This window comes from Enterococcus sp. AZ089, assembly GCF_050547225.1.
In the GTDB taxonomy this organism is placed as follows: Bacteria; Bacillota; Bacilli; order Lactobacillales; family Enterococcaceae; genus Enterococcus_D; species Enterococcus_D entomosocium.
This window is the reverse complement of sequence record NZ_CP172954.1, coordinates 935,686-1,051,028: the sequence shown is the minus strand read 5'-3', so window position 1 is coordinate 1,051,028 and position 115,343 is coordinate 935,686. Positions and strand designations below refer to the sequence as shown.

Here is a 115,343-nt window from a genome sequence, read left to right as displayed (position 1 = left end):
AAGTTTATGTTTCTCAGTAATAGAAACAGTATAAACTACCGGAACTTCTTGATTCTTCTCCGATGCTAATGCTGATTCAAAGGAAGCAACGAAAAACAACAAGAATCCAAGTAAAAGTATACAAATACTTTTTTTCATATTGGTTATCCCCTTTCCTTGAAGACACTTATGGATTATATTCAATAATAAACTGCATCGTCCCTGTATAAGTTGCTTTCTCAACGACAAAGCTTTCACTTGGTGTCTTTAACCTGAAAACTCCTTTTCGGTTTTCATTAGTTAACTCCATCAATGGATCGGCTTTGTCTGTTCCCAACCCAGTTAATTTATCTTCAAATGATTTGTATACATTCACTCTTGCTCTATCTTTAGGATCCTTATCATTGGTCATTGTACAAACTGCATCTGTATAAATAGTTATCTTACCAGAAAATTCTTCATTTGATTTGACAGAAACAATGTCTTTTCCACCTACCATACCCGAAACAAGAGGATTCTGTTTATCTACTGTTATATCTGGATTATAGTCAGGTGAGGTTGGATCAATAGTTGGATCATAATCAGGTGAATTTTCATCGATAACATCACCTAAAGTTAATTGAGACGGAATTTCCACCAAATAATCAGGAGTATCTATTGGGCGAAGTGTGACACTCATTGTACCTGAAAACTTCTGTCTAGGTTCAGGCTCGCTTTCCCATTGATAGCTTACCATTTTAGTTTCAGCAGTTACACCTGTCCAAACCACCTTATTTGATACAGCATCATATAGATATTTTTCTGACTCTACAATATCTTTACTTATACCATCAGGAAGATAGATTGTATTTTCAACAGAGAAAGTGTCTTCACCAAAATAAGGTTCTTCTTTACTCGCTACTTGATTTAACACGGAATACTCAAAAATATTATCTTTGTAACTTTGTATATTACTTAAGGGACGTAAGTCAGTTATAAGATTATTATCAAGATTTAATACTCTTAAACTATCACAGCTTTTCAATGGAGCAACACTTTTAATCTTATTTTTCTGAGCATAAAACTCTTCCAAATTGGAAAGTTGTCCTATCTTTTCTAAATAATCCGAGTCTAGATTTGCACTATTAAGATATAAAATTGTTAGTTGAGTTAACTGTTCGACCTTTTGTGGCGCCTCATTCTCCGAAAGATTCAATTGATCTAATTGTGATAAACCCGCTAGTTGACTCACCTCAGAGATTTTGTTCGTACTTAAATCAATATTACGAGCATTCTCACAATATTCTATACCGGTTAAATTTGAGATACCTAAACCTGAGAGTTCTATCTCATTCAAAGTTGCTAATTCTTTAGCATATACCTCTTGTTCAAATACTGTAGGTCTCTCTTGTGGAATCGTATTTACCACATTAGTCACAAGTCCCTGTTTTAGAGCAGAATCTGGAATAGACACAACTTCCTCACCTTTTGTATTCATTTGAGCTTTATTCACTTCACTCCCAACTGTCAACTCATGAGATAATGCGGTAATATCCTTACCCAAAACTTTGGGTATTCGTATAACATATTCAATTGTCCTCACTTGTTGGTTAGCAGGTAATGTGGTTTGTATTTTTTCTCCTTCAAGGAACTTCGTTGCGTCAATTGTTTGATCATCAGTTTCGGATTCTCCCACATAACTCTTAAAGCTCCCCTTTACAATATATGGCTTGTACCAAAATGGTGACGTACTATTGTCTTCTAAGACCCGTTCATTTCTGAATGACTGATCAGTTAATTGTAAATTTACACTCTTTTCCTCTTCAGTTTCTTGAGTGTTCTTTATCTGATAACGGATTTTCACTTCTTCTTCTTCTTCAAAAATAGAGTTATTAGGTACAACTGTTTCATTTCCTGAACCATCTTTTTTAAGATAAGATACATTTATTTCAGGTTGAGAAGTATAGTTTATTTTTTTTATGTGATAACGAATAGGCGCCTTAAGATATTGTCCATCTTGTTGTCCATCTTGGGACTTATCATGTGCATAGTCACCGGTACATGCAACTAAAGAAATATATGCGTTATTTTTCAGTCTTTGCGCCATTTCAGAAGAAATTTTTTTTTCAGTAATCCACTCACCAAGAGTAAATGTCATCAAATTTTCTGAGCTGTCCCAACTTATCTTAAAATTTTCTGGAGTTGGAAATGCATAGTCCTCAGCGGGCTCATTATATGAAATAGGTACTAACTTGCTAGTTGATGAAACTCGCGCATTTGCATCTGTTTCATTAATACTTATATGAGCACCTTTAGCATTGGCATCTCCATATATCACTCTATTACTATTCTTACTACTTGGAGATGAATCTACTTCTAAAACTACACCGTTATCTAGCGGATTTCCATTATATGCACCAAGACTAGGTACGTCATATACAGCTAAATTAGCAAATGGCCTTGCACCATTGTACCGATCCTTTCCTGTCGGATCATCATGAAATAAAATAGAAAAACCATGGTGCCATTGGCACCACTCATCAGAGAGATCTTGTCCAGTAAAACGAGTTCTTATTAGTTGGAGAGTTCCTTCAATTTCTAAATCACGGTTAAGATCTACTGCAGGACTTGTCATTACAAATTTTTGTCTCATGTAAGATCCTGCTTCTACAGTTCCTCCATCTATCGTATATTTCGTTTTGTGACCCGCATATTCATGCCACGCGTATTTGAACCAATTATCAAAATTGGGTTCTCCTAAAATATCCGAACTACCAAAATTCACCTCACTACTTAGTCCCAACGAATCATCGTTTTCATCCAACGACACTCCACCACTTTCTGTTTCCGAAGTTGCAGGATCAGTATTTTCAGTACGAGATGTGTCCTCTAGTTGCACAGAAAATGACCATACAATTTCACCAGAAAACTCTCCTTTTCCAGTATCATGTTTAAACATTGCCTGATAATTTTGCTGACCATTTTTCAAATCACAAAGATAAATATCTCCTGATTCTGTAAGTTGTGATTGTGGGGTTAAATCAGAAATAGTTTGCCCATGAATATCCTTTAATGGATTTTCTATGGTTATCTCGGATTTAGTTATTAGAGGGATATTTTTTTCTATTTTTTGTTCTGAAATATTCAAAGATTCTAATTGATTTAACGCACTTAATGGTGATAAATCAACAATACTATTTGAGGAAAGGTTGATACTTTTTAAGTTTTTTAAGTTTTCTATACCAGCTAAATTGCTTATCCCTTTATTACTTAAATCAATATTTTCCAAAAGTAGTAAATTTTCTGTAGTTAGTTGTTCATACTTGTTTTGCTCTAAACTTAATTTATTTACTTCTATTAAAAGATTATCGTACAAATTTTTATCCTTAAAACCTAAAGACAACTCTTCTTGAGCATTTTCGTTTGCACTTGCAATATTGGGGACTAAAGCATTTATAACGATAGCTCCCACAAGAGTTATTATTAGAAAAAGAGAAATATATTTTTTCTTTTTCATAAGTCATCCTCCTTTCTTAAAGAAGAGAGCCAGAAAAGATTTTCCTTTTCCGGCCCCCTTAGTCACTCTTGTCTCTTACTGTTTTTGTACGGTGTAAGTTAATGTATCTGTAAATTGACCAACTTTATTTGTTGTCCCAGTAAGTGTTGCTAGACCAGGAATCTTTGCTGTTGTATCACTTCCACCAGTCAACGTCCCAACTTCAACATCACCTGTTGTCATTACTTTAGATCCATATCCTACTTGATAGTCAATTTCTGCATCATCTTTTGTCAGTTTATAGCCGTTAGTTGATGCAAGTTTTACTCCTACATTCAAGCTACTATCAGTATGTTGATTTCCATCCATGTCTTGTAATTCAACTGTAACGTCAACTTTTTTTCGTTCTTCATTGAAGCTCACAGCAGACGGAATTGCAACTTGCCATTGTGGGTCACCTGGATTGTCTGGATCAGGAATTGTATTTTGATTAGAATAAATAACTTTAACATCTTTTTCACCAGGTGTTGCAGCAGATACTACAGAAGGCACCGCGACACTACTCAAAATTGCCCCAATTGCTAAAGTACTTAGTAAAATTTTTTTCATACAAAACACTCCTCTTATTAAGTTACTTGAATAATTTTGTCCCTAGGCCTTTCGGACAAATTCATATTAGCATTTTAAAATGAAACTTCTTTTCTTTTTATTTATTAATTTAACAGTCCTACTTAAAAAAAAAAAAAATGATATAATAAATTTAAGAATACTGAGAAGTTAGTATCGAAAGGATTTAGTCTGCATTCATAAAGATAGATAAATTAGCTAGCTTAATTTTTGTCACAAATAATAGTCTATTTTCGATTCATTAAACTAGAAAATACTATTTTTTACTTTTTTTTAATCCGATTGATTTGTCCCACCAAAAATAAAAAAATTGGTACAAATATATAACTTGTTTTTTATCCAAATATCTTTCTTTAATTAAGATTTTAGGACTTCTTAATTGGTTCTTTTGCACACCAAGAAAGTTATCGGTCTATCCTTACTTTATGCAAGAGTATAACTAATATCACCAATCATGAAGATAATAAAACGAGTATTCTACGGATATAAATCATTCGATAACATGAGAATTAGAAACTTTTTGATCAATTAATTAATCAAAGTAAATATCCACCCGTGAAACGGGTGGCTTTTTAACAGCCCTAGAAGGGCTCACCACTCTCTAGCCCCTTAAAAGGGGCTTTTTAAATGACCACCAACCGCTCACAGCCCTATCTCTCTTTAACTATTTAAATGGATCTACATACTCTTGTTTACTTATACTATCTCTTATTCGATCATCTGCTTCTTGTTCTCGAATATATTTTTCAATTGTTTTTTGATTTAACCCAACCGTACTCACATAGTATCCTTTGGACCAGAAACTTTTATTCCCATACTAATATTTCAAATTCGCATGTTTTTCATGGATTAAGGTTGCACTTCGTCCTTTTAAGTAGCCCATAAAAATAGAAATACTAATCTTTGGTGGTATTCTTACTAACATATGAATATGGTCAGGCATGGCATGAGCTTCAATGATTTCAACATCTTTCATCTCACACAATTTTCTTAATATCTGACCAATACTTACTCTTAACTTTCCTTAAATCACTTTTCGTCAATACTTCGGGGTGAAGACTATGTGAACCTTACAATTCCATCTGGTATGTGCTAAACTTTTATCGTCGTTAGACATAAAAAAACTCCTTTCGATCTGATATGCGGTTGGTAGCCACTATTAGTATATCGAAAGGAGTTTTTTATCGCTAAAGCTATTTCGTCCACGCGCAGAAACGCGCGGTTTTTTTGTTTCGTACGCTACGCGAACGAAACTGACTAAAGTCAATAAACAAAAAATCTGACCCAGATTTGATTTTGCACAACTCATCAGTCCTTATTGACAAAGAGCCCTTTTTGATCAATCAATTAATCAAAGTAAGATAACAAAAAATCTGAGCCAGAATGTGGTTCATTCTGACCCAGATTTGATTTTACGCAACTCATCAGTCCTTATTGACAAAGAGCCATTTTCAGTTGTATATTTCTCTACCATCACTAAATGTCGAAGAACGACTCTTTTTCTTAGAATAAAATTGTTAACGGATCAATCAGTCCATTCACCGCTAAATTGCGATCTAAGGCAAATTCTAAATGCAAATGCGGTCCCGTACTATTTCCTGTTGAACCCACATAACCAATAATTTGTCCCTGTTCAACTGTTTGTCCCACTTCCACACAATATTCTTGTTGATGGGCATAAAGGGCAGCACTTCCGTCTTCATGCTCAATTACTACCACGTTTCCCCAAGAAGGGTGAAACTCCGCTTTGATAACCATTCCTGCCTTACTCGCATAGATCGGTTCTCCTTGATTGGCTGCCATGTCTAACCCTCTGTGGAATTCTTCTCCTCGCCAACCGAAGGAACTAGAAATTGAATAATTTTTTAGAGGTACCATATAGCCATCTTTTGCGAGTGTTGATCCCGCCACTTCTTTATCAAACGTCGTTAACTCATACGTTTCAATCAACCCATTTAATTTTTGGTCATATTGGGTATCAGTAGCGTATCTTCCTGTTAAAAATTTGGTCGCTTCCTGATAAGTTTTTGCCTTACTTTTCCAAACACCATCATAAAAAGACGTATTTCCAACTAAGCCTTCTTTTAACAGTTTGGCATAGTCTTTTAAGCTTTCTTCGTAGCTCTCATACTGCCGAAAGGTTGCTTGGGTCGTATAAAGTGTTCCGTCTCCTAAATCTTCTTGTGTCGCAAAAGAGACGCCTTTTCCATTATGTGTGCCTTTAATCCCAAACAAATTATAATTCGGTGCTTGGGCTAACTTGCTTTGACCACTAGCTGATTCTAAAATGGCTTGGGCGATCATGACAGAAGCATATAAATCATTTTCTTGTCCAATTTTACGAGCAGATTCACCGATTTTACGGATAAACGTTTCTACAGACTCATCTTTTTCAAAATGAATCTTCCCTTCGGTATCTTGTACGCTAGAAGGGACTAATTCTTGTATCGGTGCGCTTGGTGCTTGATGATAGTTTTTTGTCTCTTCTGAAACGGTTGGTTGTGCCTGTGATACGTCATTCATAGGTGCAGTCACACCCTGTTCAGGTGCCTTTTGTGGGCGTTCCGTTTTTATTGGCTGTTCCACTTCTGTTTCTGTACTTGGTTTTTGAGGAGCCTGTGCGCTTTCATCAGAAGGTTGCTCATTTGGTTTTTCTGACGATTCCTCTTCAGGTTTTTGATTGTCTTCTGGTTTGTCAGGTTGATTCGGTGTTTCTGGCTGTTCTTCAGAATCGATTGGTGGAACATCCGTTTCTGGATTATCTGGTGTATCTTCAGTCGGTGTTTCTGGTTGATTTTCTTCTACAGTGGAACTTGTTGTATTTTCTTCGGTTATCGTTGCAGATTGCGAATTTGTCGGTTGATTGTTGTTCTGTTCATTAGCCAAAACCGCTGGCGTATAACCAAAAACCTGACTAACTATTAACAAAGTAGATAATAGTTTACTTCTTTTTCTCACTCAATATACTTCCTTTCTATGATTATTATTAAGATAGTAGTAGCTTGGTATCTACAAAAACAAGCATTTTTACTATACTTACTCGCTCGATAATGTGTTAATTTTTTGTATATTCTTTCAGAAAAAAAATAATTATTTATCTATTATAGTCTTATATAGTGCATCTAATCGGCGTAACAATCCTACCTTCTTCCTGTAAGTTATAGTCACTCCATCACTATTTGAGATCTTGAAAATCAATTCTCTCCATTATTTCAAATTCTTGAGGATTAAAACTAATACCACACCTCTGTTTTTAAAAAGGTGTATCTTAATCAATGATCTGAAAAGTTAACTAAAACTTTTAAATTAAGTTCAATATGATCAATTAAGTGTTTCACGATCCAGTTAGAACTCTTTATTTGAAACTTTTATTCTTTCCCTGAGCCCTCCCACTTTTCTAAACTTAAACTCCATTATTTAAATTATTAAAATCTGTATTACGATTTTAATGACCAAATATCACTCAAATTAAATCTTTAGGTTGGGATTTTTAATAGTTTCTAAAAAATCTTGGGTTCCTTTTTTTATAATTAGCAAATTTGAAACTATTTATTCTTGATATTTCCATTCCTTTGCATAAAACTTTACATAAATTTTATTTCAAAAAAACAGTTTTAATTAAATAGTCACAAAGAAAACAGTAAACGGTGCATTCATAAATACCTTCTTTATATATATATTCCCCAAAATATTATACTATTTTTTTAGCTTTTAAAAATACGTGATAACATTATCTAGTATGGCTATGCTTTACATTAAACAATTGATACAATTTTTAAAAGTTAATAAAACGTATAGGATCAATTTTTCTCACGGTGCCAATATTATTGGAACTACGAAAACATTAATAACAACGATTATAAAAATACTCCTTCTAGCATCTAATCATAAAAATAAACGTCAGTCGACATTAAAGATCATTAAGGGCTTAACCGGCATCTTTAGATTATATCCGCACAATTCTTTGAAGTAAGTTTGAAAATCATTTTCAACGATGCAAATAATTTCTTGGGAAGAAAAAACATCATATGAAATAAATTCAGCAAGTAAATTAAGTCTAGCATCAATCCCTAATATTTGAGGAAATACTTGCCAGAACGTTTCTTCTGAAATAATAGCAGTTAGTTCATCTAACCTACATAGTTGCTTATTTATGTAATCATCCCACTCGGTCTCATTTCTTCTCCCCAAAAGAGTACCCTGAAAATATTCTATATATTCTTCCTGAGTTTTGAACAGCGACATGTTTTACCTCCTTTTCTAAATTGACAATAAACAACCTTAAATTTACTAAATCCACCAATTAACTTTTAGATATCTCAAACACTTTATATGTATTCTAGAGTAAGTAACACATTTTGAACGGATTTTCTCTTTGATCACTAAAAAAACATTTTAAATATGAGAAAGACTAAAAAAGTAAAAACATAATAAAAATGAGATTAGTTATAATACTTAATACAATCAATAGAGCACAAAAAACAGCAACTTGATTAAAATTAAAAGACTTTCGCTGTTTTCATCGAAAAAATCGCATTCTTTCTGTTTATTCTCATCTTCAATAATCATCTCTCATGATTATACTAAACTCAATCTATTGTTCAGTTTCCTATTTCTAGGGAATTCATATCCTAGCTTACTCAATTCCTTTTTTGAAAGTAAATAACGTTCCGTCCCATTTTCAATTATAACTGAATTTTCCAAAAAAATAGCTACAAAACCGCGACATTTTACTCCATTAGCATCCTTCCCAATAATTTCCATACCTATTTCCAATAACATAGAATCTTCAATCTCCTTATAATATAAATCTCAGAAAATACTGATGCTTTAGTTTTTCTTTTCTATACTTTTATAAGTCTATTCAGTCCAAACTAAAAACTGTATTTTTCAATTGTTTTTCAACTACTGTAGTGATTATAGTAATTTATAAAAGATTTTTTTTTCAATTTTTGTATCTCATACACTAATAATCAAAAAAAAAAATAAAGTACACAAGCTCTATTCAGATATTTATCATTTTTCGCAAATTTTTTTATCTCTCTCAATTCTATAAAAAAATCGTACGACTGAATTTTTTATGTATGAAACTATAATTAAAAGAAATTTAGTTAGCGGTAATCCTTCCCCTTAAATACTGAAAATGCTAAAATTAGTTAAGGCAGAAACTTTGTGTAAGAATAAAAAAATTCGGTTTACAAAAAGTTAAATGTGTTGATTTTAAAAGAGTAATTTTAAATGATACTATGAGTTATTTTAATAAATAACGTTTACATATCATATCTATCGAAAGCGAGGACAGACAACTAAATTAATCGTTGATACCCTAATTAATTATTTTGATTTGCACATACAGCTATAACTTCCTGTTTTCCATGAACTCACTCTTCACTTACACATTGAATTCAGCATCATGCTCACTTGCAACATAAACTATCTTTATTTATAAAAATGGTAGTAAGCAATCTTATTCCCTTCCATTAACTTATATGATTCTTAAACTGATTTTAATTCCTAACGTTACAGATGTTCCTTTTTCAAAATTATTTTTTCTTATGATTTATCGACACAAAACAATAAGAGAGGACGAATCAAGATGATAGAATCTTATATTGAGAAAGATATTATGCGTCAGGTTAAATTAACAGAATACTTCTTAGATCTCAAGGAATTGAATATTTCCGAAGTCGCAAAAAAACTAAACGTAAATGCAACCACCATCAAAAGAGATTTTGAAAAATTAAGTGCATTTCTAGAACATCATATATTAAATACATCTATCTCCAGTAAAACTATTTCTATTGAATTTAAAACTGATTCTTCTTACTATACTCTTGTTCGTGAGTTATATAATGAATCTAAATTTTTACGAGTTTGTGCTCGATATTTAATGGGAGAACAAAATTACTTAGACATTGTTGAAAATGAATTTGTTTCTGTTACAAAAGCTTTTCATCTCAAAAAGAAAGTAGAAGAATACTTTATTGCTTCTGGAATTATGGATAAAAAGAAAACTTTTTTGAATCATGAGTTTGAATATCGGTTAGTTATTTTATCAATTTGGATGAGATCAGATTTACTAGATGGATCTGTTGACAAAGATGATATGTCTATCGCAAAAAAGTTAACCAATACAATTTTAAGTAACTTTTTAAATAATCCTGAAATTAATCATAGAGACTACAAGCTACTTCTTCTGGGTACTTATTTATCAGTACATAGAGAGAATAAAAGCAACGTGAGTTCATTTAAGTTACCCATATCTTCAGAGTATTTAAGTAAAATCACTACTTCTAGTTTAACTTTTGAAAAAATCAATTCGATAAATTACAAAATATTAAAGGATTGTGCATTAAATACCGAAGAGATAGTTTTCCTAAGCTTTATTTATAAATCTTTGTCATTAAACACAACAAATTATTTGTTAGTTGAGACCAACTATTTTATAGAACGAAATTTCACTATTGCTACTGATCCTAATATTACACGTTTGATTCGAAAATTAGAATACGAGTTTAGTACATCCCTACTAAACGATATCTCATTTGAAAAACCCTTTTTAACTTTTATAAACTCTCTTTGGAATAATACTCAAAACTTCATTGTTGACAAACATTATTACTTAACAAATGTCCAAATCGATTGTTTAGTAAAAATTAAAAAAGCTTTTAACCAATGGAAAAACGAACTAAATTTGTCCAATATCAAGATTAGTGAGATTTCTTTTGAAAAATTCTGTGTACAAGCAACTGCTTCGCTCTTAAAAGAGTCTACATTAAAAACAATTGTAATCATCGTTGCAAAAGATGAACTTTCTCATGTTATTTACAGAGAAAACCTTAAAAGATGGCTTAATTTAGATTTTAATTCTATTGATGACATCATGTATTATGACATAGATAGTATACCAATTTACATTAAGTCGATGCCTCATATAATAATTTGTGAACGTTCATTATTAGTTAATAAGAAAGAAAATAATCATGATGTGTTTGAAATCTCAATCCCTACAATAAATAAAGATTTAAAAAGGATTCTTTATAATTTAATCGATAGAAAGTTAACATGGAAAGATACCTTATCGCATGAATAAAACAAAATTCAGCTTTCTTAATTAATCCATCTCATTTACTAATTGATTAATTAAAAAAAAGATCTACAGATCTAACAACTAGGCCAACAACAAGTTCGTACCAGATAAATAATTATATTCATGAATGCTCGTTGGAGAAAAACTGATTCTAGGACAACTCAAAGCTTTTTGATAACTTCTAATCTATTTTTCACATTGTCAAGCAAATAATCCACGTATAATCCAGCAATGAATTAAAACAATAAACAACTTTCAAAATACAGAACCGACAAAGCGTCGACGATTGAAGTGATTTGTAAAAAAAACTTAATCACACCTATGGTCTATACAATTCCAATTATCGATATGATCGATCCTTTCATAGCCCCATGATGCAAAAAGGGCTGTCGATGAACGTTAGAATTATGTCAAGCAAATAACAATGGCTTACGAGACCTGCCAGTTTCTCCTCTATCACTTTACACATAGGAATAACCGAATCTTTTTCGATACAATCAACAGCTTAGAATAACGCATCTCACAATTGTTTTGTAAGAAACTGATTTCTTTATTAAATACAAATTAGGGATTCAACATTCTTTAAAAACCAGATATAGTGATGGTGCATTAGAAGAAATAAAGAATAAGATAAAGTGATAAGATAAGCAACCTACAACTATAGAAATCCCCTCTCTTTTCTCTTAAAATATAAGTGCTAAAAATTTCAACAATTTTTATGTTATTCTCCAGTCCTTTTTAAGAAAAAAGGACTGGTTTTTTTATTTACATAAAATTCTCCTATTAAATAATTAATCGTGTATCCACCTTGCACGTTATGCACGTACATATGAAACGATACCCGATCAACTTCTATAATCTGTGCCTCGATACGCATGCCTCTTACCACTAACTCATTTCCCTGAAAATCTGGTGTGACTCGGTAAAGAACATGATTCCCAGTCGTTCTCAGATAATCAGTTACTTTATTCTCATATTCTATCCTTCCAGGGGTATTAAATGATCGTGTCCCTGTCATCAGATTTTTGGGATTGTTATTTTCTCCTGTCAACTGATATCCAATCAAGTGACAACGATTATAAAGATAATCGCCATTCTTCATTTTCTTTTGTTTCCAGCCAGTCGGCTTAATATATAAGCGTTCCCGTTCTCCTGTTGGCATCATGCTTTTATGCAAAAGTGCGCTGGCTACGCCTCTCGATTCAAACGATCCAAATCTGAAAAAATTTGCCAGTTGCCATTTTCTAACGAAAAGTCTTCTTCAGAAAAATTCGGTTGGTTTTGATTCACTATTTCTACTTGTGTATTTAGTAGTTGTTCTTCATCTTGTTTGATTAATGCTTGTTTTATTTCTGATAAGGAAGCTTTTTGAATATCAATTGCTTCACAGTCAGTCCCAATAAAACCAATCAATGCTAGCGCAATAAAAATACTTCGTTTTAATCGTTTCATTTTTTCTCTCCTCCTAAAAAATTGTCTTCTTGTTCCTATCGATTGAACAATTGAATCGCATTTATGGATTCTTCACCTGTTTGTTTCGCAATCAATTTAGACAAAATTTTTTCCAACCATTTTTGATCTGGGACATAATCTAAAAAGTTGCCTATCGTTGTTAATACCAATTCATCACTTGCGAAATCTACCAAGCGAACGCTTTGATAAGGGGGTAAACTTGCAACGTAATTGATAATATTTTCATCTGTATACTCAAAAGAACCCAAATATTGCATGGTTCGTTGATCGTAACTGTCAATGATTTTCATAAAAAATCGCCTCTTCTCTATTTATGGTTCTATACCTGAAGAAATCAGGCATAGAACAAAATTATTTTTCACTTAAAAATGCGGTATAACGACATGTTTAGAATGGTAAGTCACTATCTGAAATTTGAACATCATTTTCAAACGTTGATTGCTCTACTTGATTATTCGTTATCGCTTTTGCTCGTTGCTCATTGACTTCTTTACTCTCTAACAAATAGAAATCTGTCACTAGAACTTCTGTAACATACATTGTCTGCCCTTGCTGATTCTGATAGCTCCTTGTTTGCAGTCGCCCATTAATACCAATCAAACTTCCTTTTCCAGTATATTTTGCTAAAGTTTCCGCAGCTTTTCTCCAGATTGCACAACGAATATAATCTGCTTCACGCTCGCCGTTTGCATTCGTATAATTTCGATTAACAGCTAAAATAAACGTACCTGTCGCGTTGCCATTTGGCGTATACTTTAAATCCACTTCTTTTGTTAAACGTCCTACTAAATTCACTGAATTCATCATGATTTTTTCTCTCCATTCTTATATTGATTATTTTTGAAAGGGGAAACTATCCCCTTAATAATAACTACTTTCATAAACAGCTTGATTTTTATATCTATGAAACGTGTCCCAACTACGATAACCGCATAACATATCAGGATAGCTTTCTGGATCAATCCGTTTTTTTACAATACTGTCTTTGGTTTTTGCTAAAGGATACTCTATAAACTTGTCTTTCATTGGAACAACTTTTCCACTCATGGACGAATAATGCTCGACCATTTTCTTTTGAATAGGCTGAAACCATGCTGTTTTTTCTGTTAGCTTCACAATTTGCCAAAACGTCACGTTCGTTTGTTCGTAGCCCCAACTACTATAAAAAATATCTCCCACTTGATAAGGTGTGTTTTTTTCCATTTTCTTTTTTCCTTCTCCCTTTATTTTTTTACCGTACAAAGAGAATCATTCTCTTTGTACGTCATGTGATTTTTATAAAAAGTTTTCAAGCTTGCCGTTGTTAATTTCCCACTCGTACCATTCGGTAAAATCCTGCGAAAAGCCATTTACGGCATATTTTTCTTGGTCTTGTACTTCTTGTTCGTTCATCGGGTCTAATGCGGTAGGTTTATTGATTGGTCTAGCATAACAACCAATATAGGTTTCAAAATCTCCTTCAAAGCTCCCCTCAATAATCAAACCTCTTTCTTGCAATTCTTTTCTTGCCTGTTCTTTCAGTTGCTCGTTTTTAGTTGTCATGGTTGTTTCTTCCTTTCTTGAATAGAATGTTTTATTTGATTTTTTCGCCACCCCCACCCACCTTTTCGGTAGTGTGTCGGGGGCGCGGGGGTTTGGGGGTGCAACCCCCAAGGTCTTCATTCGGCTCGTTTTTAGACGAAGGCCTGCTTGTTTGATTTTGGGTTTCAGTTGTCAAGGATCAAAGTGGACTTCTGTTTAGAGGCCCTTTTCGTATAGCGGTCGTTCGGCATAACCGGCTCGAAAACATGTTCTGCCAATTGCCAAGGGCGCGCAGCGTGCATTTTACCCTTGGCAATTGGCAGGTTATGTTTTAGGTTATACTCGCCGAATGACTGCTAGACGATTAGGGACTCTCGAACGTCCACTTCTTTGACAACGGATAAATCCAACAAGCTAGTCCTTCCTAAAAACGAGCCGGTTCAGACGCTTGCGTCTGAACTGTGCCAGCTTGCTGGCACAAAAAAAGAACGAAGCTTGTCTTCGTTCTTTCCCTCTTTCAAATGTGAGCGAAGCGAACACCCTCTTTTACAATACTTCAGGCGTAAACTTCACTTTTGGTTTTTCCTCATTTTCAGTTGATTCTTCAAATAAATTCAAACGACTTTGAACAGCGCCATTCGGATAAATTTTTTCTCGTTCTACTGTCCGCCAATTGACTGCTGGATCATTCTCTAATAGTTCTTTTAATCCCTCTTCAAACTCTAAAGCAGAAAAAATATGCAACCGCTCAAACAATTCTTGTTGACTCGCATCTTTTTCAGTTTCACGCTTGAAAAAAATACGCTTAAACGCATGAAGTTCTTCTTGAATTGCGCCACTAGGTGTCACATAAATTAAATGTGATTCAGGACGTGTTCGCAACTCACGAATATATTTCGGAAAAATCGCTTCACGGTAGCGACGACGTGTTTTCAACGTTAGCTCAATTTCAAAGGACCAATTGATCTCATGATTTTCTTTGTCTCGAAAACGAAAAATAAAATCTGGCACAAAAAATTTTCTTCCTTTTGTTTTAGGATTTAAATCTTTCGTTTCATAGACGGTACGTCTTTCTGAAATAATCCGTTTTAAATGTGGGTGGTCTTTTGCCAATTCCATTCCTTTAATCAAATAATTGTTAATTTGTAAATGGTGATTCAAATTATATTCAGGAACTTTCGGCAACGTATAATATCCACCTATACTTTGGTGTCCTTCTTTCGTTAAATAATAATACATTTCTGTTCCATATTTTTTTCGATCGATTAAATTCTTTTTATATAGCTTTCCCAATACTTTATTTAATCCATCTTCCTTTATGTCCAAATCAAATTTCAATAATTGCTCTAACTGTTTTTTTGTTACTACTCTTAATTCATGAAGTAAACATAAAATTGACAGACTAGTACAATTACGAGCAGAATAATCAATAAAATAGCCATGCAATAAATACTTCATATTTCATCACCTTCAACTTAATAATGCTTTCTTGCAAGTTTCTGTTCGAACAAGTCTTCAAGTTTCCTCTACACTTGTTTTACTCCCACTCTCTCGCAAGTTTCTGTTCTGGACAGCCCCAAGAACACTGGGGCGTTGGCCGTGGGGTTGATTCTCCCCCTCTTTCAAAAGAGGCTGAAAGAGGGGGTTAGGGGGGAGTTAGTTTTGAGACCCCAAGATTGGGGTAGGGGTTGATTTTTTCCCTTTTAAATTTTATGCTACTACTATTTTTAGTAGTGTATTCTTTATCTGTTGGCTGTCGGCGCTTGGTATGTTATTCGGAGACTTCCCGCTTAGGTTTTTGACCATTTTTTCTCATAAGTGGCGGTTTTTCCACGTTGAGAGAAAATGGTCAAAAACCTGGAAGTCGGAGAATGCCTTTAATACCAAGCGCCGACAGCCCTCCTCCATCATATAAGTTTGCCTTCTATTTGCCCTTTGTTTGCCCTATATTTGCCTTATACTTGCCCTGAAACGCAAAAAAAAAATAAACGGATTTCAAACAAAATCCATTTAATTTTTACTTGATTTTATCTCAAAATCGATTCAATTCGAGTAAAATCTTCTTCAAATTTCGATTGATTTTCGTTAAATTTCCGAAGCGTTTTTGTTCTAAAAGCAATTGAATTTGCTTCAAAAGAAAAAATAAATTCAATCGAAAAAAGAGGAAACACTTGATAAAATATTATTTTTTCTCAACGTACTTTCTTTCAGATTTCACTAAAAATCAGGAAGAAATTGTTTCAAAGTTTGCTCAAAAAAGAACGTTTTTCTCTCAATTTTTTTGACGTTTCCGTCCTGAACAATAAGAAAAGTTGGCACACTTTTAATACGGTAACGTTGTAAAAACATTTGAAGTGCTTCTTGTCTTGGTTCTTTTCTTGTTTCAATTCGATACACATTTCTAGAGAATTTTTTGTCGTATCTTTCCAAGAAAGATTCCACTTCTTGGCACTTTTTACAATCATTTCTTGCTAGATACACAAAAAATGACGCGTTCGTTTTTTGAAGTGCTAACACTTGTTCCAAGTCACTCTCGATTAGTTTTCCGTTCAATTTGTCATCATTCGCTACAATCTTAAAACAACCAAATAAGAAACAACTGACAATAAGCATCGCAACAATAGCTTTCTTATTTCGCATGTTGTTTCTCCAAATTTGGTTTCCGAATATAGACGACTCGCGGTGGCTCCTGAACATCTTCAGCTGTTCGATACACCACAAATTCTCCTGTTCTCAATGCTCGAATGCGATTCGGATTGAATTTAAAGCGGTCTACGTCTCGTTTCGTACCTCTTTCTCCTGTCCAATCAACCTTTCCCATATCAGAATAGCCTGCTTCTTGTGTCGTCGTTTCTGTTAATTCAATGTCTTCTTCTGTCCCCATTAAATCTGCCCAATAATCAATTTCTGTCGGGTCATTTGTCTTCCCAATAAAGAACGTATTCACATTCCCAATCAACTGTTTTCGAAGGACAGGATCAATTCTATCAATGTCCGCAAGCGTTTGAGGGGCATACGCCGCATGCACCCCAGCACCTCGTCCCTTATTGACTAAATCTATAAGCTTATCATTTAAATAAGAAGCGGGTTCATCAAACACCACTAAGACTTTTGAACGATTAGCTGTTTCTCCTACTTGTCTATACACTTCTGACGCAAAGAAATTAATATCTCCCACAAGCATTTGAGCCAATGTCCGAATAAACTCACTATAAATCAATCCGTTTAACGAGATATAAACAATCTTCCCTTCCCCGACAACTTCTTGAATATCTAATTCTCTTTTTCCTCCAGAAGTATCAAAGAGCTCCCCTAATTCACTATCCAATAACATATTGATATTGGTCTGTAAATTCTCAGAAGTCGCATACAAATAAAACGGGTTCTTCTTATGTTCGTAACGAACAAACAACCGTTTAAACAACGTTTGCTCGATTTCTGTCATGAGAAAAATGTTTTCTTTTAATAATAGGTAATACGTTTCTAAGTCAACGGTTTTACGATCATGTTCAATCATTCGTTCTTCACTTAACTGTTCCACATCGGCAAAATCACGTTCTGTTTTGTCCATCGCTTCATTCTTTTTCGTTTTTTTCTTCGTGGTTTTCTTCTTTTCTACGACCACTTTTTCTTTAAATAAATCTGGATTTTTCAGCTGAATACGATCCGCAAACAAATGTAAGACGTTTCGTGGCAATAAATAATGTTGTAACCAAACTAGATTTCTTTCAATTTTATGGCTCTTTTGGAACTCGTCTAAAAGCTGAATCGTTACCTGTAATAACGCTTTGGCTGCCGTTGAATAATACACGCTTTCTGTTTCTGCTAGATTGGTTAATTTGTCTCGAACGGCAATATCATTGCCATTTTTTACAGGATTATAACGCAAATCGCCTCCGTCCACAAAGACTTCAAACGGGCGATTATATGCCTCTGCCACTTCTTTTAACGCCTGTAAAGTCTCTCCTGCTCCTTTCCCATCGACTAAGATAACTGGGATACGAAACTTACACGCATGTTCTGCTAGTAATTGAATCACCGTCGTTTTTCCTGAACCTGTAGTCGCTGGAATAATCACATGTTGGTTCAATTCACTAAAGTTCATTACATAAGGGAGCCCATACTCATCTGTTCCTAATAGAATCACTTTGGCTAATGAAGCCAGCTGTTTATTCCGCAAGGCAACGTCTTTTATGACAATTGCTACCTGGTACGCTTGCTGATACTCTTCTGTATATTTTTGGGACTCTTGAAATTTATTTTTCCGACGTTCCTTGTATTCTTTGCTGTTTTGGATAGCTGTTTGTCGTTCTTTCTTTGAAACAACCTTTCTTTTTTCAATAAAAGACGCATACGCAATCAAACAACTTCCTGCACCTGTCCCTCCTAAAAGAAGGGCAAAAACTGTTTGTCCATTGAACTGCAACGCATGAGAAAACAAGTTTAATGGAAATAATAAGTAACACGACAAATACCCTCTAGGAAGAACAAAAATAAAACAAAATAGATTTAATAGCGTAAAACCTAACGCAAAAATAAAAAAAAGAGAGCTTCTTCGTTTTAAGAAGCTCTCATACTCAAAGTCATAAATATGTGCACGTGTCTCTTTTTTATCTATCGCAAAGACAATCGCTAAAGGAATACTGCCTACAATAAAAAATGGATATAGACAAACACCTAATAAAGTGACGATAAAATAAAGTTGTTGAAACCGACTTTTTGGCGTTTCTTTTTCTTGTTTTCTTTTGCGATCGACAGAAAACATTTGCTCAAAATGCGTCGGTCGTTTTGGTGCATTCATCATACTATCGATTTCCTCCTATCGTTTTCGTTGTTTCATTTCTCTTCGATAAATCGGTTGTTTTTCTCGTTTTCGTTTCATTTTTGCTTGCGTTGCTCGAAACTCACTCCGTGTCTTCGGTGCTTGTTTTGGTGATTTTGTTTGTTTCATGGTTGAGTATGCTTTAGATACGGTTGAAGGCGCTTTGGTTTGTGCTGTTACTCGATTGACTGCTGACATATGTTCCCGAACCCCCTCTGGACGTCGAACAGATTTCGGTGTGGTAGAACCTGTTGCTCTTGGTACATTCCCTTTTCTTAGTGGTTTTTGTACCGCATGTTTTTGTCCGGCAACTGTCCGGGTTTTCATCGAACTTGTTTTTGTTACGGGAGTAAGTGCCTCCTTCCGACGACGACTTGTTTGTCCCTGACGACGTTTTCGATCGTTCAATTCTGTTCTAGGCGTATGCTTCTGACCATAAGACTTGTGTTTTTGCTTTGGATTCGCTAATGGCACCACCATTGCAGAACCCTGATTGCGATACGGACTACGAGACGCACCTTTTCTACTTCTTTCTCTTAGACTAGGATTGCCTTGCAATTCTCGTTGTAATAAATCGGCTGTTTTTCTTGCCTGTTTCTCCATTGCTGTTCGTTGCATACGTTCTTGACTTTGCTCTTCTGCTTGTTTCGCTTGATCATGCAAGTCTCGTGCTTTTTGTGCCATACGTTCCATACGATTTGGTGCTTTATGACGAGGTTGTTGTGCGGATTCACGCCGAAAAGCACTTCGTGTGGCTTGTTTCGTAGTTTGTGGCATACGAACGTCTGAGCCACCCCCACGTTTTCGATGACGTTCTTGTCTCTTCCGTGCGTTTTCTTTTTCTTTTTGTTTCTGTGCTTTTCTCGCTTCTTTGCGTTCTTTCAACCGTTGTTTGGCGTCCCTTCTCAATTTTGCCTCTGTCCCAAATGGATTTCCCGCAAAAGCTAACGCTCCTCGGACACCTATTCTTCCAGTAAATAAACTGCCTAAAAACCCTCGGAACAAATAAATTCCCAACGGCGCAAACAAATAAACAATGATCAAGAGAATTTTTTTCCATGGATCGTCTTGTGTACTACTTAATTGGAACCCGTAACTAAGAAAAGAAGAAAAAAGGATACATGCAAAACCTGTCATTCCTTTTAAAAACGTCAAAATACCAAAAACTTTAGCATAGTTGCCAAACACATTCATTGTGACAAGAAACAATCCTAAAAAAAGTAAGAACGGCAACATCGGTACTAACAATAGTTGCATAGTTCCAATAATCAATCGAAACATACTTAAGACAAAATAAACAACGGTTTGAATCAAATTTACGACAAAATAAAACAAGGCAAATGCTGTATTTTTCCAACTATTGTAGTATTGTATGTTCTTGTTTTTCAGTTTATCTGCTTCATACTCTGTGACCTTATCATGAATTTTCTCCCCTGTTTTTGTGCCTAAATCATTGTCCAATAAAAGATTGATTCGATCATATTCTTTTCCAGCATATTTGACTTTCTTCTCACGAATTGTGTCTACATTGGTTGTGCCATAATTTAACAACAGATATGGTTCATAGACATTACTATAAAAGACCCGTGCCGCCATCAATTTGCCTGCCGTTTCCACTTTTTTATCCGCTGTTACCTCTTCTGTTTCTTTTGTTTCATAATTTGTTTCTTCTTCAGGTGTTAACACTGGATTGACCTTCACGAACGCCGTTTCCACTGTAGAATCTAAAGAAAAAAGAACATCAAAAAGATTCTTATTTGTCCCAGAATCTTTTAATACGCTTAACCCAGTAAAAATAAGAATCGTCATAAGAAACACGCGAAGTGCTTGTTTCATTCGAGCCTCTCCGGCATATTTGATTGCCATCATAATTGCTGAAAAACTGATTCCAATAGTTCCTGCAATACTTAACATATTGTCCGCAATTTTTTGTGTTAAGTTTTGAATAGGGGCTCGAATGGCGGAAATAATATCTAATTCAAAGAGAAATTCAACCATTGAGGCATTGAATTCTCCTAACATTTTTACGCCACTCCAAACAAAATTTTTCATCACTCCTGCAACATTGTACGATAGCTTTTTTTTAAGGTTCATTGACTCATAGTCATTGGTCATCAATTCAAACGAATTCTTTTTGTAATTTTTATACAATTGATCCACATCAGTCGTTACTTCTTTTACTTCTACTTTATCGTTGGCATTCTCTCCTTCAGAACGATCGGTTTCAGTGACACCCACACCATCGTTCATTTGATCGGCAGAAACAGTAGCCCCTTGTAGACAGAAAAAAAGACCCCCCAATAAAAGGAGCGTCCACCATTTCAGAGATTTTTTTCGCAAAAAAACCACCTCTTTTTTGTTTTATCGTTGTTTTTCATTTTCTAACATTGCTTGAATTTTTTCATCTTGATTTTCAGTAGAAGAAACAGCCAATAACCAACTATCAAACAACACATCAATGGCAATCGGTTGATTTCTTCCCAAATGATCCTGGAACAAACAAGTGCCTGTTTGTAATTGTTCCATCATTTCTAAATTGGCTGAATTCACTTCCATATCAAAGAAGGACAATAGTTTCTCTCGTGCTTCTTTTTGTTTCGGACGAAACGCAAATTTGTAAGAAATTAACTCTTTTTTATCTTCTTGATCGTAATCTTTAAACGCTTGTATAACAAGGTAAATATCCGTATTATTCGCACGTCCTTTTCGCAAGCTATCATCAATCAAATAGCTTCCTTGTGCGGTATCTTCATACCCTTTTGCCTCGTCATAAATAATCGCAGCGTCTTCTTCTTTGTTTGTAGAAAAAATATACGTAAACTTCATAATGACTTCCATAATCGCCATTCCTGCAAGTTGTTCGCTATTTAGTCGACCCGAGTCAATCTCTTTTTGAGTCGGAATGCGTATTCCTTGCGTCCCTAACACGTTGATTTGTGAATCAAAACGTATCGGCGTACTGTGCTCATTCCCAATGAGAATCTTTCCTAAACCAACGCTATGCCCTAAAATCAATTTAGCTAATTCTTCGTCACTTTTTCGAATTTCTTCGATAACTTGACTTAACGAATGCTTACCTGGCATGGTGTAAACTACATCGATAGCGTCTTGGATCACTGTCTTTTTGTGGCTCGCTGTTTCTCGATTGGTATCTACTTCTCCTAACATTCCTAACACATTTTTAGCGGTTTGAATGGCCTCTTCTTTTGGTAAAAACAATAGAGGATCAAGCATCCCTCGACAGCTTTCATCTGAAGATAACGAAATAAAATTAATTCGTTCATACATAGCTACAAATTCGGGAATATGTCCAAACTTTTCCAGTGCCTTTAAAAAGAACTTTTGCGTCTCATTTTTCGGATCAATGTAGAGAACTTTTTGTCCTAAAAACATCAACCACAAAAAGATATATTTTACAAGGACTGATTTTCCTTGCCCTGGTGGACCAATAATCAACGTATTTCCATTGGTATGAACGGCTCCTTCAATACTTTTCTTTGTCAGATTAGGAAAAAACCATACCAGTTTACTAGATAACGCTAACGCTTCTTTCGCAGATTTAAACTTTTTTGCAATAACAATCCGTCCTAAAGGAAATCCTTTCTTATTTCCTACTTCTTTCTTTAAGTCCAAGCCATAATCTGCCACAAAGCCTGTCGTAGCGACCTGCTCGTAACTTCTAAAACGTTGCGTACTTCCAATTAAGCATTGATTAAACAGTGTCAATTGATCCGCTACCGATCGATAAAATTTAAAATCTGTAGACTCAATCGCAAATTCAATATCTTTGACTCGTTCTTCCAATTCTTCTTTTGAAGAAGCGGATACAACCAGCGTGACGGTAGAATAACACAATCGTTTTTCTTTGCGCTTCAGCTTATCTTTTAAATCCATTAATCGCTCTGTGCCAAAATTTAACACATCATCGGAATCTAAAATGCCGTCAACGGTCTCATATTCTTTTTCTTGTTCATAAATCCGTCCTGCCATTTTATTAATTTTTCGTTCGTCAGATTTTTGGTGCTCAAATCGAAGACGAACATGTGTATCAATTGGAAAAGATAAGCTATCTTGAAGATTTTGAATAAAACTACTGCCATACATGGCTAAAGGAGCCTCCGTTTGACTTAAAAACGTCGAATAATGCGTTTGATTCAACTGTTCAATCGCAATGTATCCTGCTTCATTCGAAATGACGCCCTCGCAAATTTCCATTGGCGTAAGCTGTCTTTCAGGTATTTTTTCTTCTGATCGATGGAAAAAATAATAATAAATCTGTCCAATCTCTTGGGCAGATAAACGCTCAATATGCTTATAATTGGACAATTCGGCATAGAGTTCCTTTTCTAATTTTTCATACGTTGGTAACACACTACTTACAGGAACCCGTTGCCCCGTAATACGATAGATAAACTTTTTAAAAACGTACTTAAGCAATTGAAAATATTCGATCGGATCAGATACTTTCATTTCTGTAGTGAAACGCACAAACAGATACGTCCTGTACTCGTTTAATTGCACTTCGTCTTTTAAAATCTTTCCTGCCTGTTCAAAGTACACTTTTCCAAGATCTGCGCATTCTCCCTTTACCAAATCTCGAATGGTTTCTTCAATGTGCGTATCTAGGTTAAATTGACGTGGAATATTGATAAAATGATAGTCATATTCATCATGTCCAAGTATGCCTTCGCCATCTTGAAGATAGTTCTTGAAAAAATCAATGTCATTTAAAGGAAATACTTGGGAAGAAAGTTGATAGCCTACCCACACCTCATCATTTTTGGTCAAGACAAAATTTCGGATGATTGTTTCTATCGGAAATTCTAATCGAGGAAGCTTCGTTTTTTTCTTTTTGAACTGCCAAATCCCGATAATAAAGACGACCAAAAGAAACAAAAACGCCATTTATTCGACTCACTCCTTCCATTTGTGTAGGGAATACGTCACTTTTTCATGAAAAAATGGCACATACAGTTCATGTTCAAAGCGTTGTTTCCGTTTCTGATAATAGGACGTTCGCCCAATTAAATACTCAAAAAAGTGTTTATTGTCCCATTTCATTGAAAACAATGTCCAAACGAGAACACCAATCCCAAAAAGCATAATCAACCAGGACTTTCGAAACAGTGTCTGTAAGAAACTAATTTGATTCACATAAGCAATCAAAAATAGGATCAAAAGAATGAAGAGAAATACCCCACCTATGACTAATTGTTCCATGCGAATGCCATTAGAAATCCAGGGAATTTTTTGTCCTTTAATCCCGTAAATTTTGTGAGGGTGCTTAAACTCCTTTGTATAGTTGTATTCCATGTTCACTTCGCCTCCTTTTTACAAAAAAAGAAGCGACCAGAAGTTCTAATCTTCTGATCGCTTTTGCAGTTTGTCTTTTTCTTATGATAATTGTATCCAGGGCACAATCATTTGCGTTACCCCCACGTTCTCTTCACTATCCTTAATAAAGATAATGTCCTTTAACCATTCACCAATATCAACGGCATTCGATAACAATAAGACGAGCATTATCAAAATAAAGACGCCAATAATGGCAAACGCTGCCCGCGCAAAGCCTTGGGTCGCATAAGCACCAACCATTAGAACAATCGCAACGATTGCCAATAGCCAAATGACTTGTCCAGATACATCATCAAATAGCGATTTAAGATCAAAAAGTTTCATTTTCCTTCTCCTTTAGTTTCATTTTATTCATTTAACGTAGTAACAAAATAACTATCACCACTTGTTTTTACTTCCATTGAAAAGTTTGATTGGAACTCGTTTCCTTTCTCAAAATAGAAACGATACTTCCCTTGTAAAAGGTAATTCCCTTCTTTGTTTTTTACTGCATGATCCAGTTGTACATTGACCAATTCGCCGCCTTCTAATCCTTTTTCGTTAGAAATCAATGCCAATTTTTCATCGTTTTTGACATATAACTCAAAGAACCGTTTCACAAATGCTTCCAGCTTGATTTCTTCGCTTTCATTGACCGCTTGCCCAGAAGAATAAAAACGATTTTCCTGATAGTTCACAGAATTGGTATTCTTACTCTCAGAAAGATTCAAAAATTGAACACCATCAAGTACTTTTAAAACATTGTTTTGATAACTGACTGGAAAAGAAAGTTGACTACTTTTCCAATGGTCCCCTTCTGTAAAAGTTACCTCATAAAACAACCGATACATCGCTTGTGTTGTATCAATTTCTTCTAGTTTAATAAAGCGAACGTCTTTTGTTACTCGATTGGTAGACGTCGTTACAAATCCTAAATCAGACGCTTCCAAACCTTGTGCAAGAAAGTGATTGACGGAAGTCTCCCATTCGTTTCGTTTTTCTGGCGAATAAGTAAATAACCTTTCAATAAAATGTTGTCCCTCGTACTTCAATTGTTCCGTAGAAGACAAGGTTTGATTGACTTCGGTTAATAATGTTTCTGGATTCACTTGTTTTTTCACTGCTAAACGCGTTAATGTATCCACTCGTCCAAAGTTTAGGAGGAGCACGACACCCATTAACAGAAACAAACAAAAAAAAGTGCCTGAAAACACACTCATGGCACTTTTTTGCGAAAATTGGATCATTCGATCCGACGGTTCTGTTTTCTTTTTTTGAAACAAAAAACGTTTCTTTTTTTTCATTTCCTTCTGTTGTTTCGGTGGCTTAGTTTGGAACGCTTGTGGATTAAATTTTGCATTACTCATGAGAAATGCCATACCGTTCTAACAATAATTTCGGTATTTTGTCCACAATCACTACTTCATGGACGACCACACTTGCCCCCTCCAAAAAGGCAAGTGCTTCTTTGTAGGCATTTTGACTGTATTTTTTTGATAAAGCATGACAAATTTCTTGATAAAATAGTTGACTGCCTACCGAATACCAATTATTGTGTATCCGCCACAAAACGAACACACTGATTTGAATGGCTGGACGTAAAAAAGAAAAATTCTTTCCATAAGAAAGAGCCGTTTCTTTCTGTTTTTCTTCTACTTGATTTGTTGGTACTTCTTGTACCCCTCTTATTTCTTCTTGTCTTTCCATGACCTTCTCCTTTTCTTATTCTTCAAAAAGTTGTTGATTAAAGCTACTTCCCAAATTTTGCATAAATGTGATTTTTTTTGACACTGGATCAAAGTGTACGTCAAAAATATTCATGGCATTATTCCAGGAACTATCACCAATTTTATTGCGATACGTTACAACGACAAGTCCTTCAATGGTCGCATTTTGTGTGCTTTTTAGATACACTGAACATTTCTCTAATTCAGAAGATACCCCGTTTGAATCACCATAGGAAACACCTTCTTTGAAGTATTGCTTCATCAGTTTGTCAGAAAGATACGGTGCACAATTGTTTTTGCGTTCTTGAAAAGAGTCAGGTTCATAATTAAAAAGAACACCAAACGCTTCTGTCACTGTTTTTTGAAAAAGTTGAATGTTCCCTTTTTCTGTTGAATCATTGTTTTTCAATTCTTCATTTGCTTTTTTTAACGTCGTGACCTCGCTTTCTACTTGTTTAAGTTGTTCTTTGAGTGACGTTACAAGGGCTTCTTGTCCTTTCTTCACTTCTTCGAACTTGTTTATCTCCACCGTCAATTTCTCTTCTTTTGTGGTCAGCTGTTGCTTTTCATGAATAAGAAAAAATGTACTACCTACACCAAATATGAACAATCCGCCTACACAAACATAAATAAATCGTTTCTTCATTTGACACCTCTTATTTCTTTATCGGTCGAGCAAAACAAATGTCTCCACCGTTAAGCAAATACCCAAACGATAGATTGACTTGCCCTTCACCTACGCCGTTATTGTTCATTCCCCCTTGTTCGATTACTTTCGTAGAAAGTCCATGCCAATCTTCCGCTAAAACAGCTGTGTGTCCATCATTTCCCACACCAGAACCTAAGTTCACAATGATAATATCGCCAGCCTTTGCCTCGCTCTCAGGTATTTCTTGTAAATATTGCTTACTTCCTCTTGCGTCGCTCGTCATTGAGCCGGTAAACCACCCAACGTTCGCAGGTGTTTTATACCCTGCTTTCGTTAAAACAAGCCACACGAAACTCGAACAATCGGCATAACCATTTTTATCTGGATTTTCGAAACTACCAAATTGTGCCCGTTGCGGTTGTGAATAATGGAAATAACCAATCAGACTTTTGGCTACATTTAATACATTGCTATCGGAAGAACTGCTTGTTCCTGTTGTTTCAAGACAATAATCGGTCAAGTCTTTACTTCCTGCGTTTGCCCCATTTTCTAATGTAACTGAAGCGACGGGATCGCTGTCATTTTTTCCTAGTTTTGCATACCATTGGTTCGCAAAATTGATACGATTCCCCATCATTGGTATCCCTGCACGCTCAAATTTCACTTGCCAAAGTTCCGTTGCTTCCTCCACGCTTTTTGCTTGTAACGCAACTTGTGAAGCCTTTTCTGTTGTGTTTAGTTCATGAATCAAAAACTCAACTTGTACACCTAAATCTGACCACTCTTTGTTTCGCTCTTTGGCAAAATTTTTCAAAGCAGTCGTTCGTCCTGCCGTCCATTGTGCAATCCCATGCCCAGATAATGGATCGTTTGGTCGTTCAATCGCTGTTGGACTCATACTCGACTCTTGTTGAAAATTGCTTAACATACCCGCTAGACCTTCTAATGTCGTATTTGGAATATGTTTTTGTACTTCCTTTGCAATTTGAAGCCCGTTTGTCTCCATGCCTTGGTTCGTTAATGAGATAGTACTTGCGACAATTTCGGTTGGACTACAGTCGATTTCTTCCTCTTCAGAACCACTACTAATCAAAACTATCATAAACAGAAAACCAAACATACATAGTAATAGTGTGGGTAGACAACCGAACCCAAACCATAAAAGAAGCTTTTTCTTCATGTTTGATCCTTCATTCGCTTAGTTCATTTTTTGTTTTGCTTTTCTCTTGCGCCAAAAAGCAAAACAGCTGCCTGAAGCCAATAATCCACCAAGTGCTGTCACAACGATAGACACTTCTTCGCCAGTCTTAGGCAATACTTTCATTTTGCCATCGGACCCTTTCACCGCAATATTTCCGCTTGGAAGTTGTTCGACCTTGTCTGAAATGGGCGTCAAGCCATTTTCTGATTCTTTATAAGCGACACCATCAACGACGGAAACAATTTTTTCTCCTGAAGCTGTTTCAATTGGTGTACTTGGTGTTGGAATATGGGTTAATTCAGACGCATTATTTGTTTCAATTTGAACATTTTGTCCACCTGTTTGTTGGTTGCCAATACTTCCATCTGGTTTCACTACGACGTCCTGTACTGGAGGCGTAGTGTTCGTCCCCCCATTATTGATAGGTGGTGTCGTAGGAGGTGTTGTTGTTCCTTCATTGCCTCCTGGATTCGACGGCTTTTCTGGTGTCTCCGTGTTGCCACCATTTCCTGGGGTTTCCTCAACAGGTGGAACTTCAGGTGTTTCTTCCCCTCCGCCATTATCTGGATTTTCTGGTACTTCAGGCGTTTCTGTTCCTCCACCAGTATCTGGATTTTCTTCTGTTGGTGGAATCTCTGGAGTTTCAGGAGTTTCTGGAACTTCGGGCGTTTCTTCCCCTCCATCTGTCGGCGGTAAAACAGGTTCTTCAGGAACTTCAGGTGTTTCTTCTGTTGGTGGAATAATTTCTGTCGGTGGAACGGTCGGATCTCCTGGTGACGTAGTATCTGCATAGACACTTGTTCCTACCATACCTAGCAATACAGTTGCACTAAATAAGCTTCCTAAAATCATTTTTTTCATGTGTTTTTCCTCTTTTCTTTCTTATTGATTTATTTCAAAATCATCTAGTTCGGGAAGAGTGGAAACTAGATAATTTTTTCCCTGTTCTTCTAATTGAAAGGACACTTTTTTTGTTTCTTGTGTCTTTTTCTCTGTTTCCAATGTAACGATATACGCAATTTGCCAATGCTTGGCTTCTTTCTTCATTTCCCAGGATAAAATACTTTTGACTTTTTCCTTTTGAGGACTGATTTGTTTCGCAACTTTTTCCGCTAGAAACGATTGAAGCTTTTTCCTATACCGTTCTTCTTCCATTTCACCCGAATAATAATTCGTAATGAAATAACGACTAAACGTATCAATTTGTGGTTGTCTCGCAGCGAGTTCTTCCGCAAATGCAATGCGTTCTTGTAGTTGGTGTTCTTTTTTCGTTAGTTGTTCAAGCTCTCTTTGCGTTGAAAGTTGCATAATAAAAAGACCACAAGATACAACGACGATAAATCCAAACAAAAGCCATTGAAAAGACATTTTTTTCTTCTGAAGAGAGCCGTTGCTCTGTGTAAACGCTGTTTCTACAGAAGGTGGTGTTTTCTTTTCCTTTTTGATTTTTGTTGGTCGACGTTCGTTCTTTTGGTCTTTCTTTACTTGATAAAACTTCGGTAATTCGGAATTTAAGGTTTGAATAAAGGTTTGTGCTTCTTCACTTAATTGCCCATTTTCTGTTAAAGATTGTTCAATTAATGAAATCAAATGAAACTCTTCTACTGGAAAATCATACGAGCCTTCAAATACAGGAATTTCATGGTTTTCTATGTAGATTTCCAAGGTACACCAGCCAATTTCCGCTCGTGCCAATAGCTCTTCATTTTCTCTTTTCAATTGAATAAATGCCTTATCTAATGCAATTTTTTTATCTGTTAGTAAAGACATGTTATCAACTTCTCTAAATCGAATCATCATCATTAGTCAAACACTTCTTCCACCACTTCTACCGCATATACCACTTGAATAGGGTTATTTAAAGAAAACTTCACCCGATATTCTTGATTGTTCAAACTGACGATATAGCTATCCTCATCTTCAGCATAATAGGTATATTCGTTGCCTTTGACTTGAAAATATTTTTGGATCGCTTGTCTTTGTTGCCATTCTCCAATCTTTGGAAAATAGGCTAAATGATAGCCAAATAAAACGCCAATCCCTAATAAAACAATTCCTGTTACTATAATCATCTGGTTTCCTCCTGTACCTGTTTATCTTCTATTGACTCTTTTGTCGGTAAGCAATAAAGAACCAGTAACACAAGAGAGCCAATCGTTGGGACAAAATAGAAAAAAATAAATGCCCAATGAAACCCTGCGTCTCGTAACCGTCGAACGCTTAGAGAAAGAGACGGGACAAGAACTACTAAACAATACACAATCAATACGCCTATCAAACTAACAAGCATTATTTCAGAAGCATTCAACGCTCCTGCTAGTCCAATCACTATGCCTAAGCCAAACCCAATGAGGGCATTCATTAACGCAACGAGCCAATACTCTTTTCTTGTGGCTTTCTCTTTTTAATTAAAGCTATTCTTCCAAAATTTTTTATAATTTGTGATCATATCTTTGTCCTTTCTACTGTTTATTTTCGATTCTAGTTTCTTCTGTTTTGCTGACAATGAAACTTGCCATAAAAAAGGTTGCCAGTACACCACCAGCTAGAAATCCACTTACAAATGACAAAATCTATTCCTCCTTTCCATACATTTCACCTTAAAAAGGCAAAGTATAAACATGATAGATCTCATGTGCATACTTTGCCTTTTTGTACGAAATATGTTAACTCTCCAATCAATTACTGATTTTTAAATTCTTTATAAATAAAATAAAAATCGTTTGAGTAAAGAAATAAGTCAATGAAGACCCAAGCGATAAAAAATATTCCTAACACTATATTTAATAAACTACGTTCTAGATAGGTACGAGATTTCAAATTAAAAAACGAAAATGAGAGATACAAATATATCAAATATTTAAAAAGTAACCACATTTTCTATACCACTCCTTATCAAAAACAGCCTTATTCTTTAGAATAAGACTGTTTCTGGGTTGATTAATTTGTCTTTCGCTAAACTACGATCTAAGGCAAGTTCTAAATGCAAATGCGGACCCGTACTATTTCCTGTTGAACCCACATAACCAATAATTTGTCCTTGTTCAACTGTTTGTCCTACGTTCACACAATATTCCTGTTGGTGGGCATAAAGGGCAACACTTCCGTCTTCATGTTCAATCGTGACATAGTTTCCTGATAAAACATGATACGAAGCTTCTATGACCGTTCCTGCCTTGCTCGCAACGATTGGTTCTCCTTGATTAGCTGCCATGTCTAACCCTCTGTGGAATTCTTCTCCTCGCCAACCGAAGGAACTAGAAATTGAATAATTTTTTAAAGGCACCATATAGCCTTCTTTTGCGAGTGTTGGTCCAACCACTTCTTTATCAAACGTCGTTAACTCATACGTTTCTATCAGCCCATTTAATTTTTTGTCATACTGGGTATCTGTGGCGTATCTTCCTGTTAAAAATTTAGTCGCTTCCTGATAAGTTTTTGCCTTACTTTTCCAAACACCATCATAAAAAGAGGTATTTCCAACTAACCCTTCTTTTAACAGTTTGGCATAGTCTTTCAAGCTTTCTTCGTAGCTCTCATACTGCCGAAAGGTTGCTTGGGTCGTATAAAGTGTCCCATTGCCTAAATCTTCTTGTGTCGCAAAAGAGACGCCTTTTCCATTATGTGTGCCTTTAATCCCAAACAAATTATAATTGGGTGCTTGGGCTAACTTGCTTTGACCACTAGCTGATTCTAAAATCGCTTGGGCAATCATGACAGAAGCATATAAATCATTTTCTTGACCAATTTTACGAGCAGATTCACCGATTTTACGGATAAACGTTTCTACAGACGCGTCTTTTTCAAAATGAATCTTCCCTTCGGTATCTTGTATGCTAGAAGGGACTAATTCTTGTATCGGTGCGCTTGGTGCTTGATGATAGTTTTTTGCCTCTTCTGAAACGGTTGGTTGTGCCTGTGGTACTTCATTCATAGGTGCAGTCACACTCTGTTCAGGTGCCTTTTGTAGGCGTTCCATTTTTGTTGGCTGTTCCACTTCTATTTCTGTACTTGGTTTTTGAGGAGTCTGTGCGCTTTCATCAGAAGGGTGCTCATTTGGTTCTTCTGAAGGTTCCTCCTCAGGTTTTTGATTGTCTTCTGGTTTGTCCGGTTGATTCGGTGTTTCTGGTTGTTCTTCAGAACCGGTTGGTGGAACGTCCGTTTCTGGATTATCTGGTGTATCTATTGTATCTTCAGTCGGTGTTTCTGGTTGATTTTCTTCTACAGTGGAACTTGTTGTATTTTCTTCGGTGATCGTTGCAGATTGCGAATTTGTCGGTTGATTGTTGTTCTGTTCATTAGCCAAAACCGTTGGCGTATAGCCGAACACTTGACTTAGCAATAACAGAGCAGATAAACATTTACTCGTTTTCTTCACAAGATTGCCTCCATTCTCGAATCAATCATCTAGAGACAGCTGATTGCTGTCTCTAGTGATTCTTTAATTGCTTTGTTTCATTTTACGACGAACCAGAGCAGCCCCCACACCCACAAAAAGAAACAGTCCCAATGCAATTAACGCATCGTTCACTGTTTCTCCTGTTTTTGGTAAGCTTTGTTTTGGTGTACTCGTCGGCGTTTGTTTGACAGGTGTTGTCGGCGTTTCTTTTTGTACACCTTTTGCTGTCAATGTTTGTTTTTCATTCTTCAAATCAAAGTGACGTGCTTCTTCCTCTTTATGGTCTTTATCCTTATAGACAATATGAGTTGCGACCAATTTCTCCCCGTCTTTTAACGTGCCTGCTTTGTAGTCAAAGGATACTTTAAACTCTTCAGACGCTTTAGAAACTTTACGTGCAGTTTCTACCGTACCAACGACTATATCTTTTCCATTTTTATCAATCTTATGGAATTGCGTCACCCAGTATTTGGTTTCCCCTACCGTAGATTCTGGAAATTCTTGCGATACATGATCGATCAACTCTTGGCCTTTGTCTGGATCAAATGTTTGGTCGCCATTCACTGTAACAAAGCGTGTTTCGATTTTTGGTTCTTTCGCAGTCACTGTTTGATCTTTATTCGTTAAATCAAAATGACGAGCGAATTCTTCTTCCTCTTCTTTGTCGTTATAGACAATGTGAGTTGCGACAATCGTGTCACCGTCTGAAACCATGTCTGCTTTGTAGTTGAACGTCACATCAAATGTTTCTTTTTCATCGGTCACTTTTCGTGTTTCTTTTACTGTATCTAATACAGTGACTTTTCCATCAGCAGTAATTTTATGGAATTGCGTCACCCAATATTTCTCTGTCCCAACCGCAGATTTAGGGAATACTTGGGACACTTTATCCACTAATTCTTGGTCTTTTTTCGGGTTGAAATCTTTTCCACCTGTCGTTGTCATAAACAAAGTAGAAATTTCTGGTTGGTCTTCTTCTGGAACCACGATTTCTTCGTTTTTCACAGTAATTGGTTGTACTTCTCCGTCTTTGACCGTTACTAAAATCGTTTCTGCTTGTCCTGAAGCTTGACCATAGTTATCAGGGAACACAATTTCCGTAAATTTATACGTGCCATCTGGTAATTTTAGTTTTTCTGGTTCTTCTTTGGTTTCATACACAAAGGACACGTCTTTATTATGCGCAGTCATGCCTTCAATTAGGAATTTCGCTCCTGGCAGTTGTAAATGATTGATCGAATCGACTTTATTAAAGTCTACTTCACCCGTTTTTAACAAGTTGTCAATCACATCTAATTCAAACGTAAGCACAGGCGTCGTGTTATCGCCATAGGCCACAGAGAACGTGGTTTGTTCTTCAGAAGGTTGACGGTAATTGTCTGGCACATTCTTTTCGATCAATTGGTATTTGTTTTGATCGCCATTGTAGAATTTTTTGTTTGCTTTCCAGCGTCCGTCTTTGTCAGTTTTTACTGAATCCAAGACTTCTCCTTTTTTCACAAGGACTGTTTCTTTATCTGGCGCAGTAATATCTGTTTTGGCGATAATGTCAAATTCGATATTTTCTGCAGGAACGGTATCATAAACAGGTTTGCCTTGATTCCAGGATTCTTCCGCATTATACACTTCTTTGACTTTCTTTCCTTCTGGAATGAACTGTTGTAAGTCATTTTTTGCGGTTAACATCACTTCTTTGTTTGGTTCGATCGTTATCGTATGAGTTTGTTTGTCTAGAATATACCCAGCTGGTGCTTTGACTTCTTTGACGTCCAATTTATTTTGAACGTACTTCCCCTCTTTTTCATAGAATGCAGGGATATCTTTTAAGGCGATTTCCCCTTTGGCATCCGTTGTATATTGTTTAGTTTGTCCCGTATCATGGCGTTTAATTTCATATGTTACATTAGGGACTTTTTCCCCTGTGACAGCGTCTAGTTTGTTTAGCTTGAAGTCGCCATTTTTTAGCACTTTAATGTTTAGCTGAGCTCTATTAGGATCGGGAATATATAAACGTCCTAAAGTTTGCGCTTGCGGGTTAACATAAGCATAAGCAGCGCCTATTCCTCTATCATCTGCTTTGAAAGGACTTACTCTTACCATTCCATCGTTTGAATTATTATTTGCTTTAATAAACAAACTATTTCCTGATTTTCTTACTTGAACATTGGCAGTATTTACAGTTACTGCACCTACCCAAGCATTAAAATGCCCTTTTGTATCTTTTATTTCTACTTCTTCACCAACTTTTACTGTAACTGTCTGATTATGAAATGAAGGGACTTCTGTTAGTTCATTCATTCTACTATTTATATTTTGAGAAAAGGTATTAAAAGTACTTTCTCCTACTGTACCATAATTGACAAATGAACCACCTATTACATCCCAGACCATCATTTGAGTTAAAACATAATTGTCCATTGTCGGTTGAGAATAATATCCCAAATATCCGATATACGCCAACTTTTTACGCATGTTCGGATTTGAAATAATGGTGTTAAGATCAGAAACATCATAATTTATACCAACAGAAGTCAGCGTACCTTCTTGAATACAGAAGACATCTTCCCCATCAATTTGCCAGCGAACCATGTAATCATGAGTATACATGGTTCCCTCTGGAGTAATTCGAGTCATATTGATATCTCTACGACCATTTTCAGTCAACGTTAGATTGGTAGCACGCGTCTGTGCATTCTTTTCCAAGATTGCTTGCCATTCTTCAGATTCTTGTGCCAATCGTTCTTGTTCAGAAAAAGAAGTCGCATTTTGAATATCTTCAACGGTTATGAAGTATTTCTCATAATCTTCAGGGACCTCTTGAGTCATTACATTGGGAGGAGAAACATCTTCTGTCGCCTCCTGCGTAGTTGGCTCTTCTGTTGTTTCACTTGTGGTTTCAGTACTGATCGTTTCTTCACTACTTTGTGATTCTTCAGTCTTCATTACTTCTTCAGTAGAATTTGGTTCATTTATTGTTTTTGAAAATGCCGTTACAGTTCCTAACAAGGGGTTGAGAAATGTAACGAAAATTGCCAACCAGGTTAATACTCTTTTAAACATATTTTTTTCGTTCCTTTCGTTTTATTCTTTCTGTTTCACTTAGATAATTTCTTATGGACTTCGACATTTATTTAACATTTTTATCCTCCTTGAACAAAAAAAGCTAGAATTATTAATTCTAGCCCAGACTGTAGACAAACCTTATACAAATATGAGGTTTGTCTTTTTTCTATGTAATATTCTATGAATAATCGATAGATTAGGCAGTTTTCCTTTTGGAAAACGCCTCTTTTGCGCTCTGATCCTTTTTATTTTTGCTAGCTTTTTCATATTAAGACACGCAAAAGTAAGCCCAATTTTCATGTGCATTTTTTCAATTCCTATTTGATTGGTATAACGTAATCCGTGAAATTCTTTTGCTGTCCCAAAAATTCGTTCAATGGTTTCTTTTCTCTTTTTATAAAGTTCTTTGAACCAACTTTGATGGCGTATCTCTTCACAGGTTTCTAAAGCTTCAGCCCAAATATGTCTAGTGATTACTTTGGTATGATTTTTTGAGTTGGTACACTTAGATAAGAAAGGACAATTTTTACAATCCTTTGGATTGCTTTTGTATTCGATATATCCTTTACGATTGGTAGTGGTATAAGAGAGTATTTTATTATTGGGACAGATATAACAATTATAATAATCGTCATAAACATATTCATGTTTCTTGAAATAGCCTTTTTTAGTCATCGGACGTTTATATGGGAAAATTGGGGTCAATTTATGTTCGAGTAGTAATTGTGCAATTGCTGGTGTCTTATACCCAGCATCCATAATCAATTTTTCTAGGGGAAAAGCTCCTTTGAGCTTGTTAAACAAAGAAACAAACGTACGACTGTCATGAAAGTTCCCTGGGTGTGTAGTATAACCTAATATCCATCCATGTTTATCACACGCCACTTGTGAGCTATAGGCAAAAACTTCTTTGTGTTCACCTTTGTGAAACCAACCACTTTCAGGATCAGTCGTACTTCTTTTTTTCAAGGAGGTTTTACTTTCTGCGTTTGTTTCTTTTAAAGGCTTTTTTAAATGTTTTTCTCGATTCTTGGTGATTTCTTTTGTCAGCTTATCTGTATAAAAAACAGCTTGTTCCATTACTTCGACAGATTCTTTTTTGTTACGATTCGCATGTGCTTTAATATGCGTACTATCAATAAATACTTCCGAAGTATCTACGATACCTTCAGCAATACATTGTTCTAGAATTTCATAAAAAATTTTTTCAAAGAGATCTGTTCCTTTGAACCGTCGCGTATAGTTTTTACCAAATGTTGAAAAATGAGGAACAGGATCTTCTAAACTCAAACCTAAAAACCAGCGATAAGCGATATTCACTTCTATTTCTTTTATTGTTTGTCTCATACTTTTAATACCAAATAGATATTGAATCATTGGTAATTTAATTAGAAGAATAGGATCCAAGCTAGGACGTCCCTGGATTTCATCGTATTTCTCTTTAACCAATTCATAAATAAAGGAGAAATCAATACATTGATCTATTTGCCGCAATAAATGGTCCTGTGGGACCAAGTCTTCAAGAGAAAAGAAACCGATTTGTGCGCGTTTACTCATATCTTGTTTTGAGAGCATCTGGATACACCTCCAATTGATACTCTTATTTTAACGGATAAAAAAAGACAAAGCACTAAAAACTAGTACTTTGTCTACAGTCTGAGCTAGAATTATTAATTCTAGCCTTCTTCTCTATCTACATTTTTAATAAAAATCAACTGTATATTTTGTTGTTCCGTCACTATAAATAATTGGCCCCCCAACAAAACATGTATAGCCTTGAGCTAACCATTCACTGTTAGGATCATCTAATTGAGCATTTCCCCAAGCAGTTGCTTCTCTACAGTATCAAAGATCATACCGCTATTTCCAACTTCACCTGCGACTATTGTTAGCTCTTCAGGTGTCGTTGTGCCACTATTGTTTTCTGGTGTACTTGGCGTTGTTGTGTCACCAGTTGTTCCTGTTTGATCTCCAGCTGGTGTTGTTGGCGTCGTTGTATTTGACTGTCTACTTGATTTCGTTGAAAGGCTAAATCTAAACGTGACCGAAAAACCATAAATGCAATTTTCGCTTTATCAGACAACGAACGATATTTATCGCTTGTAATAAATACCTTTGGAAATTGATAGTATAATTCATTGTATTTACGAGTTGCGGTAAATCTCTTTGTAACCATCTTTTACACCTCATCTTGCCCATGAATTAAGAAAGAATTTTGGTATTGATAGCTATGAACAACTTCCATTGTAGCGATCAATTCTTTTAGATAAATTCAACCGAATTCAACTGTCAGTATGTCGTAATCTTTTAATTCATTTCTGATTTCTTCAATTTCTTCTTCAGATACATTGAGTAAAATTGCTAAATCTTGATTAGTATAAAAAATATAGACATGTTTCTTTTCATCAATCCGTTTTTCAATTAAGGATTCTTCTAAATACTCATTCAGTAAGCTATAAGCATATTTTGCTTGCGCAGACATCGCGTAATATTTCAACGAATTTACAAAAATAATTTTGGCATATGAAAAGTTTCTTGTGTCAGCACATCTGTTGCGCGAAATTTATTTTTTTACATATTTTTTTCCTCCTAGAAAAACGCGCAAAAAAACTCTGCATAAATCGAATTACGCAGAGTTCTTTACTATTATTCAGTTTCAATTTTATCACTAAACAATTTGAGCACCAGCAAATCACTTAATCAGAAATAATGAATTATTATTCATATCTGGCCAATCTTTTTTTTGATCCACATACTAAATTATTTCGCTGTTTTTTCAATTTAATCTGTTTATAATCAAATCCAATTTCACTCATCAGTTCTTCCCACGTTTTATTAGTACGTCTCATAATTGTATACACAGAAGGAAGGCGTTTTGATTTTGAATTACTCTGAAATTTTGTCATAGATAAATCATCTTGCATATTGAGTTTAATTATTTCATTTCTAAGCTCAAATAGTATTTCAAAATTTGTTAACCCTTTGTTTTCTTTCTTTTTAAAAAGAAAACAAATATCTCCCAGTCTATTCTTTAAAGTACTTAAACAGGGAACATCTTTTCCAACCGATTTTTTTTCATATGCACGTTGTGATTGTATTTTTTCTGATTTAATAAATATTTGAGCTACTTTTATTAAATCATCTGTTTGCATTTTAGCCCATTTTCCATATCCAATAGTTTCTGCACCAATGCTATTCAACAAATTCTTCCAAGAACCATATTTATTGATAATAAACCACATACTCGGAGCTGAATTAGGATATTCAGATAATTTTTTTTGATATTGCCGACTAGATTTAATCTCATGTTTTTCAATAAATTGGCTAATTGTTAAAATCAGTTTTAAATCACTTTGATTCTTCCAAATAATACGTTTATCATTTTTCATTACTAAAAAACTCCTAAAATTATTTAAATAGAATCCCATCATATTACCTTTTTAGCAGAAAAGTACATGTTTTGCCTTTTTCTAAAAAAGTAGACCTTTTTAGCAACTCGGGTTCAAAAATTGCTAATTTCGGTAAATGTTTTGGTATTTTTCGTATTAAATTTGTCGTCAAAATGACTACAAAGATTTGCCCTATTATGACGATAATGATAGTCAAAATGGGACAATTCAGGGCAATTTAGGACAATATTAGAAAAAACCATCCAAAACAGCTTAAAATTATGATAGAGAAAAAAGAAAAAGTCCTTGATATACAAGGACTTTTCACAAATTTCAGATTTCCAAGGAAGTTTTCCGTGTTTATCTTCTAATTTCTTTGATACGAGCTGCTTTTCCGTGTAATGCACGTAAGTAGTACAATTTTGCACGACGTACTTTACCGTAACGAACAACTTCGATTTGTGCAACACGTGGTGTGTGCAATGGGAAGGTACGTTCAACACCTACACCGTTTGATACTTTACGAACTGTATAAGTTTCGCTGATACCAGCACCGCGGCGTTTGATGACAACACCTTCAAATAACTGGATACGTTCGCGAGTTCCTTCGACAACTTTCGCGTGAACGCGAACAGTGTCCCCAGGACGGAAAGCTGGGATGTCCGTACGTAATTGTTCTTGAGTTAGTTCTTGAATCAATGGATTCATGTTTATCATTCTCCTTATTCCCAAACATTCTTAAAGCATGAAAGCTCCAGCGGAACATCGTAATAGTTGAGTTTACACTCACTGAAACATCTTACCACAGTCGACCACAGGCTGTAAAGAGAATTTTCTTGTCATCGCGCAGAATATCAAAAAAACTGGCACTATTTTAGTTGCCAGCTTTCGCTTCTTCTTCAATTTCTTTTAAAAGCTTCTGCATTTCTTCCGTCAACGGATAATTTTCTAGCATATCAGGTCGGCGCTGAAAGGTGCGGCGCAATGATTCTTTTAATTGCCACTGCTCGATCAATTTATGATTGCCATTCATCAAAACTTCTGGTACTTTCATGCCTTTAAACTCTGCTGGGCGTGTATATTGCGGATGTTCTAATAAACCAGTGGAATGAGAATCGGTTTGTGCGGAGGTTTGATTGCCTAAAACTTCTGGTAATAGTCTGACCGTCGCATCGATCATGACCATTGCACCCAATTCGCCGCCAGTCAAGACGTAATCTCCCAGTGACACTTCATCAGTGACCAATGAACGGATTCGTTCATCATATCCTTCATAATGACCACAAATGAAGACGAGGTGCTCTTCGGTAGAAAATTCTTCTGCCATCTTTTGATCAAAAGGTTTCCCCGCTGGGTCTAAAAGGATCACGCGTTTCTTCGTTTCTGGTGCTGCTTCTTCGATCGCTTTGATATTGTCATAGACAGGTTGGACTTTTAATAACATTCCTGCTCCGCCACCATAAGGATAGTCATCCACTGTTTGATGTTTGTTGTCGGAATAGTCACGGAAATTTGAGACGTTGATTTCTAACAGTCCCTTTTCCCTTGCTTTGCCAATGATTGATTCTCCTAGAGGACCTTCGAACATTCGCGGAAATAGTGTCAATACATCAATTCTCATCGTCTAACAACCCCTCTGGGATTTCCACAGTGACCTGACCATTTTCAAGATCGATCGTGTGGACAACCGACTCGATATAAGGAATCAAGGCATCCTTCTTCCCTTTTCGTTGAACGACCCAAACGTCATTGGCACCTGGTGAAAGGATCTCTTTGACTTTACCAATGATTGTGCCATCTTCTTCGACGACTTCCAGACCAATAATTTCATGGTAGTAAAACTCATTTTCTGCTAAATTCACCAAATCATCCTTGGTAACTTTTAAAATGCCGTTACGAAACGGTTCAACATCGTTAATATTGGGATAGCCCTCAAACGTCACTAAATCAAAGTTTTTGTGTTTGCGATGACCTGAAACAATCAATGTTATTGGCTCTTTATTTTCACGAAAAAGTGTCAATTCGGCCCCTTTACGGTAGCGTTCTTCTGGAAAATCCGTTTGTGATATCACACGTACTTCTCCACGGATTCCATGTGTATTGACGATTTTTCCTACGTTTAAATATTCTGTCACGTTCGTTCCCCATTTCTTCTAACTTCTGTTCTATTTTAGCATAGCAAAGTAGCGAATTCTAGCCGTTTCCTAGCGCCCCATGTTTTCCTCAAAATCATCGCGCGAAAAATGCCCCTTCGACGCTTGATCAAAGGGGCATTGTCCTAATATGAACCTTATTGATTCATAGAAACGGCCATTTTCAATGCTGAACGTGCATCTTGATGTTGCACCGTTCGAAGGGTCTTTTCTTGTTGCCAGACCACGGTAGTTGCTGTATAGTCATTTTTTCCCATATCGATGGTGATTTGACCGACCTCAGGCGCTGGGAGCATAGCTTCTTCCAGATACGCTACCACTTCTTTGGCAACCGGAACTGGATCTTGTTCCTCTTGATTGACTGCTCGAACAGTCAATGACCAATTTCCTTCTTGCCAGCTCAAATAACTGGAGCCAGCAGCTCCTTGCATATGCCCAGTAATGCCATATCCGAGATCAACGGCTTGTCCGCCATCATCAGCTGTTACATTGACCGCTGCAGCAGCTTCATCCGCTGATTGATAGTCTTTTGATTGAAAAGCAGCAATCGGTGTTTCCTCGTTCAAAGCCTTGTCATTGAGAGGCAACTGCTGATCAAGTCCATAATAAAGAATTGAGGCATCGGCTTGACTGCCGGCTGTGGCTGCATTCAACACTTTACCTGAAGCAAGTGGAATGTCCTTGGGCAAGACAAGATCAGGGAATGCCGCTTGTATTTGAGCGTAGATATCTGCAGTACTATTCGTGTTTGAAGAATCCCTAGAAGCCGCCTGACTAGAAGACGTACTTGATTGACTGGTTTCTGATTGACTACTTGCTTGCGTTTGGGTACTTTCCACCATACTCGTCGCTGTTGTTTCGGCACTACTGGCTTGACTGGTTTCTGGTTCCTGTTGATTATTGCAGCCAGCTAAGGCGCCCATCGTCAGCAGCGTAACGAATAATCCTAGTTCTTTTTTCATGATGCTCCCCTCCTTATACAAAGAATACCCCTCAATAAAAAAAATGACAAACAAGTCAGATTGTCTGTCATTTTTTTTGTTGATTTTTTAAAGATTTGTCACCCAATTTTGCAGTGATTGAAAGCCATCCTTGATCCATTGCCAAACTTGATTGGCGATCGTCGATAGGTCGCCCCAACGAAAGTTTTGTGTCCATTGGTTCAATTGCGTCATGATCTCCTCACGATAGACCCAAATTAAAAAGAGCAACAACAAGATCCCTAGCGTTCGCCAAAGAAAAGAACCAATTTTATAAATAAAGACGAGGATCAAAAGAACGACAATCCATGCGATTAGTTGAGACATACAAGCACCTCCTCCTTTTGATTATCTCAAAACCACCTTTTTTTGTCCTCCATCTTAAGCATGAATTTTACAAAAAAAGCATTCCTCAAAGAGAAATGCTTTTCATTCTTGCTTATTTACCATCAATGATATTCAAACGAACTTTTTTTGGTCCATTTGTCCGTACACTGTAAACGATTGTTCGAATTGCTTTGGCAACCCGACCTTGTTTACCGATGATACGACCAATATCCTCTGGTGCCACAGTAAGATTATATTCCAAGAAATCATCTGACTCTACCAGCTCAAGCTTGATATCCTCAGGTTTGGTAACAAGTGGTGAAACGATCGTTAAGACTAATTCTTGCAAATCTTTCATCCAAAGTCACCTTATTTCTTAGTGAATTTTGCTTCGTGGTGTTTTTTCATAACGCCTTCTTTAGAAAGGATGTTACGAACTGTATCTGAAGGTTGCGCACCTTTAGATAACCAATCAAGAACTAAATCTTCTTTGATTGTCACTTCAGCTGGGTCTAGTAAAGGATTGTAAGTACCAACTGTTTCGATGAAACGTCCGTCACGAGGAGAACGTGAATCTGCTACGACGATACGGTAAAAAGGTTTCTTTTTAGAACCCATGCGTTTTAAACGAATTTTTACTGCCATTATTTACACCTCCATTGATTTAATCACAAGAGCTAGTTTAACAGGTTTTTTCGATGGTGTAAAGAGTTTTTTCTTTACAGCTAAAAAAAGTTTCTTCTTTCTTATTTTCTAAGCATGGTTATCTTTTGCCAGAATGAATCAGGACGCGTATCATTAGTAATAGAGAAACTTTTTAAAGTCAAATCGTTTTATTTGCACCATCCACTTACTTTTGGTAAGCTTAATGAGTAGAAAACAACAAGGAGGAAATTTACATGACAAAAAAAATTGGTTTTATCGTCGGCAGTTTACGGGAAGGATCATTTAATAAACTCGTAGCGAAAAAATTCGCATCATTATTACCAGAAGGTTTTGAAGCATCTTTCATCGAAATCGGCAACTTGCCTTTTTACAATGAAGATTTGGAAGTTGAAGGAAAAGTTCCTGCTGAATGGACAGCATTTCGGGAAGCATTAAGCGCCGTTGACGGGGTCTTCTTCTTTACACCAGAATACAATCGTTCTGTTCCTGCAGCATTAAAAAATGCATTAGATGTTGGTTCTCGTCCTTACGGTGCTAGCAGTTGGGGTGGCAAACCAGCTTTGGTTGTCAGCGTTTCTCCAGGAGCGATCGCTGGGTTTGGTGCAAACCATCACCTACGTCAATCATTAGTCTTTTTGGATATGCCTACTCTACAACAACCAGAAGCCTATATCGGTGGAATCACCAACTTGATTGATGAAAACAACGAAATCAACCCAGATACAGTAAGCTTCTTTGAAACGATCATTGCAAAATATATTGAACTCTTTCAACGATTCAACTAATTAAGAATCCAAACAAAAAGACCAAGAAACTCGGCACTGAGTTTCTTGGTCTTTTTACTGTGAAGAATAATCGTTTGCGCTTTTTACTCGCTGCCTGACACAGACTTTCGGACAAAATGAAGTTCTGTCAGTTCCCCCATCTGTTTTGTTTCAACAAACGTCAAACGTCTCGCATAATCCCCCGGTTCAAACAGTCGCTTGCCCTCTCCTAAAAACACCGGCGCGATTTGAATAAACCATTCATCGATCAAATCAGCTTCCAGCAATGGTTTTAATAAGGAACCCCCACCTACTACCCATACGTTTTCCTCTTGTTTTAATGCTGAAACAAATGCAACTGGATCCGTTGACACTAGGGTTGCATCCGGCAGCGGCTCTTTTCGGGTACGAGAAAAAACATAGTTGGTCTTTTCAGGATATAGCAGTCCATCATCCATCAGTTTTTTTGCTTCTTGATAGGTCTTTCTTCCCATCACGGTCGCGTCGATGGTTGCAAAAAATGCTTCATAGGTCGTTGCAACACCGGTATCAGTTTGAAACAGCCAGTCCAGTTGATCCTCCATACCTGCTAAATAGCCATCGAGGCTGATTGCACCATAAAATACCACTTTTCCCAATTAGGCTCACTCCTTTATTTTTACGATTGCTTCTGACCTTCGACAAACACAAGTGACTAAGTGATCATTAACCATGCCGACCGCTTCCATAAACGCGTAAATAGTTGTCGTTCCGACAAATTTAAAGCCTCGCTTTTTCAAGTCTTTTGCTAGCTGATCGGAGATTTCCGAATGGGTCGGTACATCGGATTGCTGCTGAAATTCATTGATGACTGGCTGATGATCGACATATCGCCACAAGAATGCGGAGAAACTGCCGTATTCTTGCTGGATTTTTAAAACTTCTTGGGCATTGATGATCGCTGCTTCAATCTTTCGCCGATTGCGGATGATGCCTGGATTCATCATCAGTTCTTCCACTTTTTCTTCCGTATAGTTCGCTACTTTTATGATATTAAACTGATCGTATGCTGCATCGAAATTCGCCATCTTGTTTAAAATCGTTTGCCAGCTCAATCCTGCTTGATTCATATCTAACACCAGTTTTCGAAACAACTGCTGATCCTCATACTCAGGTTTTCCCCATACCGTATCATGATACTCCTGCATTGCTGGTGTACTGTTGGCCCATTCACATCGCTCCATTGTCCTCATCAGCTCCTTTTTGTTTATTTTATCATAAATGACTTTACTTCCACCAGTGTACTACGTATACTAGTACACATAAATGAAAGGAGCTGATTTTGTGGTTCGCATTAACAAAGCCAGCAGCAAACCTTACTATGAGCAATTGGTTTTAAGTATCAAAGAAGATATTCTGAACGGTGTTCTAACCGCCGGAGACCAAGTACCTTCGGTTCGTGAAATGGCCAAGCGCCTGTTGATGAATCCAAATACCGTCAGCAAAGCCTACAAAGTATTGGAAAATGAGCAAGTACTTGTCACCATCAAAGGAAAAGGCACCTTTGTGAAAGTTACTGAGGATCTGCCACGCGATGAGATTCGGATCTTACAAGTGAAAGAACGTTTGAAAGAATTGGTGATCGAAGCACGCCATTTACAGATCAGCATGCGTGAGCTGAGCGATTGGATGAATGGCTTTGAACAAGAGTTAGGAGGCGATCCACAGTGAAGATCGAGCATGTGACCAAGAAAATGGAACAAACAATTGTCTTAGAAAACGTGAACTTCTCTTTGGAAAAAGGAGAGCTCGTAGGATTAATCGGCCGCAATGGTTCTGGGAAAACCACGTTGTTTCGGACGATTGCTGGGCATTATTTACTAGATGATGGGGAGATTTCCATCGATAACCAACGCCTGGATCAGCATCCGCAATTAAAAGAACAACTTTTTTATATTGATGAAAAAGAAAACTTTCTTTCGGCCTACTCTTTGAAAAAGCTCAATCAATTTTATCGGCTTGCTTATCCAAATTTCGATCAGAATCTTTACTTAGAATTGATGCAAAGTCACGGTCTTCCTCTGACGCTTTCCTACCGACGGATGTCAAAAGGTATGCAAGGTCTTTATAAAATGATTCTTGCGATCGCCTCAAATGCGACGTTTTTACTGTTAGACGAACCTTTTGATGGGCTTGATGTGATCGTCCGTAAAAAAGTGATTGGATTATTGCTGGAAAGCCTCAGCGAGTCGAATCGTACCGCCTTAATCGCTTCTCATAATCTAAATGAATTAGAACATATTATTGATCGTGCCTTGTTGATCAAAGGGAAAACGATTGAAGGAGACTACCGTTTGGAAACGATTCGCGAACAATCTCGCAAACTCCAACTCGTCTTTCGCAGCAAACAGATTCCTCCCCTTATCAAGCAGCACTCCAAGCTGATTCAAAAACAAGGTCGAGTCTTGACTGCTTTGTTTGACAATTACACAGAGGAGCTGGCGGCTGAGATCCAGCAACTTGATCCTTTGGTTTTCGAAGAATTACCTTTGACTTTGGAAGATCTGTTTGAAGCAAATTTACGACAAGAAGCATTGGTGGAAGGATAGAGGTGGAAAACGATGTTAAGCAATATATTTAAAGAACGCTACGGTAAGCTGTTGATCGGTTTTTGTTTTGTCGTGCTCTTCATGTATCTTAGTGCTGGCTGGCAATCACAAAATTCTTGGCACCAGCAAGAACGTTATTTGGCATCTGAGGAATTTATCAAAGATTTTAACGAAAATCGAGAATACTATGTCAAAAGCTACAACGGTGAAACCCCGGTTTACTTTGATTCGGCAGCAGAGTACCGCGATGCGGTATTGACAATCAACAAAGAGTACTCAGATGATTTTTATTACAATCGCCCGTATATGACCACCATGAATCAATTTGTGATTGTCTTCCTGTTTATTTGGGGCTTTTTGTCCTTTTTTGTCGATGGCCGCACCAATTTCAATCGCTTTTTATTTGCTTTACCCTTTAGCAGAAAGCACGTCTTTCGCAAGAAACTGCTTTTTATCGGCTTACCCTTGACCGCTTGTTTAGTGTTGGGCCTGTTAGGTCATATCCTGATCGAATACACAATGATCCCGGCTCGCTATCTCGCTGTGCCGCTTCAAGACGTGCTGCTTTCCGCCCTTAGTACTTTGGCAACGAATCTACTCGTATTTGCTGTCGGCATCTTGTCGGGCGTTTTACTGGGGAATCTGTTTACTGGCGTGCTGTCGGTGTTCTTCACTCTTTCTCTAGGAACAATGGGGTATAGCTTTTTCCAATGTGCCCGCGAGTTTTTTAGTTTTGTGTTTCTTGGTCATGGGGATTTTCTGCTTCCTTTTCAAACGTGGATCGATTGGCCGCAAGGATATGTCTATCCTTGGTGGCTACTGCTCCTTTACCTCGGTTTGAGCGGCTTGCTGATTCTTGCTGCCGAAAAAGTGTTCTCGAAAATTTCTTTAGAAAATGACGGTGATTATTTAACGATCCCTAAATTGCGCGCCCCGGTTTATTGGCTGCTTTCTTTGGGAACCTGGTTCTATCTATCCATGATTTCTTATTACCCGCTAGAAATTTATTACCGTGATCTCTATGAGGGGTATGATGTCAGTCTTTGGAACATCACCCTTCGGCTTGGCTTGTTGCTGGTTGCTTGCTTATTCATCAGTTTATTGCTTGTCTATCCTAAAGCACTGATGAATTGGTGGTACAAGCGAAAAAACAAACAGGTCAGCAATATTTAAAAAAGCGTCCCTACAACAAGAAATTGTTGCCGGGACGCTTTTATGTTTAATGTTTAGGTTTGTCGTCGTCTTTTTTGTCAAAGAAGTCATTTACTTTGCGAGAAACATCATCCGCGAAATCTTCAACCTTATCTTTGGCTTTCCCATATTTATTTTGGGTTTTCCCTTTTAACTCCTCGGAGTCATCTCCTGTAAGTTTCCCTTTTGTTTCGGTTACTTTTCCTTCAATGCGATCTTTGTTTGTCATCGTAAAAACTCCTTTCATACTTGCTATAAATTAATAGTAGCATCATTTGCCAGAAAGCACGAATGTTCTGCTTCTATCTTATCCTTTGAGTTGTCCGCAACGATAGTTCTTCGCTATTTTTGACTCTTGGACGATTTAGGATATTCAGTAGAAAGCTGGCTTTCTCTATAAAAAGGGATGTTCTTTAGATGTTCTATTTGATGTTCTTTGAAGGAGTTCATTTAAAGAGGACACTGTGAACATAAAAAAACCATGACCTGAAAGAAGGCAATCTGAGGAGCTGCAGCTGCTAGAATCAGGAGGTACAGCTTCTCGATTTGGTGTCTTTTCAGGTCATGTTTTTTTTAATTGTACCCTAAGAGAAGGTTCGGTTCTTAGTTCCTATCAGTGTTAAACGATTATTTGCGTTTTTTCTTTTTCTTCTTTTGTTTTTTGACCATACGATTCATGGCCATTTTTCCAAGTTTCCCTTTGACACCGCCGCCAAACATTTGATCCATGCCAGGAATGTTCATATTCCCTTTGCTCATTTGCTGCATCATTTTGCGGGATTCTTTAAATTGTTTGATCATGCGGTTGACTTCGACGACACTGTTGCCAGAACCGGCGGCAATCCGGCGACGACGGCTTGGATTTAACAAATCAGGATTTTCACGTTCTGCTGGTGTCATGGAATAAACCATGGCTTTTTGACGGGCAATTTGTTTTGGATCAACTTTGACGTTCTCGATGCCAGGCATTTGGCTCATTCCCGGAATCATTTTCAAAAGATCTTCAATTGGGCCCATGCCCATGACTTGATCGATCTGTTCAACAAAGTCATTGAAGTCGAAGGAGTTTTCCTTCATTTTTTGAGCAAGTTCTTCTGCTTTTTTCTCGTCGTAATCTTGCTGTGCTTTTTCGATCAAAGTCAGCATATCACCCATACCGAGAATCCGACTAGACATCCGATCTGGATGGAATACTTCAAGGTCGGTCAATTTTTCACCGGTACCAGTGAACTTGATTGGAGCGCCTGTAACTTGACGAATTGACAATGCCGCACCGCCACGTGTATCGCCATCTAGTTTGGTGATGACTACCCCTGTGATCCCCAATTGTTGATTGAAGCTTTCCGCCACGTTGACAGCATCTTGTCCTGTCATCGCATCCACTACCAGTAAAATTTCATTTGGCTGTGCCAAGTCCTTGATTTGTTTTAGCTCTTCCATCAAGTTTTCATCGATATGCAAACGACCTGCTGTATCGATCAAGACATAGTCATTTTTCTTTTCCCGAGCCAAAGCCAATCCTTGGCGTACGATTTCAACTGGACTGACATCAGTTCCCATATCGAAAACAGGTACATCCAATTGCTGACCTAATACTTTCAATTGGTCGATCGCGGCTGGACGGTACACGTCACCGGCAATCATTAATGGACGTGCGTTTTCGGTTTTGATCAAGTGATTGGCTAATTTCCCAGCAAAGGTGGTTTTCCCTGCCCCTTGCAGACCAGCCATCATGATAATCGTTGGGATCTTTGGTGATTTTTCAATCCCAACTGTTTCTGATCCTAACGTTTTGGTTAATTCTTCGTCAACGATTTTAACGATCTGTTGCGCTGGAGATAAGCTTTCTAATACTTCTACCCCAACTGCCCGTTCACGGACATTTTTGGTAAACTCTTTCACAACTTGCAGATTGACGTCGGCTTCTAATAAAGCTAGACGAATCTCACGCATCATTTCTTTTACATCTGCTTCAGATACTTTTCCTTTTCTGCGCAGTTTGCTCATTGCCTGCTGGAGGCGTTCAGTTAAACTTTCAAATGCCATTTTTTTTCATTCCTTTATTCTTCAATTTCTTGGAGCTGTTGAATAAACCCCTGTAAGGTTTCGTCTTTTGGATAGTGAGTTTTCGTATACTCGCTTAGCTGATCCAGCAAGTCTTCCCGCATGATATAGTCCGAAAACATATGTAGTTTTTTTTCATAGTCTTCTAAAATACGTTCGGTGCGTTTGATGTTGTCATAGACTGCTTGACGGCTTACTTGATACTCTTCAGCGATTTCTCCTAGAGAAAAATCATCTGCGTAATACAATTCCATGTAATTCATCTGTTTTTCTGTCAATAACGTGGAATAAAACTCAAACAACGCATTCATGCGATTGGTCTTTTCAATTTCCATTTGCTTCCTCCTGTTTTGCAAGCCATTCGACATCGGACAAAACAGTCATGCCTTGTTGCCGAAAATACGCACAAGCGACACCGATCCCTGTTCTTTTGATTCCAGTAAAATTGCCATCATAAATCATCTGACTGCCACAAGAGGGACTTTTCTCTTTTAGGATCAGTTGAGTGATGCCTTGCTCTTGTAATTTTTGATAAGCAATTTTCGCGCCGGTAGTAAACTGTTCGGTCACGTCTTCCCCTGAGATGGTGACGACCTTCGCTCGTTGCGCCCAAACGTCCACCCCATCGCCACCAACGATTTCGGCCGGTTCCCGTGGGATCGGCAAGCCGCCAAGAACTTCTGGACAAACCATCATTGCTTGACCTGCTCTTACCAGTTCGATCAATGGTGGCACTGCTTGGTGTTTTCCATCATAACGGCAAAGTACACCGCCTAGACACGCACTGATTCCGATCATATAGCACCCTCAGCTTTCCTATGAAATCGTCCTTTATTATAGCATTTATTTAGTGGTTGCAATAGTACCAATTGTCTATTCATGCTAAAATAGGACTTGTTCGTTGAAATTTAATCGTTTCTTGAAAAAAAGAAGCTAAAGGAGTTTGCCATGAAAAAAATACTCGTTGTCGATGATGAACCTTCCATCGTCACACTTTTAACCTTTAATCTAGAAAAAGAGGGCTATCAAGTCGTTTCCGCCTCAGATGGTCAAAAAGCCTACGAATTAGCCTTGTCTAAGCCTTTTGACTTTATCATCTTAGATGTCATGCTGCCGAATATGGACGGCATCGAGATCACGAAGAAATTGCGTCAAGAAAAAATCGAGACCCCGATCCTCGTCTTGACCGCAAAAGATGATCCAATCGATCGGATCTTAGGCTTAGAGATCGGCGCCGATGACTATTTGACGAAGCCTTTCAGTCCTAGAGAGGTATTAGCTAGAATGAAAGCCATCTTCCGTCGTTTAGAACCCCGTCAACAAACACGAGAAGAAGATCAACCTGCAGAGATTCTGCAAGTCGGTGGGATCCAAGCAGACCTGACGAATTTCCAAGTCAGTGTGGATGGTGAGAAAATCTTCCTAACGCCAAAAGAATTCGAGCTGCTAGTTTACTTTATGAAACGAAAAGGCCGCGTAATCGATCGCGATACCTTGCTCAATCGCATTTGGAACTTCGACTTTGATGGACAAAGTCGAATCGTGGATGTTCACATCAGTCATTTAAGAGAAAAATTGGAAGCTGATCCAAAACGGCCGGAATACTTAGTAACGGTTCGGGGTTTCGGGTATAAATTTCAGGAGCCAGTCTAATGAAAAAACGCTATGGCTATGGTTTATGGTCGATCGGTCTATTGCTGATTTTTTTCCTGTGCTGGCAAGTTCTAAGCAGTTTTTACCGTCAGCAAGTCATTGCCCAGCAAGTGGCTTTTCTCCAAGAGAAAGCCACCGTATTTTTGAATCTATCAGATAATCAAACCGCGGCCTTAGAACAGTTTGCGGATACCTATGTTGAAGATAGCAATAGTCGCATCACTTTGTTAGATGACCATGGTCAGATCATTTTCGATACCTATGATCATACACTGCATGAAAACCGCTCCAATCGTCCAGAAGTCCAAGCCGTTTTGCGCGGAAGCTCCGTCGGTCAATCGCTGCGGGAAAGCGACACCTTGCATGAAGAATTGCTTTACGTGGCGATTCCTGTCAAAGAGGATGGAAACTTGACTCAAATCTTGCGAATCGCCGAACCGACCGCGGCTTTTTTTGCAAAAAATGAAGGAATCAAGCAGTCGATCTTGATTGTCTATCTTGTTTTTTGCTTTTTGATCAGCCTATTGATTTTCCATACCTTGCGCCAGCGAAATCGGCCGATCCAAACGATTCTGCCCGTCGTAAAAAAAATGATCACCTCGCCCGATCAACAAGCAATCATTATGCAAGAAACCCCTGAACATGATGAGTTGTATCAACTGATCAATCAGCTGAGCGAGCAAATGAGCCAGACCTATCGTGCCTATGCGGCTTCTGAACAGCAACTGTACGGCTTGCTCAGTGAACTGATGATCGGTGTCTTTATCATCAATGAAGAAAATCAACTGCTGCTGTTGAATCCGACGATGCAAGAACAGCTAGGGATGGAAACCGCACCGATCTTACCGCAACCTTTTACTGAAGTGATCCATGACACACAATTGATCCAGTTGATCTATCAATTTAATGACGAGACCCCTATTTTCCATGCGGAAACCACCCTTAGCGGGGAACGTTCAAAAGTCTTAGATGTTACCTTGCGAAGCTTCCAAGAAAACCAGTTGATTGGTATTTCTTATGACTTGACACGCATCCGACAATTAGAAAAGATGCAAAAAGATTTTGTCGGCAATGTTTCCCATGAATTAAAAACGCCGGTAACTTCCTTGATTGGGTTTACTGAAACACTGCTGGATGGCGCCAAAGAAGACCCTGAAACGTTGCAGACCTTCTTAGAGATTATTCAAAAAGATGCTTATCGCTTGAAAAATCTAATACAAGATATCATCCAATTGTCTCAAGACAGTGATTCTTTCCAGTATGTCGACCAACCGATCAACTTTTCTGAGCTGCTGCAACAAGTCGTTCAAACCTATGGTCCCGCAGCTGTTAAGAAGCAATTGACCTTTCAATTTGAAGGACCCGAACAATTCATTTTATCTACCAAAAAAGAGCTGCTGCAGCCCATCGTAAAAAATCTAGTTGAAAATGCGGTCACCTATTCAAAACCTGGTGGTGTCATCACATTATCCTATTCCGAGCAAGATGACCAGCTGCTTTTTCAAGTGCAGGATCAAGGCATCGGCATCGATGAAGAAGATCAAGAACGGATTTTTGAGCGGTTTTATCGGGTGGACAAAGCCCGTGCTCGCAATTCTGGCGGCACTGGACTTGGTCTGGCTATCGTCAAAGACTATACCAAATTATTAGGCGGCAGCATCAAGGTTGACAGTTTCCCTAAAATTGGTTCTACCTTTACGGTGACTTTGCCGCTTCATGAAAAAAGATGATTATTGATAAAAAACAGCCGATAACAGGTAAATAAAGGTTATCGGCTGTTTTTGTAATCATTTTTAGTTGGTATTCCCCACTAGATGAAGTGCCATCCGATAGTATCTTCTTGATTGTTTAAACAAAAAAAGAAGGAGATTCCTCCTTCTTCGTCCATTCATTTCACTATTCAACATTCGTTACTTCGCCGTCTACACTGCGTTCTACTTTCATATCAGTGATTGGCAAATATCCTAATTCGATAACGATTCCTTGTTGGACATCGTCTGTCATGATGTAATCAAGAAAGGCTTTGACGTTAGCATCTGGTTCACCATTCGTGTACATATGCTCGTAAGACCAGATTGGCCATTTGTTATCTGCAATATTTTCAGGGGTCGCTTCTACCCCATCAAGAGATAGCGCTTGGATTGAATCATCTAAATAAGATAAAGCAAGGTAGCTGATTGCTCCTGGTGTTTCAGCAACGATTTTACGGACTGTTCCAGAAGAATCTTGTTCTTGTGTTTGGATCGTCTCTGCACCATCTAAGCCCCATTTTTCAAAGGTCGCTCTCGTACCGCTGCCTGATGCGCGGTTGATTACAGAGATTTCTTGATCTGCTCCACCTAGTTCAGACCAATTCTTCACTTTGCCTGTAAAGATATCGATTAAATCTTGTTGGCTAAGATCCGTAACGCCTGCGTCTTTATTCACTACTGGTGCCATACCAACTACAGCTACTTTATGGTCAACTAATTTGCTGGCATCCACACCATCTTTTTCATCCGCAAAAACATCGGAATTACCGATCGTCACAGCGCCTGCTTCTACTTGACTTAAGCCAGTTCCGCTACCGCCACCTTGAACAGTAATTGTATAATTGGGATTGTCTGCTGAGAAGCTTTCACCTGCTGCTTCAACCAAGGGTTGCAAAGCAGTTGATCCTACCGCTAAAATTTCTACATTTTCATTTGATGCGGCACCTGATGAAGATCCGCCTGATGCTTGACTGCTCTCAGTGCTTGTACCACCGCTCCCACAGCCAGCTAATAATAATCCAGTTGCAAAAAATAAAAGTCCCAATTTTTTCATTTAGTAAATCTCCTTTCGTTATATGCTTAGTTTAGCAAGGCGGTGTAAACCCTTGATGGATTTCATGTAAAGAATCGATAAAGCGATGTAAATCTTTTGTAAAGTTCGTCGATTGCCTAAAAAGCCCCCGCTGCATCCATCAGAGGGGGCTTGCTTTATCTAAAAACGAAAGAAATGTCTGTAGAATCAATTGCTTTGCATATAGCGTGTCAAGCGATCCATCGCTTCTACCAAGTTTTCCATACTTGCCGCATAGCTTAAACGAACATAGCCTTCTGCTTCGGGACCAAAGGCGATACCCGGGATGATTGCTAATTGATTCTTTTCCGCTAAGTCGACACAAAAAGCCATGGAATCTTGGTTGAAACCAGCTGGTATTTTGGCAAAAATATAGAATGCACCTGATGGCTTCGCCATGTCAAAACCAAGGGCAGTCATCTTTTCAAACAAGTAATCTCGGCGTTCACGGTAATCGGCTTTCATGACTTCTGCATCATTGATGCCTTCGATCAATGCCCGCACTGCGGCTTTTTGAGAAATCGTTGATGCCGCAGTCACTAAGTATTGGTGGACCTTAATGATCTGAGCAGTCAACGCTTCTGGTGCAAAAATGAAGCCGACGCGCCACCCAGTCATCGCGTGAGATTTCGACAAGCCATTGATCACGATCGTTTGATCCCGCAAGTATTCAGCAATGGACACATGGGTTTCATCATAAGTCAACTCACTATAAATTTCATCGCTAATAACAAAAACGGGGTATTTTTCTAAAACCTCCGCCAATGCTTTGACTTGTTCTCGGGTATAAACGACCCCTGTTGGATTGCTAGGATAATTCAAAATGACTGCCTTGACTTGCTCCCCATGCTCTTTTAAGGCTGCTTCCAAAACTTCTGGCGCTAAAACAAAGTCATTGTCCGTCGTATCAAGATAGATCGGTTGGGCATGGGCTAAATGGATGACTGGTTCATAGCCTGGATAAATTGGTGCCGGTAGGAGAACTTTATCGCCAGGTTCCAACGTGGCTAATAAAGAAGCTGAGATTGCTTCCGTTGCACCGATCGTCACTAATACTTCTGATTGAAAGTCGTAATCAAGCTGATATTTATTTTTCAAAAAGAGGCTGGCTGCTTGCCGAACATCTGCTAAGCCGGCCATTCCAGAATAGTGGCTAAAATTTTGTTCGATTGCTTGGACACCCGATTTTTTCACGTGCTCTGGTGTGTTAAAATCCGGCTCGCCTAACGTTAACTTTAAAATATCAGGAATTGAAGAAACCCGTTCATCAAATTTACGAATCAATGAAACAGCTATATTGTACACTTCGTGATTGAAGCGTTGGCTTACGTCTGCCATAGTATCACTCCTTTGAATTAAGCAAATTCATTCGCTATTGTTGTTAATCCTAACACAAAAAGGCGACAATTTTAAGCAACGGATGAAATTAATCTAATAACCACAATTCCGTTTGCTTATTTACAAACAAAAACATTTTATGTTAGTGTATAATCAAACAAAAAAAGGAGAACCCAAAATGAAACCTTATCAAGAGTTTACCATTTCTGATTATCAGCAAGGATATGTCGAAACAACAACGGATTATTGTTGCGTATTTTGTCAGGAGACCTTCGACAAAGAAGAAATCTATCCCGTTGATGGCGCCTTTTTTACGGCAAAAAAACGAATGATACAGCATATCACTGAGCATCACGGAACCGTTTTATCCGCATTATTGGCTTTACCCAAAGAACAAACAGGCTTATCAGAAAGCCAGCAGGAGATTTTACAACTGTTTGCCCAAGATGTTAGCGATACTGTGATTGCCCAGCGCTTAGGTATCTCTTCTTCGACTGTCAGGAATCATCGCTTTAAGCTAAAAGAAAAGCAGCGACAAGCGACTGTTTTTCTAAGTATCATGTCCTTGTTGCAAGAAACCCCGTTGCTGCCGCCTCACAAAGGGGCGACGATGCTTGATGATCGCTATGCCATTACGGCTAGTGAAAGAGAAAAGATCATTGCTACTTATTTTGATGAAGCGGGGTTTATCAAACAGTTTCCGAGCAAAGAAAAGCGCAAGATCGTTGTCTTAAGTGTGCTGGCACAAAAATTTGATCCGAAGAAAAATTATTCAGAAGCTGCCGTAAACGATGTATTAAAACAAGCGATCACCGATTATGTCACTGTCCGACGATATTTGATCGAGTATGGATTTATGCAACGGACGAAAGACGGAAAAACTTACTGGCTGACTTAAAACCCAGTCTGTAGTTGGATGGAATTTTTGTTAGTTGGATGGACAGTATCTTTCACAGTTTTGAAAAGTTAACAAGCTCCAGTTTTTTACAAAAAAAGACAAAGTACGAAAACACCCGTACTTTGTCTACTGTCTGAAACGCTGGGACAAGTTCCAGCGTTTATTTTTCTTTTAGAAAGATTTTTTTGATGATCAATTTATCAAATAATTGCGTTTGATTGTCTTGTTCCCCAATGACTTCAGCAGTCACTGATTTGCCGTCTTGTTTTTTGCGCAACTGATAAACAATCTTGCCTGTTTCTTTCAATTCGTTCACCATGTCGACGACACCGCCAAAACCTGTTTTACGAGTGATGAAGCCTAACGCCACCATCCGCTCATCTAAATTTTTTGCCGAGATGCTGGCACCGGTGATCAGTGCTTGCCGCATGATTTGTAAGAATTCTTCTAGCCCTGCCACTGGCGGCTGTTCAGGCTCTTCTTCCATCAGCGGTCGCTGACGCAAATAATCTAATTCCTGCAATAACGTTTCGTACTGCTCTTGTGTCAACATGACCCCCGCCACTTTTTCACGATTGAATACATATACTGCTGTTCCTGCTTCTCGCGCTTGATTAAATACATCCATCGGAGATTTTTTTACTTCAGTAATTGAAGTAGTGGGAACATCCAACTTCTTCAGTTCCATAATCAACGTCCTCCTTGTCTCAACGAACACATTATAGCATAAATCCAGAAGCAGATTATAGAGGTATTTCACTGCTCCTAGGAAAAGAAACAAAAAAGCGGCTAATCGCCGCTTTTTTCGATTGATAAGGTCATTGCATTGATGGCAACGATGATCGTACTCATAGACATCAAGACAGCTCCGACTGCTGGGTTCAAAATGATCCCGATTGGTGCGAGCACGCCAGCTGCCAAAGGAATAGCAAAAATATTGTATCCTGCGCCCCACCAGAGATTTTGAATCATCTTGCGCCTTGTTTTTTTCGCCAAAGTCAAGAAGTGCAAGATGTCTTGAGGTTCGCTATTCGTCAAAACGACATCGGCTGAATCGATCGCTACATCGGTTCCAGCTCCGATCGCAATCCCGATCGTCGCTCTTGCAAGACTTGGGGCGTCATTGATCCCATCGCCTACCATTACGACGCGCTTGCCCTCTTTGACATAGTCACTGACTAGACGTTCTTTATCGTCTGGTAACATTGCCGCATGGAAGGCTTCGATTCCTAGGTAATCGGCTACGGCTTGCGCCGCTTCTTGGTTGTCCCCAGTAGCCATAACTGGCGTGATGCCTAAGTCTTTCACTTTTTGAATAAATTGACTCGCTTCTGGTTTCACCTTATCCCCTAATGCGACGATTCCTTCCACTTTGCTGTCATGAACCAAATAGCTAATGGTATTGCCCTGCTCTTGATAATTTTTCAAGGATTTCCCTTGATACTGGATGGTTAATTGCTCCAATCCTTTTTGATTGACGATCAACCACTTTTGTCCATCGATTACGCCTTCCAGACCAATACCCGTCCTTGTTTGAACATCAGTCGCCTTTTTGGCTGTGATGTTTTCCTTTTCTGCTTGGGCTAAAATGCCTTCTGCGATCGGATGATTGGCGGTTTTCTCAAGACCTGCTAGGTAAGCTAGTACTTCTGATGCAGAAAGGCTGCCTGTCGCCTCGATGCCAGTTACGGTAAACGTTCCTTCTGTTAACGTACCGGTCTTATCGAGGATCAGATAATCAACATGATGCGCATTCTCCAGTGCGTTGCGATTTTTTAAGAGCAAGCCGTTTTTGGCAGCGATCGATGTTGAACGAGCCACGACGAGGGGAATCGCTAGGCCTAACGCATGGGGACAGGCAATGACGAATACCGTGACCATTCGATCAAGAGCAGTCGGTAGGTCAGCAACAAACAGCCATACAGCAAAGGCCAAAACACCAGCAACTAAGGCGATATAGAACAACCATTTCGCCACTTTGTCCGAAAGTGCTTCTAAGCGGGATTTATCAGCTTGGGCTTTTCGTACCATTTCCATGACTTTTGCCAAATAGCTGTCTTCGCCAGTCCCTGTGACTTCCATCGTAATGGTACCATTGCCGTTGACAGATCCTCCAATGACAGTACTGCCGATGGTTTTAGGTACCCGTCTGGATTCACCGGTAACTGCCGACTCATCGATCGTTGTTTCCCCTTCAAGAATCGTTCCGTCTGTAGGAATCTTATCTCCTGAGCGAACGATCAGCTGTGTTTTGTTGGTCACTTCTTCTAATGGAATCTGTTCTTCTGATCCATCTGCATTTTTCCGAATCACTTCTTTTGGCAACAGTTCTGCTAATTTCTGTAATGCATTGCCGGCATTAGAAACGGCATTCATCTCGATCCAATGCCCCAACAACATGATCACGATCAGAGTCGCTAGTTCCCAGAAGAAATCCATTACATGAGGAACAGCAAGAAAATGATTAGCGATAAACGCGTAAAGACTATAAAAATAAGAAACCGTGATCCCCATAGCAATCAAAGTCATCATGGCTGGGCTTTTTTGTTTCAATTCCATTTTTGCACCACTTAAAAACGGCTGCCCCCCATAGAAAAACAGGATCGTTCCTAAAATCAATACAACCCAATCTGAGCCGGGAAACGTGAACTGAAAGGGCAATTCGATACCCATCATTGGTGATAAAATGACGATTGGAATCGCCAAAACCAAGGATAGCCAAAACTTTTGCTTAAAATTTCCCATATGCATACTATGATCCATACCAGACATCTCATGATCCATATGACTGTGATCCATGCCAGACATCTCATGATCCATGTGGCTATGGTCCATACTGGAAACCTCATGATCCATGTGAGCATGGTTACTATCGGCGCTTTCATGCTCCTGCAGTTTTGATGTCGCCCCTTGATGATCCACCCCATTCATCTCATGGCTTCGGGGCTCAGGGACTTCCTCCGCCTGTGGGTGTGTGAGTCCTTCTTGCCCTTTATTATCCTGCTCATTCCTAGGTTCATGCCTATGATGGCTTGACGTCTGACGATTGTCTGCAGGTGACGTTTTTTTCTGATTCATCCTAGTATTCCCCTTCCTATTTCACTGAATATCCGTACAGTCTTGCGCCTTCATACAAAAGCTTCAAGCGGCTGGACTTTCTAGATTTTTCTCCTTATCACTTTAGCGTTTGCATCGCTTATTCAAAAACACCTTGATAACCAGCTTCAGTTATTGCACTGATTAAGGCTGTTTCTGTCACTTGCGACTCGTCAAATTTGACCGTCCCACGAGCTTTTTTCAAGTCGACTTTAGCTTTTTTCACACCCGGTACTTCATTTAAGGCTTTTTCAACTTTTGCGGCACAATGGGCGCAATTCATTCCGCTGATTTGCATATTTTTTTTCATTACTATTCCTCATTTCTTTTAACAGTTTGTTGGCTACTTATTTTGTTGCATGGGTTTTGCATTGGCACTGACCAGGAATACAATTACACGAAATCGCTGCTACTGGCACTTTTTGGTCGACTGCTGCTTGGAGCATCGCCAAATCTTCTGCCGTCAATGCTGCTTCTTGGATCATTTCTGCTAATGTTTGTCCGACTTTTTTGGCACAAATATGAGAAAAAAGATTCTCAACTGCACTGCGAACAGTGGCTTCTTCTGAAACAAGTGGCGAGTAAACAAACTTTTTCCCTTGGCTTTCTGTTTTCAATACGCCTTTTTTAACAAGTCGTCCTAAAAGCGTTTTGACTGTCGCTGCTTTCCAATTTTTATTTTCGCTTAACAAAGCGGTGATCTCTTTCGCATCGGATTGTCCCAATGTCCAAATCACACGCATGACTTCCCATTCAGAATCGCTGATTTTGATTGGTTCGACCACTGATTGCATTTGTCCACTTCCTTTCATAACTGATTCACATTTTTAAGTTTACATCTGTAATCGTATTTTGTCAAAAAAAAGCATCGCCAAACTTTCTGCATTTTGGCAATGCTTTTTTCTATTTCGTTAAAAATGGTTTGGTTCCAACGTTTAAAAGTGGACCTGATACGTCGTCACAGAGTGGAAGGGTTCTTCTGGGCGCAGCACGATCTCACCAAAGTGGGTGAATTTCTCAGAGCCAGGAACACCTTGTGTTTCGATCGCCATCCCGCCATGTTTGGCAAAAGGACCGGTCTTCATTGGGGCCCCAGCTTCTCCCTCACCTGTTGTGTAAATAACAACAGCAGGACGGTCAGTAGTAACAGTCAGCTGCACTTTTTGATCGGGACTGGTTACTTTCAGATCCCACTCTTGCTCATGATCCAATAAGAATGGATCATCCAACATGGTCGTTCCCATTGGGCGTTCTTGTCTAAAATCAAACTTTGTGCCTGCGACAGGCGTTTTTTCACCGGTGGTCGTCACGTCATCGTTCGTTTCAGCCACATGTTCGGCATTGATTTGAACCAAGTGGTCATCGATCGGCTGTTGGGTATCACCTGTCAAATTGAAATAACCGTGGTTCGTTGGGTTAAATAAAGTCGCTTTGTCTGTGTTAGCGTCATATGCAAGCAATAGTTCATTGACATTAGTCAACGTATAGGTGACTTGATAACGAACATTTCCTGGAAAGCCGCCGTCGCCATCTTGTCGTGAGGTAGTAAAAATCACGCCGGCTCTGTCTGCTTCCTCAAAAGTTTCAGCGATCCAGATATCCGTGTCAAGCCCCTTTGAACCACCATGAAGCGTATTGCCGCCATCATTGTCCTCCGTTTGGTATTCTTGCCCCTCAACCTCAAAGCGGGTACCTGCGATCCTTCCCGCTACTGGACCGATCGTTGCACCATAATAGCGTGCTTGGCGATGTCCTTCGATCGTATCATAACCGACCACAATGTCGCGGCCTTCTTCTACTGGAACGACCCAATCCAATAAGCGTGCGCCTTCGGGACTCAGCCTTACGATGGTACCGCTATCATTGGAAAGCTCATAAATCGTTCCCATTTTTTCTGAGGTCGTTTGTTTCACATTTGGCATTCGTTCATATCCTTCTTTCTTTGTTTAGTCTGCTACTCTTTTTAAGTATAGCCGTTAAGGGCTAGATCCGTCAATTCAAGACGGACGGATTCAGTAGGCATTCATTTTATGCCGGGCCGTCTTCACACAAATAAAAAGCGGCAAGAATGCCCAACTGGTTGATTGAATCATGGTCAGCTGATCGTGAGAGAAAGTACTAGGAGAAGCGCTGGCTGCTCCTGTCTTTTCTTCAATAATCAATCACATTCGCTTCGCCTGTTGGGCTCCTATGCCGCAATTGTATCGTTTATTTTTTGTGTTTTGCTTGGTAATGTTTTCTCTTTCGTCGCTTTTCTTTAGTCTGAGAAACATTAGCAGCTAAATCTTTGTTTTCTTTTTCTTGATCAGCATTTCTTCTTTCAGCACGTTTAGTTAGTACACTTTGTCTGAATCGCCGATTTCCCAGAAACTTTAACGCACACATGAGTGGTTGACGATTTTCACCGACTAATCCGATCAGCTCAATAAACAGCTCAATTCCAAAACCTGTGCTAATGATTAATAAAACAATCGCTGTATTGCTCGCGTAATTCATTAGTAAAGCAATAAAAGAAAAGACTAATGCTAAGGCATAGATCGTTAACACTGTGCCGCGATGAGAAAATCCTAACGACAACAATCGATGATGCAAGTGCATTTTATCGGCAGAGGAAATCTTCTGTTTATTAAACTTTCTTCGGATCATCGCATAAACAGTATCCGTGATTGGTACACCGAGAATAAACATGGGCGTCAGAACAGAAATAAAAGTTGCGTTTTTCAATCCTTGTAGAGAGAGGACCGAGATCATAAACCCTAAAAACAATGCACCGGTATCTCCTAGAAAAATGGTTGCTGGATAAAAATTATATGGAAAGAAACCGATGATTGCTGCGATCAAAGTAAAAATGACCATTGGTACTTCCACAAAATTCGGCAGAAAGAAATAGCTGATAATCCCTATCGTCGTCAAACTGATAATAGAGACGCCGCTCGCCAAACCATCGAGACCATCGATTAAGTTCACCGCATTGGTAATTGCCAGTATCCAAATCAAAGTCATAGGCAATGCAAACCATCCCAGATCAATAAAGCCAAAATAAGGAATCGTGACTGTGCTGATTTTTATTCCAGCAACGAAATAAATTTCCAGCGCTGCAAATGTCAGACCTATTAATTTTTGCATTGGCGACAGTTCAAATATATCATCGAGCAATCCTGTAATCACCACTATTGTTGCACCTAAAAGAATCGGCCAAACGAAGTCGAAAGGAATCATTGTTCGAAATTCCCAAAGCAGCGCAAAGGAAAAGGCTAAAAAAATACTTAATCCCCCAGCTGAAGGCATAGTCTTCGTATTGATCCGACGCTCTCCTGGACGATCAACTGCACCAATCTTGCAAGATATCAATTTGATGACCGGTGTCAATAATAAAGACACGATCATTGTTATAAATAAGCGCATTACAAATTTGAATGCAAAATCCATCGTTTATTCTCGCTTTCCGTTATTTCTCTTTATTGGTAAATGTATCTTCGATTTTCGAAGAAATCCGCTGAACAGGATCTGTTCGTTCTTTGATCTCTTGTCCTGATACATACTCTTCTACCACTGCGTTGATGATTCCACCCAAGATAATAATCGTCGCAGCAAGATTCAACCAGATCATTAAAACAATAAAACTTCCAATAATTTGATAGCCAATGATTTTCGCAGCAAAGTAACGGGCGTATAAGCCAAACACTTGTGACAGCAACATCCAGCCAATCGTTGCAAAGATCGCCCCCGGCAAAGTCGAACGCAACTTGACCTTTGCATTAGGCACTAACCAATAGATCAGCATCATGATAAACAGCAAAGCAACGATCGTGACTGGCCATTTGACTGTTTGGAACGTATCGATCAGATTGTCTTGAAACTTAAAAATCGGCTGCAAAAAATCAAGAATGATTTTTCCAAGCCCAAATACCATCGTAACACCAACGATCGCAATCATAAAGAGCAGGATGATCACAAATGATACTGCGCGCACCACGATAAAATTGGAACGCTGGTCCACACCGAAGGCTTTGTTCATCGCAATTTGCAAGGCATTGATACTTTGACTCGCAGACCACAACGCAGCCAAGGCGGAGATCGATAACAGTCCGCCAGAGCTTGTGGTGAGGAGGTTTTCGATCGCTGGGCCGATAAAATCATAGATTTGATTCGGGATCAATTCCTGTACATAAGATAAAACCGTGTTCGGATCAATTGATAAATAAGGCAAAAGATTCCCCAGCGCAATCATTAACGGGAAAAGTGAAAGCAATAAATAGTAGGCCACGACGACCGAAGTGGTCCCCATTTCTGAATCAGTTATTCTATTTTGCGTCGTTTCGATGAAACGCATCAGCTTTTGATTGCTTTTTACTTTATCAACGATTTTCATGTTTCTTCCTCCGCCAGCGAATCATCTGCCTTTTTTTCTTTGTCATACGTAACAACCAGAAGTCTCCTACTTATAAAATTTAGTAGGTTCCTTCTTCTCCTTGAGAAGTTAAAATTCTCGGACCTTCTTTGGTGATCGCCAAACTATGTTCATATTGGCAGCTTAAGCCACCATCTAGAGTATAGGCGGTCCAGCCATTAGGGTCCATTTTCATTTTCCACGTCCCTGTATTGATCATAGGTTCGATGGTAATGACCATTCCTTCTTTTAAACGTAACCCTTTGCCGGCTTCTCCGTAGTGAGGGATCATCGGACTTTCATGGATCGTTGGGCCAATGCCGTGTCCTACGAAATCACGCACAACCCCGTACCCTTCTTTTTCCGCATAGGTTTGAATGGCATGACCGATGTCACCGATTCGGTTGCCCACTTGCGCTTGTTCGATTCCTAGATACAATGCTTTTTTGGTTACTTCCATTAATCGATCAATCTCAGGCGTCGAGTTCCCTACGACATAACTCCAACAAGAATCAGAAATGGCGCCTTTTAAATCAATACACATGTCGACTTTGATTAGATCGCCGTCTTTCAATGGTTTTTTTCGAGGAAACCCGTGACAAATCTCATCATTGATACTGCAGCAAGTGGCATATTTGTAATCTTCAAAACCAATTTGGGCAGCGATGCCGCCGTGGCTTTCAATATAATCTCTGACAAACACTTCGATATCCCAACTCGTGATACCTGGTTTGATGAAACTGCGTAATTGTTTGTGGACATCTGCTAACAGCGCGCCGGATTCGGCCATGCGGTCAATTTCTCTGGCAGATTTTAATGTAATCATGTTCTCGTCTCCCTTAATTAAATTCCTCTTATTTTACCATAGAAATCCCTTATTTTACAAAATTCACAGACATTGTAAAGAGTTTTTCAAGTTTTGTTTTCAAACTTTCGTGCATTTGCTATAATCTGTAAGAGAGTTTTCCTTGAGAATAGGAATTAGATTGGAGGAAAAAGCCCATGGCTTTAGCAAAAATCGTCTATGCAAGCATGACGGGGAATACGGAAGAAATTGCGGATATCGTTTCTGAAGCCCTTGAAAATCTTGACATGGAAGTAGAAATGAATGAGTGTACCCAAGTGGATGCAGATGACTTTGAAGATGCCGATATCTGTATCGTCGCAACGTATACATATGGAGACGGGGAGCTACCGGATGAGATCGTCGATTTTTATGAAGATTTGCAAGAACTTGATTTAAGCGGCAAAATCTTTGGAGTCTGCGGCTCCGGTGATACTTTTTATGATGACTTTTGTAAATCCGTTGACGACTTTGAAGCCGCCTTTAGCAAAACTGGTGCGACAAAAGGAGCTGACAGCGTCAAAGTTGACTTGGCTGCAGAAGAAGACGATATTCAAAACTTAGAAGCCTTTGCCAAAAAACTAGCAGAAGCATTCGCTGAATAAAACAAGAAAACCTCTGACAAAATCAATTAATTCTGTCAGAGGTTTATTGTTTGCTTAATGATAACTGATATCGATGGGTGTTTCTCTTGCTAAAATATTATCGGTGGTTTCCGTCATCAGCTTAGCAATCTGATCTTCTGTCGGATGAATGATTCCCGAAGACATCAATGCCGCTAAGCCGGTAGCGACGATCCAGACACCGGTGTGCAAAGATTGTAATTTTACATCAGATAGATCTTGATATTTTGGTTCTTTTTTCACTGATTTCACAAAAAGGTCAAATGAAAACTGTTGCATGGAATCCCCACCACCATGCTCTTCTAAGTATAGCGCTCGGTATAATCGTTTTTCTTTATTTGCAAAGCCAATATAATTTAGCGTTAAGTCAACGATGACATCTCCCCGTCTTTCAACTGGAAAAACTTCTGTCGCTAAGTAGTCGTAAATCTGATTGATCAATGCATTTTTTAAGTCATCCATATTTTTAAATTCTAAGTAGATCGGTTGCGTTGAACATTTCATCTTCGCTGCGATATTGCGTGCGGTAAAACGTGTAAATCCTTCGGTTGCGACAACTTCATAGGCAGCTTTTAAAATCTGGTCTCTAGTAATAGTTTTCTTTCTTGCCATAATTTTTTAATCTCCTTAATTCTGCTATACATCGCTTTCAGAAATACCTTTTACTTATTGTATCATGTTTTTTTAAGTTTGCAAAAAAACTTTTAAATTTATTGCCCTTAGTGTTTCCAGTTTTTCAATTTGAAGGCCACTGTTTTTTTGCTCACTTTTTCGTTTGTTTTCAAAAATACTTAGTGCTATCATGAAGACAGTTATAAATTTAGAATAAATGGAGGAATTTTAATGGTTTTACCAAACTTTAATCAGAACCTTGAAAAATATGCCCAACTGATCACTGAAGTTGGCGTAAATGTCCAAAAAGGGCACACGATCGTCATCCAAATCGCCGTGGACCAAGCACCTTTAGCTCGCCTATTAACGAAAAAAGCGTATGAATTAGGTGCAGACGAAGTAATCGTCCAATGGACCGACGATGAGATCCAAAAAGAATTTCTGACTCATGCGGCCGAAGATCGTTTGTCTACGATTCCTCAGCACAAAATTGATCAAACGGAAGACTGGGTTGAAAAAGGTGCCAGCCGTATCAGTGTCGTTTCCGCGAATCCAGATGCGTTAGCGGGCGTCGACTCAGACCGAGTGGCAACCTTCCAAGCAGCTTCTGGTAAAGCGATGATGAAATTGCGTCAAGCAACACAAGCCAACAAAGTCAGTTGGACTGTGGTTGCGGCGGCTGGTCAAGATTGGGCCCAAAAAGTATTCCCTGATGCTTCCCCTGAAGAAGCACAAGACAAGCTTTGGGATCAAATTTTCAAAACGACGCGTATCTATGAAGAAGATCCTGTCGCAGCTTGGAAAAAACACGATGAAACCTTGCAAGTTAAAGCCGAAGAATTAAACAAAGAACAATTCAGTGCTCTGCACTATACGGCACCTGGTACCGATTTGATCATCGGTTTGCCTAAAAACCACTTGTGGGAAGGTGCTGGCAGTTACAATACCCGCAATGAAAAATTCATGGCGAACATGCCAACAGAAGAAGTCTTTACTGCCCCAGATAATCGTCGCATCGATGGCTATATTTCAAGTACGAAACCATTGAGCTACGCAGGCACCATCATCTCTGGGATGAAGTTCACCTTCAAAGACGGCAAAGTCGTGGACTTTTCTGCGGAACAGGGCGAAGAAGTGTTAGGCAAATTGCTAGCGATCGATGAAGGAGCGAAATCTTTAGGTGAAGTCGCTTTAGTCCCTGACCCTTCCCCTATCTCACAATCTGGCATCATCTTCTTCAATACGTTGTTTGATGAAAATGCCTCAAACCACTTGGCTTTAGGCTCTGCTTATGCCTTCAGCTTACAAGGCGGCACTGAGATGAGTGAAGAAGAACTGGCAGCGGCTGGTTTAAACCGCAGCCAAACCCACGTAGACTTCATGGTCGGCTCTGACCAAATGTCCATCGATGGCATCAAAGAAGATGGCACCACAGTTCCTGTCTTCCGCAATGGTGATTGGGCTTAATAAAAAAAGGCTGAGGTGGAGTAGCTCCCCTCGGTCTTCTTTTTACATAGAATATTGAGAACCGGCGGCTTTTTTCATAGTAATCAGCTGGCTTTTTTGATAAAATCTACTTTGATAGTCTTTGATAAGAGAGGATGGATCCGATGACACCAAATCGTGAAGATTATTTAAAGCTCATCTTAGAGCTTGGTGGTGACCAAAAGAAAATCAATAACAAACAAATCGTGTCAGGTCTGGACGTCTCAGCAGCTTCAGTAAGTGAAATGATTTCAAAATTATTAAAAGAAGGCTTAGTGGAACATTCACCTTATCAAGGGGTACAGTTGACTGAAACTGGTTTAGCTTCTGCAAGTGCTCTGATCCGCAAGCATCGTTTATGGGAAGTCTTTCTTGTGGAGCACCTGCATTACTCATGGAATGAAGTTCATGATGACGCAGAAGTTTTAGAACACGTCACCTCGGAAACACTGGCGAGCCGCTTAGAAGCCTACCTTGATCATCCTCGGTATTGCCCACATGGCGGAATGATCCCCGAACAAGGAGAACTCATTCACGAAGGCGAAAAAAACACCATGAGTTCCTACCCGGTAGGAACCAAGATTCGTATCGCCCGTGTCCTTGATGAACGAGAACTGCTGGATTACCTTGTTTCAATCCAATTGAATATTCATGAAGAATACGAGATCATCGATGCGGCAGCATACGAGGGTCCGATTACGATCAAAAATGACACAAAGGAAATTGCTGTCAGCTACAAAGCCGCCAGCACGATTTTTGTTGATAAACTGTAAGGAGTGAAGATGATGGAAAAAAAGGTCCTTTTTACGATTTTTGGCGGTACGGGCGACCTTGCCCAACGCAAACTATACCCTTCTTTGTTTCGGTTGTACAAAAAAGGCGATTTGAAAGAAGATTTTGCAGTCATCGGTACTGCTCGCCGTCCTTGGTCGGATGAACACTATCGTGAAGTAGTAATAGGTACGATCAAAGAATTGAGCGACTCACAAGAGCAAGCAGAGACATTCGCTTCTCATTTCTACTACCAATCACATGATGTAACAGATACGAGTCATTATGATTCATTAAAGGATTTGGCGGAAACCTTAGATCAGAAATACCATTTAGAAGGCAATCAGATTTTTTACTTAGCAATGTCCCCTAATTTCTTTGGGACGATCGTTTCTCACTTGAAATCCCAAGGAATGCTGGATACTGACGGCTACCATCGGGTGATCATCGAAAAACCATTTGGAAGCGACTACGACTCAGCAAAAGAATTGAATGAAGAGATCAATCAAGTCTTTACAGAGCAAGAAATCTACCGGATCGATCATTATTTAGGAAAAGAAATGATCCAAAACATTTCTGCGATTCGTTTTGCCAATAACATTTTTGAGTCGATGTGGAACAATCGGTACATTGACAATGTTCAGATCAATATCGCAGAAAACTTAGGTGTTGAAGAACGCGGTGGGTATTATGATAAGAGCGGTGCCTTGAAAGATATGGTCCAAAACCATATTCTGCAGATCCTTTCCTTATTAGCCATGGAACCGCCAGTGGCTTTTTCTGAAAAAGAATTACGGACGGAAAAAATCAAAGCCTTAAATGCGATCCGTATTTACTCCGAAGAAGAAGTGAAACAACACTTCGTTCGTGGTCAATACGCCAAAGGACAATTAGAAGATAAGGAATTTGCTGGCTACCGAGAAGAAGCCAATGTCGATGAAGAATCGGCAACTGAAACCTTCGTTGCTGGAAAATTCTTGATCGACAACTTCCGCTGGTCCGGCGTACCTTTCTATGTACGAACCGGGAAACGCTTGACGGAAAAAGGCACTCGCATCAACATTGTCTTTAAACAAGTCCCTGTCAATGTCTTTAAGCAAGACCTGAATGAACAAAAGCAAAACGAGAGTTTGGCACCGAATGTGCTGACAATCTACATTCAACCGACAGAAGGCTTCTCTCTTTCCTTGAATGGAAAAGAAATTGGCCAAGGGTTTGAGACATTGCCAGTGAAGCTCGATTATCGGAATAGTACTGAAATCGTCGAAAACACCCCTGAAGCCTACGAAAAATTGATTTTAGATGCTTTGAACGGGGATGGCACTAACTTTACCCATTGGGATGAAGTTGCCCAATCTTGGCGCATCGTTGATGTGATCCGTCACGCTTGGGACCAAGAAACGCCTGATTTTCCAAACTATGCCGCAGGAACGATGGGACCCCAAGCTGCCTATGATCTCTTAGCTGCCGATGGTTTTGAATGGATCTGGCGCCCCGATGAATGGTATCGTGAGCGAGATTTACTAAATGAAAAATAAGCAATTGGTCAATTGGATGAGGAAAAAACATCCAATTGGCCGTTTTTCTTTTTTACCAACTGTTTATAATAGAAAGAAATGAGAAACGAAAGGAGCAGCATAGATGAAACAAGTCTTATCGATCGCCGGTCTTGACAGTTTGGCAGGCGGCGGCATGACGGCGGATTTGAAAACATTTGAGGAATTCGGGGTGTTTGGTCATGCCTTATTGACCTGTGTTGTCGCCATTAACGATAATCTTTTGTTCCATGATCTTCCTGAGCCTGTGATCCGAGCACAATTGGATTCGCTGCGTTCGACCGTATCCCTAGATGCAATCAAAATCGGGCTGCTTCATCAAACGGCCATCATTGAATTGCTGCGGGATTTTTTACAAACATTTACCGGACCGATCGTGCTCGATCCAGTTCTTGCCTTTAAAGAAGGAGATACTGCCTTTAACCACTCCTATCAAGCAGGATTGATCTCATTGTTTCCTTACACAGCATTAGTAACACCTAATCTACTCGAAGCTCAGCACCTCTCTGGTCAAACCATTACGACGTTGGCGGAAATGAAAACCGCGGCGAAAAAAATCCATGCATTGGGTGCCCCAAATATCCTGATCAAAGGTGGCAGTCGACTAACTGGAGAAAGAGCCTACGACCTTTTATACCACTCTGGGCAATATACTGTTTTCGAAGCAGAAAAAAGTACCCGAACGACTACCAACGGTGCTGGGTGTACCCTTTCATCGGCGATTGCCGCTTTACTTGCCAAAGGCACTTCATTGGAAACAGCTGTTCAAACTGCAAAAGCATTTGTTTGGGCAGGGATCGAAGACGGTCTGCCTTTAGGAACCTCTGGCAACGTCAATCAGCTCGCCTATTTTAAAAAGGAGGAACACCTATGAAAGTAAGAAATTTAACTACGATCGCTATGCTGACGGCACTCACGTGTGCACTTTCTTTGACCTTTATCATTCCTGTTCCGCAAACGAAGGGTTTTGTGACCTTATGTGAAGCAGGGATCTATATCTCGGCCCTTTTGTTTGGTCCTAGCGCCGGGGCCTTCGTCGGTGGAATGAGCGGCGGCATCATTGATTTTCTATCAGGTTACCCTGAATGGGCCTTCTTTTCCATCGTGATTCATGGTGTACAAGGCTGGATCGTAGGCAGAATGAGCCACCGGCCACTAGCAGCCGTCATTGTCGGCAGCTTGATCATGATCGCCGGCTACGCAGCAGCAACAGTTTTACTATTCGGGTTAGGCGCTGGGATCGCCTCGATTCCAAGTAATTTGATCCAAACGGTCTTTGGCAGCATCGTTGCTTTACCGCTGACGCATGCCTTGCGCCGCACGAAAAAGTTTTCTTTAAATGAAAGGTGATTCTTATGACAGATATCAATCAATTAAAAACGGATTTAACTACGATCGTTGAAGAAGTCATTACGACAGCGAACGTTGGTGAAAACGATCTTTTTGTCCTTGGCTGTTCAACAAGTGAAGTCGTGGGCGGCTTGATTGGCAAAAATTCCAGTCAAGAAGTAGGCATGATCATCGTCGAAACACTGCGAGCGATCTTGCGTCCTAAAAATATTCATTTAGCCGTTCAAGGCTGTGAACACCTCAATCGGGCTTTAGCCGTTGAGCGTGAAACGGCTCGACTATATCAATTAGAAGAAGTCGCAGTAGTGCCCCAGCTGCATGCAGGCGGTGCTTGCTCAGTTGCGGCTTTCCAGTTGTTCGATGAGCCTATCGAAGTGGAGCACATTGTGGCCAAAGCGGGTATCGATATCGGCGACACAGCGATCGGTATGCATGTCAAACATGTTCAAATCCCGATCCGTCCCTCTATCAAGACCCTTGGCGCTGCCCATGTCACAGCTCTGGGATCACGGCCCAAATATATCGGTGGTCCTCGTGCTCATTACGCATAATAAGCGAATCGTATAATGAGCGAAAAACCATCTTCAAAAGGAAAAAAGCATGCTTCGGCGTGCTTTTTTTGTGTCAACGTTCCTGCTATTGCCTCTCCTTTCCTTCCTTAAATGTGCTCTCCTTTCACTATTTTCTCCGCTCCATCTTATGGCAGCTTTTTCTACTTCAAATTCTGTTTCCTTTCTTGCGTAAAAAGAGCGGCAGCTGTCGCCTTCCTTTTGTCATAAATTCGTCACAATTTCATCACAAAAAGAAAAGAAAGATGCCAGTAAGCCCGCAAATTTCTTTTTTCTTTCCTTGGTAGACTGAATGCAGCAAGAATCGAAAAGTGGAAGGAAGAAAAATATGAAAAAAATCGCCATTATTTTTGGAGGCAATTCACCGGAGTACACCGTTTCTTTAGCCTCAGCAACTAGCGCAATCGAAGCACTCCAATCATCTCCCTATGACTATGACCTCTCTTTGATCGGGATCGCCCCAGATGCTATGGATTGGTATTTGTATACAGGAGAACTGGAAAACATCCGACAAGACACGTGGTTGTTGGATACGAAACATAAACAGAAAATCCAGCCGCTTTTTGAAGGAAACGGCTTTTGGCTAAGTGAAGAGCAACAAACGTTGGTTCCTGATGTTTTATTTCCCATTATGCATGGCAAATACGGGGAAGATGGCAGTATCCAAGGATTGTTTGAATTGATGAAACTACCTTATGTAGGCTGCGGTGTGGCGGCCTCCGCATTATGTATGAACAAATGGTTATTGCATCAAGCAGCAGCAGCGATTGGCGTACAAAGCGCTCCTACGATTCTCTTGACAAATCAAGACAACCAGCAAAGACAAATCGAAGCCTTTATCCAGACCCATGGCTTTCCGGTTTTCTTTAAGCCTAATGAAGCGGGCTCCTCAAAAGGGATCACAAAAGTGACTTGTGTCGAAGAAATTGCTCCTGCCTTGAAGGAAGCCTTCGCTTATTGTTCCGCAGTGCTCTTACAAAAAAATATAGCTGGCGTTGAGATTGGTTGCGGTATCTTGGGCAACGACTCTTTGACTGTCGGTGCTTGTGACGCTATTTCATTAGTAGAAGGCTTTTTCGATTTTGAAGAAAAGTACCAGTTGATTAGCGCCAAGATCACCGTTCCTGCACCATTGCCTGAAACGATTGAAACCAAGGTCAAAGAACAAGCTCAGCTGCTCTATCACAGTCTTGGTCTTAAAGGTCTTGCTCGCATCGACTGTTTTGTCACGGATCAAGGAGAACTATACTTGAATGAAATCAATACTATGCCGGGCTTTACGAGTCACTCCCGCTATCCTGCCATGATGGCAGCAATCGGCTTATCCTATCAAGAACTACTACAAAAACTGCTTGTCTTAGCAAAGGAGGAAGGCAAATGAATCCCTATCTACAGTTAGTTAGCAAAGAGTTTCCATTAGAAAAAAACCAAGAGCCGCCCCACCTCGTCCTTGCTGCTTTTAGTGAAGAAGAAGTTTACTTGCAGCCTGAAGCAGCCAAACAATGGGAACGCCTCGTCAAAGCCTTAAAACTTGAAAACGAGATCTGCTTATTAGACGGCTATCGAACCGAAAAGCAGCAACGGCATTTATGGGAATATTCCTTAAAAGAAAATGGATTAGCCTATACGAAACAATTTGTGGCGTTGCCCGGCTGCAGCGAGCATCAGTTAGGCTTAGCGATCGATGTTGGTTTAAAAGGCCAGCAAGGTGATTTGATCTGCCCACGGTTTCGTGACAGCGCAGCGGCGGATTTATTTACACAGGAAATGATGAACTACGGATTTATTTTACGCTATCCCGCAGACAAACAGGAGATTACAGGGATTGGCTATGAACCATGGCATTTTCGTTATGTCGGTCTACCTCATAGTCAAATCATCGCCAGTCAACAGTGGACATTGGAAGAATACTATCAATATCTTGAACAAACCGCGAGGCAGTTCGCATGAAGAAGAATCAAGGAATTGAGCAGTTTCGGGTGATTTTAGCGATGATGGTGGTCGCAATCCACTGTCTGCCCCTTCATCGATTGTGGCCCGATGGTGATATCCTGATCACATTGACTCTTTTCAGAATCGCCGTCCCCTTCTTTTTTATGATCAGCGGGTATTATGTGTTCAGTGATTTAGCCACCCAAAACAGCTATCCTGCCAGACAACGTATCTGGTTATTTATCAAAAAACAGCTGCAAGTCTATCTCATTGCCACACTGCTCTTTTTGCCGCTTGCTTGGTACAGCGGCATACTAGGATTGAACATGCCACTAGACACTTTTATTCAAACTTTGCTAGTCAACGGCATTCTTTACCATCTTTGGTATTTTCCTGCGATCATTACCGGCGGTCTACTAGTGATGGGCCTCTTGACACGTCTTTCTTTCAAGCAGGTGTTTTTCATTGCTGTCGGTTTGTATGTGGTTGGTTTAGGTGGGGACAGTTGGTCTGGCCTGGCTGCCCAAACACCCATCACGCCACTCTATTCACTGATTTTCCAACTATTGGATGGAACTCGCAACGGCATTTTTTTTGCTCCCTTATTTTTGATCTTAGGGGTACTAGCCAGAAGATTTGCCAAAAAACCTGCTTCTCCCCATCGCTATAGTTATCTGATGATTAGTCTTATTTGCTTGCTTTTGGAAAGTTATCTCTTGCATCACTTTACTACACCTAAACATGACAGCATGTATGTCTTTTTGCCCTTCGTTCTCTTGTTTTTATTTCCGATCATTCAGCAATGGCAAGCACCCATGATCTGGAAACAAGCGGGTCGTCTGTCCCTTTGGCTCTATTTGCTCCATCCTTATACCATTGCAGTAACCCATTTTCTTAGTCAGAAACTGCCCTTGCTTCAAAACAATCTAATCAATTACTTCGTGGTCTTAGGATTGACCATTGGGGTGGTGCATGGTCTCTTTGCTTTGCAAAAGCTGTTGCCGTTTCCGAAAAAAACGCCGCTCCACTTGCAGCGGGCAGCCAAAGAATTCTCAGCCCCCGCCCTGTTGCACAACTTGCAGGAAATCAAACGAGTGATTCCATCCACAACAAAAGTGATGGCGGTGGTTAAAGCAGATGCCTATGGTTGCGATGCACAATTGGTCGCTCGTACCTTAGAAAGAGTAGGCGTCGATTTTTTTGCTGTTGCCACCATAGAAGAAGCCATCGAATTACGGCGAGCTGGCATTAAAAGTCGCTTACTGATTTTAGGGTACACTTCTGCCCAACGTGCCAAAGAGCTGAACCGATATTCCTTAATTCAAACTATCGTCAGTGAAGCGCATGGACAAGCGTTAGCCCGAACAGGCCTTCCAATCGAATGCCATTTAGCGGTAGATACCGGCATGCATCGTCTAGGCGTTGCCCCTGACCTTGAAACAGTTAGAAGGCTTTATGCCTTGCCATCCCTCAAGATCACAGGTATTTTTTCCCATCTAGGCTCTTCAGATCAGCTAGATACGGCAAGTATCTTACGGACGCAAGCCCAAATCATTTGTTTTGATGATCTATTGGCTGGCTTATCCGCTAGAAATATCGCCTATGGTCTGACGCATCTGCAAAGCAGCTACGGCATTTTGAATTATCCAGAGAAACACTATGATTATGTGCGCCCGGGTATTCTTTTAACTGGTTCCCTGAGTGTCCCGAATGAACCAACAAAACAGAAGATAAACGTACAGCCGATTCTGACCCTAAAAGCCTTACTAGTGGACAAAAAAACAGTCGCCGCTGGTGAAGCGATCGGCTATGGACTAGCCACTGTTTTTGATCGACCTACCACGATTGGGATCGTTAGTATCGGCTACTGTGACGGAGTCCCCCGTGCCCTATCAAATCAAGGATTCCAATTGTCTTATCAAGGGGTTTTACTCCCGCAGGTTGGGTTGATTTGTATGGATATGCTCTTGATCGATTTAACGGACTATCCAGAACTGGCGGTCGAAAGTTGGTTAGAAGTAATCAGCGATTGGACGAATACAGCTGATCAAGCACAAACCATTCCCAATGAATTGATCAGTCGACTAGGTTCCCGCGTCCCTTCAATGTCAAAGTAGAAAACGAATGCATTCGCTTACCGATTACGGTATGATGTGGGTAGAGTAAATGGTAGTTTAAATGAAAAAAGATCGTAGATAGTTGGAGTGAATCAAGGATGGCAGAAAAAATAATTGTTGTTGATGATGAAAAAGAAATCGCCGAGTTAGTCACGACGTTTCTAAGGAATGAAGGCTTTCAAGTGGAACCTTTTTATGATGGAACGAGTGCTTTGGCTTATCTCGAAAAAGAAACAGTCGATGTGGCAGTTTTAGATGTGATGCTGCCGGATATCGACGGCTTTCAGCTGTTACAGACCATTCGCAAAACCCACTTTTTTCCAGTACTGATGCTCACTGCCAAAGGAGAAGATCTGGATAAAATTACCGGTCTAAGTCTAGGTGCAGATGATTATGTGACTAAACCCTTCAATCCATTAGAAGTTGTTGCTCGGGTCAAAACGCAACTACGGCGATACCAACGATACAATCAGTCAGCTGTTCCGCAGAAGATTGAAGAATACGAAAAGGAAGGCTTACTGTTGAAAATCAACAGTCACCAATGTTTTCTTTATGGCAAAGAGGTTTTCTTGACCCCCATCGAATTTAAAATCCTGCTTTACTTATTTGAACACCAAGGATCGGTCGTTGCCTCGGAAACTCTTTTTGAAGCAGTCTGGAAAGAAAAATATTTAGATAACAATAACACAGTGATGGCACATATTGCCCGTCTGCGGGAAAAGCTAAACGAACAACCCCGCAAACCGAAATTAATCAAAACTGTATGGGGGGTCGGCTATATCATTGAAAAATAGAAGTCCATTGATCCGGAAACTTTTGACTCAATACTTTATCACCACAGGTGTTTTAATGCTCCTTTTGATTCTGATCCCTTTAACTGTTCGCTTTGTAGCAGGATTGAGGGTTTGGTACGGCTATGAGCCCATTTATCAAATATTACGGCTTTTTGCTGATTATTGGCTCGTCTGTCTAGCGATCGGTGCCTTGCTGATTTGGGTGAGCACAACGATTTATTATATGAGTAAAGCCATCAGCTATTTGAATGAAACGATTCAAGCCACGAATCAATTGATTGCTGAACCTACGAAGCGAATCGTTCTTTCCAGCAATCTGATCGACGTGCAAGAAGAAATGAACCAGTTGCGGGAAAAAAATCTACAGGATCAACGAGCTGCCAAAGAAGCAGAGCAGCGGAAAAATGATTTGATCGTCTATCTCGCACATGATTTACGCACACCTTTGACCAGTGTGATCGGCTATTTGACACTTCTAGAAGAAGAACCGCAGCTTTCTTCCGAACTACGCGCACGCTATACCAAGATCGCCTTGCAAAAAGCCCAGCGGCTAGAATTATTGATCAGCGAATTTTTCGAAATCACTCGTTTTAATCTTACAACGATCGCCTTACAGACCGAAACCACGGATCTTAGCTTGATGCTAGAACAGTTGACGTTCGAATTTTTACCGCTGCTAGAAGAAAAGAACCTTCATTGGCAACTGCAACTACAGAAAAAAGTCTATGCGACTGTCGATACAGAGAAGATGGAACGCGTCTTTGATAACTTGATTCGCAATGCCATCAATTATAGTTATGCCGATTCCCCCTTGCATTTAGCCATCAGTGCCTCTGATGATATCCTGATTCGTTTGACCAATCATGGAAAAACGATCCCTGCTGAAAAGATTGGCTTGATTTTTGAGCCTTTTTACCGCATGGACGCTTCCCGAGCAACGGCGACGGGTGGGACCGGTCTGGGGCTGCCGATCGCCAAAGAAATCGTTGAAGCATTAGGTGGAAAAATCTGGGCGGAAAGCCGTGACGAAACCATCGTCTTTTCGATTCGCCTACCGAAGGCAGCAATGGAAAAAAATGAACAGCGGTCAAAGCCCCATCCATCTGAACCAACTGCTTAACAGGCAAACAACCTGAGCATTTCGCTGTTCCCCTTCTAATTCAGAGGGAGGAAGAGCTGCTCAGGTTGTTTTTTATTGATTGCTTATTGATACACCAATGATCGTAACGCTTGATCGACTTTTTCTGCCGCTAAGCGTCCTTCGCGAATCCCCCAGATGACTAAACTCGGTCCTCTTTTAGCATCTCCTGCGACTAACACTCGTTCATTGTTCGTCGTGTAATCATCGTACACTTCTCGCACACCAAAGGCATCGAAGAGTTGGGTCTCTGCACCAACAAAGCCCATTGCCAACAAAACCAAATCCGCCTTGATCACTTGCTCTGTGCCAGGGATCGGCTGAAACTGTTGATCTACTGAGACCGTTTCGATGGCGATCAACTGGCCGCGTTCGGCGCCGATAAAGGCTGTTGTGGACACCCCATGATACGTCACTTGTGTTTGCAGGACTTCAGCCGCTTCTTCTTGCCCATATCCTGTGCGGGCTGTCATTGGGTATTCAGGCCAGGGATTGCTGTCGGTACGTGTCAATGGCAGTTGGGGCGTGATCTCCAATTGACGCACAGAAGCGGCTCCTTGCCGAATCGCTGAACCAATACAGTCATTTCCAGTGTCGCCGCCGCCAATCACGACGACGTGCTTGCCAGCAAGTTTTTTACTTGTTGCCGCTTTGCCATGCTTTAAGACATCTTTGGTTGCTTCCGTCAGATAATCGACTGCAAATTGCACCCCAGTCAATTCACGACCTGGAATCTTCAAGTCACGAGGAACACTAGCTCCTGTTGCCAAAATGACCCGATCATACTGAGCGGACAATTCTTCTGCTGACAAGTCACGACCGATCTCCGTATTAGCGACAAAGGTCACGCCTAGCTCTGCCATCAAGTCAATACGTCGCTGCACAACATCTTTATCTAATTTCATATTTGGAATACCATACATCAGTAAACCGCCAAAGCGATCACTGCGTTCATAGACCGTCACTTGATGTCCTAGTTGATTCAAGCGCCAAGCAGCAGATAAACCAGCCGGTCCGCTACCAACGATTGCCACCTTGAAACCAGTCGCTTCTTGAGGCAACCCGGAGGCTTTGACCCAATCGTTTTCAAAAGCAGTATCGATAATAAAGCGTTCATTGTCGTGGATCGTGACACCTGAGCCATTCAGTGCCTCGGTACAGCCTTTTTCACATGGAGCTGGACAAACACGTCCAGTCATTTCCGGTAATGGATTGGTTTTGGCAAGACGCTCAAAGGCGGCTTGGAAACGCCCTTGATAAACCAGATCATTCCATTCAGGAATCAGGTTGTCATTGGGACAACCTGAAACCGCCCGTTGCCCGCCGTAAAAAGAACCAGTATGACAAAAAGGAATGCCACAATTCATACAGCGCGCCGCTTGCTCTTGACGCTCATTTTCAGGCAATGGCGTCTGTAATTCTTGCCAGTCTTGGATACGTTCTGAAACCGGTCGGGTAGGATTTTCTACTCTTGGGTACTTTAAAAAACCAAATGGATCTGCCATATTAGTCGCGCTCCTTTCCTGGAATAGTCAATTGTGGACCGACGACGGCTTCGAAAGCTTTCGTCACAAGTTCCTCCCCGATAAATCCTTGCTCAGCCAAAGTCTCCGTTGCTTGGATCATCTGATGGTACTCTGTCGGATAGACTTTGATGAAATGTTGCTGCTGATTTTCCCAATCTTCTAAAATCTCAGCCGCCTTCAATGAATCTGTATAGGCAAAATGCTGCTGGATCATCTCCTTCAGCTGATGGTCATCGCCACTTTCGCCAATCCGGTACAAATCAACCATTTCCCGATTGCATTTTTCTGCAAAAGTTTGATCAGGGTCATAGACGTATGCCACGCCACCGGACATTCCGGCACCGAAGTTGCGGCCGGTTTTTCCTAAAATCACCACGACGCCGCCAGTCATGTACTCACAGCCATGGTCCCCAACACCTTCTACAACGACTTTGGCTCCACTATTACGGACGCAAAAGCGTTCGCCAGCAATGCCGCGGAAATAGCCTTCACCCCGATTCGCCCCAAAACAAGCAACGTTACCGACAATCGGTGAATGCTCTGCGTCATAAGCGGCATCATCAGGCGGCACAATGATCAAACGGGCACCACTCAGTCCTTTGGCTACATAATCGTTGGCCTCGCCAATCAGTTTCAACTGGATGCCCTGGGTGGCAAACGCCCCAAAACTTTGTCCAGCAATGCCGCGGTACGTAAACTGCAACAAGCCTGGCGTTACTTCGTAATTGCCAAAGCGTTCTGCGATCCAGCCCCCTAAACGCGCGCCGACTGAACGTTGAACATTATTGATCGTATGATTCATAACGATTTCTTGATTATTGTCGATAGCTGCTTGGGCAAAAGCGTCTAACTCTGGCCACTGTCGTTTCTCAAGGAATGGGTCCGTCACTTTGCGCTCGATTGGGATCGTCGTCCCAATCATTCTAGAAAAGTCTAACGACTTTGCTTTGCCTTTGGCAACGAAGCGTGGTGTCAACACTTCCGCGTGTCCTACCATCTCATCAATCGTGCGAAACCCTAGCTCGGCCATTGTTTCCCGTAAATCTTCTGCTAAAAAGTACATCGTATTGATGATGTGCTCAGGTTTCCCTGCGAAAAATTTGCGCAACGCTGGATTTTGCGTAGCAATGCCGACAGGACATGTATTGATACTGCAAACCCGCATCATGACACAACCAATCGCAACTAGCGCTAAAGAGGCAAAGCTATATTCTTCTGCTCCTAAAAGAGCAGCAATCGCGATGTCTCGACCCGTCATTAATTTTCCATCTGTCTCTAAGGTCATTCGCTGCCGCAAATGATTCATAGCTAACGTTTGATGGGCTTCTGCAAGCCCCATCTCCCAAGGCAAGCCAGCATCCCGAATCGAATTTCTCGGAGAAGCACCGGTCCCACCGTCATAGCCTGAGATCACGACTACGTCTGCGCCGGCTTTGACGACACCGGTAGCGATCGTACCCACGCCCGTACTAGAAACCAATTTGACATTGATCCGTGCATAGGGATTGATTGCCTTTAAGTCATAGATCAGCTGGGCTAAGTCTTCAATCGAATAAATGTCGTGATGTGGTGGCGGCGAAATCAATCGGACCCCAGGTGTTGAGCCACGAATCTCAGCGACCCACGGGAAGACTTTGTTGCCTGGCAATTGCCCCCCTTCACCAGGTTTCGCCCCTTGCGCCATTTTGATCTGGAGTTCGTCCGCACTCATTAAATATTCGGCGTTGACACCAAAACGGCCAGAAGCTACTTGTTTGATGCGACTATTATAATTAATGCCCTTCACTGGTTTGAAACGATTTCGGTTTTCGCCACCTTCTCCACTGTTGGATTTTGCCCCGATCGCATTCATTCCTTCAGCAATACAGCGATGCGCCTCTTCACTTAGAGAGCCGTAAGACATCGCGCCGACTTTAAACCGTTTGACGATCGTTTCAACAGGTTCCACCTCAGCTAAAGGAATACTGCGTCTCGTGTTCCCAAAAGTCCACATAGAACGGAGGGTCGTTGGATTCTCTAACGCGTCTTGGTTCATCTCCGCCGCATATTCTTTATAAAGCGCATAGCTGCCTGTACGAACAGCTTTTTGAAACCCATAGATCGTTTTTGGATTGAACAGATGATGTTCCCCGTCGGCTTTGTATTGGAAACTACCGCCCGAATCAAGATAATCCACGCGTTTCTCGCCATACGCCGCTTCATAACGCATTAAGTATTCTTGCTCGATTTGCGCTAATGAAAGTCCACCGATACGAGTAACCGTGCCGGTAAAGTATTCGGAGATGACTTTCTCAGAGATACCAACAGCTTCAAACAATTGCGCCCCATGGTAACCGGCGATCGTTGAAATCCCCATTCGTGACATGATTTTGACAATGCCCTTTTCACATGCTTTACGGTAACTTTCGATCTTCTCTGAAAGCTCAAAATGCGCCAATGTCTGGTAAGCCCCATAAGGGTGGACCCCACTTACTCCGTAGCCGACTAACATGGCATAATGATGGACCTCACAGACTTCCGCAGTATCCGCAACGATTGATGCCAAGGAACGTTTGCCTTTTCGCACCAAGTAATTGTGCAGACCTGATACCGCCAAGAGAATCGGAATCGCCACTTTTCCTTCTTGCGCTTGGATGACTTCCCGATCACTTAAAATGACGATCGTTGCCCCAGAATCGATTTTTTGCTCCGTCTCTTTAAAAAGCGCTTCTAACGCTTGTTGCAAAGCTGCCCCGTTTTCTGGTACATAATCATAAAGAATCGACTGTAAAGCCGCTTTTTGACCATTTTGATCTAACTGTTTGATTTTTTCATATTCACTCGTTTTTAACACCGGACTAGCAATCTTCAGCTTATTACAATTGATTCGAATGTCCTTTGAAACATCCCCATCTCGACCTAAAAACAGCTCGGTACCGATCACCAATTTTTCGCGAATCGCATCGATTGGCGGATTGGTCACTTGGGCGAATTGTTGCTTGAAGTACGTAAACAAGGATTGGGGACGTTCGCTCAAAATAGCTAAGGGTGAATCAAACCCCATGGAGATCACTGGTTCTTCTCCCGTTTGAGCCATTGGTAAAATCAACGTGCGAATGATCTCATCCGTGTAACCATTTCGTTTCCAAAGGGTCTGGATCGCATCATCTGCTGTTTCCTCCTGCTTCTCAGTCTCAGGAAGCAGCTCTGGTATCAATAAGTGATCCGCTAGCCACTCCTGGTAAGGATGGGCATTCGCATAATGAGCTTTGATTTCTTGATTGCGTAAGATCACTCCTTTTTTGGTATCCACCAAAAACATATTTGCTGGTCCAAGCACCCCTTTTTCAATCACTTCCGATGCTGGCAAATCGACAACACCTGACTCAGAGGCCACGACCACAAAACCAGTTTTCGTGATCGAGTAGCGAGATGGCCGTAACCCATTTCGATCGAGTGCAGCCCCTACCAAATCCCCATCTGTAAAACATAAAGCTGCCGGTCCATCCCAAGGAGCCATAAAGCTTGCGTTGTACTCATTAAAAGCCGTCAGCTCCGGCGACAATCCAGCTTCTTTTGACCACGCTTCTGGCACCATCATCAACAGTGCTTGAGGAATATCTCGCCCTTGACGGTACAAATATTCCATACAATTTTCTAGTTTCGCCGAATCAGAATTTTCATCATCATAGACTTCGATCTGATGTCCATGCATCCAATTTTCTGCCCCGCGTAACGTGTTGATTTCGCCATTATGGGCTAAGAAACGAAAAGGTTGCGCCCGACTCCAGCTTGGAAAGGTATTTGTCGAAAAACGAGAATGGGTCAATGCGATACAAGAGGTCATTTCTGGGCTTTGAAGATCTTTGAAAAATAAGCCAACTTGATAGGCATGCAGCATTCCTTTATAAACAACTGTCTTACTGGACAAGCTGCAGATAGACAACTCATCAGTATGATACGTTTTTTCCAGTTTACGTCGTAGCCGGTAAAGCTGATCTTCAAAGGGACGGCCAGCAGCTACATCGACAGGTTTTTCAATAAAGACTTGCACAAATGAGGGCATGACTTTTTGCGCCCCCGGTCCACACTGATAATAATCATAAGGCACATCCCGTTGCCATAAAACGGTAAAACCCATTTGTTGAATGTCTTTAGTTACTTCTTCTTGGACCTGTGCTGCTCGGAGCTTTTCTTTCGGTAAAAAAAACATCCCAACAGCATAGGCACCTTTTTCAGGCAATGGGATTTCGGCCTCTTTTGCTCGCTGTTGAAAAAATGGGTCAGGCATTGCCATCAAAATTCCAGCTCCGTCACCTGTGTCAGGTTCAGCGCCAGTTCCCCCTCGGTGGTTCATCCGTTCTAACATTGTTAAGGCATTTTGCACAAGTTCTCGGGAATAGCGACCATCTTTTTGTGCAATAAACCCCATCCCACAAGCATCTTTTTCAAAAGCGGCATCGTACATCGTTTGGTTCGTTTTCCTCATCATCTCTAAATCACTCATGGAATCACACTTTCTTTCAATATTCTGAATATTCCGATTTTTAACAGTTTACAACCTGTTTTTCTATCTGGCAAGTTTTTTTTACTTGATCCGAGCTCGTTGGTTTCTTCTGTTGACAGTGAAATACTCCATCTCGAACAAACAATTGCCTACAGACCTTAAGGAAGAAACTTCGTCTAGTAAGGTTTTTTTATTATACAATAAACTGTCGAAAAATTATTGCAAACAAATGAGAATCGTTATCAATTGCCACCTATTTTCTCATATTCATGTCAGAAACGTGCGTTTTTCTCCCATTCTCAAGGAATAAGAATGAGCAAGCGCAAAAAAGATGACCCGCAATGGGTCATCTTTTTTCGTTCTATTATTTTTCAAAGCCTTCTGCAACTGCTTCGGGATAGTTTTCTTTGACGATGATTGCACAATGCCCACAAAGTGTTGGCAGTTGCTCTTCTACACCAACATCTACCCGGACTTGGCGACAACGTTCACATACTTCCCCTTCGGCTTTTTCAACTAAGATCGCCACATCCTCAAATTGATATGCCGCTTCAGGAGCTGCTTCACCGACTTCTTTGATCGTTAAGAAGTCTGGTGAAATGATCAGCAGTTGTGCAATATCTGAATCGATAGCTTTTAGCAATGCCGCAACTGGCTCAGTTGGATAAACAGTGACTTTCGCTTCAAAGGACTTTCCGATCAATTTTGCATTACGCGCTTCTTCTAATGCTTTTAAGACATTGTCACGGAAATCAAGGAAGGCCCGCCAAAGATCGAGCAGTTCTTCTTGGTTAGCAAATGTATCATAGCCAGGGAACTCCGCTAACTGTACGTATTCCTCTTCTTCTTTCAAGTGTGACCAGATTTCTTCTGCGGTATGCGGAATGATCGGTGTCAATAATTTCGTCAATGCAACCGCTGTTTGATAAAAGACAGTTTGCATAGCACGGCGTTGGAAATCATTTTCAGCTTCGATATAAACGACATCTTTTGCAAAATCCAAATAGAAGGAAGACATATCGACTGTCAAGAAGTTGATGACTGTCCGGTAAATATGCAAGAAGTTATATTTTTCATAGCCATCTTCCCGAATCGTTTTGATGGTTTGATTCAAACGAACCATCATGTATTTATCGACAGAACGCAAGTTTTCAAAAGGTACGCTGTCTTTTGCTGGATCAAAATCACTCGTGTTCGCTAATAAGAAACGCATGGTATTGCGAATCTTCCGATAGACTTCTGACACTTGATTCAAGATATCCATAGACACTCGGACATCCGCTTCGTAGTCAACACTGCTGACCCAAAGACGCAAAATATCCGCACCCATTTGATTGATCACTTTTTCTGGTGCAATGGTATTACCAAGAGATTTACTCATCTTGCGACCTTCGCCATCTAAGGTGAAGCCTTGAGACAAGACGGCTTTATATGGTGCGACTTCATTGATCGCAACACTAGTCGTGATACTTGAGTTGAACCACCCACGATATTGGTCAGAACCTTCCAAGTACATGTCAGCTGGGAACGTCAATTCTGGACGTTGACGTAACACGGCTTCGTGAGAAGAACCTGAATCAAACCAAACATCCATGATGTCAGTCTCTTTCGAGAATTTGCCATTTGGTGAGCCCGGATGCGTGAAGCCAGCTGGCAGTAATTCTTCTGCTTCTTTTTCAAACCAAATCGTTGAACCATGTTCAGCAAACAAGTTTGCCACATGCTCGATCGTTTCAGGCGTAATGATGGCTTCGCCGTTTTCTGCATAAAAGATTGGCAACGGAACGCCCCACGCACGTTGACGAGAGATCACCCAGTCGCCGCGGTCGCGAATCATATTGTATAAACGAGTTTTGCCCCATGGAATGATCCAATCTACTTTTTCGATTTCATCCAAAATATTTTGGCGGAACTTATCAATAGACGCAAACCATTGTGGTGTTGCCCGATAGATGACTGGTTTTTTCGTCCGCCAATCATGTGGATAGCTGTGAGTAAAGAAGTTTAGTTTTAGTAGGGCTCCTTTTTCTTCTAAAAGCTCAGTGATCATTGGATTGGCTTTGTCATAAAAGACCCCTTCAAATCCTGGTGCTTCTTCTGTGAAGACCCCACGGCTATCGACTGGTGATAAGACATCTAGACCATATTTTTTGCTGACGATGTAGTCATCTTCCCCATGTCCTGGTGCAGTGTGGACCAAACCAGTACCGGCATCCAATGTCACATGGTCCCCTAACATCAATAGAGACGTACGATCATAAAAAGGATGTTTTGCCGTCATTTTTTCCAATTGATCGCCAGCCAATTCTTGTAATACTTCGACAGATTCCCAACCGATCTCATTCGTCACGGTTTCTAATAAATCTTTTGCCACGACGAATTTGCGGCCATCGGCCAAGATTTGAACATAGGCAAAGGTTGGATTCACAGAGATTCCTAGATTCGCTGGTAAGGTCCATGGCGTCGTCGTCCAGATAACAAAAGATGTATCTGAATCAAGCAAATCTTTGCCATCTGCTACTGGGAAAGCCACATAGATCGATGGTGATTTCACATCTTTGTATTCGATCTCAGCTTCTGCTAATGATGATTCACTAGATGGTGACCAGTAAATTGGTTTCAATCCTTTGTAGATGTAGCCTTTTTCTGCCATTTTTCCGAACACGCGGATTTCTGCTGCTTCATAGTCTGGTGTCAATGTGATATATGGATGATCCCAGTCACCAGAAACGCCTAAACGTTTGAAATCAGCTCTTTGTGTATCCACTTGTGTCAAAGCATATTCTTCACATTTTTTGCGATATTCTGCCAAGCTCATTTCTTTGCGCTTGATCCCTTTATTGGTCAGTACTTGTTCGATCGGCAAACCATGAGTATCCCAACCAGGTACATAAGGGGAACGGAAACCTGACATCGATTTGGAACGTACGATGATGTCTTTACTGATTTTGTTCAATGAGTGTCCAATATGGATGTTTCCATTTGCGTAGGGAGGGCCATCGTGTAAGACAAAGGTTGGCTTGCCTTCATTTAATTCTTGACGACGTTGATACAATTGATTTTCTTCCCATTCTTTTTGCCAATCCACTTCGCGGTTCGGCAAGTTGCCTCGCATTGGAAAAGCGGTTTTTCCAAGATGCAGTGTTTCTTTCATTTTCATTCTTGTTTCGCTCCTTTTCGTCTCTCAACGTTTTGGTATAGTTTCAAAATCCATCGACTCGATCAACCGATTGCTTCTATTGAACCTGTCAAATGGATTGGTTGCCATAAACTCAATGCATTTAGGATTCACTGATTGTTAACAGTTGATCAGCGTGATTCCTAATTTGGTTACTACGCTCCCTACGGTCGCCTAGTACTGTTCATCATCTATTCTGTCTTCCTTCGTAAGCCAATCATAGTGATTCTTAGTACGGTTACTACGCTCCCGGCGGTCGCCTAGTACTGTTCATCATCTGCTCTGTTCCGCTTTGCGGACCAATCGCAGTGATTCACAGCAAAAAACACGTCCGTCCCTGGTAAGGGACGAACGTGTTCGTGGTACCACCCAAATTTTATTGTCGGTTGACAATTCTTTGATGATCGGTAACGGGATCAGGCGTCGTTCTCTACTCGAGTCTTTGAAAAGTCAGCTCTTTCAAGAACGCAACTCACAGATGATCTGATTTCTTACAGGGTTTTATTTGGCTTCCACTCTCCCAAACTCGCTTGAAAAATATAAGAAATTTTTCTGTTCTGTGTCTTAGTTGTTATCTGTCTTGTTCAATTCGTCTAATAAGTTTCTCGCATCATCTAATGTTTTCACTTCAGGGCTTTCACTTACATCAACGATTTTTTCATCTGATTCAACAATGTCCACATCAAATGTTTCCACTGCTTCTGAGTTTACTCCAGAACCATTTTCACTGTCAAGTTCTTTTGACAAAACTTCTCTGATCACTTGGTGGGAATCTTGTACATAGCTTGAAAATGGCGCCAAAATTTCTTCCCACTCAGGACTCTTCACTTGTTCTAATTGCGTTTGCAACATAACTAATAAGTTGTTATGGAAGACTCTGGTTTTCTTCTTCAAGTCATTTGTTTCTGTCGCCAATTGACGGGCATTGTCGGTTGCATCCGTCAAAATCTCTTTGGCTTTTTCTTCCGCTGAGGTCATCAAGGCATGCGCATGTTTTTCTGCAGTAGCAACCATTTCATCCGCACGGTTTTGAGCAGAAGTAACGATTACTTCTGATTCTTTGCTTGCGCTTGTTTTTACTTTATCCGCCGTATCTTGAGCCACGATAATGGATTGATTCAAGGCATCTTTCAATTCATTGAAATATTCAAGTTTTTCTTCTGCGTGTTTCAACGATTTTTCTAACTCACGATTGCGTTGAACGGCTTCTTCATAATCACGAACGATCATATCCAAGAAGTCATCGACTTCATCTTGGTTGTAGCCTCTCATTTTTACTGAAAAGTTTTTATTTTGAATGTCTAATGGAGTTAATGCCATATTCTATACACCTCTTTGATTTATTTACGTAATACACCTAATAACAATCTAACTTTTTCTTTTTTCGTGGTTCCTTCTAACCCCTGTATTTGAATCCGACCAAATCCTCTTACCGAAATGATATCCAGTAAATCCAGAACAAAATCTGGTCGTAATGCTTCTGTCCAGTTTACTTTTACTTTTCCTGATTCGATCAACTGTTTCGAACGCTGGCGTGAGATGTTGTATACGGCAGAGATCACTGTATCAAGACGCAATGAGCTAACCGTTTCTCTTTCCTCGGTCCAGCCATCTTTAGGCACGATCAAATCGGTATATTTTGTTTCTTCCAATCGAACGGATACGTTGCCGATTTTATCCACTTGGAGTTGAATAAAATGACTGACTTCAGTGGCAACGAATACTTGCCATATTTCACCATCGGAAAGAATGTCTCCAAAGTATTCCCTCTTGACTCCAGTCCCCATTAATGTGCCTAAAACTTTTCCATGACTCAACACCGTAAATTTTTTCGGGTATTGAATCGTAAATAAAGTCATGTCAAACTCATCGGTGGTGGGCTCATAGTAATCGGGATAAATCAAACAACGTCGTCTCTCAGCAGCTTCATATCCACCAAAAAAGCGGAAACTTAAATCCGTTGATTGACGAATCAAGCTTTCTAAGATATACGCTTGTCTCGGATCTAAAAAATCAGTCAAGTAAGGCGCATACTGCATTTGCACTTGTTCGATCCATCCTTGAGCGGAATCAATAAAAGGGCGTTCATCGTTTCGAAAATGTTGATAGACATTTGCGTTCACCGATAACCACCCCTTACGTTAAAATAAAATTGATTGTAGGATCAATATCAATGCTTGTGATGCTAGCTGTAAGACAATAATTGCAAATGCAATCGTAAAATCGATACCAGCAAAACTTAATTTCAATCGATCAAATAAACTCAAATACGGTTCACACACTTTTGCTAAGAAACGGCCAAAAGCGGACTGATACCCTCCTGGAAACCAAGACAAAAGTGCATAGATCACTAATAAAATGGTATACAGATAAACAGCATCACTCAGTAATTTAACGAATCTCAAGAATAAAATTGGCGTTCCTCCTCACTTTAGATATCAAAAAAATTGGTATCTGCTAATGTTTGGGCAGTGCCTTCAATTTCCATACCCTTAGGCGTGCAAAGAAAAATTTCATCGCCAACACGCTTGATATCACCATCTTCAGCGTACACTGTTCCTGTTAAAAAATCAACTATTCGACGAGCTTGGTACTCTTCAATTAAATGAAAATTAACAAGTACAGCATCTCCATTGATGACTTGCTTCGCAATCCCCATAGCTTCTGAATAAACGCGTGGTTCTACGATCGTTATTTTTCCAGCCATTTGTGGAGAAGTTTCTTTAGCTTTTGTGTCTTTGACTCTCGTATTAGTTCTTTGTTGCGCCATTGGAACGACTTTTTCTTCCGTCTTAGGCACCGATCTTACTCGTTCAGCCGCCGCTGAGGATTGTTGATAGGCAGCAGTTTGAGGCTGCTGTCTGTATTGATAGGCTTGATTTTGTGGTTGACTTGTTGTATAAGAAGCCGCTTGGCTAGAAGCACGCGTACTCGCTGTTGTTCTAGGGGCGGTAAAAGCTCCTCCTTGGTTCACAGCTGGTTTCGCTGCCGTGCGTGCCGGTTCTTCAGTGGCAAATGTTTCTTCATAATAATCTTCTTCGTCAGTCAATCCAAAAAAATTGGTCAGTTTCTCTTTGAGCGACATCGGTCAACCTCCTTTTTTATTGAAATAATGCTGTTCCTACACGAATAAATGTTGCGCCTTCTTGAATCGCAATGGGAAAGTCATTACTCATTCCCATACTCGTTTCTAAGCAAGGGGCATGTGTAAGATGCAGGTCAGCGATCTGTTGTTGAATCCTTTTTAATTCTTTGAAAATCTGATGCTGCTCGTCTTTGGAAGCAGTGAGCGGGGCCATCGTCATCAATCCAACAACACGAATTTTGTCGAACGAAGCGAGTGCTTCAATAAAAGCCACCACCTCTTCTACGAAAATCCCTTGTTTCGTTGCTTCCTGCGAAACATTCACTTCCACAAAGCAGTTGATCGGATGCTCTGCTCGTTTTTGAATTTCTTGTGCCAGTTTGATTGAATCCAACGCATGGAAAAAATCAATCTCATTTATAACTGATTTTACCTTTCTGCGCTGTAAATTACCAATAAAATGCCAACGGACATCTGGGTAATCAGTTAATGCTGCCTTTTTTTCAAGTAGCTTTTCTACTCGATTTTCTGCACAATCACGCACACCATTTTCTAGAAGTTCTCTTGTCGTTTCTGTATCGACGGATTTTGTCACAGCTGTCAAACAGACCTCACTGGCATTTCTAGAAACAAGAGCACAGGAGTCCTGTATCTCTTGCTGGATCTTGTGCAAGTTCTCAGAAATCATGTGCTCTGCCCCCTAGCGTTTACGACGGAAAAATGGTGGTGTGCTTAATTCGTCGTCATCATTCGAGCGTACTTCATCACGGCTGAAGGTGTCGAATTCTTTCTTTTCTACATTTTCAAATGTGTTTTCTTCTACTTTAGGTCGTACATTTTGTTCTTTACGGATATCCCAATCACCAAAACCATTGCTTTCTTCTGCTTGTGCAGGACGCGCTTGGTCCATATCTAAGGTTGGTTTTTGTGGGATAGAATGAATTTGGCTTTGACTTTGTCTGCTAGAGCGAGACCCACGTTCTTTTTTAGAAGGGTCAATGCCAGTTGCAATGACAGTCACACGGATTTCATCGCCTAAGTCTTCATTGATTGATGTACCTAAAATAATATTTACATCACCTGTTGCCGCATGAGCGACGATATCAGAAGCATCTTGTGCTTCAAATAAAGTCATGTCCAATCCGCCAGTGATGTTCAATAGCACTTGTTCAGCACCATCGATCGATGTTTCTAGCAATGGTGAAGAGATTGCTTTTTTCGTTGCTTCGATCACGCGTTCTTCGCCGCTAGCAACACCGATTCCCATCAAAGCGGTGCCTTGATTTTCCATCACTGTTTTCACATCAGCGAAGTCTAAGTTGACATAGCCAGGTGCAGTGATCAAGTCTGAGATCCCTTGAACCCCTTGACGCAAGACATTGTCTGCTTCACGGAATGCTTCAAGCATTGGCGTTTTCTTGTCAACAACTTCTAACAAACGGTTGTTTGAGATGATCAATAAGGTATCGACATTCTCTTTTAATTTAGCGATTCCTTCAGCAGCAAAACGGCCGCGTTTTGGTCCTTCAAATGTAAACGGACGAGTAACGACGCCGACTGTCAATGCCCCGATTTCTTTGGCAATTTTAGCTACGATCGGTGCAGCACCGGTCCCGGTTCCGCCACCCATACCAGCGGTAATGAAAATCATATCTGCGCCTTCTAATGATTCACGAATAGAATCTTCACTTTCTTCTGCTGCTTTTTGACCAACTTCTGGTTGTGAACCAGCTCCAAGACCACGGGTATATTTAGGGCCTAATTGAATGACTGTTTCTGCTTTTGAATTTTTTAATGCTTGAACGTCAGTGTTGGCTGCAATAAATTCTACGCCTTTGACATTTTCTTCGATCATACGATTTACTGCGTTGCCGCCACCACCGCCGACTCCGATGACTTTGATCACAGCGCCGTCATTGATGTTATTATCAATTGAAAATTCCATAGTTTATCTTCCTCCTGAGAATCGTTTTAGATTATTCAAAGATATTTGAGAAGAAATCTTTTACTCGGTTTGTGATCGACTCACCTTTTTTCTCTTCTTCTGTTTCTTCATAAGTTTCTTCTGGAGCTTCATATTGTTCGTAATGCACTTCTTGTTGTTGAATGGCAACGGGCTGTTGCGCGACTGTTTTTTCACCAGTGATCGCACTTTTGGCAAGCTGATAGACTTCGCTTAAGTTTGCTGAATAGTCAACGATACTGATTACATTGGTGAATACAGGATTTCTAAGTCCCATATGATTAGGAACGTAAAGCTTAACGTTTGTTTCGAATACTTCTTGAGCCAAATCTACGACACCCGGCAGGCTTGCAGCACCACCAGTCAAAATCACGCCACCTGGCAAATCAAGTCCATCAATTTCATCTAAGACTTCTTTTGATTTGGTAAAAATCTGTTCCATACGTGCTTCGATGATTTCTGACAAATAGCGTTCATCGATCTTCACAGGTTCTGATTTCCCAATCACATCCACTGGAAATTCTTCACTAGCGGACGTCCGTTCAGGATACGCATCCCCATAATTGATTTTTAATGCTTCTGCATTGTTGAAGGAGGTATTTAAAACTGTCGAAATGTCTTTTGTGACAAATTCGCCACCCTCTTGGTTCACATGGGTAAATTTCAATTGCTTGTCGTGCATCGCTGATGTCGTCGTTTGGCCGCCGCCGATGTCGATAACGATCGTACCAAAATCTTTTTCACCATCAGATAAAATCGATTCTGTCAGTGCTAATGGCGTAATGACTACTTCATTAACGATCAGACCAGATTTTTCCACACATTTACGAATGTTGTGAATGATGGTTTTTGGTCCTGTATAAACCACACCAAACATCTCTAGGCGAACACCGATCATGCCACGAGGATCTTTGATCCCTTCAAAACCATCCACTGTAAATTCTTGCGGTAAGATAGCAATGATCTGTCTTTCAGGAGGGGTTGAACGTACAAGTGCTGCGGAAGCAACATTGCGGACGTCTTCGTCGGTGATCTCTTTTGATTCACTGTTGACAGCGATCATCCCTTGACAATTTTCCACTTCAAGAAGATTGGCTGGTACACCAACACTCACACTGCGAATTTGAATTCCTGCTTTTTCTTCTGCTTGTCTTACTGCTCTTTGAATGGCTTGTACCGTTTTATCGATATCTACAATGATGCCACGGTTGATTCCTTCTGATTTTGCATTTCCTACACCAATGATATTCATTTGGCTGTCAACGTATTCGGCTACTACAACTTTTACAGATGTCGTACCGATATCAAGGCCAACATACATTCCCGTTTTTGCCATGGATGGGGTTCCCTCCTACTTAAATTGGATATATAGCGAACCATCACAGTCCGTTTTTAGAGTTCATTCGAATAATTTGTTCACTGTTACCAATTCTACCATATAATGGCGCTTTTTAGAAACAAGTTAATGAAAAAAACTCTTGAATTTTTCCTAAGAATCACTATCAGCTGTTTGATTTTCGTCTGCATCGTCTTCTTGTGTATTTGAAATTGGATAAGTAAAGATCCCAACTTCCATATCCACAATACTGTCCTCGGTCAAATCTTTGGCAATTTGCGGATAATACTGCATTTGACTCACCATATTTGAGATATTGACAATCACTTGATTGCCATCATTCATAAAGAGAGTTAACAGTTCATCATTGCTGTCACGGGGGGTGTATTTGATTTGAGAAATGCCATCTCGAATTTCTGAACTTAATTCTTGATAGGCACTGAGTGTCGCCTTGATTTTGTCTTCAGCCGAAAAATTTTCTAAAACCGGCAATCCTTCCTCTGGCTGCTCACTGATATCATCCAAAACAGCGCCATTTTCCAAAACTGGTGCATAGCCGCCATCTTTGGCTAATAAAGCCACTTCCTGGAATTCAGTGACAGTGATATCAAAACGATTAATACCAGATAAAGAAATAGAAGCATTTTTTATGCGCGGCAATTCTTTTTTGATTGCTGCTACACTCTGATTCCGTTCAAAAAATTGCGGCCACATCTCTTCATTGACGGCTAGGTCAGAATTTTTGAGAATCGCTTCTGCGGATACTTCTTGATTGCCTTTGACCACCACATTAGCCAAACGACTAAGCGGCGAAACAAAATACAAAACAATCAGCAAAGGAATCATCAGTAAACCGATAATCAGCGCTAAACGGCGAATCAATACTTGATTGCGGTACGCCTTTAGATTAGGTAGCCGGTCAGCAAAGGAGCGAGCCTTTTTTTCTGGCTCAGGCAGCTCTTCTTTCCCAGCGTCGGTTTCTTCTATCGCTTGTTCTGCTTCAAAAAGTGCTTCTTCTGCCAACTCCTCTTCATCTTCATGCGCTTCTTTCATGTCTTCTGTTTCTTCAGAAGCGGGTGAAGACCAAGCTGGCTGATTGCCTTTTTCTTGCAAATATTTTAGATTTTCTTTTTGCCAAGGGGTCAACTCTTCCGTTGACGAGGGGGTTTGATCATCATGAGGTGTTTTGTCTTTACTAATGATAATCGCTCCTTTCTATCCCACACATTGTACTATTTGATTACCTCTTGCACAAGTCGAAATAATCGTTCTGAGGCATCGCTGATCCCTTGTTCTTTTGAGGCTTTGGCCATCTTACTACGAAGGGCTTCATCTTGCATGATACTATCTACTGCTTCCACGAGGTTTTGGCTGTTTAGTTCATGATCGGCAATCATTTTGACTGCTCCTGCATTAGCTAAACTTTGGGCGTTCTTTGTTTGGTGGTCATTAGTCACATAAGGGCTAGGAATCAGAATTGCTGGAATCCCTAATGCCGTAAATTCGGCAATCGATGTGGCACCTGCTCGTCCAATCAACAAATCACTATTTGCCATCACTTCTGCCATTTGATCGATATAGGGACGAATACTGATATTAGGGAAAGCATCTTTTGACATCCCGATTTTTTCTTCGATCTCTTTGTAATACCTTTCACCAGATGCATAAAGTAACTGATACTCTTTTTGAGCAAAAAGCGGCAGCGCATCAATGATCGCTTGGTTGATTTTCAGAGCTCCTTGACTCCCACCAAAAACCAAAACCGTTTTTTTCGCCGGATTTAAATCGTAAGAAGACAAAATCGTCGACTTTTGACTATTCCGTACTTCTTGCCCCCTGGGATTGCCCACTAGCACCGTTTTCTTCGCTGGAAAGTATTGAGAAGCATCGTGAAAAGCAATGGCGATTTTATCCACATACTTGGTTAGAAACTTATTGGTGATTCCAGGAACACTATTTTGTTCATGAATAATGGTAGGTATTTTCAACTTCGCTGCAGCAAAGACCACGGCGCCAGAAACATAGCCGCCGGTGCCAATCACCACATCCGGTTGAAACTCCTTGATGATTTTCTTTGCTGCATAATAGCTTTTCATGAAAAGCTGGATCGTTTTTACGTTATCAAAAGACAGCTTACGCTTAAAGCCTTGGATCTCTAACGTTTTAAAAGGAATACCTGTTGGAGGGACGATTTTATTCTCTAAGCCCCTTGTTGCACCAATGTATAAAAATTCGGCTGTCGGGTCAATCTCTTTTACGTAATCGACAAAAGACAACGCTGGATAGATGTGGCCGCCAGTACCGCCGCCAGTCACAAGTATTTTCATGTCCTTCACTCATTTCTATTTAAGTTCTGCTACTGCCGCCATAAATTTGTCGCCGCGAACTTCAAAATTAGGGTATTGATCCCAACTTGCATTCGCCGGTGACAATAGAATCGTATCTCCAGCAGCACTTAAAGAAAAGGCAACTGGGACGGCTGTTTCAACATTGTCTGTCATTTCAATCGTTTTTACGCCAGCTGCTTGAGCGGCTGCGGCTAATTTTTCTTTTGTTTCTCCAAACACTACGATAGCTTTGAGTCCTTTTAGTGCTGGAACCAACTCATCAAAACTGTTGCCACGGTCCAAGCCGCCTGCCAATAAGACCAATTTCTCATTGTCAAAACCGCCTAAGGCCATTTCTGTTGCTAAGATGTTGGTTGCTTTGGAATCATTGAAAAATTTCACCTGATTGATGGTGGTGACATACTGGGTCCGATGAGGTACCCCAGTGAAGGTTTGCAACGCTTGTTTGATTGCTTCGTTTGGCATATTGCAAAGTTTTCCAACAGCGATCGCCGCTAAGGCATTTTCAATATTGTGTGCCCCTGGTACGCCAAGTTCCTCCGCTGCCATAATTGCTTCTTCTTTATAGTAGAGCATCCCATCAAGCATATATGCTCCTGCTACTTTTTCCTTGGTGGAAAAAGGAATGATTTTCGCCTTTGATTTGGCCGACAGTGCTTCTAGTTCCGGTTGGTTCCAGTTGATCACTAAATAATCGTCAGCGGTCATTCGTTGTTGCAAGCGCCATTTTGCTAAGACATATTCCGGGCGACTACCATGGTAATCGATATGGGCTTCATATATATTCGTGATGACAGCGATTTTCGGCCGTAAGGTATCGATTCCCATCAATTGGAAACTTGAAAGCTCCATCACCAAGCGATCTTCAGGCTTAGCTGTTTGAGCAACGGAACTTGCAGGAAACCCGATATTTCCAGAAAGCAATGCCTGTCCTTTTTCCATTCCAGCATTCAAGACATTGGCGATCATAGTCGTTGTGGTGGTTTTTCCATTCGTACCAGTAATACCGATAATCGGCGCTTCAGAGATTTGATACGCTAGTTCCACTTCCGTGATCACAGGAATTTTTTTCTCTAAAGCTTTTTGAACAAGAGGTTGTGAATAGGGGATCCCTGGATTTTTAACGACTAGCGAAAATCCTTCATCCAATAATTCAATCGGGTGGCTGCCAGTGATCACTTTGACCCCTAAAGCCAAAAGATCTTGTGCTTCTGGATTTTCAGCAAATGGCTTTCCGTCATTAACGGTCACAAGTGCGCCCAAATCATGTAACAATTTGGCCGCACTGAATCCACTACGCGCTAATCCTAGCACAAGAACTTTTTTATTTTGATATGTTGTAATTTTTTTCATTTTCTTCATCTCCTACCATACAAGGGCTATTGTGAGCAACGAGCAACCTAACGCGATACACCAAAACACAGTGTCGATCTTCCACTCAGACCATCCGCTCATTTCAAAATGATGATGGATGGGTGACATCTTGAAGATTCGTTTGCCTGTTAATTTGAATGAGGCAACTTGCAGCATCACGCTTGCTGTTTCACAAACATAGACCAGTCCGACAAGCAATAGGGTCCATTCTTGGTGTAAAAGAATCGAGATAGCTGCCAGCAGACCGCCTAAAGCCAGTGAGCCGACATCCCCCATAAAGATTTTTGCCGGTTTGCGATTGTAGGGAAAGAAGCCGATCAATCCGCCGATGATCGCAAGACAAACGATTAACACATCGATTTGATCTTGTCGCCAAGCAATCAGTGCGTAAGTTGAAAAAGAAATCGTGCCCAGTCCTGCGACTAGCCCATCGATACCGTCCGTCAAGTTGACTGCATTTGAAAAACCAACAAGCCAAAAAATGACGAACAAGCCATAAAAAATCGATAGCGACACGTCTATCCCAAAGAAATTCAGTACATCCGCATTGCCTTCGGATCGGAAAACAAAGTAAAAGACGAGTCCGCCTAAAATCTGTCCAATCAGCTTTTGCAACGAGTTCAGCCCCATATTTCGTTTGCGGAAAATCTTGATGAAGTCATCAAGAAATCCTAATGCACCATAAACCAAGGTAATGAACAAAAGAATGAACAATGAAGCAGTCAATTGATTTTGCCATGCTCCTACCCAGATGGCAGTGATCATTGCAGAAATCAAAAATACAAACCCACCCATCGTTGGTGTACCGGCCTTTACATTGTGCCATTTGGGGCCGTCACCACGTATTTCCTGTCCGTATTTCTTCATTTGAAAATAGCCGATAAACAAAGGCATTGTGGCTGTTACGATCGCAAAGCCACTTGCCAAAGGTAATATCATCTCTGTCCATTCCATATTGTTCTCTCCTATTTATTCGTTTTCACTTAGTGTAAACTTGATCGATTGTCCTGATAATTCGGTGTATGGTTCCACGCTTTGTTTGGTACAATAGCCGTTTCCTTCAAAACTGACGTCTACATTCAGCAGACTACCAAATTTGATTAAGTCTGCTTTTGACCAAGAAGTCGTATCCGGCATATAGTACTTATCGCTGTCGGTAACGAGCAGTACCCGTCCGCCAGGCATGATCGAAGTCCCACTGTCAACCGATTGGGCAATGACTTTTTCACCATCCCCGATGACTACCGGGATCAATCCAGCTTTTTGAACATCCGTTGCAGCCGATTCTGTATCGAGATTGCGATAATCCCCCACAGTTGTTTCGCTACCAGATGTTGTGCTTTCTTCTAATGCAGAGTTTTTCAGATCCATGACCCGTTTCATCAATGGATTGGCAATTTCACCCAACACGGTGCTTTCGTGCTTCTCTGGTAATTTAATCGTCAAATACAAAATGTATTCTGGTTCTTCTGAAGGAAACATCAAAACAACGGAATATAGATAATTGGTGCCACCAGACAAATACTTACCGGTTGTTGGATCGGCTACTTGGGCCGTCCCTGTTTTTGCAGAAATGTTGTAGCCAGGTAATTCATAAACGCCATAGGCACTTCCATAATTTTCACTCTCGACAACATCACGCATATATTCACGGACCTCTGTTGCAGCCTCTTTTGTGATCGGATGGCCGACCTCTTCTGGTTGCGTGACCGTTTCTTCTCCAGTATTGCCATCAACGATTTTACTAATAAATTGTGGTTTCAGCATCGTTCCATTATTTGCGACCGATGTGAAAGCCTGCATCATTTGGAAATTCGTCACACCAATCGCTTGACCAAAGGAAGTCATCGCTTGGCTGACAGGATTATCTTCTGGGGTGATTCCAGTATTTTCGTTAGGCAATCCTGAATAGGTGCTACGGCCAAAGCCAAATTCTTTTAAGTATTGTTGCCAACGATCAGCCATCCGCTGCTCCAAGGTCACCATTCCGATATTACTGGACCATGAAAGAGCTTGGCGCATCGTCAGTGTTCCTTTTTGACCAAAGTCCCAGTCATTGATGGTTGCATCGTAAAGTTTTAATCCATCAGGACTTGGGGTAAAGGTTTCGTTCTCATTGAAGATGCCTTGATCGATGGCAGCTGCTGTCGTCAAAATCTTCATGGTTGATCCTGGCTCATAGTTGTCTTCAACTAACAGATTTTGCCAATCATTGATCGAATCCAAATTTTCTGGATTGTAGGTTGGTCGTTGCGCCATCGCTATGATTTCGCCGGTTTTGGCATCCATTAAGTTCGCTGTTAAGTTTTCTGGTTTGTTTTCTTTAAAGACGCTGTCCATCAGCGTTTCCAAATAGCTTTGGATTCGACTATCGATGGTGGTATAAACGTCTTTCCCGTCAACGGCTGCGACGGTCTCTGCTACTGTTCCGGGCAGCGGGTTTTGATTGTTATCTTTTTGATAAACGATCTCACCATCAGTTCCCGATAATACATCATTGTAAGCAGCTTCCAACCCAGTTTTGCCGACTAGACCAGTATCGTCATCATTGGCAACAGCATACCCGATAAAGTGAGAAGAAAAGACCCCATTCGGATAAAGGCGAGCTGGATGGCTATCAAAATGGAAGCCGGCAATATCTTCTTTTTCCATTGCATCTTCGATCGCATTTTTTTGTTCTAATGTAATATTATTTCCCTTGCTCCCAAAAGAGACCCGCCACAATTGTTGCTCAAGGCCATCCTCTAACGTATTGACTGCTGTTTCTTGATCAATGGACAATACATCTGACAAAATTTTGGCCAACTTATTGAAGTTTGCTTTTTCTGCAAAGAGATTTTTGTTGCCATCTTTGTAATTCTGATTCAAAACAGCATAAATGGAATACGAGGTCACATCTTCGGCAATCGGAATCCCATTACGGTCATAGATTGTTCCACGTTTCGCTTTGATCACTTCGCTGCCTTCATAAAGATTTTTGGTCTTTTCTGCTAATGAAGTTCCCGCGACATCCCCGACAATGACGATATAGCTCAAACGCGTGACAAACAAAAAGAACAATCCAATACTCGTAGCAAAGAGAATAATACCTACTTTTTTGCGATTGTTCGTTGTAGTTTGATTGTTCTTTTTTAAGTATTGCTTGAATTTATCTGTTAACTTCATTTAGTCCACTTTCCTTAAATTGCCATCATCAATCGACAATCCATTATCCTCAGCAATCTTTTGGATGCGCTCGGTTTTAGAAAGTTCATTTTTCTCTTGTTCCAACTGTTCTGCTTGTGTTGTTTTCTCAGTGATATCCGATTGGATCAAGGAAATATCATGCTCAACTTGGCTGATATTGGTCCGAATATTGATGGTCAAGATTGCCAACGTCAATACAGCGATAATCACAAAGGCAGCAATCAGTTTTTCTAGAGTAGAAATACTTTTTAACCGACGAGCCGGAGATGCTGGTACACGGATGACCTCAGGACGCTGGGGATCAGTAGGCAGTTTTTCAGTTGTCGGTTCAGAGTGATCCAAAGGTTGTGATTCAAGAGGTTCTCTGAATTCATAGTCATGAACTTTTAGTTCTGCCATAGTTGTTACCCTTCGCTTTCCTTGATTTTTTCCGCGATTCGTAGTTTCGCACTACGAGAACGATTATTTTCAGCTACTTCTTCCTCAGTAGGAAGCAGTGGTTTTCTTGTTATAAGTTTTAGTGTTGGTTGAAATTCTTCTGGTATCATCGGCAGACCTGGTGGCATATCCTTTGGTGTACTGTATTCCTTGAACATCGATTTCACAATGCGATCTTCTAATGAGTGGAACGTGATCACACTGACACGTCCGTTGACTGCTAAAAGATGAATGGCTTGTTCAAGTGATTCTTCAATTACACCTAGCTCATCATTGACTGCAATTCGAATGGCTTGGAAAACCCGTTTTGCTGGGTGACCGCCCTTTCTTCTTGCTGGAGCTGGAATGGCTGTTTTGATGATATCGACCAATTCCCCTGTTGTTTCGATGGGATGATCTTGTCTCACCCGCTCGATTTCCCGAGCGATTTGTTTTGAGAATTTTTCTTCTCCATAACGGAAGAAGATTTTGACTAATTGATGGTAGTCGAATTGATTGACCACTTCATAGGCAGTCAATGCTGCAGTTTGATCCATCCGCATATCCAGCGGTGCATCTTGGTGGTAGCTAAAGCCACGTTCGGCTTCATCTAATTGGGGTGAGGAAACACCTAAATCATACAAAATACCATCGACTCGGCTTACGCCGTGTTGATTCAATGCTTCCTTTAAATAGCGGAAATTACTTTTAATAAACGTGACCATCCCTTTAGCAACATAAGGTGCTAAACGTTCTTTTGCATGGTCGATGGCGGTTTGGTCTTGATCAAAAGCAAAGAGATGTCCTTCTTCAGACAGTTGTGACAATAAATATTCACTATGACCAGCTCCACCTAATGTACAATCGACATAGACGCCTTCTGGACGAATTGATAATCCATCAACGGTCTCCTGTAGCATAACGGTGTAGTGTTGAAAATCTGCCATGTGTTTTTTCCTCTTCCTATCAAGCCTATAAGCCAAAGTCGATCATTGTTTCAGCAATTTCATCAAAGTTTTCTTCTGCTTCTTCAGAGAATGCTTGCCAACGCGTTTCATCCCAAATCTCGATTCGATTTGAAACCCCGATGATCACGCAGCTTTTAGTAAGGTCTGCATGATTTCTCAATGTAACAGGGATATTGATTCGTCCTTGTTTATCGATCTCGCACTCTGTTGCAGCAGAATAAAAGAAGCGGACAAATGTCCGAGCATCCTTTTTCGCTAAAGGCATTTCGTTTAGTTTTTCTTCAAGTTTTTCCCATTCAGATAAGGGGTAGCCAAATAAACAGCCATCTAATCCACGTGTCACAACAAATTTTTCTCCGAGTTTTTCTCGTAGTTTTGAAGGGACGATTAGTCGGCCTTTTGCATCTATCGAATGTTGAAATTCTCCCATAAACATCGATAAATAACCCCCGATCTCCACCTGATATTCACAGTCTACCACAATCCCCCACTTTCTACCACAAATTATATGAAATTTGAAAGGGAAGTTGTTTGACTTTTCTTTACCAAATGAACAAAAAGAGGGAATCAGACTCCTTAAAGTCTTTAAAAAAACTTTAAGCAAAAAAATGGACGTTTATCAAGGGGCAAAACACTATAAGTAACTTACGATATTTAGAATGATCAAAACGACATGAAAGATGATCGTAAATAGAAAAATACTGCGCCAATACATCTTAAAATAGCGACCATATTGGATCTCTTCATAGTAGTACGCCTGAAAGACGGCCAGTAGAATGCCTAATAAAAAAATGGAGATCAAATAATACAATGTGATTGCTTGATCAAAAGTATATTTTGATAATTGATGAATCCCCACCATTAAAAATGGTACCGCCAAATCCGGTGCCTTCACATGGAAACGATCATTCAACGAAAGTGCAGAAACGATAAAACGACAAGCAAAATAAACGAGCACAGGAAAAATATACCAAAACAAAACGATTGGATTAAATCCAGACATACAGCAAAATCCTTTCTAACAACTAGTGTCACTATACTTTATTTTCTTTACATCCATGTTTCAGTTCTTTTAAAAATCTAAGCCGGAATAAGACAGCCATGAAATTTTTTAAGGAGGCTCTTATTTCAACAACTAACTTTTGAAAGTTTTAAAGAATGTATTTCTTTACCTATTAAAACAGAAGGGCGTAGCTTCAACAAGCCTATCTTGCCATTCTAACGAATTTTTTTATAGTGAAATTGAAATTTTCTTAATTTCTCCTTGGATCAACTTGAGTTCTTGAGAAATTGAGGGTAAACTGTCACTAGAATAACTCTAAAAGGTGGATTAGAATGAACGAGAAAAAACCAAAAAGTACCTTTGCAAAAATCACGCAAGTCGTGATCTGGACCATGCTTATTCTCACTGTCGGCTCGATTTTCTTAGCAGCGTACACAAGTATTATGGGTTAATCCTATTAAAAAATGCCCTTTTCCAAAATGATGGCTTCCATCTTTTGGAAAAGGGCATTTTTTTACAGTAACGGTGACACAAGACGTGCCAGGCCTTCCTTGATCTTGATCGTCAATTTTCTTTGTTGATACGCTTCGATCGTTAACGGTTTGGAATCGATCGAATCCGCCAGAAACGCTTCTTTTGTTTGAGTCGCAAGTTGCGCATCATAGATAATCGTATTGACTTCAAAATCTAAGCGAAAGGATCGAACATCGATATTTGCTGAACCAATCGATACAAGTCCACTATCTATAATCATCGTTTTCGCATGCATAAACCCTTTCTCATAGGTTTCAATGATTGCACCAAAATGAAGCAGCTCAGCCGCAAAGGAATAGGTCGCCCAATATACCAAGGGATGATCCGGTTTATTAGGGATTTGGATATGGACTTTCACCCCAGAAAGCAGTGCCAACTTTAAGGCATTGTGAATAGCTTCATCCGGAATATAGTAGGGCGTTTGGATTAGAATTTCTTTTTTGGCTAAATTGATCATTTTCAAATACGTCATTTTTATTTCTTCATGTTCCGTATCAGGACCACTAGTGATAACTTGGGCTGCGACTGTCCCCGCTTGTTTGATTTCAGGAAACAAAGAAGGATCATATTTGATCTCCAAGGCATGTTGTGAATTCCAATCCATCAAAAACCGATTTTGCAGCGAATAGACAGCTGAACCGGCAATTCGCAAGTGATTGTCTCGCCAATAGCCAAATTTTTCCACTTGTCCTAGATATTCATCTCCCACATTAAAACCGCCTGTATAACCAATCTCACCATCAATCACCACGATTTTACGATGATTCCGATAATTGATTCGCGGATTGACATAAGGAACGAACAAAGGAAAGAAAAAGGCAATTTGCCCGCCATGCAGACGCAATTCATCAAAAAACTTCAATGATACCTGGGTACTGCCCCAAGCATCTAACAAGACTCTTACTTTTACGCCTCGCTTTGCGGCTCGTACCAATGCTTCTTTGACCTCATTTCCCAATGCATCACTGCGATAAATATAATATTCCATATGAATGTGATTTTTTGCCTGTTCGATATCCGCGATCAAGGCATCAAATTTCTGCCGCCCATCGGTATAAAGTGTCATGCTATTGGCTGTCGTATAGAGGGATTGACCAAAGACCGTCAACAGATAGACTAACTGCTGGACTTCTACTTGAGCAGTCGGCGGATGCGGAAACAAATGACGCGCGAGCGCTTGTTTTTGTTCTTCTAATTCAACGTTTAGACCAATCTTTGCTTGTGAGCGCATATCGAAAATCTTTTCCTTGGAAATTCCTCTACCAAAGAAAAAGTAAAGCACAAAACCAACGATTGGGATGAACATCAAGACCAAAAGCCAGGCCCATGTCTGAGCAGTCTGACGTCTCTCTCTGAAAATGATAATGATTGATAACAAAATATTAACTATAAATAAAATGGTTACCAAATTATCCATTACAACCATTTTTCCACCTCTTCCCCGATTTCCCGCTACTAAAGCATATCAAAAAATAGTACCTAAAGTAAAGAAACACTGTGATGAAACAAAAAAAGCCGATCTGACGATCGACTTTAATAAAACATACGTTTAGAATTTTAAAAATCGGCGCATTGATAAGACGGAACCAAGCGAACCAATCACGATACCAATCAGTGCCATCACACCGCACACTTGTATTAGAAACATATTTGGTGCAATTAAGCTGTAATTTGAACGTAGCAAGGATGGATTGACCATTGCATAAACTTGATGATACCCGAAGTACATCAACGCAATTGGGACAATTGATCCTAAGAGTCCGATCCAGCCTCCTTCAAGGAAGAATGGCCAACGAATGTAGCCGTTTTTCGCCCCAACCAGACGCATGATTTGAATTTCTCTTTGACGGGACAAAATCGTGATCCGAATCGTATTAGAGATTAGGAACATTGCCACAAAAATCAGTAAGACAGCAGCAGCTAAGCCCCAAGTCCGCACAGCCGCAGACAATTCAAAGATTCGGTCAGAAGAGTCTCCACCGTAATCGGCTTTAAAGACATTCGGCAAATCCCCAGCTTGTTCTGCGATCTCTGTCGTATACTCTGGATCTGTGGCACTTACAACAAATACGTTATACAGTGGATTACTGTCGCCTTCGAACAAGTTCCATGAATCCCCCATGGCATCCTGGATCTTCTGCAATTCTTCGTCTCGACTAGAAAATGTCACTTCTGAAACGTTCGGCAGATCATTTAAGGCCTGTTCTAAAGCATCCATGTCTTCTTGTTCTGTACCAATATCAACGAAAACCGACACGTCCACATTCTCACGAATATCTTCGGCTAGTTTTGTTGCATTTAAGATTACACCTAGAAAAATACCGACTAATGTTAATGTGATCGTCACGGCACTCAATGACGCGATAGTCATCCAGCCGTTACGCTTTAAACTTTTAATACTCTCCAGGAGATGACGGAAAAATGTTCTAATCATCGTAACCATATTCTCCTTCCGCTTGGTCGCGAATAATGCGGCCATTCTCAATCGCGATCACGCGATGACGAATCGTATTTACGATCGTACTATTATGGGTCGCCATAACGACCGTTGTTCCTTGTGCATTGATTCGATCAAGCAATTTCATGATTTCCCATGAGTTTTCAGGATCTAGATTTCCGGTTGGTTCATCCGCAATCAATACCTTCGGTGTATTTACGATGGCACGAGCGATCGACACCCGTTGTTGTTCCCCACCGGAAAGTTCACTTGGAAAGACCCGAACTTTATGTTTCAGTCCGACCAAATCCAAAACTTCCATCACCCGTTTTTTGATATCACGGGGTTTGCGTCCGATAACTTGCATTGCATAAGCAACATTTTCAAAGACCGTTTTCCGCGGTAAAAGTTTGTAGTCTTGGAAGACCACGCCGATTTCCCGGCGCATCAAAGGGATCTCACGGTTTTTCATGCCGACCAAATCATATCCTGCGACATTCAAAACGCCTTTTGTTGCTCTTTCTTCTCGATACATCAATTTGATAAAGGTTGATTTTCCGGCGCCGGATGGTCCAACGACATAGACAAACTCCCCTTGATCAATTGAAATCGAAAGGTTACGGATAGCAGTCGTACCATTAGAGTACTTTTTCATTATATCTTTCATTTCTATCATACAGCTATCTCTCCATCTCAAATTTTCATTCTGGCTTATTATAGCATGAATATATTTCACCTTGCTTGCAACAGATTACAATTGTGTTTCAATCTGTTTAAGTCATACCAGGTTATTTTTGATTCAGTTTCAGCTTCAAATAGGCATCGATAAAGCCGTCCAAATCGCCATCCATGACTGCCTGTACATTCCCAGTTTCGAAATTCGTTCGGTGATCTTTGACCATTGAATAGGGATGGAAGACATAAGAACGAATTTGCGAGCCCCAGCCGATCTCTAATTGCTCGCCTCGCAAGGCTGCTGCTTCTTGTTCTTTCTTTTCGACTTCTAATTGATACAGCTTAGCTTTCAACATCCCCATCGCTTGCTCACGGTTTTTCAGCTGTGAACGCTGGGCTTGGCTAGCGACCACTGTACCTGTTGGAATGTGAGTGATCCGCACAGCAGATTCGGTTTTGTTGATGTGCTGTCCACCAGCGCCGCTTGCGCGGTACGTATCGATCTTCAAATCATCTGAGTTGATCTCCACATCGATCGCCCCATCTAATTCTGGCATCACATCCACCGAGCAAAATGACGTATGCCGTCTCTTAGCAGAATCAAAAGGTGAAATACGGACCAAGCGATGCACGCCTTTTTCCGACTTCAAATAGCCATAGGCGTTGTGGCCTTTCACAAGTAATGTGACACTTTTGATCCCCGCTTCATCACCGGCTTGATAGTCCAAAGTTTCCACCTGATACCCATGTTGTTCACAAAAACGAGTATACATCCGTAACAGCATGCTGCCCCAGTCTTGCGACTCGGTACCGCCTGCTCCCGGGTGCAGCTCGATGATGGCATTGTTTCGATCATAGGGTTCATCTAACAACATCGACAATTCATAAGAAGCCATTTTCTCATTTAACTTACCGATTCGCGCATCAAGTTCTGCTTCCATTTCCGGATCGGCTTCTTCTTGAATCATTTCCAACATCACTTCGAGTTCTTCCAATTCTTCTGCTAGCTGATTGAATTGATCGTAAGTCTCTTTGTTGGCATTGTTGGCGTTAATGACTTGTTGAGCTTTTTCTGAATCATCCCAAAAGGTAGGATCTGCCATTTGGTGTTCCGCTTCCGCAATGTCCTCTTCTAACTGATCTAAGTCAAAGAGACCCCCTAAAACTGATTATTTTTTCATTCATCTGGGTCAATTGATTCCGAATATCTGCGATTTCCATTAAAATTCCTTCTTTCTTTTTTTCTTACAAACGAAAGTAGACTGGACAAAAACGTCTGCCAGCCTACTCTCACCTTTTTCAAAACTTGTTACATATTTTTCCCGTGGCAATTCTTGAATTTTTTCCCGCTTCCGCAAGGACAAGGATCATTGCGGCCCACGTTTTTGAAACTTGGCGCTTGGGCAGCCGGTGCTTCTTCTACCCCTTGTGCTTCTCCTTGGGCTACTTGTTCCCGTTGAACGTTTTGGCGGATTTCTGCCTTCATAAACAGACGAGTTACTTCATACTCGATGGCTCCAACCATGTTTTCAAACATATTGAATCCTTCTGTTTGGTATTCAACTAACGGATTGTTTTGTCCATAAGCCCGTAACCCAACCGATTGGCGCAATTGATCCATGGCATCGATGTGGTCGGTCCACTTCGTATCAACGACTCGTAAAATCACTACTTTTTCAAATTCCAGTAATTGTTCTGGACTATTAAGTTGTGTTTTCTTTTGTTCAAAGACTTCTTCTGCCCGTTGGTTTAGATAATCTTTAATCTCTTGAGCTGATTTGCCCTTGATGTCTTCAATACTGATGGTATCTTCATGAACAAGTGCATTGGCAGCAAAATCAACGATTCCTTCATAATTCCAATTGCTTTCTTCTAATTGCGTATGACTGTCAACGACACGGCTGATGGAACGTTTCACCATATTCATTAATTGTGGTGAAAGATCCGTTTCTTCCATGATTACTTCTTGACGTTGTCCGTAAATAACTTCCCGCTGTTCTCGCATTACGTCATCGTATTGCAAGACGTTTTTCCGGGTATCGTAGTTATTCCCTTCCACTCGTCTTTGGGCAGATTCTACTTGTTTTGAAAGCATCTTGCTTTGGATCACGGCATCGCCTTCATCGATTTTCATCCGATCTAAGAACACTTTGATTCGTTCAGAACCAAAACGTTTCATTAAATCATCTTCTAGCGACAGGTAAAATTGCGACATCCCTGGATCTCCTTGACGTCCCGCACGTCCCCGCAACTGGTTGTCGATCCGTCGTGATTCGTGACGCTCGGTACCAATAACTGCCAATCCGCCTAGTTCTGCAACACCAAGACCCAACTTGATATCCGTTCCCCGACCAGCCATATTGGTCGCGATCGTTACAGCGCCTTTTTGCCCAGCATTCAAAATGATTTCCGCTTCTTTAAAGTGATTCTTGGCATTCAATACTTCATGAGGAACTTTCTCCCGATCAAGCATTGATGACAGTAATTCAGAAGTCTCAACAGCGACCGTCCCTACAAGCACGGGTTGTCCTTTGCGGTGACGCTCTTTGATGTCTTGAACGACTGCTTGGAATTTGCTGGTAAGCGTTGGATAAAGCAAGTCCGCACGATCATCCCGTAAGATCGGTTTGTTCGTAGGAATCTGAATGACTTGCATGTTATAGATTTCTCGAAACTCTTCTTCTTCCGTTTTCGCTGTACCGGTCATCCCAGACAGTTTTTTGTACATCCGGAAGTAGTTCTGGAATGTGATCGTCGCCATCGTTTTGGTTTCATCTTCGATCTCGACACTTTCTTTTGCTTCGATCGCTTGATGTAGCCCGTCAGAATAGCGGCGGCCATCCATGATCCGACCTGTAAATTGGTCAACGATCATTACTTTCCCATCTTGCACCACGTAATCAATGTCGCGAATCATAATGTAATTCGCTCGTAGCGCTTGGTCCAAGTGATGGGTCAATGCCGTGTTTTCAATATCATACAAGTTTTCTAAGCCGAAAGTCTCTTCCGCTTTTTCGATCCCACGTTCTGTCAAACCGATCGTTTTTGATTGGATATCGATTTTGTAGTCTTCTTCTTCCGTCAAGCGTTTGACAAAATTGTCGACCCGGGTGTATAGCGCAGTTGATTTTTCTGCTTGTCCTGAAATGATCAACGGTGTTCTCGCTTCATCGATCAAGATCGAATCGACCTCATCGACGATGGCATAGTTTAATGGACGTTGTACCATTTGATGACGGTAAACCACCATGTTGTCCCGCAAATAGTCAAACCCTAATTCATTGTTTGTACTGTAAGTGATGTCACAAGCATACGCCGCACGTTTTTCTTCTGCTGATTTTGAGTTGATGTTCAATCCGACCGTCAAGCCTAAAAAGTTGTACAGCTCTCCCATCTCAGTCGAGTCACGAGTTGCCAAGTATTCATTGACGGTTACGACGTGGACGCCTTGACCACTCAAGGCATTCAAATAAACAGGTAATGTCGCCGTCAAGGTTTTCCCTTCACCGGTACGCATCTCTGGAATATTCCCATCATGTAAGACGATCCCACCCATTAATTGGACGTGGTAAGGATACAGACCCAAAACGCGTTTTGCAGCTTCACGAACTACTGCAAAGGCTTCAGGTAATAATTTATCCAAAGTCTCTCCCTCTTGGAAACGACGACGAAATTCATCGGTTTTCCCGCGTAATTGTTCATCAGATAAAGCGGCCATTTCATCCGCATGTGATTCAACTTGATTCGCAATATGGTCAAGACGTTTTAATTCTTTTTTGTCGTTTTCGATTAATTTTCTAAAAAAATTGGCCATACCTTAATAATTCTCCTTTTACTTCTACATTATCCTAGCTGGAAACTCTCCTAACTATTTTAGCACTAGTTCACCATAAATGAAATATTTTTCGATAGAACTATCGCATCAATCTTGCGTGATAAACGGATTCTTAACCTTTTTTCACAGATTATAAAGAAACGAAGGGAAAAAATACGCAACAAGCCATTGATCGGCGCCAAAAGTCCAGCGCACGTCCAAATGACTTGTTGCGAATGTTTGCAAATTAGGCCGTTTTAAAACGGGTTTTTAAGAAAGCTAAGAAAAGCATCAGCAGCATGCCTAAAGACTGAATCCCGATCATCAAGATGATATCAGCGCCAATAAATCCTGCCAACATTGCCACTAGAGAGCCTACCCCCAATGCATTTAAAATCACGTTGGTACTTTCTTTGAAGTTGCCGATTGTCGATAGTCGTGATTTTTTCGTCAACCAGAGGAAAAACGCTGCGCCTATGACGAGGATACTATTCATTGCCACCAATAAAAATGCCACTGTGATCGTCTGACTGAAGAAAATCGCCGTCTCGTTGTTGCGATAGAAGCCGTCTTCGATCACTTTCTGAAACGAAGTCGCATCATGCACTTGATCAGGCATCATTTCCGCCGTGTAACGCATTTCATAGTGATAGGTTTGTCCATCGATTTCTTCTTTGATGGTCCAGTCTGTTTCTCGGAAATTGATGGCATATTTGGCTTCCTCAAGGTCCGCTTCTGAAAGCCCAACGCCTATAATACCCGTTTCTGTTTGCGAAAAGACTTGTGACTCATCCGTTAAAAGGTTGCCATCTTCCAGCTGCAGTTCACTGTATTTGGCTGCTGTTTCAGCAGTCATGAGTGTTTTTGCATGGGGGAAAAATGCCGCAAAGGCTTGATCCGTTTGCTTGCTGATCATCAAGGTCAGCGGGACCATCAGCAAGGACATCAAGAAAATATAGACAAACACTTGCTGCCAGCGATTTAATTTTTTACGCCATGCATAGACTTTCGTTGGAGAAAATATGGCCCCAAAGTATGTTAAGGGAAATCGTTGTTCAGACATCCTATCATTCCTATCCTTTTGTTCCGCCCGAGGTCAAACCTGAAACAAAGTATTTTTGTAAGAAGAAAAACAGTGCAGCAATCGGTACGGCGATCAAAATCGCCCCAGCCGCAAAAAGTGCTACCCGTTGGTTACGGGCATCGTTGATAAAAGTCTGCAGACCGACTGCGACAGTCAAACGCTCTTGTGAGCGAAGCAAGAACCGCGCTAGCAAGAATTCGCCGAATGGTCCCATAAAGGCCCATAATGCTTGCACGGCGACCATTGGTTTTACGAGGGGCAAAACGATTTGCCAAAAGATGCGAAAATGCCCTGCACCATCAAGTTTTGCTGATTCATCCAAGTCAATCGGTACCGTATCAAAGTACCCTTTCATCAGCCAAGTGTTCATGGGAATCCCACCACCGATATAGATCAGTGTCAAAAACCAAAAACTATCTAGACCGTTTGCTAATAAGCCCATGACATAAAAAGCGGTCAACGCCGACATCGTTGGCACCATCTGAACGATCAAGAACACCATCAAACTGCTCTTACGACCGGCAAAGCGATAACGACTGTAAGTATACCCTGCCAGCGTTACGATCATTACTTGGATCACCATCGTGGAAACGGCCACGATCAAGGTGTTTTTATACCATGTCAAATAGGGGGTTTCATTGAATAAACGTCGAAAGTTGTTCAATGTCCAATCCGCATCAAAATCCAAGCGAAAAGCGATCATGTTCCCTGCCTTAAAGGCTGAGGTTGCGGTAATCAACAAGGGATAGATGATAATGATCGATAAAGCGATCATAAACAAGTAGGTAAATAATTTGCTGAAAGAAAACTTTTTCTTTTTCATCCTCAGTCCTCCATATTAAATGCATTCGTCTTTTTAAACACCAGTAATGAAATGGAGATCACCACAAAGGAAATGATTAAGGTCAATGCAGATGCGATCGAATATTGTGGCGAGCCACCCGTCGTCAATTTGTAGATCCATGAAATCAAAATATCTGTCGAACCGGCATTTCCGCCTAAACTTCCTGGACCACCTTCGTTAAAGAGATAGATCATGGAGAAGTTATTAAAGTTCCCTGTATATTGCGTAACGAAGGTTGGTGCTGCCACCAAAAAGATCGCCGGTAACGTAATATTGCGAAAACGCTGAATCGCATTTGCTCCATCCATTTTGGCTGCTTCATACAAATCTTCAGAAATGGATTGTAAAATCCCTGAGACCATAACATAAATATATGGAAACCCTAACCAACCTTGAATCAAAATAATCGCGGTCTTTGTCCAAAACGGGTCGGTTTTCCAAGCAATGTTCCCAATATCCACAAAGGGCAGATTGTTCAATAGCGGGATCACCTGCGTATTGATCGCTCCTGCGGTATCATTAAACATATTTGAAAAACTCATGATTGTGATAAACGCTGGCACCGCCCAAGGAAGCAAGAAAATCACCCCGAAGACCCGACGGAACTTCACAAATTTTTGATTGGCAACAACAGCTGTCAGTATTCCTAAGGTAATTTGCAAAGTAGTTGCTAAAACGGTCCAAATCACCGTCCAACTAAACACTTTTACAAAGGTGTCGCGGTAAGAACTTAAGGTGAAGATATTCGTAAAATTCGAAAAACCGATCCAGTCGATTAAGTTTGCTGGCGGAATATGTCGAAAATCATAGTTGGTAAACGCCATGAAGAGTGTCACCATTACCGGAAAAATAATTGCTACGATCATCACCAGATAGGCTGGGATCGTCAATAGATAAGCGAAACCATCCTCATACAATTTATTGAAAAACTCTTTTCTCGTAACTGCCACCGGGAACCCTTTTTCAATACTTTGGCGAACTTGATAGGCATCTTTGATATTTAAAACCCAAAAGATAATGAAAATAACGGTAACGATGACCTGTAGCGTTCCTTCGATCAACAAGAACAAAGAATTGTGTTCCATCGGTACTGATCCCAGTGTGACAAAGTTATATAATGCTTGTCCACCGAACAAAAGCATTTCGCCTAGAAAAATTAGAAAGACCGCAAAAAAGAGTCCCGCTTTAAATTTCTGACCATTTTTGAATTGTCCCACCCCAGGGATGATTGAAAGAAGCGCTGTCTGCGTGGCTTTTGAATTCGTCCTCATATGTATCCTCCTTAAAATCGAAAGTCTGCCAAGCGGCCGACGATCCATAGAAATCAATCTCATCAAGCAATTTCTTGCGTGCTACGTTGCAAGGAATCCTTTTGACAAACATCCTCTATAGAATCGTCGACATGAATGACAGACCGTAATCGGCTATTTATTAATATTTCTGCTCAATCGCTTCTTCGATTGTTTTGGCAGCATTATCCGCTGCTTCTTGAGGAGTCATATTGCCTGAACCTGCATCAAACAGCATGTTTTCAGCCCCTACCCAAACCTCAGACATTTCAGGGATATTTGGCATTGGTTGTGAAACACTGTATTGCTCAATCACTGCTTTTGCTACTGGATCATCAGAAGCAGCAACTTTTTCTTGAGCCATAATGTTTGCTGGAATATCATGACGCATTTCATACAATTTCTCTTGATTAGCTTCGTTTGTTAAATATTCGACAAATTGTTGAGAAACGTCTTTGTTTTGTGAGTAGTTGGAAACAACCCATGCTTTTCCACCACCAAACGTTTCATAATCATTGCCATTGCTCAGCGTTGGGATTTTCGCTACGCCATAGTTAATCCCTGCTTCTTCAAAGCCGTTCACGCCCCATGGTCCGTAAATGATGGCTGCTGTTTTGCCCTGGTTAAAGTAATCTAACATCAAGTTTTCGTTGGCTGATACATCCAGCATTCCTTGCGGCCAGACATTTTGGAACCAATCAGTTGCGTAGGTGATTGCTTCAACAGAACCTTCATTGTTGATTCCTAAATCAGATGGATCTGTCCCTTCATCCCCAAAGACATAACCACCATAACCAGCTAATAGACCATACGTATAATAAAAGTCTGTCCAACGAGCTAAGAAACCAACATTGTCATCGCCTTCTGCAAAACGATCATCTTTTGCTAGCTCTTCTAAATCAGAAAAAGTTGCTGGCGCTTCATCGATCAAATCTTTGTTATAGAACATGACAACTGCTTCAATCATTGCTGGTGCGCCATAGATTTTATCATCGATCGTCACTTGTTGCTTGTCTGTATCGCTGTACCGTCCATCATCTGGCAAAGTCATTTCTGCCAAATGCCCTTGTGAGCCTACTTGACCTACACGATCGTAAGGAGACATCGTAACATCTGGACCTTTCCCAGCAGGACCGTCTAGTTGAAGCGCATCCATTTGATCGAACATATCCATTTCTACAACATTGATGGTAACATCATTTTCAGATTCAAAGTCAGATTTCACTTCATTGATATAATCAATATAGTCTGCGCCTACAGAGACCGTGAGCGTTTTTTCATCGCTACCTGAACCAGCATCTGCATTACTACCATCGGTACTACCGCCGTTGCCGCCACACGCCGCAAGCGCTAACAACGCACTTCCTGAAACTAATCCTAGAGCTGCCTTTTTCCAATTCACTTTCATCCTGTTTACCTCCTGCAATTTGTAACTCCATTATGCAACCGGTTTCTTAAAATGGCAAACCTTTTCTAAATGTTAGCGATAACAAAAATAGAAAAAGCCTTTAAATTAAGATGTCGAGGAATCGAAAAGAAATTGCGCAACCATTTGCTTAATTTTTCATTTTGTGGATTCACGAACCACGAGTTGAGGTAAAAAGCGCTGTTGTCGTTGGCTCGTATCATTATGTTCGATTTTTCGGATCAATAATTCGCCGCAAACTTCCCCCATTTCCACGATGGCTTGCTTCATCGTTGTCAATTTTGGCGAACTTACCTGATCAAGGAATACGCCATCGTAGCCGATGATCCCAAAATCATCTGGCACCTCCACTCCGATCGACTGTAAGCCTTGATTGATGCCTAACGCTAAACGATCTGTGGCACAGATAAAACAAGTGTTTTTCATTAAATGCTCATTCTGCGTTTGGATAAACTTGCGGGCGGCGGAAGATCGGTTGTCAAAACGATAGATTTTTGGTGATTTTCCCGCTTTTGTGACTGTATCTATGTACCCTTTTTCTCGGCTTTTCGTAAACGCTTCTTCCAACTCTAAACCAATATAGACCAATTGTTGATAACCGGTGTCGATAGCATGTTTGCATGCAGAAACGATTCCTTGGTAGTTGTCACTGTCAACAAAACTGAACCCAGCTTCATTTTCGCCAAATAACACCACAGGCTTTCTTAAATTTCTTATCCAGTCCATGTCAGCCTGGCGAAAGCCCGTAATGATGCAGCCATCTGCTGGACCACGATCCACCCCGTCAGTCGTAACTAGCTGCAAAGAATAGTGTGCTTTACCAATAGAACGAGCGATCCCAACCAATAAGTTCATATAGTAAGGTTCCGTCGTATCCATCTCCTCTAAAATATACACTT

General features: G+C 40.3%; 105 protein-coding genes and 4 pseudogenes (2 of these 109 only partly in view). 21 read left to right on the top strand and 88 right to left on the bottom strand.

Annotation, left to right across the window (positions count from 1 at the left end; translation table 11 throughout):
• From IGJ01_RS04790 to IGJ01_RS04760, 7 genes and pseudogenes are all read right to left on the bottom strand, one after another.
• On the bottom strand, window positions 1–138 hold the 5' end (the start) of the coding sequence (locus IGJ01_RS04790; protein WP_430601479.1) for an LPXTG cell wall anchor domain-containing protein. Its footprint begins 438 nt before the window's first position; only the first 138 of its 576 coding nucleotides appear in the window; it begins with the start codon at window positions 136–138; its stop codon lies beyond the left edge, outside the window.
• Window positions 139–166: 28 nt separating this feature from the next.
• Window positions 167–3,475: a leucine-rich repeat domain-containing protein gene (locus IGJ01_RS04785; RefSeq protein WP_430601478.1), complete on the bottom strand. Its 3,309-nt coding sequence runs from the start codon at window positions 3,473–3,475 to the stop codon at window positions 167–169.
• A gap of 75 nt (window positions 3,476–3,550) precedes the next feature.
• Entirely contained in the window at window positions 3,551–4,063 is a 513-nt protein-coding gene (locus IGJ01_RS04780) for a hypothetical protein (protein WP_430601477.1), read from the bottom strand.
• 682 nt (window positions 4,064–4,745) lie between these two features.
• Window positions 4,746–5,198 (bottom strand): annotated as a pseudogene (gene tnpA, locus IGJ01_RS04775) (IS200/IS605 family transposase).
• Window positions 5,199–5,584: 386 nt separating this feature from the next.
• Entirely contained in the window at window positions 5,585–7,039 is a 1,455-nt protein-coding gene (locus tag IGJ01_RS04770; protein WP_430601476.1) for a glucosaminidase domain-containing protein, read from the bottom strand.
• 942 nt (window positions 7,040–7,981) lie between these two features.
• Entirely contained in the window at window positions 7,982–8,326 is a 345-nt protein-coding gene (locus tag IGJ01_RS04765; protein ID WP_430601475.1) for a DUF7006 family protein, read from the bottom strand.
• Window positions 8,327–8,659: 333 nt separating this feature from the next.
• Window positions 8,660–8,863, bottom strand: coding sequence for a hypothetical protein (locus IGJ01_RS04760; protein ID WP_430601474.1), 204 nt, complete (start codon window positions 8,861–8,863; stop codon window positions 8,660–8,662).
• A gap of 814 nt (window positions 8,864–9,677) precedes the next feature.
• Here IGJ01_RS04760 and IGJ01_RS04755 point away from each other — a divergent pair.
• Window positions 9,678–11,174 carry a helix-turn-helix domain-containing protein gene (locus IGJ01_RS04755; RefSeq protein ID WP_430601473.1) on the top strand — a complete coding sequence of 499 codons (1,497 nt, stop codon included), beginning with the start codon at window positions 9,678–9,680 and terminating at the stop codon, window positions 11,172–11,174.
• A gap of 718 nt (window positions 11,175–11,892) precedes the next feature.
• On the opposite strand, the gene IGJ01_RS04750 is transcribed toward IGJ01_RS04755, so the two are convergent.
• The 34 genes and pseudogenes from IGJ01_RS04750 to rpsP form a co-directional block, all read right to left on the bottom strand.
• On the bottom strand, window positions 11,893–12,333 hold the full coding sequence (locus IGJ01_RS04750; protein ID WP_430601472.1) for a DNA/RNA non-specific endonuclease: 441 nt from the start codon (window positions 12,331–12,333) through the stop codon (window positions 11,893–11,895).
• A gap of 26 nt (window positions 12,334–12,359) precedes the next feature.
• The gene (locus IGJ01_RS04745) at window positions 12,360–12,623 is read right to left on the bottom strand and encodes a hypothetical protein (protein ID WP_430601471.1); all 264 of its coding nucleotides are present in this window, start codon (window positions 12,621–12,623) and stop codon (window positions 12,360–12,362) included.
• A gap of 35 nt (window positions 12,624–12,658) precedes the next feature.
• Window positions 12,659–12,934, bottom strand: a complete 276-nt coding sequence (locus tag IGJ01_RS04740; protein ID WP_430601470.1) for a hypothetical protein — start codon at window positions 12,932–12,934, stop codon at window positions 12,659–12,661.
• 97 nt (window positions 12,935–13,031) lie between these two features.
• Window positions 13,032–13,451 (bottom strand): single-stranded DNA-binding protein, encoded by a 420-nt coding sequence (gene ssb / locus IGJ01_RS04735; protein WP_430601469.1) that lies wholly within the window; start codon window positions 13,449–13,451, stop codon window positions 13,032–13,034.
• A gap of 54 nt (window positions 13,452–13,505) precedes the next feature.
• On the bottom strand, window positions 13,506–13,886 hold the full coding sequence (locus tag IGJ01_RS04730; RefSeq protein WP_430601468.1) for a hypothetical protein: 381 nt from the start codon (window positions 13,884–13,886) through the stop codon (window positions 13,506–13,508).
• Between the two features lie 33 nt (window positions 13,887–13,919).
• Window positions 13,920–14,186: a hypothetical protein gene (locus IGJ01_RS04725; protein ID WP_430601623.1), complete on the bottom strand. Its 267-nt coding sequence runs from the start codon at window positions 14,184–14,186 to the stop codon at window positions 13,920–13,922.
• Between the two features lie 525 nt (window positions 14,187–14,711).
• On the bottom strand, window positions 14,712–15,623 hold the full coding sequence (locus IGJ01_RS04720; RefSeq protein ID WP_430601467.1) for a replication-relaxation family protein: 912 nt from the start codon (window positions 15,621–15,623) through the stop codon (window positions 14,712–14,714).
• Window positions 15,624–16,382: 759 nt separating this feature from the next.
• Window positions 16,383–16,805 carry a thioredoxin family protein gene (locus IGJ01_RS04715; protein WP_430601466.1) on the bottom strand — a complete coding sequence of 141 codons (423 nt, stop codon included), beginning with the start codon at window positions 16,803–16,805 and terminating at the stop codon, window positions 16,383–16,385.
• The gene (locus tag IGJ01_RS04710) at window positions 16,795–18,969 is read right to left on the bottom strand and encodes a type IV secretory system conjugative DNA transfer family protein (RefSeq protein WP_430601465.1); all 2,175 of its coding nucleotides are present in this window, start codon (window positions 18,967–18,969) and stop codon (window positions 16,795–16,797) included. The genes IGJ01_RS04715 and IGJ01_RS04710 overlap by 11 nt, the downstream gene beginning before the upstream one ends.
• A 15-nt stretch (window positions 18,970–18,984) precedes the next feature.
• Complete coding sequence (locus IGJ01_RS04705) at window positions 18,985–21,336, bottom strand: CD3337/EF1877 family mobilome membrane protein (protein ID WP_430601464.1); 2,352 nt, start codon at window positions 21,334–21,336, stop codon at window positions 18,985–18,987.
• A gap of 12 nt (window positions 21,337–21,348) precedes the next feature.
• Window positions 21,349–23,892, bottom strand: a complete 2,544-nt coding sequence (locus IGJ01_RS04700; RefSeq protein WP_430601463.1) for an ATP-binding protein — start codon at window positions 23,890–23,892, stop codon at window positions 21,349–21,351.
• Window positions 23,893–23,901: 9 nt separating this feature from the next.
• Window positions 23,902–24,300, bottom strand: coding sequence for a TcpE family conjugal transfer membrane protein (locus tag IGJ01_RS04695; protein WP_430601462.1), 399 nt, complete (start codon window positions 24,298–24,300; stop codon window positions 23,902–23,904).
• A gap of 81 nt (window positions 24,301–24,381) precedes the next feature.
• Entirely contained in the window at window positions 24,382–24,666 is a 285-nt protein-coding gene (locus tag IGJ01_RS04690) for a hypothetical protein (RefSeq protein ID WP_079158031.1), read from the bottom strand.
• A gap of 23 nt (window positions 24,667–24,689) precedes the next feature.
• Window positions 24,690–25,625: a conjugal transfer protein gene (locus IGJ01_RS04685; RefSeq protein WP_430601461.1), complete on the bottom strand. Its 936-nt coding sequence runs from the start codon at window positions 25,623–25,625 to the stop codon at window positions 24,690–24,692.
• Window positions 25,626–25,680: 55 nt separating this feature from the next.
• Window positions 25,681–26,028 (bottom strand): hypothetical protein, encoded by a 348-nt coding sequence (locus IGJ01_RS04680; protein ID WP_430601460.1) that lies wholly within the window; start codon window positions 26,026–26,028, stop codon window positions 25,681–25,683.
• 15 nt (window positions 26,029–26,043) lie between these two features.
• A complete protein-coding gene (locus IGJ01_RS04675; RefSeq protein ID WP_430601459.1) occupies window positions 26,044–26,694 on the bottom strand; it encodes a hypothetical protein in 651 nt (216 codons plus the stop codon).
• Between the two features lie 10 nt (window positions 26,695–26,704).
• Window positions 26,705–27,877 carry a phage tail tip lysozyme gene (locus IGJ01_RS04670; protein WP_430601458.1) on the bottom strand — a complete coding sequence of 391 codons (1,173 nt, stop codon included), beginning with the start codon at window positions 27,875–27,877 and terminating at the stop codon, window positions 26,705–26,707.
• A gap of 18 nt (window positions 27,878–27,895) precedes the next feature.
• Window positions 27,896–28,759, bottom strand: a complete 864-nt coding sequence (locus IGJ01_RS04665) for an LPXTG cell wall anchor domain-containing protein (RefSeq protein ID WP_430601457.1) — start codon at window positions 28,757–28,759, stop codon at window positions 27,896–27,898.
• 21 nt (window positions 28,760–28,780) lie between these two features.
• Window positions 28,781–29,668 (bottom strand): hypothetical protein, encoded by an 888-nt coding sequence (locus IGJ01_RS04660; protein WP_430601456.1) that lies wholly within the window; start codon window positions 29,666–29,668, stop codon window positions 28,781–28,783.
• 32 nt (window positions 29,669–29,700) lie between these two features.
• Window positions 29,701–29,970 carry a hypothetical protein gene (locus tag IGJ01_RS04655; RefSeq protein WP_430601455.1) on the bottom strand — a complete coding sequence of 90 codons (270 nt, stop codon included), beginning with the start codon at window positions 29,968–29,970 and terminating at the stop codon, window positions 29,701–29,703.
• Window positions 29,967–30,287, bottom strand: a pseudogene (locus IGJ01_RS04650) (DUF805 domain-containing protein); the annotation flags it as partial. The gene IGJ01_RS04655 and the pseudogene IGJ01_RS04650, both read right to left, overlap by 4 nt.
• 525 nt (window positions 30,288–30,812) lie before the next feature.
• On the bottom strand, window positions 30,813–32,276 hold the full coding sequence (locus IGJ01_RS04645; protein WP_430601454.1) for a glucosaminidase domain-containing protein: 1,464 nt from the start codon (window positions 32,274–32,276) through the stop codon (window positions 30,813–30,815).
• A gap of 63 nt (window positions 32,277–32,339) precedes the next feature.
• Entirely contained in the window at window positions 32,340–35,357 is a 3,018-nt protein-coding gene (locus tag IGJ01_RS04640; protein WP_430601453.1) for a SpaA isopeptide-forming pilin-related protein, read from the bottom strand.
• Between the two features lie 141 nt (window positions 35,358–35,498).
• Window positions 35,499–36,935: an IS1182 family transposase gene (locus IGJ01_RS04635; protein ID WP_196044744.1), complete on the bottom strand. Its 1,437-nt coding sequence runs from the start codon at window positions 36,933–36,935 to the stop codon at window positions 35,499–35,501.
• A 313-nt stretch (window positions 36,936–37,248) separates the two neighbouring features.
• A complete protein-coding gene (locus IGJ01_RS04630; protein WP_430601452.1) occupies window positions 37,249–37,536 on the bottom strand; it encodes a replication initiator protein A in 288 nt (95 codons plus the stop codon).
• A 96-nt stretch (window positions 37,537–37,632) separates the two neighbouring features.
• A complete protein-coding gene (locus IGJ01_RS04625) occupies window positions 37,633–37,842 on the bottom strand; it encodes a replication initiator protein A (RefSeq protein ID WP_430601451.1) in 210 nt (69 codons plus the stop codon).
• A gap of 235 nt (window positions 37,843–38,077) precedes the next feature.
• On the bottom strand, window positions 38,078–38,749 hold the full coding sequence (locus IGJ01_RS04620) for a hypothetical protein (protein ID WP_430601450.1): 672 nt from the start codon (window positions 38,747–38,749) through the stop codon (window positions 38,078–38,080).
• 360 nt (window positions 38,750–39,109) lie between these two features.
• Window positions 39,110–39,457 carry a 50S ribosomal protein L19 gene (gene rplS, locus IGJ01_RS04615; protein WP_002357176.1) on the bottom strand — a complete coding sequence of 116 codons (348 nt, stop codon included), beginning with the start codon at window positions 39,455–39,457 and terminating at the stop codon, window positions 39,110–39,112.
• A gap of 166 nt (window positions 39,458–39,623) precedes the next feature.
• Window positions 39,624–40,370, bottom strand: coding sequence for a tRNA (guanosine(37)-N1)-methyltransferase TrmD (trmD, locus tag IGJ01_RS04610; RefSeq protein WP_005237230.1), 747 nt, complete (start codon window positions 40,368–40,370; stop codon window positions 39,624–39,626).
• A complete protein-coding gene (rimM, locus tag IGJ01_RS04605) occupies window positions 40,360–40,884 on the bottom strand; it encodes a ribosome maturation factor RimM (RefSeq protein ID WP_087664384.1) in 525 nt (174 codons plus the stop codon). The genes trmD and rimM overlap by 11 nt, the downstream gene beginning before the upstream one ends.
• Before the next feature lie 155 nt (window positions 40,885–41,039).
• Window positions 41,040–41,864, bottom strand: a complete 825-nt coding sequence (locus IGJ01_RS04600; RefSeq protein WP_244733299.1) for a hypothetical protein — start codon at window positions 41,862–41,864, stop codon at window positions 41,040–41,042.
• 87 nt (window positions 41,865–41,951) lie between these two features.
• The gene (locus IGJ01_RS04595; RefSeq protein WP_005228919.1) at window positions 41,952–42,209 is read right to left on the bottom strand and encodes a hypothetical protein; all 258 of its coding nucleotides are present in this window, start codon (window positions 42,207–42,209) and stop codon (window positions 41,952–41,954) included.
• A 112-nt stretch (window positions 42,210–42,321) separates the two neighbouring features.
• On the bottom strand, window positions 42,322–42,567 hold the full coding sequence (locus IGJ01_RS04590) for a KH domain-containing protein (RefSeq protein ID WP_005228918.1): 246 nt from the start codon (window positions 42,565–42,567) through the stop codon (window positions 42,322–42,324).
• Window positions 42,568–42,578: 11 nt separating this feature from the next.
• Window positions 42,579–42,854, bottom strand: coding sequence for a 30S ribosomal protein S16 (rpsP, locus tag IGJ01_RS04585; protein ID WP_005228917.1), 276 nt, complete (start codon window positions 42,852–42,854; stop codon window positions 42,579–42,581).
• Between the two features lie 254 nt (window positions 42,855–43,108).
• On the opposite strand from rpsP, the gene IGJ01_RS04580 reads away from it, so the two are divergent.
• Window positions 43,109–43,660 carry an NADPH-dependent FMN reductase gene (locus IGJ01_RS04580; RefSeq protein ID WP_016613846.1) on the top strand — a complete coding sequence of 184 codons (552 nt, stop codon included), beginning with the start codon at window positions 43,109–43,111 and terminating at the stop codon, window positions 43,658–43,660.
• Window positions 43,661–43,743: 83 nt separating this feature from the next.
• Here the strand turns inward: IGJ01_RS04580 and IGJ01_RS04575 are convergent, their stop codons facing one another.
• Window positions 43,744–44,277: a dihydrofolate reductase family protein gene (locus tag IGJ01_RS04575; RefSeq protein WP_005237235.1), complete on the bottom strand. Its 534-nt coding sequence runs from the start codon at window positions 44,275–44,277 to the stop codon at window positions 43,744–43,746.
• 6 nt (window positions 44,278–44,283) lie between these two features.
• Window positions 44,284–44,862, bottom strand: a complete 579-nt coding sequence (locus IGJ01_RS04570; RefSeq protein ID WP_430601449.1) for a DNA-3-methyladenine glycosylase I — start codon at window positions 44,860–44,862, stop codon at window positions 44,284–44,286.
• 100 nt (window positions 44,863–44,962) lie between these two features.
• Here IGJ01_RS04570 and IGJ01_RS04565 point away from each other — a divergent pair, with 100 nt between their 5' ends.
• Genes IGJ01_RS04565 through IGJ01_RS04555 form a run of 3 tightly spaced genes read left to right on the top strand, consistent with a single transcriptional unit; the run spans window position 44,963 to window position 47,400 of the window.
• Entirely contained in the window at window positions 44,963–45,349 is a 387-nt protein-coding gene (locus IGJ01_RS04565; RefSeq protein ID WP_008377404.1) for a GntR family transcriptional regulator, read from the top strand.
• Window positions 45,346–46,227, top strand: a complete 882-nt coding sequence (locus IGJ01_RS04560; RefSeq protein ID WP_005237238.1) for an ABC transporter ATP-binding protein — start codon at window positions 45,346–45,348, stop codon at window positions 46,225–46,227. Before IGJ01_RS04565 ends, IGJ01_RS04560 begins: the two co-directional genes overlap by 4 nt.
• Before the next feature lie 12 nt (window positions 46,228–46,239).
• Entirely contained in the window at window positions 46,240–47,400 is a 1,161-nt protein-coding gene (locus IGJ01_RS04555) for an ABC transporter permease (RefSeq protein WP_430601448.1), read from the top strand.
• Between the two features lie 46 nt (window positions 47,401–47,446).
• On the opposite strand, the gene IGJ01_RS04550 is transcribed toward IGJ01_RS04555, so the two are convergent.
• The 4 genes from IGJ01_RS04550 to IGJ01_RS04535 form a co-directional block, all read right to left on the bottom strand.
• On the bottom strand, window positions 47,447–47,647 hold the full coding sequence (locus IGJ01_RS04550) for a CsbD family protein (RefSeq protein ID WP_008377398.1): 201 nt from the start codon (window positions 47,645–47,647) through the stop codon (window positions 47,447–47,449).
• 398 nt (window positions 47,648–48,045) lie between these two features.
• Window positions 48,046–49,464, bottom strand: coding sequence for a signal recognition particle protein (gene ffh, locus IGJ01_RS04545; RefSeq protein WP_005228902.1), 1,419 nt, complete (start codon window positions 49,462–49,464; stop codon window positions 48,046–48,048).
• Between the two features lie 14 nt (window positions 49,465–49,478).
• Window positions 49,479–49,817 (bottom strand): putative DNA-binding protein, encoded by a 339-nt coding sequence (locus IGJ01_RS04540; protein WP_005228897.1) that lies wholly within the window; start codon window positions 49,815–49,817, stop codon window positions 49,479–49,481.
• Window positions 49,807–50,280, bottom strand: a complete 474-nt coding sequence (locus IGJ01_RS04535; protein ID WP_016613840.1) for a DUF523 domain-containing protein — start codon at window positions 50,278–50,280, stop codon at window positions 49,807–49,809. Before IGJ01_RS04535 ends, IGJ01_RS04540 begins: the two co-directional genes overlap by 11 nt.
• Before the next feature lie 150 nt (window positions 50,281–50,430).
• On the opposite strand from IGJ01_RS04535, the gene IGJ01_RS04530 reads away from it, so the two are divergent.
• Together IGJ01_RS04530 and pnpS are read left to right on the top strand one after the other, a co-directional pair.
• On the top strand, window positions 50,431–51,135 hold the full coding sequence (locus tag IGJ01_RS04530) for a response regulator transcription factor (RefSeq protein WP_005237242.1): 705 nt from the start codon (window positions 50,431–50,433) through the stop codon (window positions 51,133–51,135).
• Window positions 51,135–52,865 (top strand): two-component system histidine kinase PnpS, encoded by a 1,731-nt coding sequence (gene pnpS / locus IGJ01_RS04525; RefSeq protein WP_244733296.1) that lies wholly within the window; start codon window positions 51,135–51,137, stop codon window positions 52,863–52,865. Before IGJ01_RS04530 ends, pnpS begins: the two co-directional genes overlap by 1 nt.
• A 166-nt stretch (window positions 52,866–53,031) precedes the next feature.
• Here the strand turns inward: pnpS and IGJ01_RS04520 are convergent, their stop codons facing one another.
• Both IGJ01_RS04520 and IGJ01_RS04515 read right to left on the bottom strand, forming a co-directional pair.
• Window positions 53,032–53,940, bottom strand: a complete 909-nt coding sequence (locus tag IGJ01_RS04520) for a phosphate ABC transporter substrate-binding protein PstS family protein (RefSeq protein WP_244733295.1) — start codon at window positions 53,938–53,940, stop codon at window positions 53,032–53,034.
• A gap of 186 nt (window positions 53,941–54,126) precedes the next feature.
• Entirely contained in the window at window positions 54,127–55,296 is a 1,170-nt protein-coding gene (locus IGJ01_RS04515) for a pyridoxal phosphate-dependent aminotransferase (RefSeq protein WP_005237247.1), read from the bottom strand.
• Between the two features lie 178 nt (window positions 55,297–55,474).
• Here IGJ01_RS04515 and IGJ01_RS04510 point away from each other — a divergent pair, with 178 nt between their 5' ends.
• A complete protein-coding gene (locus tag IGJ01_RS04510) occupies window positions 55,475–56,194 on the top strand; it encodes a DUF2087 domain-containing protein (protein WP_034872475.1) in 720 nt (239 codons plus the stop codon).
• Window positions 56,195–56,354: 160 nt separating this feature from the next.
• Here IGJ01_RS04510 and IGJ01_RS04505 read toward each other — a convergent pair whose 3' ends face one another.
• The 8 genes from IGJ01_RS04505 to map all read right to left on the bottom strand — a co-directional run bounded on the left by IGJ01_RS04505 (window position 56,355) and on the right by map (window position 64,506).
• Window positions 56,355–56,882 (bottom strand): type II toxin-antitoxin system Phd/YefM family antitoxin, encoded by a 528-nt coding sequence (locus IGJ01_RS04505; RefSeq protein WP_005237249.1) that lies wholly within the window; start codon window positions 56,880–56,882, stop codon window positions 56,355–56,357.
• A gap of 101 nt (window positions 56,883–56,983) precedes the next feature.
• A complete protein-coding gene (locus IGJ01_RS04500; protein ID WP_280517194.1) occupies window positions 56,984–59,272 on the bottom strand; it encodes a copper-translocating P-type ATPase in 2,289 nt (762 codons plus the stop codon).
• 118 nt (window positions 59,273–59,390) lie between these two features.
• A complete protein-coding gene (gene copZ, locus IGJ01_RS04495) occupies window positions 59,391–59,600 on the bottom strand; it encodes a copper chaperone CopZ (protein ID WP_005237251.1) in 210 nt (69 codons plus the stop codon).
• A gap of 37 nt (window positions 59,601–59,637) precedes the next feature.
• The gene (locus IGJ01_RS04490) at window positions 59,638–60,084 is read right to left on the bottom strand and encodes a CopY/TcrY family copper transport repressor (protein ID WP_034872472.1); all 447 of its coding nucleotides are present in this window, start codon (window positions 60,082–60,084) and stop codon (window positions 59,638–59,640) included.
• A gap of 141 nt (window positions 60,085–60,225) precedes the next feature.
• Window positions 60,226–61,212: an aldose epimerase family protein gene (locus IGJ01_RS04485; protein ID WP_005237253.1), complete on the bottom strand. Its 987-nt coding sequence runs from the start codon at window positions 61,210–61,212 to the stop codon at window positions 60,226–60,228.
• A gap of 286 nt (window positions 61,213–61,498) precedes the next feature.
• Entirely contained in the window at window positions 61,499–62,719 is a 1,221-nt protein-coding gene (locus IGJ01_RS04480) for a glycosyltransferase family 4 protein (protein WP_061053869.1), read from the bottom strand.
• A 19-nt stretch (window positions 62,720–62,738) separates the two neighbouring features.
• Window positions 62,739–63,662, bottom strand: coding sequence for a YihY/virulence factor BrkB family protein (locus IGJ01_RS04475; RefSeq protein ID WP_005237256.1), 924 nt, complete (start codon window positions 63,660–63,662; stop codon window positions 62,739–62,741).
• Between the two features lie 79 nt (window positions 63,663–63,741).
• Window positions 63,742–64,506 carry a type I methionyl aminopeptidase gene (map, locus tag IGJ01_RS04470; RefSeq protein ID WP_005228863.1) on the bottom strand — a complete coding sequence of 255 codons (765 nt, stop codon included), beginning with the start codon at window positions 64,504–64,506 and terminating at the stop codon, window positions 63,742–63,744.
• Between the two features lie 176 nt (window positions 64,507–64,682).
• Between map and IGJ01_RS04465 the strand changes: the two genes are divergently transcribed.
• Entirely contained in the window at window positions 64,683–65,129 is a 447-nt protein-coding gene (locus IGJ01_RS04465) for a flavodoxin (protein WP_005237258.1), read from the top strand.
• Window positions 65,130–65,183: 54 nt separating this feature from the next.
• Here the strand turns inward: IGJ01_RS04465 and IGJ01_RS04460 are convergent, their stop codons facing one another.
• Window positions 65,184–65,759, bottom strand: coding sequence for a TetR/AcrR family transcriptional regulator (locus tag IGJ01_RS04460; RefSeq protein WP_005228861.1), 576 nt, complete (start codon window positions 65,757–65,759; stop codon window positions 65,184–65,186).
• 231 nt (window positions 65,760–65,990) lie between these two features.
• On the opposite strand from IGJ01_RS04460, the gene IGJ01_RS04455 reads away from it, so the two are divergent.
• The 11 genes from IGJ01_RS04455 (at window position 65,991) to vanS (ending at window position 77,453) form a co-directional block, all read left to right on the top strand.
• On the top strand, window positions 65,991–67,226 hold the full coding sequence (locus IGJ01_RS04455; protein ID WP_140965672.1) for an aminopeptidase: 1,236 nt from the start codon (window positions 65,991–65,993) through the stop codon (window positions 67,224–67,226).
• Window positions 67,227–67,369: 143 nt separating this feature from the next.
• Window positions 67,370–68,017 (top strand): metal-dependent transcriptional regulator, encoded by a 648-nt coding sequence (locus IGJ01_RS04450; protein WP_008377371.1) that lies wholly within the window; start codon window positions 67,370–67,372, stop codon window positions 68,015–68,017.
• Window positions 68,018–68,026: 9 nt separating this feature from the next.
• Complete coding sequence (zwf, locus tag IGJ01_RS04445; protein ID WP_008377369.1) at window positions 68,027–69,553, top strand: glucose-6-phosphate dehydrogenase; 1,527 nt, start codon at window positions 68,027–68,029, stop codon at window positions 69,551–69,553.
• A 103-nt stretch (window positions 69,554–69,656) separates the two neighbouring features.
• Window positions 69,657–70,445, top strand: a complete 789-nt coding sequence (gene thiD, locus IGJ01_RS04440) for a bifunctional hydroxymethylpyrimidine kinase/phosphomethylpyrimidine kinase (RefSeq protein WP_086299203.1) — start codon at window positions 69,657–69,659, stop codon at window positions 70,443–70,445.
• A complete protein-coding gene (locus IGJ01_RS04435) occupies window positions 70,442–70,921 on the top strand; it encodes an ECF transporter S component (RefSeq protein ID WP_015510153.1) in 480 nt (159 codons plus the stop codon). The genes thiD and IGJ01_RS04435 overlap by 4 nt, the downstream gene beginning before the upstream one ends.
• Window positions 70,922–70,926: 5 nt before the next feature.
• Complete coding sequence (locus tag IGJ01_RS04430; protein ID WP_176285398.1) at window positions 70,927–71,472, top strand: TIGR01440 family protein; 546 nt, start codon at window positions 70,927–70,929, stop codon at window positions 71,470–71,472.
• Between the two features lie 346 nt (window positions 71,473–71,818).
• Window positions 71,819–72,871, top strand: coding sequence for a D-alanine--D-serine ligase VanC (gene vanC / locus IGJ01_RS04425; protein ID WP_244733294.1), 1,053 nt, complete (start codon window positions 71,819–71,821; stop codon window positions 72,869–72,871).
• Window positions 72,868–73,440, top strand: coding sequence for a D,D-carboxypeptidase/D,D-dipeptidase VanXY (gene vanXY, locus IGJ01_RS04420; RefSeq protein WP_008377360.1), 573 nt, complete (start codon window positions 72,868–72,870; stop codon window positions 73,438–73,440). Before vanC ends, vanXY begins: the two co-directional genes overlap by 4 nt.
• The gene (gene vanT / locus IGJ01_RS04415; RefSeq protein ID WP_244733293.1) at window positions 73,437–75,539 is read left to right on the top strand and encodes a membrane-bound serine racemase VanT; all 2,103 of its coding nucleotides are present in this window, start codon (window positions 73,437–73,439) and stop codon (window positions 75,537–75,539) included. The genes vanXY and vanT overlap by 4 nt, the downstream gene beginning before the upstream one ends.
• Window positions 75,540–75,637: 98 nt before the next feature.
• On the top strand, window positions 75,638–76,333 hold the full coding sequence (gene vanR-C / locus IGJ01_RS04410) for a vancomycin resistance response regulator transcription factor VanR-C (protein ID WP_034872470.1): 696 nt from the start codon (window positions 75,638–75,640) through the stop codon (window positions 76,331–76,333).
• Window positions 76,323–77,453, top strand: coding sequence for a vancomycin resistance histidine kinase VanS (gene vanS, locus IGJ01_RS04405; protein ID WP_034872467.1), 1,131 nt, complete (start codon window positions 76,323–76,325; stop codon window positions 77,451–77,453). The genes vanR-C and vanS overlap by 11 nt, the downstream gene beginning before the upstream one ends.
• A gap of 83 nt (window positions 77,454–77,536) precedes the next feature.
• Here vanS and IGJ01_RS04400 read toward each other — a convergent pair whose 3' ends face one another.
• The 19 genes from IGJ01_RS04400 to IGJ01_RS04310 all read right to left on the bottom strand — a co-directional run bounded on the left by IGJ01_RS04400 (window position 77,537) and on the right by IGJ01_RS04310 (window position 102,341).
• Complete coding sequence (locus tag IGJ01_RS04400) at window positions 77,537–78,976, bottom strand: glutamate synthase subunit beta (protein ID WP_086299199.1); 1,440 nt, start codon at window positions 78,974–78,976, stop codon at window positions 77,537–77,539.
• A 1-nt stretch (window position 78,977) separates the two neighbouring features.
• Window positions 78,978–83,483, bottom strand: a complete 4,506-nt coding sequence (gene gltB, locus IGJ01_RS04395) for a glutamate synthase large subunit (RefSeq protein WP_244733291.1) — start codon at window positions 83,481–83,483, stop codon at window positions 78,978–78,980.
• Window positions 83,484–83,847: 364 nt separating this feature from the next.
• Window positions 83,848–86,643: an isoleucine--tRNA ligase gene (gene ileS, locus IGJ01_RS04390; RefSeq protein WP_429969968.1), complete on the bottom strand. Its 2,796-nt coding sequence runs from the start codon at window positions 86,641–86,643 to the stop codon at window positions 83,848–83,850.
• Between the two features lie 582 nt (window positions 86,644–87,225).
• Window positions 87,226–87,981, bottom strand: coding sequence for a DivIVA domain-containing protein (locus tag IGJ01_RS04385; RefSeq protein WP_005237274.1), 756 nt, complete (start codon window positions 87,979–87,981; stop codon window positions 87,226–87,228).
• Window positions 87,982–88,001: 20 nt separating this feature from the next.
• A complete protein-coding gene (locus IGJ01_RS04380) occupies window positions 88,002–88,784 on the bottom strand; it encodes an RNA-binding protein (RefSeq protein ID WP_005237275.1) in 783 nt (260 codons plus the stop codon).
• Window positions 88,785–88,802: 18 nt separating this feature from the next.
• Window positions 88,803–89,066 (bottom strand): YggT family protein, encoded by a 264-nt coding sequence (locus tag IGJ01_RS04375; protein ID WP_005228822.1) that lies wholly within the window; start codon window positions 89,064–89,066, stop codon window positions 88,803–88,805.
• A 26-nt stretch (window positions 89,067–89,092) separates the two neighbouring features.
• A complete protein-coding gene (locus IGJ01_RS04370; protein ID WP_005237276.1) occupies window positions 89,093–89,746 on the bottom strand; it encodes a cell division protein SepF in 654 nt (217 codons plus the stop codon).
• 16 nt (window positions 89,747–89,762) lie between these two features.
• Window positions 89,763–90,434: a YggS family pyridoxal phosphate-dependent enzyme gene (locus tag IGJ01_RS04365; protein ID WP_008377340.1), complete on the bottom strand. Its 672-nt coding sequence runs from the start codon at window positions 90,432–90,434 to the stop codon at window positions 89,763–89,765.
• Between the two features lie 12 nt (window positions 90,435–90,446).
• Window positions 90,447–91,691 (bottom strand): cell division protein FtsZ, encoded by a 1,245-nt coding sequence (ftsZ, locus tag IGJ01_RS04360; RefSeq protein ID WP_005237278.1) that lies wholly within the window; start codon window positions 91,689–91,691, stop codon window positions 90,447–90,449.
• Window positions 91,692–91,722: 31 nt separating this feature from the next.
• Entirely contained in the window at window positions 91,723–93,045 is a 1,323-nt protein-coding gene (gene ftsA, locus IGJ01_RS04355) for a cell division protein FtsA (protein WP_005237279.1), read from the bottom strand.
• A 153-nt stretch (window positions 93,046–93,198) separates the two neighbouring features.
• Window positions 93,199–94,191: a cell division protein FtsQ/DivIB gene (locus IGJ01_RS04350; protein ID WP_005237280.1), complete on the bottom strand. Its 993-nt coding sequence runs from the start codon at window positions 94,189–94,191 to the stop codon at window positions 93,199–93,201.
• Window positions 94,192–94,277: 86 nt separating this feature from the next.
• Window positions 94,278–95,372 (bottom strand): undecaprenyldiphospho-muramoylpentapeptide beta-N-acetylglucosaminyltransferase, encoded by a 1,095-nt coding sequence (gene murG / locus IGJ01_RS04345; protein WP_005237281.1) that lies wholly within the window; start codon window positions 95,370–95,372, stop codon window positions 94,278–94,280.
• Window positions 95,373–95,387: 15 nt separating this feature from the next.
• Window positions 95,388–96,746 (bottom strand): UDP-N-acetylmuramoyl-L-alanine--D-glutamate ligase, encoded by a 1,359-nt coding sequence (murD, locus tag IGJ01_RS04340; RefSeq protein WP_042890037.1) that lies wholly within the window; start codon window positions 96,744–96,746, stop codon window positions 95,388–95,390.
• 12 nt (window positions 96,747–96,758) lie between these two features.
• Window positions 96,759–97,721 carry a phospho-N-acetylmuramoyl-pentapeptide-transferase gene (gene mraY, locus IGJ01_RS04335; RefSeq protein WP_005237283.1) on the bottom strand — a complete coding sequence of 321 codons (963 nt, stop codon included), beginning with the start codon at window positions 97,719–97,721 and terminating at the stop codon, window positions 96,759–96,761.
• 15 nt (window positions 97,722–97,736) lie between these two features.
• Window positions 97,737–99,932, bottom strand: a complete 2,196-nt coding sequence (locus IGJ01_RS04330; protein ID WP_008377336.1) for a penicillin-binding transpeptidase domain-containing protein — start codon at window positions 99,930–99,932, stop codon at window positions 97,737–97,739.
• Window positions 99,933–100,352, bottom strand: a complete 420-nt coding sequence (gene ftsL / locus IGJ01_RS04325; protein ID WP_008377334.1) for a cell division protein FtsL — start codon at window positions 100,350–100,352, stop codon at window positions 99,933–99,935.
• A gap of 5 nt (window positions 100,353–100,357) precedes the next feature.
• A complete protein-coding gene (rsmH, locus tag IGJ01_RS04320) occupies window positions 100,358–101,317 on the bottom strand; it encodes a 16S rRNA (cytosine(1402)-N(4))-methyltransferase RsmH (protein ID WP_008377332.1) in 960 nt (319 codons plus the stop codon).
• A gap of 25 nt (window positions 101,318–101,342) precedes the next feature.
• Complete coding sequence (gene mraZ / locus IGJ01_RS04315) at window positions 101,343–101,774, bottom strand: division/cell wall cluster transcriptional repressor MraZ (protein WP_005228792.1); 432 nt, start codon at window positions 101,772–101,774, stop codon at window positions 101,343–101,345.
• A 198-nt stretch (window positions 101,775–101,972) separates the two neighbouring features.
• Window positions 101,973–102,341 (bottom strand): DUF3397 domain-containing protein, encoded by a 369-nt coding sequence (locus IGJ01_RS04310; protein WP_005237289.1) that lies wholly within the window; start codon window positions 102,339–102,341, stop codon window positions 101,973–101,975.
• A gap of 332 nt (window positions 102,342–102,673) precedes the next feature.
• On the opposite strand from IGJ01_RS04310, the gene IGJ01_RS04305 reads away from it, so the two are divergent.
• Window positions 102,674–102,793 (top strand): DUF4044 domain-containing protein, encoded by a 120-nt coding sequence (locus IGJ01_RS04305; protein WP_005237290.1) that lies wholly within the window; start codon window positions 102,674–102,676, stop codon window positions 102,791–102,793.
• A 62-nt stretch (window positions 102,794–102,855) separates the two neighbouring features.
• Here the strand turns inward: IGJ01_RS04305 and cls are convergent, their stop codons facing one another.
• From cls to IGJ01_RS04250, 11 genes and pseudogenes are all read right to left on the bottom strand, one after another.
• Complete coding sequence (gene cls, locus IGJ01_RS04300) at window positions 102,856–104,301, bottom strand: cardiolipin synthase (RefSeq protein ID WP_005237291.1); 1,446 nt, start codon at window positions 104,299–104,301, stop codon at window positions 102,856–102,858.
• Between the two features lie 123 nt (window positions 104,302–104,424).
• Complete coding sequence (gene ftsX, locus IGJ01_RS04295) at window positions 104,425–105,309, bottom strand: permease-like cell division protein FtsX (protein ID WP_005237292.1); 885 nt, start codon at window positions 105,307–105,309, stop codon at window positions 104,425–104,427.
• Window positions 105,302–105,988 (bottom strand): cell division ATP-binding protein FtsE, encoded by a 687-nt coding sequence (gene ftsE / locus IGJ01_RS04290; protein WP_005237293.1) that lies wholly within the window; start codon window positions 105,986–105,988, stop codon window positions 105,302–105,304. Before ftsE ends, ftsX begins: the two co-directional genes overlap by 8 nt.
• Before the next feature lie 112 nt (window positions 105,989–106,100).
• A protein-coding gene (gene prfB / locus IGJ01_RS04285) for a peptide chain release factor 2 (RefSeq protein ID WP_101495161.1) occupies window positions 106,101–107,208 on the bottom strand; the annotation gives its coding sequence in 2 pieces (ribosomal slippage) (window positions 106,101–107,135 and window positions 107,137–107,208; 1,107 coding nt in all).
• Window positions 107,209–107,296: 88 nt separating this feature from the next.
• A pseudogene (locus IGJ01_RS04280) lies at window positions 107,297–107,371 on the bottom strand (SEC-C metal-binding domain-containing protein); the annotation flags it as partial.
• Between the two features lie 45 nt (window positions 107,372–107,416).
• Window positions 107,417–109,801, bottom strand: a pseudogene (gene secA / locus IGJ01_RS04275) (preprotein translocase subunit SecA); the annotation flags it as partial.
• A 247-nt stretch (window positions 109,802–110,048) separates the two neighbouring features.
• Window positions 110,049–110,864, bottom strand: coding sequence for a DUF1189 family protein (locus IGJ01_RS04270; RefSeq protein ID WP_244733286.1), 816 nt, complete (start codon window positions 110,862–110,864; stop codon window positions 110,049–110,051).
• A 10-nt stretch (window positions 110,865–110,874) separates the two neighbouring features.
• Window positions 110,875–111,708 carry a sugar ABC transporter permease gene (locus IGJ01_RS04265; RefSeq protein WP_077453539.1) on the bottom strand — a complete coding sequence of 278 codons (834 nt, stop codon included), beginning with the start codon at window positions 111,706–111,708 and terminating at the stop codon, window positions 110,875–110,877.
• A gap of 2 nt (window positions 111,709–111,710) precedes the next feature.
• Window positions 111,711–113,000, bottom strand: coding sequence for a carbohydrate ABC transporter permease (locus tag IGJ01_RS04260; protein WP_005237298.1), 1,290 nt, complete (start codon window positions 112,998–113,000; stop codon window positions 111,711–111,713).
• Between the two features lie 160 nt (window positions 113,001–113,160).
• Window positions 113,161–114,426: an extracellular solute-binding protein gene (locus IGJ01_RS04255; RefSeq protein WP_430601447.1), complete on the bottom strand. Its 1,266-nt coding sequence runs from the start codon at window positions 114,424–114,426 to the stop codon at window positions 113,161–113,163.
• Between the two features lie 156 nt (window positions 114,427–114,582).
• On the bottom strand, window positions 114,583–115,343 hold the 3' portion of the coding sequence (locus IGJ01_RS04250) for a LacI family DNA-binding transcriptional regulator (RefSeq protein WP_244733283.1). Its footprint extends 187 nt past the window's final position; 761 of the gene's 948 nt are visible here — the last part of the coding sequence; its start codon lies beyond the right edge, outside the window; the stop codon is at window positions 114,583–114,585.

Excerpts from the sequence above, each read along its gene's own strand:
- IGJ01_RS04785 (WP_430601478.1), bottom strand. The coding sequence starts at position 3,475 with ATGAAAAAGAAAAAATATATTTCTCTTTTTCTAATAATAACTCTTGTG.
- IGJ01_RS04780 (WP_430601477.1), bottom strand. The coding sequence starts at position 4,063 with ATGAAAAAAATTTTACTAAGTACTTTAGCAATTGGGGCAATTTTGAGT.
- IGJ01_RS04765 (WP_430601475.1), bottom strand. The coding sequence starts at position 8,326 with ATGTCGCTGTTCAAAACTCAGGAAGAATATATAGAATATTTTCAGGGT.
- IGJ01_RS04760 (WP_430601474.1), bottom strand. The coding sequence starts at position 8,863 with ATGTTATTGGAAATAGGTATGGAAATTATTGGGAAGGATGCTAATGGA.
- IGJ01_RS04755 (WP_430601473.1), top strand. The coding sequence starts at position 9,678 with ATGATAGAATCTTATATTGAGAAAGATATTATGCGTCAGGTTAAATTA.
- IGJ01_RS04750 (WP_430601472.1), bottom strand. The coding sequence starts at position 12,333 with ATGCCAACAGGAGAACGGGAACGCTTATATATTAAGCCGACTGGCTGG.
- IGJ01_RS04745 (WP_430601471.1), bottom strand. The coding sequence starts at position 12,623 with ATGAAACGATTAAAACGAAGTATTTTTATTGCGCTAGCATTGATTGGT.
- IGJ01_RS04740 (WP_430601470.1), bottom strand. The coding sequence starts at position 12,934 with ATGAAAATCATTGACAGTTACGATCAACGAACCATGCAATATTTGGGT.
- ssb (WP_430601469.1), bottom strand. The coding sequence starts at position 13,451 with ATGATGAATTCAGTGAATTTAGTAGGACGTTTAACAAAAGAAGTGGAT.
- IGJ01_RS04725 (WP_430601623.1), bottom strand. The coding sequence starts at position 14,186 with ATGACAACTAAAAACGAGCAACTGAAAGAACAGGCAAGAAAAGAATTG.
- IGJ01_RS04720 (WP_430601467.1), bottom strand. The coding sequence starts at position 15,623 with ATGAAGTATTTATTGCATGGCTATTTTATTGATTATTCTGCTCGTAAT.
- IGJ01_RS04715 (WP_430601466.1), bottom strand. The coding sequence starts at position 16,805 with ATGCGAAATAAGAAAGCTATTGTTGCGATGCTTATTGTCAGTTGTTTC.
- IGJ01_RS04710 (WP_430601465.1), bottom strand. The coding sequence starts at position 18,969 with ATGATGAATGCACCAAAACGACCGACGCATTTTGAGCAAATGTTTTCT.
- IGJ01_RS04700 (WP_430601463.1), bottom strand. The coding sequence starts at position 23,892 with ATGGCGTTTTTGTTTCTTTTGGTCGTCTTTATTATCGGGATTTGGCAG.
- IGJ01_RS04695 (WP_430601462.1), bottom strand. The coding sequence starts at position 24,300 with ATGGAATACAACTATACAAAGGAGTTTAAGCACCCTCACAAAATTTAC.
- IGJ01_RS04690 (WP_079158031.1), bottom strand. The coding sequence starts at position 24,666 with ATGAAACTTTTTGATCTTAAATCGCTATTTGATGATGTATCTGGACAA.
- IGJ01_RS04685 (WP_430601461.1), bottom strand. The coding sequence starts at position 25,625 with ATGAAAAAAAAGAAACGTTTTTTGTTTCAAAAAAAGAAAACAGAACCG.
- IGJ01_RS04680 (WP_430601460.1), bottom strand. The coding sequence starts at position 26,028 with ATGGAAAGACAAGAAGAAATAAGAGGGGTACAAGAAGTACCAACAAAT.
- IGJ01_RS04675 (WP_430601459.1), bottom strand. The coding sequence starts at position 26,694 with ATGAAGAAACGATTTATTTATGTTTGTGTAGGCGGATTGTTCATATTT.
- IGJ01_RS04670 (WP_430601458.1), bottom strand. The coding sequence starts at position 27,877 with ATGAAGAAAAAGCTTCTTTTATGGTTTGGGTTCGGTTGTCTACCCACA.
- IGJ01_RS04665 (WP_430601457.1), bottom strand. The coding sequence starts at position 28,759 with ATGAAAAAAATGATTTTAGGAAGCTTATTTAGTGCAACTGTATTGCTA.
- IGJ01_RS04660 (WP_430601456.1), bottom strand. The coding sequence starts at position 29,668 with ATGTCTTTACTAACAGATAAAAAAATTGCATTAGATAAGGCATTTATT.
- IGJ01_RS04655 (WP_430601455.1), bottom strand. The coding sequence starts at position 29,970 with ATGATTATAGTAACAGGAATTGTTTTATTAGGGATTGGCGTTTTATTT.
- IGJ01_RS04640 (WP_430601453.1), bottom strand. The coding sequence starts at position 35,357 with ATGTTTAAAAGAGTATTAACCTGGTTGGCAATTTTCGTTACATTTCTC.
- IGJ01_RS04635 (WP_196044744.1), bottom strand. The coding sequence starts at position 36,935 with ATGCTCTCAAAACAAGATATGAGTAAACGCGCACAAATCGGTTTCTTT.
- IGJ01_RS04630 (WP_430601452.1), bottom strand. The coding sequence starts at position 37,536 with ATGGTTACAAAGAGATTTACCGCAACTCGTAAATACAATGAATTATAC.
- IGJ01_RS04625 (WP_430601451.1), bottom strand. The coding sequence starts at position 37,842 with ATGTCTGCGCAAGCAAAATATGCTTATAGCTTACTGAATGAGTATTTA.
- IGJ01_RS04620 (WP_430601450.1), bottom strand. The coding sequence starts at position 38,749 with ATGAAAAATGATAAACGTATTATTTGGAAGAATCAAAGTGATTTAAAA.
- rplS (WP_002357176.1), bottom strand. The coding sequence starts at position 39,457 with ATGAATCCATTGATTCAAGAACTAACTCAAGAACAATTACGTACGGAC.
- trmD (WP_005237230.1), bottom strand. The coding sequence starts at position 40,370 with ATGAGAATTGATGTATTGACACTATTTCCGCGAATGTTCGAAGGTCCT.
- IGJ01_RS04600 (WP_244733299.1), bottom strand. The coding sequence starts at position 41,864 with ATGAAAAAAGAACTAGGATTATTCGTTACGCTGCTGACGATGGGCGCC.
- IGJ01_RS04595 (WP_005228919.1), bottom strand. The coding sequence starts at position 42,209 with ATGTCTCAACTAATCGCATGGATTGTCGTTCTTTTGATCCTCGTCTTT.
- IGJ01_RS04590 (WP_005228918.1), bottom strand. The coding sequence starts at position 42,567 with ATGAAAGATTTGCAAGAATTAGTCTTAACGATCGTTTCACCACTTGTT.
- rpsP (WP_005228917.1), bottom strand. The coding sequence starts at position 42,854 with ATGGCAGTAAAAATTCGTTTAAAACGCATGGGTTCTAAAAAGAAACCT.
- IGJ01_RS04580 (WP_016613846.1), top strand. The coding sequence starts at position 43,109 with ATGACAAAAAAAATTGGTTTTATCGTCGGCAGTTTACGGGAAGGATCA.
- IGJ01_RS04570 (WP_430601449.1), bottom strand. The coding sequence starts at position 44,862 with ATGGAGCGATGTGAATGGGCCAACAGTACACCAGCAATGCAGGAGTAT.
- IGJ01_RS04555 (WP_430601448.1), top strand. The coding sequence starts at position 46,240 with ATGTTAAGCAATATATTTAAAGAACGCTACGGTAAGCTGTTGATCGGT.
- IGJ01_RS04550 (WP_008377398.1), bottom strand. The coding sequence starts at position 47,647 with ATGACAAACAAAGATCGCATTGAAGGAAAAGTAACCGAAACAAAAGGG.
- ffh (WP_005228902.1), bottom strand. The coding sequence starts at position 49,464 with ATGGCATTTGAAAGTTTAACTGAACGCCTCCAGCAGGCAATGAGCAAA.
- IGJ01_RS04540 (WP_005228897.1), bottom strand. The coding sequence starts at position 49,817 with ATGGAAATTGAAAAGACCAATCGCATGAATGCGTTGTTTGAGTTTTAT.
- IGJ01_RS04535 (WP_016613840.1), bottom strand. The coding sequence starts at position 50,280 with ATGATCGGAATCAGTGCGTGTCTAGGCGGTGTACTTTGCCGTTATGAT.
- IGJ01_RS04530 (WP_005237242.1), top strand. The coding sequence starts at position 50,431 with ATGAAAAAAATACTCGTTGTCGATGATGAACCTTCCATCGTCACACTT.
- pnpS (WP_244733296.1), top strand. The coding sequence starts at position 51,135 with ATGAAAAAACGCTATGGCTATGGTTTATGGTCGATCGGTCTATTGCTG.
- IGJ01_RS04520 (WP_244733295.1), bottom strand. The coding sequence starts at position 53,940 with ATGAAAAAATTGGGACTTTTATTTTTTGCAACTGGATTATTATTAGCT.
- IGJ01_RS04515 (WP_005237247.1), bottom strand. The coding sequence starts at position 55,296 with ATGGCAGACGTAAGCCAACGCTTCAATCACGAAGTGTACAATATAGCT.
- IGJ01_RS04510 (WP_034872475.1), top strand. The coding sequence starts at position 55,475 with ATGAAACCTTATCAAGAGTTTACCATTTCTGATTATCAGCAAGGATAT.
- IGJ01_RS04505 (WP_005237249.1), bottom strand. The coding sequence starts at position 56,882 with ATGGAACTGAAGAAGTTGGATGTTCCCACTACTTCAATTACTGAAGTA.
- IGJ01_RS04500 (WP_280517194.1), bottom strand. The coding sequence starts at position 59,272 with ATGAATCAGAAAAAAACGTCACCTGCAGACAATCGTCAGACGTCAAGC.
- copZ (WP_005237251.1), bottom strand. The coding sequence starts at position 59,600 with ATGAAAAAAAATATGCAAATCAGCGGAATGAATTGCGCCCATTGTGCC.
- IGJ01_RS04490 (WP_034872472.1), bottom strand. The coding sequence starts at position 60,084 with ATGCAATCAGTGGTCGAACCAATCAAAATCAGCGATTCTGAATGGGAA.
- IGJ01_RS04485 (WP_005237253.1), bottom strand. The coding sequence starts at position 61,212 with ATGCCAAATGTGAAACAAACGACCTCAGAAAAAATGGGAACGATTTAT.
- IGJ01_RS04480 (WP_061053869.1), bottom strand. The coding sequence starts at position 62,719 with ATGGATTTTGCATTCAAATTTGTAATGCGCTTATTTATAACAATGATC.
- IGJ01_RS04475 (WP_005237256.1), bottom strand. The coding sequence starts at position 63,662 with ATGAAAATCGTTGATAAAGTAAAAAGCAATCAAAAGCTGATGCGTTTC.
- map (WP_005228863.1), bottom strand. The coding sequence starts at position 64,506 with ATGATTACATTAAAATCTGCCAGAGAAATTGACCGCATGGCCGAATCC.
- IGJ01_RS04465 (WP_005237258.1), top strand. The coding sequence starts at position 64,683 with ATGGCTTTAGCAAAAATCGTCTATGCAAGCATGACGGGGAATACGGAA.
- IGJ01_RS04460 (WP_005228861.1), bottom strand. The coding sequence starts at position 65,759 with ATGGCAAGAAAGAAAACTATTACTAGAGACCAGATTTTAAAAGCTGCC.
- IGJ01_RS04455 (WP_140965672.1), top strand. The coding sequence starts at position 65,991 with ATGGTTTTACCAAACTTTAATCAGAACCTTGAAAAATATGCCCAACTG.
- IGJ01_RS04450 (WP_008377371.1), top strand. The coding sequence starts at position 67,370 with ATGACACCAAATCGTGAAGATTATTTAAAGCTCATCTTAGAGCTTGGT.
- zwf (WP_008377369.1), top strand. The coding sequence starts at position 68,027 with ATGATGGAAAAAAAGGTCCTTTTTACGATTTTTGGCGGTACGGGCGAC.
- thiD (WP_086299203.1), top strand. The coding sequence starts at position 69,657 with ATGAAACAAGTCTTATCGATCGCCGGTCTTGACAGTTTGGCAGGCGGC.
- IGJ01_RS04435 (WP_015510153.1), top strand. The coding sequence starts at position 70,442 with ATGAAAGTAAGAAATTTAACTACGATCGCTATGCTGACGGCACTCACG.
- IGJ01_RS04430 (WP_176285398.1), top strand. The coding sequence starts at position 70,927 with ATGACAGATATCAATCAATTAAAAACGGATTTAACTACGATCGTTGAA.
- vanC (WP_244733294.1), top strand. The coding sequence starts at position 71,819 with ATGAAAAAAATCGCCATTATTTTTGGAGGCAATTCACCGGAGTACACC.
- vanXY (WP_008377360.1), top strand. The coding sequence starts at position 72,868 with ATGAATCCCTATCTACAGTTAGTTAGCAAAGAGTTTCCATTAGAAAAA.
- vanT (WP_244733293.1), top strand. The coding sequence starts at position 73,437 with ATGAAGAAGAATCAAGGAATTGAGCAGTTTCGGGTGATTTTAGCGATG.
- vanR-C (WP_034872470.1), top strand. The coding sequence starts at position 75,638 with ATGGCAGAAAAAATAATTGTTGTTGATGATGAAAAAGAAATCGCCGAG.
- IGJ01_RS04400 (WP_086299199.1), bottom strand. The coding sequence starts at position 78,976 with ATGGCAGATCCATTTGGTTTTTTAAAGTACCCAAGAGTAGAAAATCCT.
- gltB (WP_244733291.1), bottom strand. The coding sequence starts at position 83,483 with ATGAGTGATTTAGAGATGATGAGGAAAACGAACCAAACGATGTACGAT.
- ileS (WP_429969968.1), bottom strand. The coding sequence starts at position 86,643 with ATGAAAATGAAAGAAACACTGCATCTTGGAAAAACCGCTTTTCCAATG.
- IGJ01_RS04385 (WP_005237274.1), bottom strand. The coding sequence starts at position 87,981 with ATGGCATTAACTCCATTAGACATTCAAAATAAAAACTTTTCAGTAAAA.
- IGJ01_RS04370 (WP_005237276.1), bottom strand. The coding sequence starts at position 89,746 with ATGTCGCTCAAAGAGAAACTGACCAATTTTTTTGGATTGACTGACGAA.
- IGJ01_RS04365 (WP_008377340.1), bottom strand. The coding sequence starts at position 90,434 with ATGATTTCTGAGAACTTGCACAAGATCCAGCAAGAGATACAGGACTCC.
- ftsZ (WP_005237278.1), bottom strand. The coding sequence starts at position 91,691 with ATGGAATTTTCAATTGATAATAACATCAATGACGGCGCTGTGATCAAA.
- ftsA (WP_005237279.1), bottom strand. The coding sequence starts at position 93,045 with ATGGCAAAAACGGGAATGTATGTTGGCCTTGATATCGGTACGACATCT.
- murG (WP_005237281.1), bottom strand. The coding sequence starts at position 95,372 with ATGAAAATACTTGTGACTGGCGGCGGTACTGGCGGCCACATCTATCCA.
- murD (WP_042890037.1), bottom strand. The coding sequence starts at position 96,746 with ATGAAAAAAATTACAACATATCAAAATAAAAAAGTTCTTGTGCTAGGA.
- mraY (WP_005237283.1), bottom strand. The coding sequence starts at position 97,721 with ATGGAATGGACAGAGATGATATTACCTTTGGCAAGTGGCTTTGCGATC.
- IGJ01_RS04330 (WP_008377336.1), bottom strand. The coding sequence starts at position 99,932 with ATGAAGTTAACAGATAAATTCAAGCAATACTTAAAAAAGAACAATCAA.
- ftsL (WP_008377334.1), bottom strand. The coding sequence starts at position 100,352 with ATGGCAGAACTAAAAGTTCATGACTATGAATTCAGAGAACCTCTTGAA.
- rsmH (WP_008377332.1), bottom strand. The coding sequence starts at position 101,317 with ATGGCAGATTTTCAACACTACACCGTTATGCTACAGGAGACCGTTGAT.
- mraZ (WP_005228792.1), bottom strand. The coding sequence starts at position 101,774 with ATGTTTATGGGAGAATTTCAACATTCGATAGATGCAAAAGGCCGACTA.
- IGJ01_RS04310 (WP_005237289.1), bottom strand. The coding sequence starts at position 102,341 with ATGTCTGGATTTAATCCAATCGTTTTGTTTTGGTATATTTTTCCTGTG.
- IGJ01_RS04305 (WP_005237290.1), top strand. The coding sequence starts at position 102,674 with ATGAACGAGAAAAAACCAAAAAGTACCTTTGCAAAAATCACGCAAGTC.
- cls (WP_005237291.1), bottom strand. The coding sequence starts at position 104,301 with ATGGTTGTAATGGATAATTTGGTAACCATTTTATTTATAGTTAATATT.
- ftsX (WP_005237292.1), bottom strand. The coding sequence starts at position 105,309 with ATGATTAGAACATTTTTCCGTCATCTCCTGGAGAGTATTAAAAGTTTA.
- ftsE (WP_005237293.1), bottom strand. The coding sequence starts at position 105,988 with ATGATAGAAATGAAAGATATAATGAAAAAGTACTCTAATGGTACGACT.
- IGJ01_RS04270 (WP_244733286.1), bottom strand. The coding sequence starts at position 110,864 with ATGTCTGAACAACGATTTCCCTTAACATACTTTGGGGCCATATTTTCT.
- IGJ01_RS04265 (WP_077453539.1), bottom strand. The coding sequence starts at position 111,708 with ATGAAAAAGAAAAAGTTTTCTTTCAGCAAATTATTTACCTACTTGTTT.
- IGJ01_RS04260 (WP_005237298.1), bottom strand. The coding sequence starts at position 113,000 with ATGAGGACGAATTCAAAAGCCACGCAGACAGCGCTTCTTTCAATCATC.
- IGJ01_RS04255 (WP_430601447.1), bottom strand. The coding sequence starts at position 114,426 with ATGAAAGTGAATTGGAAAAAGGCAGCTCTAGGATTAGTTTCAGGAAGT.